114 protein-coding genes, 2 tRNA genes and 1 pseudogene (2 of these 117 only partly in view) are annotated in these 113580 nt (G+C 55.1%); 41 read left to right on the top strand and 76 right to left on the bottom strand.

All coding sequences use genetic code 11. From position 1 onward, the window contains the following. Positions 1-877, bottom strand: partial view of an MFS transporter gene (locus tag LH86_RS12970; protein WP_039301955.1) — the 5' portion only. Its footprint begins 335 nt before the window's first position; 877 of the gene's 1212 nt are visible here — the first part of the coding sequence; the start codon lies at positions 875-877; its stop codon lies off the left edge, out of view. 132 nt (positions 878-1009) lie between these two features. Between LH86_RS12970 and iucA the strand changes: the two genes are divergently transcribed. The 6 genes from iucA (at position 1010) to LH86_RS12940 (ending at position 10249) form a co-directional block, all read left to right on the top strand. Further along, on the top strand, positions 1010-2734 hold the full coding sequence (iucA, locus tag LH86_RS12965) for an aerobactin synthase IucA (RefSeq protein WP_039306161.1): 1725 nt from the start codon (positions 1010-1012) through the stop codon (positions 2732-2734). Then, positions 2735-3682, top strand: a complete 948-nt coding sequence (gene iucB, locus LH86_RS12960; RefSeq protein ID WP_039301951.1) for a N(6)-hydroxylysine O-acetyltransferase — start codon at positions 2735-2737, stop codon at positions 3680-3682. Further along, positions 3682-5415, top strand: coding sequence for an aerobactin synthase IucC (iucC, locus tag LH86_RS12955; protein WP_039301948.1), 1734 nt, complete (start codon positions 3682-3684; stop codon positions 5413-5415). Before iucB ends, iucC begins: the two co-directional genes overlap by 1 nt. Before the next feature lie 3 nt (positions 5416-5418). Then, entirely contained in the window at positions 5419-6774 is a 1356-nt protein-coding gene (gene iucD / locus LH86_RS12950; protein WP_039301944.1) for an NADPH-dependent L-lysine N(6)-monooxygenase, read from the top strand. Positions 6775-6896: 122 nt separating this feature from the next. Beyond that, on the top strand, positions 6897-9098 hold the full coding sequence (gene iutA / locus LH86_RS12945) for a ferric aerobactin receptor IutA (RefSeq protein WP_039301941.1): 2202 nt from the start codon (positions 6897-6899) through the stop codon (positions 9096-9098). Between the two features lie 131 nt (positions 9099-9229). Continuing rightward, the gene (locus LH86_RS12940; protein WP_039306160.1) at positions 9230-10249 is read left to right on the top strand and encodes a Gfo/Idh/MocA family oxidoreductase; all 1020 of its coding nucleotides are present in this window, start codon (positions 9230-9232) and stop codon (positions 10247-10249) included. 45 nt (positions 10250-10294) lie between these two features. On the opposite strand, the gene LH86_RS12935 is transcribed toward LH86_RS12940, so the two are convergent. The 22 genes from LH86_RS12935 to yceD all read right to left on the bottom strand — a co-directional run bounded on the left by LH86_RS12935 (position 10295) and on the right by yceD (position 28776). Next, entirely contained in the window at positions 10295-10831 is a 537-nt protein-coding gene (locus LH86_RS12935; RefSeq protein WP_008453441.1) for a glycine zipper 2TM domain-containing protein, read from the bottom strand. Between the two features lie 212 nt (positions 10832-11043). Further along, complete coding sequence (locus LH86_RS12930) at positions 11044-12348, bottom strand: NAD(P)/FAD-dependent oxidoreductase (RefSeq protein WP_039301937.1); 1305 nt, start codon at positions 12346-12348, stop codon at positions 11044-11046. A gap of 214 nt (positions 12349-12562) precedes the next feature. Then, positions 12563-13105, bottom strand: coding sequence for an alpha/beta hydrolase YcfP (gene ycfP / locus LH86_RS12925; protein WP_039301934.1), 543 nt, complete (start codon positions 13103-13105; stop codon positions 12563-12565). Between the two features lie 21 nt (positions 13106-13126). Then, entirely contained in the window at positions 13127-14149 is a 1023-nt protein-coding gene (gene nagZ, locus LH86_RS12920; protein WP_039301926.1) for a beta-N-acetylhexosaminidase, read from the bottom strand. Continuing rightward, positions 14137-14997, bottom strand: a complete 861-nt coding sequence (gene thiK, locus LH86_RS12915; protein WP_039301913.1) for a thiamine kinase — start codon at positions 14995-14997, stop codon at positions 14137-14139. The genes nagZ and thiK overlap by 13 nt, the downstream gene beginning before the upstream one ends. Continuing rightward, the gene (gene lpoB, locus LH86_RS12910; protein WP_039301903.1) at positions 14975-15616 is read right to left on the bottom strand and encodes a penicillin-binding protein activator LpoB; all 642 of its coding nucleotides are present in this window, start codon (positions 15614-15616) and stop codon (positions 14975-14977) included. The genes thiK and lpoB overlap by 23 nt, the downstream gene beginning before the upstream one ends. Beyond that, a complete protein-coding gene (locus LH86_RS12905; protein ID WP_039301901.1) occupies positions 15613-15996 on the bottom strand; it encodes a YcfL family protein in 384 nt (127 codons plus the stop codon). The genes lpoB and LH86_RS12905 overlap by 4 nt, the downstream gene beginning before the upstream one ends. A gap of 4 nt (positions 15997-16000) precedes the next feature. After that, positions 16001-16357, bottom strand: a complete 357-nt coding sequence (hinT, locus tag LH86_RS12900; protein ID WP_008453457.1) for a purine nucleoside phosphoramidase — start codon at positions 16355-16357, stop codon at positions 16001-16003. Between the two features lie 171 nt (positions 16358-16528). Continuing rightward, positions 16529-17962, bottom strand: a complete 1434-nt coding sequence (gene ptsG, locus LH86_RS12895) for a PTS glucose transporter subunit IIBC (RefSeq protein ID WP_039291936.1) — start codon at positions 17960-17962, stop codon at positions 16529-16531. 301 nt (positions 17963-18263) lie between these two features. Beyond that, positions 18264-19058 carry a metal-dependent hydrolase gene (locus tag LH86_RS12890; protein ID WP_039291933.1) on the bottom strand — a complete coding sequence of 265 codons (795 nt, stop codon included), beginning with the start codon at positions 19056-19058 and terminating at the stop codon, positions 18264-18266. Positions 19059-19068: 10 nt separating this feature from the next. Beyond that, positions 19069-20076, bottom strand: a complete 1008-nt coding sequence (gene holB, locus LH86_RS12885; protein ID WP_039301899.1) for a DNA polymerase III subunit delta' — start codon at positions 20074-20076, stop codon at positions 19069-19071. Next, positions 20073-20714 carry a dTMP kinase gene (tmk, locus tag LH86_RS12880; protein ID WP_039301897.1) on the bottom strand — a complete coding sequence of 214 codons (642 nt, stop codon included), beginning with the start codon at positions 20712-20714 and terminating at the stop codon, positions 20073-20075. The genes holB and tmk overlap by 4 nt, the downstream gene beginning before the upstream one ends. Continuing rightward, entirely contained in the window at positions 20704-21726 is a 1023-nt protein-coding gene (gene yceG, locus LH86_RS12875; protein ID WP_039301895.1) for a cell division protein YceG, read from the bottom strand. Before yceG ends, tmk begins: the two co-directional genes overlap by 11 nt. Positions 21727-21736: 10 nt before the next feature. After that, complete coding sequence (gene pabC / locus LH86_RS12870) at positions 21737-22537, bottom strand: aminodeoxychorismate lyase (RefSeq protein ID WP_039301893.1); 801 nt, start codon at positions 22535-22537, stop codon at positions 21737-21739. Positions 22538-22646: 109 nt separating this feature from the next. Then, positions 22647-23888 carry a beta-ketoacyl-ACP synthase II gene (fabF, locus tag LH86_RS12865; RefSeq protein ID WP_071842830.1) on the bottom strand — a complete coding sequence of 414 codons (1242 nt, stop codon included), beginning with the start codon at positions 23886-23888 and terminating at the stop codon, positions 22647-22649. A gap of 86 nt (positions 23889-23974) precedes the next feature. Further along, entirely contained in the window at positions 23975-24211 is a 237-nt protein-coding gene (gene acpP, locus LH86_RS12860) for an acyl carrier protein (RefSeq protein WP_004157115.1), read from the bottom strand. Positions 24212-24365: 154 nt separating this feature from the next. Next, a complete protein-coding gene (gene fabG / locus LH86_RS12855) occupies positions 24366-25100 on the bottom strand; it encodes a 3-oxoacyl-ACP reductase FabG (RefSeq protein ID WP_008453466.1) in 735 nt (244 codons plus the stop codon). A 13-nt stretch (positions 25101-25113) separates the two neighbouring features. Then, positions 25114-26043 (bottom strand): ACP S-malonyltransferase, encoded by a 930-nt coding sequence (gene fabD, locus LH86_RS12850; RefSeq protein WP_039301889.1) that lies wholly within the window; start codon positions 26041-26043, stop codon positions 25114-25116. Positions 26044-26060: 17 nt separating this feature from the next. Beyond that, on the bottom strand, positions 26061-27014 hold the full coding sequence (locus tag LH86_RS12845) for a beta-ketoacyl-ACP synthase III (protein ID WP_039291889.1): 954 nt from the start codon (positions 27012-27014) through the stop codon (positions 26061-26063). 6 nt (positions 27015-27020) lie between these two features. Then, positions 27021-28055: a phosphate acyltransferase PlsX gene (gene plsX, locus LH86_RS12840; protein WP_039301887.1), complete on the bottom strand. Its 1035-nt coding sequence runs from the start codon at positions 28053-28055 to the stop codon at positions 27021-27023. Positions 28056-28067: 12 nt separating this feature from the next. After that, positions 28068-28238 carry a 50S ribosomal protein L32 gene (rpmF, locus tag LH86_RS12835; RefSeq protein ID WP_016535856.1) on the bottom strand — a complete coding sequence of 57 codons (171 nt, stop codon included), beginning with the start codon at positions 28236-28238 and terminating at the stop codon, positions 28068-28070. A gap of 16 nt (positions 28239-28254) precedes the next feature. Further along, positions 28255-28776, bottom strand: coding sequence for a 23S rRNA accumulation protein YceD (yceD, locus tag LH86_RS12830; RefSeq protein WP_039301886.1), 522 nt, complete (start codon positions 28774-28776; stop codon positions 28255-28257). Between the two features lie 232 nt (positions 28777-29008). Between yceD and LH86_RS12825 the strand changes: the two genes are divergently transcribed. Then, on the top strand, positions 29009-29593 hold the full coding sequence (locus tag LH86_RS12825) for a Maf family protein (protein ID WP_039301883.1): 585 nt from the start codon (positions 29009-29011) through the stop codon (positions 29591-29593). Between the two features lie 36 nt (positions 29594-29629). On the opposite strand, the gene rluC is transcribed toward LH86_RS12825, so the two are convergent. Beyond that, the gene (gene rluC / locus LH86_RS12820; RefSeq protein WP_197061680.1) at positions 29630-30580 is read right to left on the bottom strand and encodes a 23S rRNA pseudouridine(955/2504/2580) synthase RluC; all 951 of its coding nucleotides are present in this window, start codon (positions 30578-30580) and stop codon (positions 29630-29632) included. Positions 30581-31149: 569 nt separating this feature from the next. Here rluC and rne point away from each other — a divergent pair. The 4 genes from rne to LH86_RS12800 all read left to right on the top strand — a co-directional run bounded on the left by rne (position 31150) and on the right by LH86_RS12800 (position 35438). Then, complete coding sequence (rne, locus tag LH86_RS12815) at positions 31150-34377, top strand: ribonuclease E (RefSeq protein WP_039301877.1); 3228 nt, start codon at positions 31150-31152, stop codon at positions 34375-34377. A gap of 176 nt (positions 34378-34553) precedes the next feature. After that, positions 34554-34880, top strand: a complete 327-nt coding sequence (locus LH86_RS12810; protein ID WP_039301871.1) for a DUF1971 domain-containing protein — start codon at positions 34554-34556, stop codon at positions 34878-34880. Between the two features lie 19 nt (positions 34881-34899). Continuing rightward, positions 34900-35256 carry a DUF1971 domain-containing protein gene (locus LH86_RS12805; protein WP_039301866.1) on the top strand — a complete coding sequence of 119 codons (357 nt, stop codon included), beginning with the start codon at positions 34900-34902 and terminating at the stop codon, positions 35254-35256. Next, positions 35256-35438 carry a DUF1869 domain-containing protein gene (locus LH86_RS12800; protein WP_039301864.1) on the top strand — a complete coding sequence of 61 codons (183 nt, stop codon included), beginning with the start codon at positions 35256-35258 and terminating at the stop codon, positions 35436-35438. Before LH86_RS12805 ends, LH86_RS12800 begins: the two co-directional genes overlap by 1 nt. Positions 35439-35526: 88 nt before the next feature. Here the strand turns inward: LH86_RS12800 and flgL are convergent, their stop codons facing one another. The 11 genes from flgL to flgB all read right to left on the bottom strand — a co-directional run bounded on the left by flgL (position 35527) and on the right by flgB (position 45436). Continuing rightward, a complete protein-coding gene (gene flgL / locus LH86_RS12795; RefSeq protein ID WP_039301862.1) occupies positions 35527-36495 on the bottom strand; it encodes a flagellar hook-associated protein FlgL in 969 nt (322 codons plus the stop codon). A gap of 14 nt (positions 36496-36509) precedes the next feature. Continuing rightward, positions 36510-38165, bottom strand: a complete 1656-nt coding sequence (gene flgK / locus LH86_RS12790; protein WP_039301859.1) for a flagellar hook-associated protein FlgK — start codon at positions 38163-38165, stop codon at positions 36510-36512. Positions 38166-38240: 75 nt separating this feature from the next. Next, positions 38241-39185, bottom strand: a complete 945-nt coding sequence (flgJ, locus tag LH86_RS12785) for a flagellar assembly peptidoglycan hydrolase FlgJ (RefSeq protein ID WP_008453487.1) — start codon at positions 39183-39185, stop codon at positions 38241-38243. Next, entirely contained in the window at positions 39185-40282 is a 1098-nt protein-coding gene (locus LH86_RS12780; RefSeq protein WP_039301854.1) for a flagellar basal body P-ring protein FlgI, read from the bottom strand. Before LH86_RS12780 ends, flgJ begins: the two co-directional genes overlap by 1 nt. Positions 40283-40293: 11 nt before the next feature. Next, on the bottom strand, positions 40294-40989 hold the full coding sequence (locus LH86_RS12775; RefSeq protein ID WP_085938871.1) for a flagellar basal body L-ring protein FlgH: 696 nt from the start codon (positions 40987-40989) through the stop codon (positions 40294-40296). Between the two features lie 55 nt (positions 40990-41044). Continuing rightward, on the bottom strand, positions 41045-41827 hold the full coding sequence (gene flgG, locus LH86_RS12770) for a flagellar basal-body rod protein FlgG (RefSeq protein WP_039291854.1): 783 nt from the start codon (positions 41825-41827) through the stop codon (positions 41045-41047). A gap of 30 nt (positions 41828-41857) precedes the next feature. Further along, positions 41858-42613, bottom strand: coding sequence for a flagellar basal body rod protein FlgF (locus LH86_RS12765; protein ID WP_008453495.1), 756 nt, complete (start codon positions 42611-42613; stop codon positions 41858-41860). A 20-nt stretch (positions 42614-42633) separates the two neighbouring features. Continuing rightward, complete coding sequence (gene flgE / locus LH86_RS12760) at positions 42634-43881, bottom strand: flagellar hook protein FlgE (RefSeq protein WP_039301850.1); 1248 nt, start codon at positions 43879-43881, stop codon at positions 42634-42636. A 26-nt stretch (positions 43882-43907) separates the two neighbouring features. Further along, on the bottom strand, positions 43908-44606 hold the full coding sequence (flgD, locus tag LH86_RS12755; RefSeq protein ID WP_039301847.1) for a flagellar hook assembly protein FlgD: 699 nt from the start codon (positions 44604-44606) through the stop codon (positions 43908-43910). An 11-nt stretch (positions 44607-44617) separates the two neighbouring features. Next, positions 44618-45022: a flagellar basal body rod protein FlgC gene (flgC, locus tag LH86_RS12750; RefSeq protein WP_008453499.1), complete on the bottom strand. Its 405-nt coding sequence runs from the start codon at positions 45020-45022 to the stop codon at positions 44618-44620. 3 nt (positions 45023-45025) lie between these two features. Beyond that, a complete protein-coding gene (gene flgB, locus LH86_RS12745) occupies positions 45026-45436 on the bottom strand; it encodes a flagellar basal body rod protein FlgB (protein WP_008453500.1) in 411 nt (136 codons plus the stop codon). A gap of 159 nt (positions 45437-45595) precedes the next feature. Here flgB and flgA point away from each other — a divergent pair, with 159 nt between their 5' ends. From flgA to flgN, 3 genes are all read left to right on the top strand, one after another. Further along, positions 45596-46255 (top strand): flagellar basal body P-ring formation chaperone FlgA, encoded by a 660-nt coding sequence (gene flgA / locus LH86_RS12740; protein ID WP_039301844.1) that lies wholly within the window; start codon positions 45596-45598, stop codon positions 46253-46255. 95 nt (positions 46256-46350) lie between these two features. Further along, positions 46351-46644, top strand: a complete 294-nt coding sequence (gene flgM / locus LH86_RS12735) for a flagellar biosynthesis anti-sigma factor FlgM (protein ID WP_039291844.1) — start codon at positions 46351-46353, stop codon at positions 46642-46644. A 2-nt stretch (positions 46645-46646) separates the two neighbouring features. Then, complete coding sequence (flgN, locus tag LH86_RS12730; protein ID WP_039301840.1) at positions 46647-47072, top strand: flagella biosynthesis chaperone FlgN; 426 nt, start codon at positions 46647-46649, stop codon at positions 47070-47072. Positions 47073-47126: 54 nt separating this feature from the next. Here flgN and LH86_RS12725 read toward each other — a convergent pair whose 3' ends face one another. The 5 genes and pseudogenes from LH86_RS12725 to rimJ all read right to left on the bottom strand — a co-directional run bounded on the left by LH86_RS12725 (position 47127) and on the right by rimJ (position 51504). Further along, complete coding sequence (locus LH86_RS12725; protein ID WP_039291841.1) at positions 47127-47609, bottom strand: cold-shock protein; 483 nt, start codon at positions 47607-47609, stop codon at positions 47127-47129. A gap of 77 nt (positions 47610-47686) precedes the next feature. Further along, positions 47687-49222, bottom strand: coding sequence for a murein biosynthesis integral membrane protein MurJ (gene murJ / locus LH86_RS12720; RefSeq protein WP_039301836.1), 1536 nt, complete (start codon positions 49220-49222; stop codon positions 47687-47689). Between the two features lie 113 nt (positions 49223-49335). Next, positions 49336-50259 carry a Gfo/Idh/MocA family protein gene (locus LH86_RS12715; RefSeq protein ID WP_039306158.1) on the bottom strand — a complete coding sequence of 308 codons (924 nt, stop codon included), beginning with the start codon at positions 50257-50259 and terminating at the stop codon, positions 49336-49338. Positions 50260-50261: 2 nt separating this feature from the next. Beyond that, positions 50262-50909: a YceH family protein gene (locus tag LH86_RS12710; protein WP_039301827.1), complete on the bottom strand. Its 648-nt coding sequence runs from the start codon at positions 50907-50909 to the stop codon at positions 50262-50264. A gap of 3 nt (positions 50910-50912) precedes the next feature. After that, positions 50913-51504, bottom strand: a pseudogene (gene rimJ / locus LH86_RS12705) (ribosomal protein S5-alanine N-acetyltransferase). A gap of 229 nt (positions 51505-51733) precedes the next feature. On the opposite strand from rimJ, the gene mdtH reads away from it, so the two are divergent. The 9 genes from mdtH (at position 51734) to LH86_RS12665 (ending at position 58495) form a co-directional block, all read left to right on the top strand. Continuing rightward, complete coding sequence (gene mdtH, locus LH86_RS12700) at positions 51734-52948, top strand: multidrug efflux MFS transporter MdtH (RefSeq protein ID WP_039301826.1); 1215 nt, start codon at positions 51734-51736, stop codon at positions 52946-52948. 98 nt (positions 52949-53046) lie between these two features. Continuing rightward, a complete protein-coding gene (locus LH86_RS12695; RefSeq protein WP_039301825.1) occupies positions 53047-53607 on the top strand; it encodes a lipoprotein in 561 nt (186 codons plus the stop codon). A gap of 153 nt (positions 53608-53760) precedes the next feature. Continuing rightward, positions 53761-54807, top strand: coding sequence for a dihydroorotase (gene pyrC, locus LH86_RS12690; protein WP_039301824.1), 1047 nt, complete (start codon positions 53761-53763; stop codon positions 54805-54807). Between the two features lie 75 nt (positions 54808-54882). Continuing rightward, complete coding sequence (dinI, locus tag LH86_RS22720; protein WP_008453524.1) at positions 54883-55128, top strand: DNA damage-inducible protein I; 246 nt, start codon at positions 54883-54885, stop codon at positions 55126-55128. Positions 55129-55420: 292 nt separating this feature from the next. Next, entirely contained in the window at positions 55421-55675 is a 255-nt protein-coding gene (bssS, locus tag LH86_RS12680) for a biofilm formation regulator BssS (RefSeq protein ID WP_008453527.1), read from the top strand. 129 nt (positions 55676-55804) lie between these two features. Next, on the top strand, positions 55805-56926 hold the full coding sequence (solA, locus tag LH86_RS12675) for an N-methyl-L-tryptophan oxidase (protein ID WP_039301823.1): 1122 nt from the start codon (positions 55805-55807) through the stop codon (positions 56924-56926). A gap of 46 nt (positions 56927-56972) precedes the next feature. Next, a complete protein-coding gene (locus LH86_RS22100) occupies positions 56973-57086 on the top strand; it encodes a DUF2770 family protein (RefSeq protein WP_071842723.1) in 114 nt (37 codons plus the stop codon). A gap of 264 nt (positions 57087-57350) precedes the next feature. Further along, complete coding sequence (locus LH86_RS12670; RefSeq protein ID WP_039301822.1) at positions 57351-57905, top strand: cytochrome b; 555 nt, start codon at positions 57351-57353, stop codon at positions 57903-57905. Between the two features lie 17 nt (positions 57906-57922). Next, positions 57923-58495 carry a YceI family protein gene (locus LH86_RS12665; protein ID WP_039301820.1) on the top strand — a complete coding sequence of 191 codons (573 nt, stop codon included), beginning with the start codon at positions 57923-57925 and terminating at the stop codon, positions 58493-58495. 32 nt (positions 58496-58527) lie between these two features. Here the strand turns inward: LH86_RS12665 and LH86_RS12660 are convergent, their stop codons facing one another. Further along, the gene (locus LH86_RS12660) at positions 58528-59580 is read right to left on the bottom strand and encodes a rhodanese-related sulfurtransferase (protein WP_039301814.1); all 1053 of its coding nucleotides are present in this window, start codon (positions 59578-59580) and stop codon (positions 58528-58530) included. A 224-nt stretch (positions 59581-59804) separates the two neighbouring features. On the opposite strand from LH86_RS12660, the gene LH86_RS12655 reads away from it, so the two are divergent. The 3 genes from LH86_RS12655 to LH86_RS12645 all read left to right on the top strand — a co-directional run bounded on the left by LH86_RS12655 (position 59805) and on the right by LH86_RS12645 (position 62571). After that, on the top strand, positions 59805-60728 hold the full coding sequence (locus LH86_RS12655) for a Kdo(2)-lipid IV(A) acyltransferase (protein WP_039301810.1): 924 nt from the start codon (positions 59805-59807) through the stop codon (positions 60726-60728). A gap of 148 nt (positions 60729-60876) precedes the next feature. Further along, positions 60877-62103 (top strand): multidrug efflux MFS transporter MdtG, encoded by a 1227-nt coding sequence (mdtG, locus tag LH86_RS12650; protein WP_039301807.1) that lies wholly within the window; start codon positions 60877-60879, stop codon positions 62101-62103. 93 nt (positions 62104-62196) lie between these two features. Then, positions 62197-62571 carry a MysB family protein gene (locus tag LH86_RS12645; RefSeq protein ID WP_008453535.1) on the top strand — a complete coding sequence of 125 codons (375 nt, stop codon included), beginning with the start codon at positions 62197-62199 and terminating at the stop codon, positions 62569-62571. A gap of 3 nt (positions 62572-62574) precedes the next feature. Here the strand turns inward: LH86_RS12645 and LH86_RS12640 are convergent, their stop codons facing one another. The 3 genes from LH86_RS12640 to mdoG all read right to left on the bottom strand — a co-directional run bounded on the left by LH86_RS12640 (position 62575) and on the right by mdoG (position 66962). Next, positions 62575-62796, bottom strand: coding sequence for a YceK/YidQ family lipoprotein (locus tag LH86_RS12640; protein ID WP_409450381.1), 222 nt, complete (start codon positions 62794-62796; stop codon positions 62575-62577). A gap of 106 nt (positions 62797-62902) precedes the next feature. Next, on the bottom strand, positions 62903-65434 hold the full coding sequence (gene mdoH / locus LH86_RS12635) for a glucans biosynthesis glucosyltransferase MdoH (protein ID WP_039301805.1): 2532 nt from the start codon (positions 65432-65434) through the stop codon (positions 62903-62905). Next, positions 65427-66962, bottom strand: coding sequence for a glucans biosynthesis protein MdoG (gene mdoG / locus LH86_RS12630; RefSeq protein ID WP_156107068.1), 1536 nt, complete (start codon positions 66960-66962; stop codon positions 65427-65429). Before mdoG ends, mdoH begins: the two co-directional genes overlap by 8 nt. 295 nt (positions 66963-67257) lie before the next feature. On the opposite strand from mdoG, the gene mdoC reads away from it, so the two are divergent. Continuing rightward, positions 67258-68418, top strand: coding sequence for a glucans biosynthesis protein MdoC (mdoC, locus tag LH86_RS12625; RefSeq protein WP_039301802.1), 1161 nt, complete (start codon positions 67258-67260; stop codon positions 68416-68418). A 94-nt stretch (positions 68419-68512) separates the two neighbouring features. Here mdoC and ymdB read toward each other — a convergent pair whose 3' ends face one another. The 9 genes from ymdB to csgB form a co-directional block, all read right to left on the bottom strand. Next, positions 68513-69043, bottom strand: coding sequence for an O-acetyl-ADP-ribose deacetylase (gene ymdB / locus LH86_RS12620; protein WP_008453543.1), 531 nt, complete (start codon positions 69041-69043; stop codon positions 68513-68515). A gap of 150 nt (positions 69044-69193) precedes the next feature. Beyond that, complete coding sequence (locus LH86_RS12615; RefSeq protein ID WP_039301799.1) at positions 69194-71410, bottom strand: TonB-dependent receptor; 2217 nt, start codon at positions 71408-71410, stop codon at positions 69194-69196. A 190-nt stretch (positions 71411-71600) separates the two neighbouring features. Next, positions 71601-73598, bottom strand: coding sequence for a Fe(3+)-hydroxamate ABC transporter permease FhuB (fhuB, locus tag LH86_RS12610; RefSeq protein ID WP_231562688.1), 1998 nt, complete (start codon positions 73596-73598; stop codon positions 71601-71603). Next, complete coding sequence (gene fhuD / locus LH86_RS12605; protein ID WP_039301793.1) at positions 73529-74410, bottom strand: Fe(3+)-hydroxamate ABC transporter substrate-binding protein FhuD; 882 nt, start codon at positions 74408-74410, stop codon at positions 73529-73531. Before fhuD ends, fhuB begins: the two co-directional genes overlap by 70 nt. A gap of 97 nt (positions 74411-74507) precedes the next feature. After that, positions 74508-75113, bottom strand: coding sequence for an outer membrane lipoprotein carrier protein LolA (locus LH86_RS12600; RefSeq protein WP_039301790.1), 606 nt, complete (start codon positions 75111-75113; stop codon positions 74508-74510). A gap of 103 nt (positions 75114-75216) precedes the next feature. Then, positions 75217-75531, bottom strand: a complete 315-nt coding sequence (locus tag LH86_RS12595) for a hypothetical protein (RefSeq protein ID WP_039301787.1) — start codon at positions 75529-75531, stop codon at positions 75217-75219. A gap of 114 nt (positions 75532-75645) precedes the next feature. Continuing rightward, positions 75646-75975, bottom strand: coding sequence for a curli assembly chaperone CsgC (gene csgC / locus LH86_RS12590; RefSeq protein ID WP_039306152.1), 330 nt, complete (start codon positions 75973-75975; stop codon positions 75646-75648). Positions 75976-76032: 57 nt separating this feature from the next. Next, positions 76033-76446: a curli major subunit CsgA gene (gene csgA / locus LH86_RS12585; RefSeq protein ID WP_039301784.1), complete on the bottom strand. Its 414-nt coding sequence runs from the start codon at positions 76444-76446 to the stop codon at positions 76033-76035. A 45-nt stretch (positions 76447-76491) separates the two neighbouring features. Next, positions 76492-76941, bottom strand: a complete 450-nt coding sequence (csgB, locus tag LH86_RS12580) for a curli minor subunit CsgB (protein ID WP_039301781.1) — start codon at positions 76939-76941, stop codon at positions 76492-76494. 777 nt (positions 76942-77718) lie between these two features. Here csgB and csgD point away from each other — a divergent pair. The 4 genes from csgD to csgG are packed head-to-tail and all read left to right on the top strand — an operon-like array spanning position 77719 to position 80059. After that, positions 77719-78369: a biofilm master transcriptional regulator CsgD gene (gene csgD / locus LH86_RS12575; RefSeq protein ID WP_039301778.1), complete on the top strand. Its 651-nt coding sequence runs from the start codon at positions 77719-77721 to the stop codon at positions 78367-78369. Between the two features lie 4 nt (positions 78370-78373). Beyond that, positions 78374-78760, top strand: a complete 387-nt coding sequence (csgE, locus tag LH86_RS12570; RefSeq protein ID WP_039301775.1) for a curli production assembly/transport protein CsgE — start codon at positions 78374-78376, stop codon at positions 78758-78760. Between the two features lie 9 nt (positions 78761-78769). Beyond that, entirely contained in the window at positions 78770-79186 is a 417-nt protein-coding gene (gene csgF / locus LH86_RS12565) for a curli production assembly/transport protein CsgF (RefSeq protein WP_008453564.1), read from the top strand. Positions 79187-79225: 39 nt separating this feature from the next. Beyond that, the gene (gene csgG / locus LH86_RS12560) at positions 79226-80059 is read left to right on the top strand and encodes a curli production assembly/transport protein CsgG (RefSeq protein ID WP_039301772.1); all 834 of its coding nucleotides are present in this window, start codon (positions 79226-79228) and stop codon (positions 80057-80059) included. 43 nt (positions 80060-80102) lie between these two features. On the opposite strand, the gene LH86_RS12555 is transcribed toward csgG, so the two are convergent. The 4 genes from LH86_RS12555 to ghrA all read right to left on the bottom strand — a co-directional run bounded on the left by LH86_RS12555 (position 80103) and on the right by ghrA (position 83060). After that, positions 80103-80591 carry a DUF1097 domain-containing protein gene (locus tag LH86_RS12555; protein ID WP_039301769.1) on the bottom strand — a complete coding sequence of 163 codons (489 nt, stop codon included), beginning with the start codon at positions 80589-80591 and terminating at the stop codon, positions 80103-80105. A 103-nt stretch (positions 80592-80694) separates the two neighbouring features. Next, complete coding sequence (locus LH86_RS12550) at positions 80695-81249, bottom strand: TorD/DmsD family molecular chaperone (protein WP_039301767.1); 555 nt, start codon at positions 81247-81249, stop codon at positions 80695-80697. 28 nt (positions 81250-81277) lie between these two features. Beyond that, a complete protein-coding gene (locus LH86_RS12545; protein WP_039301764.1) occupies positions 81278-82015 on the bottom strand; it encodes a phosphatase in 738 nt (245 codons plus the stop codon). Positions 82016-82118: 103 nt separating this feature from the next. Further along, positions 82119-83060, bottom strand: a complete 942-nt coding sequence (gene ghrA / locus LH86_RS12540) for a glyoxylate/hydroxypyruvate reductase GhrA (RefSeq protein ID WP_039301761.1) — start codon at positions 83058-83060, stop codon at positions 82119-82121. A gap of 203 nt (positions 83061-83263) precedes the next feature. On the opposite strand from ghrA, the gene LH86_RS12535 reads away from it, so the two are divergent. The 6 genes from LH86_RS12535 to LH86_RS12510 all read left to right on the top strand — a co-directional run bounded on the left by LH86_RS12535 (position 83264) and on the right by LH86_RS12510 (position 90623). Next, positions 83264-83351, top strand: a tRNA-Ser gene (locus LH86_RS12535). Between the two features lie 685 nt (positions 83352-84036). After that, entirely contained in the window at positions 84037-84606 is a 570-nt protein-coding gene (locus tag LH86_RS12530) for a TetR/AcrR family transcriptional regulator (RefSeq protein WP_039301758.1), read from the top strand. A 136-nt stretch (positions 84607-84742) separates the two neighbouring features. Next, positions 84743-85864: an efflux RND transporter periplasmic adaptor subunit gene (locus LH86_RS12525; protein WP_039301756.1), complete on the top strand. Its 1122-nt coding sequence runs from the start codon at positions 84743-84745 to the stop codon at positions 85862-85864. Then, entirely contained in the window at positions 85864-88971 is a 3108-nt protein-coding gene (locus LH86_RS12520; RefSeq protein WP_039301752.1) for an efflux RND transporter permease subunit, read from the top strand. Before LH86_RS12525 ends, LH86_RS12520 begins: the two co-directional genes overlap by 1 nt. 3 nt (positions 88972-88974) lie before the next feature. After that, positions 88975-90339, top strand: a complete 1365-nt coding sequence (locus LH86_RS12515; protein ID WP_039301749.1) for an efflux transporter outer membrane subunit — start codon at positions 88975-88977, stop codon at positions 90337-90339. Between the two features lie 196 nt (positions 90340-90535). Further along, a tRNA-Ser gene (locus LH86_RS12510) sits at positions 90536-90623 on the top strand. Between the two features lie 448 nt (positions 90624-91071). Here LH86_RS12510 and LH86_RS12505 read toward each other — a convergent pair. The 13 genes from LH86_RS12505 to putP form a co-directional block, all read right to left on the bottom strand. Beyond that, complete coding sequence (locus LH86_RS12505) at positions 91072-91530, bottom strand: NUDIX hydrolase (protein WP_039301747.1); 459 nt, start codon at positions 91528-91530, stop codon at positions 91072-91074. Between the two features lie 82 nt (positions 91531-91612). Continuing rightward, positions 91613-91957, bottom strand: a complete 345-nt coding sequence (locus LH86_RS12500) for a nitrous oxide-stimulated promoter family protein (protein WP_039301744.1) — start codon at positions 91955-91957, stop codon at positions 91613-91615. 100 nt (positions 91958-92057) lie between these two features. Next, on the bottom strand, positions 92058-92819 hold the full coding sequence (chbG, locus tag LH86_RS12495; protein ID WP_039301741.1) for a chitin disaccharide deacetylase: 762 nt from the start codon (positions 92817-92819) through the stop codon (positions 92058-92060). Positions 92820-92864: 45 nt separating this feature from the next. Further along, positions 92865-94208: a 6-phospho-beta-glucosidase gene (locus LH86_RS12490; protein WP_039291727.1), complete on the bottom strand. Its 1344-nt coding sequence runs from the start codon at positions 94206-94208 to the stop codon at positions 92865-92867. A gap of 90 nt (positions 94209-94298) precedes the next feature. Next, positions 94299-95135, bottom strand: a complete 837-nt coding sequence (gene chbR, locus LH86_RS12485) for a transcriptional regulator ChbR (RefSeq protein ID WP_034808027.1) — start codon at positions 95133-95135, stop codon at positions 94299-94301. Between the two features lie 11 nt (positions 95136-95146). After that, a complete protein-coding gene (gene chbA / locus LH86_RS12480) occupies positions 95147-95497 on the bottom strand; it encodes a PTS N,N'-diacetylchitobiose transporter subunit IIA (RefSeq protein WP_008455638.1) in 351 nt (116 codons plus the stop codon). Positions 95498-95552: 55 nt separating this feature from the next. Continuing rightward, a complete protein-coding gene (chbC, locus tag LH86_RS12475; RefSeq protein ID WP_008455639.1) occupies positions 95553-96911 on the bottom strand; it encodes a PTS N,N'-diacetylchitobiose transporter subunit IIC in 1359 nt (452 codons plus the stop codon). A 90-nt stretch (positions 96912-97001) separates the two neighbouring features. Continuing rightward, positions 97002-97325 (bottom strand): PTS sugar transporter subunit IIB, encoded by a 324-nt coding sequence (locus LH86_RS12470; RefSeq protein WP_008455640.1) that lies wholly within the window; start codon positions 97323-97325, stop codon positions 97002-97004. Between the two features lie 265 nt (positions 97326-97590). Then, positions 97591-98379, bottom strand: a complete 789-nt coding sequence (gene phoH, locus LH86_RS12465; protein ID WP_008455641.1) for a phosphate starvation-inducible protein PhoH — start codon at positions 98377-98379, stop codon at positions 97591-97593. A 697-nt stretch (positions 98380-99076) separates the two neighbouring features. Next, positions 99077-100363: an iron uptake transporter deferrochelatase/peroxidase subunit gene (gene efeB / locus LH86_RS12460; protein WP_039301738.1), complete on the bottom strand. Its 1287-nt coding sequence runs from the start codon at positions 100361-100363 to the stop codon at positions 99077-99079. Between the two features lie 5 nt (positions 100364-100368). Further along, positions 100369-101493, bottom strand: coding sequence for an iron uptake system protein EfeO (efeO, locus tag LH86_RS12455; RefSeq protein ID WP_039291717.1), 1125 nt, complete (start codon positions 101491-101493; stop codon positions 100369-100371). A 64-nt stretch (positions 101494-101557) separates the two neighbouring features. Next, complete coding sequence (gene efeU / locus LH86_RS12450; protein ID WP_008455644.1) at positions 101558-102391, bottom strand: iron uptake transporter permease EfeU; 834 nt, start codon at positions 102389-102391, stop codon at positions 101558-101560. 216 nt (positions 102392-102607) lie between these two features. After that, complete coding sequence (gene putP, locus LH86_RS12445; protein WP_039301735.1) at positions 102608-104116, bottom strand: sodium/proline symporter PutP; 1509 nt, start codon at positions 104114-104116, stop codon at positions 102608-102610. A gap of 426 nt (positions 104117-104542) precedes the next feature. On the opposite strand from putP, the gene putA reads away from it, so the two are divergent. Together putA and LH86_RS12435 are read left to right on the top strand one after the other, a co-directional pair. Next, a complete protein-coding gene (gene putA, locus LH86_RS12440; protein ID WP_039301732.1) occupies positions 104543-108505 on the top strand; it encodes a trifunctional transcriptional regulator/proline dehydrogenase/L-glutamate gamma-semialdehyde dehydrogenase in 3963 nt (1320 codons plus the stop codon). A 59-nt stretch (positions 108506-108564) separates the two neighbouring features. Continuing rightward, positions 108565-108957, top strand: a complete 393-nt coding sequence (locus LH86_RS12435) for a lysozyme inhibitor LprI family protein (RefSeq protein WP_039301728.1) — start codon at positions 108565-108567, stop codon at positions 108955-108957. Positions 108958-108963: 6 nt separating this feature from the next. Here the strand turns inward: LH86_RS12435 and rutR are convergent, their stop codons facing one another. From rutR to LH86_RS22910, 4 genes are all read right to left on the bottom strand, one after another. Then, entirely contained in the window at positions 108964-109605 is a 642-nt protein-coding gene (rutR, locus tag LH86_RS12430; protein ID WP_039301724.1) for an HTH-type transcriptional regulator RutR, read from the bottom strand. Positions 109606-109642: 37 nt separating this feature from the next. After that, positions 109643-110578: a DMT family transporter gene (locus tag LH86_RS12425; RefSeq protein ID WP_039301720.1), complete on the bottom strand. Its 936-nt coding sequence runs from the start codon at positions 110576-110578 to the stop codon at positions 109643-109645. A 155-nt stretch (positions 110579-110733) separates the two neighbouring features. Further along, complete coding sequence (locus LH86_RS12420; protein ID WP_008455651.1) at positions 110734-110907, bottom strand: general stress protein; 174 nt, start codon at positions 110905-110907, stop codon at positions 110734-110736. Positions 110908-110922: 15 nt separating this feature from the next. Further along, on the bottom strand, positions 110923-111048 hold the full coding sequence (locus LH86_RS22910; protein WP_269320696.1) for a hypothetical protein: 126 nt from the start codon (positions 111046-111048) through the stop codon (positions 110923-110925). Positions 111049-111283: 235 nt separating this feature from the next. Here LH86_RS22910 and wrbA point away from each other — a divergent pair, with 235 nt between their 5' ends. Continuing rightward, entirely contained in the window at positions 111284-111880 is a 597-nt protein-coding gene (gene wrbA, locus LH86_RS12415) for an NAD(P)H:quinone oxidoreductase (protein WP_039301717.1), read from the top strand. 10 nt (positions 111881-111890) lie between these two features. After that, the gene (locus LH86_RS12410; RefSeq protein WP_039301715.1) at positions 111891-112118 is read left to right on the top strand and encodes a YccJ family protein; all 228 of its coding nucleotides are present in this window, start codon (positions 111891-111893) and stop codon (positions 112116-112118) included. Between the two features lie 35 nt (positions 112119-112153). On the opposite strand, the gene agp is transcribed toward LH86_RS12410, so the two are convergent. Together agp and LH86_RS12400 are read right to left on the bottom strand one after the other, a co-directional pair. Next, positions 112154-113398, bottom strand: coding sequence for a bifunctional glucose-1-phosphatase/inositol phosphatase (gene agp, locus LH86_RS12405; protein ID WP_039301712.1), 1245 nt, complete (start codon positions 113396-113398; stop codon positions 112154-112156). A 94-nt stretch (positions 113399-113492) separates the two neighbouring features. Then, positions 113493-113580 carry the final stretch of an HARLDQ motif MBL-fold protein gene (locus LH86_RS12400; protein WP_039301710.1) on the bottom strand. It continues 794 nt past the right edge of the window, so only the last 88 of its 882 coding nucleotides appear in the window; its start codon lies off the right edge, out of view; it ends in the stop codon at positions 113493-113495.

Raw genomic sequence — 113580 nt, 5'->3', positions numbered from 1 at the left:
CGGCACTTAACAGCAGCGCCATCGGCGTAAGGCGCTGTGGCCGGAGAATGCCAAACTGCGCGGAGAGCGAGGCCACCGCGGCCAGGCTCAGCAGCCAGGCAACCTGATGGCTAATCGCGGCGGTATCCGTGGCAAACTGGCGGGCAAGCGCCGGAGAAAGCCCCAGCTGCATCAGGCTGACCGAGGCAGAAAGCAACAAGGCACAAAGCAGATAAGGCAGACAGTCAGGGCGAAGACGAGCGCTTTTACGTTCGGCGGCGGGCTGCGGCGGCGTACCCGGTAACCGTAACAGCATCACCAGCGCCAGCAAGGGCGCCACCATCAGAAGCCCCAACGGGGCCAGCGGATGAATCGCTAACATTCCGGCGGCACAAAGCGGGCCAAACAAGCGCCCGCTGCTCAGCCCGGAGCTGATCGTGGCCAGCGCCGCCATGCGCTTTCCTTCCCCGGCGCGCTGCAGCGCCCAGACCTGGCAGGCCGGGACCATCGCCGAGACGGTCAACCCGTAGATAATCCGCGCCACAATCAATATGCCCAGGCCGAGATAACCCGCGACCGCATCCGTGGCCAGCAGCAGGCAGCCAAGCCCCAGCAGCATAAAGCTAGCGCCATAGCCTCCCAGCGCCCAGAGCACCACGGGCTTACTGCCCAGGCGAGCAATCTGTTTCCCCCACCACGGCGAGGACGGTAAAAACAGCATCGAGCCAAGCGTTAGCAATGCCGCCCAGACGGACAGGCTCAAATGTGTCTGCATCACCAGTACAGGGATCGCGACCAGCAGGCCATTTTGCCCGACGCCAAGCAGCCCGGCGCTCAGCGCAAGTGGCCAACAGGAAAGGGATTTTTGCGGCGAATCCGCCAGTTCAAGCGATGTCAAAATGTTGCTAACCCGTGGAGTTATTGTGCGTATTTGTAAAATTAATTTTATCTATTCTAACAATTGTTATTGATAATGAGAAACGTTATCGGCAGAATTCGCATTATCATAACGCGTGGAAACTGTTTGATGATGACTTTGCCAAATAAAACGCTGGCCTGGGATGTGGCCGCACAGTGCTTTCTTAATTCCCTTGTCCGTGAAACCAACGACTGGCGACTGACCGACAGCCACCCAGCCGAACTTATTATCCCCCTGGGGGAACAGCAGGCGCTCTACTTCAAAGTGGCCTATTTCTCCCCCACCCAGCATCACCGCTTCGAATTCCCGGCCCGTCTGGTCAATGCCACCGGCAGCCAGCCAATTGATTTCGCCACCCTTTCCCAGCTGATTGTCGACAAGCTTCAGCATCAGCAAATGCTGCCAGCCACCGGCTGTGAGGCGTTTTATCAGCGCGTAATGGAAAGCCATGCCCATACGCAGCAGGCGATTGAAGCCCGTCATGACTGGAACGGGCTGCGCGAAAAAGCGCTGAATTTTGGTGAGGCCGAGCAGGCATTGCTGGTGGGACACGCCTTTCACCCGGCGCCGAAATCCCACGAACCGTTTAACCAGCAGGAAGCCGAACGCTACCTGCCCGATTTCGCCCCTCATTTCCCACTGCGCTGGTTTGCCGTGGATAAAAGCTACCTGGCGGGTGAAAGTCTGCATCTCAATCTGCAGCAGCGCCTGACGCGCTTTGCCGCTGAAAATGCGCCGCAGCTGCTGAGCGAGCTCAGCGACAATCAATGGCTGTTCCCGCTGCATCCGTGGCAGGCGGGCTATTTGCTGGAGCAAGACTGGTGCCAGCAGTTGGTCGCTAAAGGATTAGTGAAAGATTTAGGCGAGGCGGGCGCGCCGTGGTTACCGACCACCTCTTCACGCTCGCTGTACTGTGCCACCAGCCGTGACATGATCAAATTCTCCCTGAGCGTGCGCCTGACCAACTCCGTGCGCACGCTGTCGGTAAAAGAAGTTAAACGCGGTATGCGCCTGGCGCGACTGGCGCAAACTGATCGCTGGCAAACGCTGCAGGCCCGATTCCCGACCTTCCGCGTGATGCAGGAGGACGGCTGGGCCGGGCTGCGCGATCTCCACGGCAACATCATGGAAGAAAGCTTGTTTGCTCTGCGCGAAAACCTGCTGGTTAAGCAGCCGCAGAGCCAGACTAACGTGCTTGTTTCCCTTACCCAGTCGGCCCCGGACGGCGGAGATTCCCTGCTGGTTGCCGCCGTGAACCGCCTGAGCACTCGCCTGGGGATCACGCCGAAACAGGCCGCACACGCCTGGGTCGACGCCTATTGTCAGCAGGTGCTGAAGCCGCTGTTTACCGCCGAAGCGGATTACGGCCTGGTTCTGCTCGCTCACCAGCAAAACATTCTGGTCGAGATGCAGCAGGATCTGCCGGTCGGGCTTATCTACCGCGACTGCCAGGGCAGCGCCTTTATGCCGCATGCCGCAGGCTGGCTCGACATGATTGGCGAAGCACAGGCGGAAAACGTCTTCACCCGCGAACAGCTTCTGCGCTACTTCCCTTACTACCTGCTGGTCAATTCGACCTTCGCCGTGACCGCCGCGCTGGGTGCTGCGGGGCTGGATAGCGAGGTGAACCTGATGAGCCGTGTAGGCAGCGCGCTTAGCGCCGTACGCGACGAGGTGACGCATAAAACCTGCCTCGACTACGTGCTGGAAAGCCCGCACTGGAACGTGAAGGGGAACTTCTTCTGCTACCTGCACGACCATAACGAAAACACCATCGTCGATCCTTCGGTGATTTACTTCGACTTTGTGAACCCGCTGCTGGCTCAGGAGGGCTGAATGTTTCAGGCATCTATTGTTCACGGCGGCCACGGGCTGCGCTGTGAAAAGCTCAATAAGCCTCTGAATCTGAGCTGGGGCCAGGACGGCGGCGCGGTTCTGCACTGGCCGGGCGAACTGCCCGCAGGCTGGCTGCGCGATGCGCTGGATCAGATGTTCGTCGCGGCGCCGCAGCTTACGTCTATCGTACTGCCTTACGCCGAGTGGCGTGAAGAGCCGCAGGCGCTGGTGTTGTTTGATCTGCTAAAAAGCGACATCGTTCACCGCGCGACTTTCTGGCAGCTGCCGCTGTGGCTCAACGCCCCGGCGAAACACGCTTCCGGCGAAATGGTGTTTGACCCCGAGCGCGAGATCTATTTCCCGCAGCGCCCTGCCCGCCCGTCCGGGGAAGTTTACCGCCGCTACGATCCGCGCGTTCGCAAAACGCTGAGCTTCCGTGTGGCCGATCCAGCCCAGGACGCCGAGCGCTTTACCCGCTGGATGAACGATCCGCGCGTGGACTATTTCTGGGAGCAGAGCGGCTCGCTGGAGGTTCAAACCGCGTATCTGGAGCGCCAGCTCACCGGGAAACATGCGTTTCCGCTGATCGGCTGCTTTGACGACCAGCCGTTCAGCTACTTCGAAATTTACTGGGCAGCGGAAGATCGCATCGGCCGCCATTACCCGTGGCAGCCGTTTGATCGCGGCCTGCATCTGCTGGTGGGCGAGCAGCAATGGCGCGGCGCGCACTATGTACAAAGCTGGCTGCGCGGGCTGACTCACTATCTATTGCTGGACGAGCCGCGTACCCAGCGCACCGTGCTGGAGCCGCGCGCCGACAACCAGCGCCTGTTCAAACATCTGGAGCCAGCGGGCTATGTAACGCGCAAGGAATTTGACTTCCCGCACAAGCGTTCACGCCTGGTCATGGCGGACCGCCACAACTTCTTTAGCGGGGTAGGCCTGTAATGAATCGCAAGGACTGGGATTTTGTTAACCGCCAGCTGGTAGCAAAAATGCTGGCTGAGCTGGAGTACGAGCAGGTTTTTCAGGCCGAATCGCTGGGCGAAAATCGCTACTGCATCAGCTTAGCCGGGGCCGAGTGGCATTTTAACGCAGAGCGCGGTATCTGGGGCTGGCTGTGGGTAGACGCGCAAACGCTGCGCTGCGCCGACGAGCCGGTCTTAGCCCAGACGCTGCTCATGCAGCTCAAGCCGGTGCTGTCGATGAGCGACGCCACCGTGGCCGAGCATATGCAGGATCTGTACGCCACGCTGCTGGGCGACCTGCAGCTGCTGAATGCCCGCCGTGGCATGAGCGCTGACAACCTGATCGATCTCGACGCCGACCGCCTGCAGTGCCTGCTGAGCGGCCACCCGAAGTTCGCCTTTAACAAAGGGCGTCGCGGCTGGGGTAAAGAGGCGCTGGAACGCTATGCGCCGGAGTATGCCAACACCTTCCGCCTGCACTGGCTGGCGGTTAAACGCGAGCATATGGTCTGGCGCTGCGACAGCGAGCTGGATATTCAGCAGCTTATCGCCGCCGCGATGGACGAGCAGGAACTGGCCCGCTTTACTCAGGCCTGGCAGCACAATGGCCTGGATGACAACTGGCTGCCGCTGCCGGTGCATCCGTGGCAGTGGCAGCAGAAGATTGCGCTGGATTTTGTGGCCGATCTCGCCGAAGGCAAGATGGTTTCTCTGGGCGAATTTGGCGACCAGTGGCTGGCCCAGCAGTCGCTGCGAACCCTGACCAACGCCAGCCGCCAGGGCGGGTTAGACATCAAGCTGCCGCTGACGATTTACAACACGTCCTGCTATCGCGGTATTCCGGGCAAGTACATTGCAGCCGGGCCCCTGGCTTCCCGCTGGCTGCAAAACGTCTTCGCTACCGACAGCACGCTGGTGAAAACCGGGGCGGTGATCCTCGGCGAACCGGCTGCCGGCTATGTTTCTCATGCAGGTTACGCCGCGCTGGCCCAGGCACCCTATCGCTACCAGGAGATGCTGGGCGTTATCTGGCGTGAGAACCCGACCCGCTGGCTGAAGCCTGACGAGACGCCGATTCTGATGGCCACCCTGATGGAATGCGACGAGAACAATCAGCCGCTGATAGGGGCCTATATCGCCCGCTCTGGTCTGGATGCAGAAGCCTGGCTGACGCAGATGTTCCGCGCGGTGGTGGTACCGCTGTATCACCTGCTCTGCCGCTACGGCGTGGCGCTGATCGCCCACGGACAAAATATTACGCTCGCCATGAAAGACGGCGTGCCGCAGCGCGTGCTGCTGAAAGATTTTCAGGGCGATATGCGTCTGGTGAAGGATGAGTTCCCGGAGATGGACTCCCTGCCTCAGAAAGTGCGGGACGTGACCGCCCGCCTGAGCGCCGACTATTTAATTCATGATTTGCAGACCGGCCATTTTGTGACGGTGCTGCGTTTTGTTTCGCCGCTCATGGCCCGCCTTGGCGTGCCGGAGAGACGCTTTTATCAGCTGCTGGCCGCAGTGTTGAGTGATTACATGCAGGAACACCCGCAAATGTCGGCGCGTTTTGCGCTTTTCTCACTCTTTAAGCCACAAATCATCCGCGTTGTGCTGAACCCGGTAAAACTGACCTGGCCTGACCAGGACGGCGGCAGCCGCATGCTGCCGAATTACCTTGAGGATCTGCAAAACCCGCTGTGGCTGGTAACCAGGGATTGAATTATGACAAACACTGTTGATTTTATTGGCGTAGGTATCGGCCCGTTTAACCTGAGCATTGCGGCGCTGTCTCACGAAGCAGAGGGATTTAGCAGCCAGTTCTTTGACAGCCGCCCTGATTTTGCGTGGCACCCCGGTATGTTAGTGCCGGATTGCCATATGCAGACCATGTTCCTGAAAGACCTGGTCAGCGCCGTGGCCCCCACCAGCCCGTTCAGCTTTGTGAACTACCTGGTGAAACGTAAAAAATTCTACCGTTTTCTGACCACTGAGCTGCGCACCGTCTCCCGCGATGAGTTTTCGGACTACCTGCGCTGGGCCGCAGAGGGCATGAACAACCTGCAGTTTAACCAAACGGTTGAGCGCGTTGATTTCGACGAGCGGCGCAAGCTGTTTGTGGTGCAAACCGGCCAGGGGGAAACGCTGGCGCGCAATATTTGCCTCGGGATTGGCAAACAGCCTCACCTGCCACCGTGCGTAAAAACCGCCACGCCGACCTGCTTCCACGCCAGCGAAATGAGCCTGCGCCTGCCGAATCTGGCCGGAAAACGCGTCACGGTTGTCGGCGGCGGGCAAAGCGGTGCCGATCTGTTCCTGAATGCGTTCCGTGGCGCCTGGGGCGAAGTCGCCGAAGTGAACTGGGTTTCGCGCCGCAATAACTTCAACGCGCTGGATGAAGCCGCGTTTGCCAACGAGTACTTCACGCCGGAGTACGTCACTGGCTTTGTAGGCCTGAATGAAGACGCGCGGCAGAAAATGCTCGATGAGCAGAAGATGACCTCCGACGGCATTACCGCCGATTCGCTGCTGACTATCTACCGCGAGCTGTATCACCGCTTCGAGGTGCTGGGGCTGCCGCGCAATGCGCGCCTGCTGCCGAGCCGCTCGGTCACCGGTCTTGAAAGCCGCGGCCAGGGCTGGCAACTGCTGCTGGAACACCATCTGGACAAGGGCTATGACACGCTGGACAGCGACGTGGTGATTTTCGCCACCGGCTACCGCCCGACGCTGCCGCAGATGCTTTCGCCGTTAATGCCGCGCATGACGATGCTTGATGAGTGCAACTTCAAAGTGCGCGACGACTTTACGCTGGAGTGGAACGGCCCGGCCGGAAATAACATTTTTGCGGTCAACGCCAGTATGCAAACCCACGGCATTGCCGAGCCGCAGCTGAGCCTGATGGCATGGCGCTCCGCCAAAATTCTGAATCGCGCGCTGGGGCGTGATTTGTTCGATCTCAGTACGCCGCCCGCGCTGATTCAATGGCGCAGCGGTAGCCGGGAAAAACCGCAGCACACCGCTGCGTCCTTAACTCACTACTCCTCAAAATCATTCGAAATGCAGCCCGGCGCTAACTGAGTTTTTCCCCCGGAACGCAGGCCGCTGCGGGACGGGGGTAACCGTTAACCCCGCGTCAAATTGAAGAATGACGAGGACACAGCATATTTGGGCCGATGTTTGTCAGCCCGTATGAAGGAACAATGATGATAACCAAAAAGCAAACGCTTTGGGCGCTCAATCCGTTACTGCTCGCCATGATGGCGCCGGCAGTGGCACAGCAAACCAGTGACGAGACAATGGTGGTTTCCGCCAACCGCAGCAACCGCACCGTCGCCGAGATGGCTCAAACCACCTGGGTGATCGAGAAAACCGAACTGGAGCAGCAGATCCAGGGCGGCAAAGAGTTTAAAGACGCGCTGGCCCAACTGATCCCCGGCCTCGACGTCAGCAGCCAGAGCCGCACCAACTACGGCATGAACGTCCGTGGTCGCCCGCTGGTCGTGCTGGTTGACGGCGTGCGTCTCAACTCTTCCCGTACCGACAGCCGCCAGCTGGACTCTATCGATCCGTTCAACATCGATCATATTGAAGTCATTTCCGGCGCGACCGCCCTGTACGGCGGCGGCAGTACCGGTGGGCTTATCAACATCGTGACCAAAAAAGGCCAGAAAGATACGCAGGTAGAGTTTGAAACCGGTATCAAGAGCGGCTTTAACAGCAGCAAAGATCACGATGAGCGCGTCGCCAGCGCCATTTCCGGCGGTAACGACCATATTTCTGGCCGTGCGTCAGTGGCCTATCAGAAATTCGGCGGCTGGTTTGACGGCAACGGTGATGCCACCCTGCTCGACAACACCCAGACCGGTTTGCAGTATTCCGATCGCCTGGACGTGATGGGCACCGGGACGCTGAACATCGATGAAAACCAGCAGCTGCAGTTAGTTACCCAGTACTACAAAAGTAAGGGCGATGACGATTACGGCCTGAATCTCGGGAAAAACTTCTCTGCCATCAGCGGGACGAGCAGCCCGTACGTCAGTAAAGGGCTGAACTCCGACCGAGTCCCTGGCACAGAACGTCATCTGATCAGCATGCAGTATTCCAACAGCGATTTCCTCGGCCAGGAGCTGGTGGGCCAGGTTTACTACCGCGATGAGTCGCTGCTGTTCTATCCGTTCCCGACGGTGAATGCGAACAAGAAAGCAACCGCGTTTTCTTCTTCCCAGCAGGATACCAATCAGTACGGCGCGAAGCTGACTATGAACAGCAAGCCGCTCGACGGCTGGCAGTTGACCTACGGCCTGGACGCCGACCACGAACGCTTTACCTCTAACCAGATGTTCTTCGATCTGGCGCAGGCCAGCGCCTCCGGCGGCCTGAATAACCAGAAAATCTATACCACCGGACGTTACCCGGCGTATGACATCAGTAACATGGCTGCTTTCCTGCAGTCCAGCTATGACATCAATGAGATCTTTACCCTGAGCGGCGGCGTGCGTTACCAGTACACCGAGAACAAGATTGATGATTTCGTCGGCTACGCGCAGCAGCAGCAAATTGCAGCCGGTACGGCAAAATCCGCCGATGCTATCCCTGGCGGCTCCACCGACTACGACAATTTCCTCTTCAACGCCGGTTTGCTGATGCACATCACCGAACGTCAACAGGCCTGGCTAAACTTCTCCCAGGGCGTAGAGTTACCGGACCCAGGTAAATATTACGGCCGCGGTACCTATGGCGCGGCGGTTAACGGCCACCTGCCGCTGACCAACAGCGTCAACGTAGGCGCGAGCAAACTGCAGGGCGTGAAGGTTGATTCCTACGAACTGGGCTGGCGTTACACCGGCGACAGCCTGCGCACGCAGATTGCCGCCTACTACTCGCTGTCCGATAAGAGTGTGCTGGCGAATAAAGACCTGACCATCAGCGTCGTCGACGATAAGCGCCGTATTTACGGCGTGGAAGGGGCAGTGGACTACTTCATTCCGGACACGAACTGGAGCACCGGCGCTAACTTTAACGTCCTGAAAACGGAATCCAAAGTTAACGGTAGCTGGCAGAAATATGACGTGAAAGTCGCCAGCCCGTCGAAAGCGACCGCCTATATTGGCTGGGCACCGGACCCGTGGAGCCTTCGCGTACAGAGCACAACGTCGTTTAACGTAAGCGACGCGGCAGGCTACAGCATCGACGGTTACACCACTGTTGATTTACTTGGCAGCTACGAGCTTCCGGTGGGTAAACTCAGCTTTAGCGTCGAAAACGTCTTTGACCGCGATTACACCACCGTTTGGGGCCAGCGTGCGCCGTTGTACTACAGCCCGGGCTACGGTCCAGCTTCGCTGTATGACTATAAAGGCCGTGGCCGCACCTTCGGTATGAACTACTCCGTGCTATTCTAAACCTCTCCCCTTGCCCGGCAAATGCCGGGCAAGTTCACACGCTTACCCTTCCTAACAGTTTATCCCTCGACCCGCGCAAAATAGTCTTTTAAAAATAAGGGATATTTACCTCTCTTATGATCGGAGACGATATGCAAATTGGCTTTATTGGCGTGGGCAGCGTGATAGAAACGGCTTACCTGCCGGCGATTCAGCGGCTTTCCCGACGCGATGTGGTTTGCTACGGGTTTGATCCCGCCCCACGCTACAGCTCTGATGCCATCACGCTTCTCCCCTCCTTAAACCAGCTTCTGGCGCTGCCGCTTGATCTGGTGTTTATCACCACTTCATCGCTCCAGCATTGGCCCATGCTGAAGCAGGTGCTACAGCAAAGTTCGCTGCCCGTCGTGGTGGAAAAACCCGTCGCAGGAACGCTACAGCAACTGGACGAACTGACATCATTATTGAGCGATCCGGCCATTGCCGCGCGGGTGCTCGCCCTGGATCACTGGATGGTGAGAACCGATGCGGCACGTTTTATCGACCGCCTTGAAGATATCGACCGTATCGAAGGATTCCTGCTGGAACCCAGCGGGTTTAACGCTGCCGGAGAGCCCATTGCGCTGAATTTTGCCACCGGCGAGCCCGATACTCGTAAGCTGCGACACCCGGACGGCGTTATCGTGGACATCGGCACGCATGTGCTGGCGATGATGCGGGAAACGCTGATGCAGGCAGGCGCTGGCGAAGCGCTGAAGCTGGAGTTACTGCTTGCCAAAGACCGGCTCGGCAACGGTATCTTGCCCGGCGATGTTACAACGGCAGAGGGCCAGGCCCTGCTGCGCGGGGAGATGGGCGGCATCCCCTGCGTACTGCAGCTGAACAAATATGCCGGGCCGACCGGAGGGCAAAAAGGCATCAACATCGTGCTAAAAGATGGCAGAGTGATTGCCGTCGACCGTCGGGGGGCGGATGAAACCCTGAGCGTTAACGACGAGGTAAAACTGGATATAAGCGGGCCGCTGTACGACCGTTGCCTCGGAGAGGTTATTTTTGCCGATAAAACGCTGTTTGAGCAGGCTCCTGATGCGATTCCCGCCTTAACCCGCCGTAGAATTCAGGAAGTCAGGGCTTTATTGAGGCTACAGCAAACGCTGCGCGGCGAGCACTAGAAACACAAAACCCGCCGGAGGGCGGGTTTGTTTTAAGACTCGATATCAGGCTTTGTTGAGCACCAGCTGGCCTTTGCTGTCCAGCGGGATCTGAGTGCCTGGGTCTTTATCCATGCGGATTTTGCCCTGTTGATCGCCGATTTTGTAGGTCACATCATAGCCGAGCATTTTTTCTGATTTGTCATACACGGTCTTACAGCGCTGCTGGGTGGTGGTGTAGGTATCCCCCTCCTGCATCGCGCCCTGCACCTGGTTCCCGGCGTAACCGCCGCCCAGCGCGCCTACGACCGTGGCAACATCCTTCCCGCGTCCACCGCCAAACTGATGACCAAGCACGCCCCCGGCCACCGCGCCCAGAGCAGAACCTAAAATACGGTTCTCATCCTGAACAGGTTTGCGGTGCGTCACTGCGACATTGCGGCACTCCTGACGCGGTGTTTTAACCGTTTCCTTGATTGGCGTCGCTGACACCACCTGTGCATACTGGGGGCCACGGTCAAACACGTTCAAACTGGCTACCGCAGCCACGCCCAGCGCAGCGGCCACGCCAATACCTATACCCGCTAACATTGATTTATTCACAGGACATCCTCCTGACCTTGTTGTTAACCTAATTTTGCACTGCAGTGACAATATTGAGAAATCAGACAACGGATCAAAAGTGCGGGATCGTGCGGTGAAAACGCATGTTTAAGACAACTCCGAGCAACCTGCCAGGAATATGCCGAATGTTATGCTGCGTACCGGCAATAAAAAACCCGGCGCGGTGGCCGGGTTTCGGAAGGAAATAAAACCTAGTGCAGCTTCAGGCGCGGACGGATCACGCGGTTGATGCTGCCCACCAGCATCATCAGGCCGGTTTTGAAATAACCATGCAGCGCAATCTGGTGCATACGGTACAGGGAGATGTACACAAAGCGGGCGATGCGGCCTTCCACCATCATCGAACCGCGCATCAGGTTACCCATCAGGCTGCCCACGGTGGAGAATTTGGACAATGAAACCAGCGAGCCGTGATCTTTATAGCTGTAAGCTTTGAGCGGCTGGCCTTTCATCTGCGCAAGGATGTTCGTCAGCGCGCGGGAAGCCATCTGGTGCGCGGCCTGAGCGCGAGGCGGCACGAAACCACCTTCAGGACGAGCGCAGGACGCACAGTCGCCGATAGCGTAGATGTCCGGGTCACGCGTGGTCTGTAGCGTTGGCTCAACCACCAGCTGGTTAATGCGGTTAGTTTCAAGGCCACCGATCTCTTTCATGAAATCTGGCGCTTTAATGCCCGCCGCCCAGACCATCAGATCCGCTTCGATGAACTCGCCGTCTTTGGTGTTCAGGCCATGCGCTTCGGCGCTGGTCACCATGGTTTGCGTCAGCACGCGAACGCCAAGCTTGGTCAGTTCACTGTGTGCGGCGGCAGAAATGCGCGGCGGCAGCGCGGGCAGAATGCGCTCCCCGGCTTCCACCAGCGTGACATTCAGCGCTTCGTTGGTCAGCCCTTTGTAACCGTAGCTGTGCAGTTGCTTAACGGCGTTATGCAGCTCCGCAGACAGCTCAACGCCCGTCGCGCCACCGCCAACGATAGCGATGTTAACCTTGCCATTTGCGCCGAGGTTGGCGGAGTATTTCAGGAACAGGTTCAGCATCTCGGAATGGAATCGACGCGCCTGGTGCGGGTTGTCGAGGAAGATGCAGTTCTCTTTCACGCCCGGAGTGTTGAAGTCGTTGGAGGTACTCCCCAGCGCCATCACCAGCGTGTCGTAAGGCAGCTTTCGCTCAGGCACCAGCAGTTCACCCTTCTCATCGCGCAGTTCGGCGATGGTCAGCGTTTTGCTTTCGCGGTTGATATCCACCACGGAACCCAACTGGAACTGGAAATGATGATTGCGTGCGTGGGCCAGGTAGCTCAGCGCATCCACACCTTCATCCAGCGAGCCGGTGGCCACTTCATGCAGCAAAGGTTTCCACAGGTGGCTGTGGTTACGATCGACCAGAGTAATTTTGGCTTTTTTGCCACGTCCCAGTTTTTTACCCAACTGAGTCGCCAGTTCCAGACCACCAGCGCCGCCGCCAACAATCACTATTTTTTTCAATGGTGTAGTCAACTTGACCCCCTAAAATATTAACCAATTGTTAATTAAAAGTTATCTAAATAACCTTTAATTAACAAAGGGTTACTGCACGTTTAACGCCAAACTTTATCGAGAATAACATGAAGGGTGCATTGGTCATACCAAAATTGATGTACATCAATTTTTATGCCGAAAAGATAAACAAAAAGGCCAGCGTGAGGCTGGCCTGTGTTATTGCGGGGAAAAATTAACCTAAGGTTTTAAAAGCTTTAATGCGCTGTAAATGCGGGGAGATGTTTTTGAATTTGTGGGTTTGCTGCTCGTCCCAGACGATTTCATAGTAGTGATGCAGGGCTTCTGCCGTGCGCCGGTTGTCCAGCGCTTCGTCGTTGCGCGAGAGAATAGTCAGGCAGCGATCGCGGTTCTTCTCTCGGAAATTTTGCACGCACTTGGTGGTGATGTCCGCGTACTCTTCCGGCCGGTCGATCTTCCCTTCCATGTTTTCATGGGGGTAGAGGTTTGGGTTAAAAATAACCTGTCGCATATCGCAGAGAAAACCAATGCGCTCCGCCCAGAACCCACCGAGGCCGACGCCGCAAATTAAGGGACGTTCGTCGTCGGTAAGCTGCTGCATCTTGTCGACTTCCTTCAGCAGATGCTGCATGTCGTGCTTCGGATGCAGCGTGCTGTAGCTAATCAGCCGCACGTCGGGATCGATAAACTGAAGCTGCAGCACTTTTTCATGGTTACCGGGACTGTTTGAATCAAAACCGTGCAAATAGATAATCATCGCATCCTCACCACCTGAATATTAGCCCGCCTTATGCGCCTGCCACTGCTCGTGCAGCGCTTCCAGCTGCTGGTTCACCTGTTTCCAGCGATCGGATGAACGCAGCTCATCGCGGGTAAATGACCCTTTATGATACAAACCTGTAACACGCTCTGCTTTGACCGGCGACAGGTTATCCAGCACGCTCACCGCCCCTTTACGATTATTGCAGACGAGGATCATATCGCAACCGGCGTCCAGCGATGCCTGACCGCGTTCGGCATAGCTGCCCATGATAGCCGCGCCTTCCATCGACAAATCATCGGAGAAAATCACGCCATTAAAGCCCAGTTCGCCGCGCAGGACCGTTTTCAGCCAGTACTCAGAGCCGCTCGCCGGACGCGGATCAACTTCATCATAGATAACGTGCGCAGGCATGATGGCATCCAGCTTATTCTCGCGAATCAACGAGGCAAAAATGCGCATGTCATGCTCGCGGATTTCCGCCTTCGGACGCGGGTCGTGCGGGGTTTCTTTGTGCGAGTCGGCGGTGACCGCCCCGTGGCCCGGGAAGTGTTTGCCGGTGGTTTTCATGCCCGCAGCATGCATCCCGTCGATAAAATGCGTGGCCATTGCCAGCGCTTTGGCCGGATCTTCATGGTAAGAACGTTCCCCAATGGCCGCGCTGATGTGCCCGATATCCAGCACTGGCGCAAAGCTGATGTCGATATCCATGGCGATCATCTCGCTCGCCATCAGCCAGCCAGCCTCTGCCGCCAGCTTGCCGCCCTCTTCCAGGCCGCGAAGTGCTGCAAAAGATTGTGCCGCAGGCAGACGGGTAAACCCTTCGCGGAAGCGCTGCACGCGGCCGCCTTCCTGATCGACGGCAACAACCAGACGATGACGCGAAGCTTCACGGATCTGGCGCACCAGTTCACGAAGCTGCTCCGGGTCGTGGTAGTTGCGGGTGAAAAGAATCAAACCGCCCACCAGCGGGTGCTGCAAAATTTCACGCTCTTCCGCATCCAGCTCGAAGCCAGCCACATCCAACATTACTGGGCCCACAATACTCTCTCCTGATGTTTGCTCGCCCGCAGCGCACGCCATGCGTCGTCTGCCAGCGTAATAAAATGTTGCTCCCCGGTTTGCCGCCAGCGGCATTCATACCAGGACGCCATAAGTAACGTGATCCACGGCCGCCAGCGCGCAACCTGGCGGCTGAGGGCTTCGAGACTGAGTGAAGCCTGGGCAGCATACAACTCCAGCAGCGCTTCACCGTCGACAGCGTTTGCCGCCAGCACAGCGGCCAGCTCCAGCGCAATATCGCCATCCCCGGCGTATTCCCAATCAATAAGCCCCAGGCGATTGCCCGGTTGCCGCACCAGATTGCCCGCGTGAACATCCATATGCAGAGGGGCCAGCCGCAGGGAGCGGGGTTCCTTCCGGCGCTTCAGGCGCTTTAATTCACGCAGCCAGGTCAGGGTTCGCCTGTTTGGGTCGCTTTCCTGCCAGTAGAACTCAAGCAGCGGAGCCAGACTTATGCGCCAGCCGAACGGTTTCTGCCGGTGAAGATAATACAATAAGCCCGTTAATTCAGTGAGCGGGGCCAGGTTCGGCAAAACCTCACCGTCAATCCAGCGGGTGAACAGCCAGCCTTCCGCCAGGCACCAGGGCTCGGGCGCAATGCCAGCAGGCAGCTGCCTGAGCGCGCGATGATGCCGCCGAAGGGAAATCCCAGGCAAACGCTGCTCGGGCAGCTTTCTTGCCGTAAAGCTGCCTGCTTCTGTCTCTATGCGGTAACTTGTTCCGCTTAGTCCCTCGAGCGCAGAAACACAACCGGCGGCCTGAGCCGCCGGAAGGTATCGAGTCACTGCCGCATCGAGCGATACTTTAGTTGGTTTGCTGAACAGCACCGCTACCCGACCAGATGATTTCGCCGGTTTGCACCAGCATCAGTTGCATTTTCAGCGTGGGCGTGTTCACGTTGCCGCTGGCGTTGGTGTAAAGCACGTACTGGGCGCCGGTGTTACGCGCAATGCCAATCGCTTTGCTTCGCGTGCCTAAGCTGTCCTGCGGGGAAAGCCCAAGCTGTTGCTTAGCCATCGAGAGCTGCTGCGCAGAGACCAACGTGAACTTGTTGTTGTTGGCCAGCGCGCCGCGCAAGGCTTCCGTCGCGCTGCTGGTTTGCAGGCTGCCGTTGGTGCGGTTGTTGACGCTGTCCACCAGCAACACACTCCCCGGCGTCACGCCATCAGCCTGCAGCATTTTGCTGACCATCGGCTGCATGGCACTGTTCCAGTCGTAGGTGCGAACCTTAGGCTGGGCCGGGATAGTCGGCTCTGGTTGTTCCACAGGGCCAGGCTGAGTCGGCACGGTCGGTACCGTTGGCACGGTAGGTTCCGGCTGAGCAGGCTGCTCTACGCCAGGTTTAGCTTCTTCTACCGGAGCAGGCTGTTCGCCGCGATTAATACACCCGGTCAGGATCAGCGCCACCGCAGTGACGGCCAGATAACGATGAAGTCCCCTAATCAAAATTCGCTCCTTACAGAGAGAGAAAGACGTACTTTTTTGGCTCCCGGCAAGGCTGCAGTCGACTCAATGCGCTGCGAAGACTGCCCCGGAAGGGTAACGGTACGCACTTGCTCAAGCGGGTGGATTTCCAGCCCTTTTTTGTCGTACCAGTAAAAACGGTAGTACAGCGTGACCGGCTTATGCTGCTCATTATACAGCGATGATTCGGCCACCGTGGCACCGTTCTGCTGAGAGATATCCGGTTTTTCCGCGCTAATCCCGGCCGCCAGCACCGCAGATTCCATGACCAGGGTTTGGTCGTTGTTCACCGGAATGGCGGGACGAGAGCTACAGCCCGCCACCAGCAGCATCGCTAACAGACTCAGGGAAAAGCGCGACATAGGATCAGTCCTTATGCGCCAGCATTGGGCCAAGCGGACGGCCACCCAGCAGGTGCATGTGAATATGGTACACCTCTTGCCCACCGTGACGGTTGCAGTTCATGATCAGGCGGTAGCCGTCAGCGGCAATCCCTTCCTGTTCTGCAATTTTAGCTGCAACGGTCATCATCCGCCCCAGCGCAAGCTCATGTTCAGCTTTAACATCATTGGCCGTTGGGATAAGCACGTTTGGAATGATGAGGATGTGGGTTGGTGCCTGAGGGGAAATATCACGAAACGCGGTGACCAGTTCGTCCTGGTAAACCACATCCGCCGGAATTTCACGACGAATAATTTTACTGAAAATAGTTTCTTCGGCCATGAGCGGTGCCTTGAAGGAGAAAACGGTGTTGGGAGTATGAGCGAGGCGCTCATTTGACTCAACCTTCTGCGCGCTTTTCTTTCGTTAAGTGCTGGCCTTTAAAACAAATTCGTCTTTTTTCAGCAACAAAAAAGGGAGGCTTTCGCCTCCCTTATCGCTCCCCGAACAAACTTAGTTGTTACGGATCCACTCATCCATTTCGGTTTTCAGGTTATCGGACTTGGTGCCGAAAATAGCCTGAACGCCGGAACCTGCGACAACCACACCTGCTGCACCCAGTTTTTTCAGGCCAGCCTGGTCAACTTTAGCCACGTCGGCCACGCTAACGCGCAGACGGGTGATACAAGCGTCGAGGTTAGTGATGTTTTCTTTACCGCCGAATGCGCTAACCAGAGCAGGTGCCATTTCGCTGGTTGCGCCAGCGGTGGTTTCTGCGGTGGCGTCTTCACGACCCGGGGTTTTCAGATCCAGTGCCTTAATCAGTACGCGGAAGATGGTGTAGTACACGATCGCGTAGCAGATACCGACAATTGGGAACAGCCACAGCTTGCTGCTGTTACCGCTCAGTACGATGAAGTCAATCAGACCGTGGGAGAAGGACGTCCCGTCACGCATACCCAGCAGGATACAGATAGGGAATGCCAGACCCGCCAGAATCGCGTGAATCACGTACAGAATCGGGGCCACGAACATGAAGGAGAATTCGATTGGCTCGGTGATACCGGTCAGGAACGAAGTCAGCGCCGCGGAGATCATGATCCCGCCCACTTTTGCACGGTTCTCTGGTTTAGCAGAATGCCAGATTGCAATCGCCGCAGCCGGCAGGCCGTACATTTTGAACAGGAAGCCGCCGGACAGTTTGCCTGCAGTTGGGTCACCTGCCATGTAGCGAGGGATGTCACCGTGGAACACCTGGCCCGCAGCGTTGGTGTATTCACCGATCTGCATCTGGAATGGAACGTTCCAGATATGGTGCAGACCAAACGGTACCAGGCAGCGCTCGATGAAGCCATAGATACCGAAGGCAACAACCGGGTTCTGGTATGCAGCCCACTGAGAGAAGGTCTGGATAGCCGTACCGATTGGTGGCCAGATGAAGGACAGCACTACGCCGGTGAAGATAGCCGCCAGACCGGAGATAATCGGTACAAAGCGTTTACCGGCGAAGAAGCCCAGATACTCAGGCAGCTTGATGCGGTAGAAACGGTTGAACATGTATGCCGCAATTGCACCGGAGATAATACCGCCAAGCACACCGGTATCCGCCAGGTGTTTAGCTGCAATTTCTTCCGCAGGCAGGTGCAGAACCAGAGGCGCGACCACGGCCATGGTTTTCACCATGATGCCATAGGCAACAACCGACGCCAGGGCAGATACGCCATCGTTGTTAGTGAAGCCCAGTGCCACACCGATAGCGAAGATAAGCGGCATGTTGGCGAAGACTGAACCGCCCGCTTCCGCCATAACGTGAGAGACAACGACCGGCAGCCAGCTGAAGTTTGCAGACCCGACGCCCAGCAGGATACCTGCGATAGGCAGTACGGATACTGGCAGCATCAGCGATTTACCCACCTTTTGCAGGTTAGCAAATGCATTCTTAAACATAATAGAGAGTGCTCCTGAGTATTTGTGCTTTTTTTGTACGCATTTACGCATCGAACCGGGGGGAGAACCGGTTCATAAACAGGACATCTAAGTGTCCTTTTATTTATTACGCAGAGTAAAATAAATAACGAAAACTTTGTTTGACGGCTATCACGTTTCTCAGCCGATCGCGCGAAAAACTTTCATTAATTTACATAACACGCGTACAAATGGTTCAAAACGAGCGTGCACCGCTCATTTTATGGCGGTGCACTTTACTCGCTTAGGCTATTAATTACGAGCTTTAAAATAACTATGGATTTCAGAGAGATTGCAGGCGGGACAAGGGGACGTGGAACAAATCAGCAAAGTTCTGCGTGGTGGCAATAGCCAGTTCTTCCAGCGAAACGCCCTTCAAAACGGCCATATATTCGGCAACATCACGCGTCATGGCAGGCTGGTTTTCTTTCCCGCGATGCGGCACCGGTGCAAGATACGGAGAGTCCGTTTCTACCAGCATTCTGTCCAGCGGGACATAGCGCGCAGCGTCACGCAGCTGCTCGGCATTCCGGAAAGTCACTATCCCGGAAAAAGAGATGTAAAAACCCATATCCAGCAGTTTACCCGCCGTTTCTCTGTCTTCCGTGAAACAGTGTAGTACCCCACCACACTCTGTCACTTTTTCTTCCTGCAGAATGCTCAGCGTATCGGCGCGGGCATCACGGGTGTGGACGATAACCGGTTTGTTCAGCTCTCGGCCAATGCGGATATGATTACGGAAAGATTCCTGCTGACGTGGTTTTGTTTCCGGCGTATAGAAATAATCCAGCCCGGTTTCCCCCATCGCGATAACACCGGGTTCAGCGGCCAGGCGGCGCAGCTCTTCAACGTCGTACTCTTCGTCCTGGTTCAGCGGATGTACGCCACATGAGAAGGCTACGTTGTTACGCTCCCCCACCAGCTCACGCATCCCACGATAACCTTCCAGGGTGGTGGCTACAGCCAGGCAAAACTTCACATCCCTGGCGGCCGCTTTTTCCAGAACGTCATCAACGTTTTTGTGCAGGGATTGATAATCCAGACCATCGAGATGGCAGTGTGAGTCGACCAGAAACATAGTAATACTCTTAGAGATGATGTGAGTGAAGCAGTGCGCCCGGCTGAGCCAGACGCTCCCACGTAAGAAGACTTTCCGTGAGCAGGAGCTCACGGTTAACGCCCACCACGTTAAGCAAGGCATCGCGGCAGGTAAACCAATGGTGAAGCAGGCTTTGCAGCACAGCCGGGGAATAACGCCCGCCGAGGCTTGCCACCAGCGGCTGCATATCCGCGTTGGTGAGCCACGCCCCTGCCCCTTGCTGCCACTTGAGGGCATCAACCAACAACGCGCAAAGCCAGTGGACGCGGCGGGCAGCATCTTCATGATTTAATGCCGGTAAAAGCGTCAGCAGGTTGTTCGCTTCCCCTGCCTGAGTGAGCTTCTCGCAAAGCTGCTGTCGGGCCTTCCACTGTTCGGGCTGCAAAAGCGCCAGCGCGGCGGCAGGTGCCCCGGAGCTAAGCCGCAGCGCCGCCTGAAGTTCCTCCGCAGAGGCCGTTATCTCGCGGCCCAGCCATGCCAGAGCAAAACGCTCGTCCGGCGGCGCAAGGTGCCAGTACAGGCAGCGGCTGCGCAACGTCGCGGGCAGATGCGCGGGTTCGCGGCTGCTCAGAAAGAACCAGGTATTTTTGGGCGGCTCTTCCAGCGTTTTCAGCAACGCGTTCGCCGCGGCTTCGGTTAGCAGATCGGCATCTTTCAGCCAGACGACTTTCGCCCCGCCCTGCTGGGCGTGGCCATAAAGCTTTTCGGTGATGTCACGCACGGCATCAATCCCGAGACTGGATTTGCCTTTTTCTACTTCAAGGGAGTAGCTGTCAGGGTGCGTCCCCGCCTGCATCAGCTGGCAGCTATGGCAATGGCCACAGCTTTTATTGCCTTCCGGGCTTTGGCACATCAGCCAGCGGCACAGGCCGTAGATCAACGCATCATCTCCCAGGCCCGGCAGCGCATGAACCAGCAGCGCATGATGCCCTCGACCGGCCTGATACTGGCCGATAAGCTGCTCAAAAGCGCCGCGAAGCCACGGATACCATTTCACGATTGCTGCTCCCTGAACCAGCTCAGCACGGCCTCACGCACGGCCAGCGAGACGTCATCCAGCGGTTGTGTAGCGTCGATGGTTTTAATGCGGCTGTCGCGGCCAGCCAGTTCCAGATAACGCGCGCGCGTGCGGTTAAAGAAGTCGATAGATTCCTGTTCAATGCGATCAAGCTCGCCCCGGGCGCGGGCGCGGGTCAGCCCGACTTCCGGCGTCACGTCGAGATAAATCGTCAGGTCAGGATAAAAATCGCCCAGCACGGTGTTACGCAGCGCCATCAGTAACTGCTGGTCAATCTGACGTCCGCCGCCCTGATAGGCCTGGGTGGAGAGATCGTGGCGATCGCCAATGACCCAGCTCCCACGCGCCAGAGCCGGTTTGATCACCGTTTCTACCAGTTGGATACGCGCCGCATAGAACATCAGCACTTCGGCTTTATCGGTCACCTTCTCATCACCGATCCCGGCATTGTTGAGCGTTAATTCGCGCAGACGCTCGGCAAGGGGCGTACCACCAGGTTCACGCGTGAAGGTCAGCTCGTTGATTCCCAGCTCTTTTAAGGTTGCCACGACCACGTTATGGGCGTTGGTTTTCCCGGCGCCTTCCAGGCCTTCGATGACGATAAATTTACTGTCCATTTTTATCCTTAAGAGCTTTGATATAGACCTGCACCGCCTTGTTATGGCTGGCGAGGTTAGTGCTAAAGGTATGACCGCCCTTACCATCAGCAACAAAGTAGAGATACGGCGTTTTTGCCGGGTGCGCCGCCGCCTGCAGAGAGGCTTCGCTCGGCACCGCAATCGGGCCTGGCGGCAGGCCGCTAATCACATAGGTGTTATACGGCGTGGATGTCTCGAGATCTTTGCGCGTTAGCTTACCATTATAGCTGTCGCCCATCCCGTAGATAACGGTGGGGTCGGTTTGCAGGCGCATGCCAATGCGCAGGCGGTTAATAAACACCGAGGCCACCTGGTCACGCTCGGCCGCGACCGCAGTTTCTTTTTCGATGATCGAGGCCATGGTCACCAGATCGTTTTCGGTTTTATAGGGCAAGCCATCAACTTTGCTTTCCCAGGCCTGCGCCACGGCTTTAACCATCTTTTGATGCACGCGCTTAAGCAAAGCAACATCCGTGGTGTGGGCGGTGTACATCCAGGTGTCCGGGTAGAACCAGCCCTCGACCCATTCAGGGTGCTCAAATTTCAGCGTCTCCGCCACGGTCGCATAGCTGTCGTCTTTTAGCGTGTGCTGAATGTATGGGGCCTCTCGCAGTTGCTCGAGTAAATCACTCAGGCGCATACCTTCCACAAAACGCAGCGGGAACTGCGCCTCTTTCCCACTGGCCAGCAGGCGGAGCATATCGGTGACCGTCATTCCTGGCGTGAGGCGGTATGTGCCAGCCTTAAATTTGGCCAGTTCCGGCTCGACGCGCAGCAGCCACTGGAAAACACGCGGACGTGTAATCAGTTTTTCTTCATAAAGCTGGGTACCCAGAGCTAAACGTCCGGTGCCCTGCTTCAGGGTGAAAATGGTTTCCTGTTTAATCGGCAACGGCGCTTTTGCCAGCTGGCGCACCTTCCACATGCCTGCACCGGCGGCGATGCCAAGCACAATCAGCAAAACCAGAAAGAAACGAAACATCTTTTTCATCGGTAATCGGTTACTCACAAAGTGGGGCTAAAAAACAGTAAAGTTCACGCGATGTGTAATGCCAGTTCTGGGCCTGGTTCACCGGTATAACCGGCATTAGCGCATTGCAAATGATTATCTCATCCACATCGGCCAGGGTTTCCAGACCTTCACTCACCTCATGCAGCCGCCAGGGAGAATTGCCCAGACAGGCGATAATGCGCTGACGCATCGTGCCATTCACGCCCGCGCCGTCAATACGCGGCGTATAAACGTCATCGCCTTTGCGCCAGAATAAATTAGCCGCACAGCATTCCACCAGGCTCCCCTGACTGTCAAGAACCAGCGCCTCCTGGGCCGTCGTCTGTTCAAGATGCGTACGAATAAGAACCTGTTCAAGCCGGTTAAGATGTTTAATGCCTGCCAGCGCAGGATTGATGCCTAATTTTACCGGGCTGAGCGCGAGCTTAATCCCCTGCTCGCGCCAGGCGGGATAAAAGTCAGGGTAAGGCGAGAGAGAGAGCATTCGCGTAGGCTGTGTGCAGTTTGCAGCACTGTAACCGCGCCCGCCCGCCCCGCGAGAAATAATCACCTTGAGCACGGCTTTGGTTTCAGAGGCCGCCAGCATATCCATCTCATCACAGAGCATGGCCCAGTCAACCGGCCCTATCATCAGCGCTTCGCAGGCCTGCTGCAGGCGGCGAATATGATCTGCCTGAAAGCGCACCCCGCCATCAATAACGCGGGCGGTGGTAAAGCAGCCGTCGCCAAACTGAATCGCCCGGTCGTTTGCCGGTAGCGTTTCCTGCCACTGACCATTAATAAGATACATAGGGATTCCTCAGGAGACGAAAACACAAGGTTGCCAGAGGGATTTACGGGCGACAAGAGGGGAATTCTGAACAGCAAAAGGGCCCGCAAGCGGGCCCTTTATGAAACGGTTAGATCTTCTTGAAGATCAAAGAACCGTTAGTACCACCGAAACCGAAGGAGTTACACAGGGTGTATTCCAGACCGCTTACCTGACGTGCTTCGTGCGGCACGAAGTCCAGATCGCAGCCAACATCCGGGTTATCGAGGTTGATGGTTGGCGGCACAGCCTGATCGCGCAGCGCAAGGATCGAGTAGATAGACTCTACCGCACCCGCCGCACCTAACAGGTGGCCCGTCATAGATTTGGTTGAGCTCACCATCACACGGCTTGCATCGGCACCAAAGATAGACTTAACCGCCTGCGTTTCAGCTTTATCACCTGCCGGTGTAGAGGTGCCGTGGGCGTTGACGTAGCCAACCTGACCCGCGGAGATCCCTGCATCGCGCAGTGCATTTTCCATCGCCAGCGCAGCACCTGCACCGTTTTCTGGTGGAGAAGTCATGTGGTACGCATCGCTGCTCATACCAAAGCCAACAACTTCTGCATAAATTTTCGCGCCGCGTTTTTTCGCGTGTTCGTACTCTTCCAGTACGATGACGCCTGCGCCGTCGCCCAGTACGAAGCCATCACGATCTTTATCCCACGGGCGGCTTGCCGCTTGCGGGTTGTCGTTACGGGTAGACAGTGCACGCGCCGCGCCGAAGCCACCTACGCCCAGTGGGCTACTGGCTTTTTCTGCACCACCTGCCAGCATTGCGTCTGCATCACCATAGGCAATGATACGTGCCGCATGGCCGATGTTGTGTACGCCAGAGGTACAAGCCGTGGCAATGGAAATGCTCGGACCACGCAGACCCAGCATGATGGTCAGGTGACCTGCCACCATATTGACGATGGTTGAAGGCACGAAGAACGGGCTGATTTTACGAGGGCCACCGTTAACTAAAGAAGAGTGGTTCTCTTCAATAAGCGTCAGGCCACCGATACCAGAGCCAATTGCAGCGCCGATGCGGGTCGCGTTTTCTTCCGTTACTTCGAGGCCAGAATCCTGCATGGCCTGAATGCCAGCAACAATTCCATATTGAATGAATTCATCCATCTTGCGCTGATCTTTGCGCGAGATGATGTCTTCACAGTTAAAATCCTTTACTAAGCCAGCAAATTTCGTTGCATAGGCGCTAGTATCGAAATGGTCGATCAGGCTGATGCCACTCTGACCGGCAAGGAGAGCTTTCCAGGTAGACTCTACGGTATTGCCGACAGGAGACAACATGCCCAGTCCGGTCACAACTACACGACGCTTAGACACGTTTGTCCTCCAGGGAGGGAAAAAAATACTAGTGGGACAATTCAGATAAAACTCAGGCGGTCGAATGACCGCCTGGAGATGTTCACTTACGCCTGGTGACCGTTGATGTAATCAATGGCAGCCTGAACGGTGGTGATTTTCTCAGCTTCTTCGTCCGGAATCTCAGTATCAAACTCTTCTTCCAGAGCCATTACCAGCTCAACGGTGTCAAGAGAATCAGCGCCCAGGTCCTCAACGAAGGAAGCGGTGTTCACTACTTCTTCTTGCTTAACGCCCAGTTGTTCGCCAATGATTTTCTTAACGCGTTCTTCGATAGTGCTCATACTCTTAAATTTCCTATCAAAACTCGCTTTCGCGATGGTTTTCGTAGTGTATAAAATGTTGAAAAAGATGCAACCAAATCCCGGCTGGTCAAACCACGATTTTACGCTATTTTGCGGGCATTCGCCCAAATAACGCAAATATTTTTCACCGTGATTAAACCATATACATTCCGCCGTTGACGTGCAGGGTCTCACCAGAGATGTACCCAGCTTCGTCAGAGGCTAAAAATGCTACTGCACTGGCGATTTCATTTGCGTCGCCTAAGCGACCCGCAGGAACCTGCGCCAGAATACCCGCACGCTGTTCATCAGAGAGCGCACGCGTCATGTCCGTTTCAATAAAGCCCGGAGCAACAACGTTCACAGTAATACCGCGAGACGCGACTTCGCGCGCCAGCGATTTACTGAAGCCAATCAAACCAGCCTTCGCCGCAGCGTAGTTAGCCTGACCAGCATTTCCCATGGTACCAACCACAGAACCGATAGTGATAATACGCCCATGACGCTTTTTCATCATAGCTCGCATTACCGCTTTTGACAGACGGAAAACAGATGACAGGTTGGTTTCGACAATGTCGTTCCACTCGTCTTCTTTCATGCGCATCAGCAGGTTATCGCGAGTGATACCGGCGTTGTTCACCAGAATATCTACTTCACCAAACTCTTTACGGATGCTGTCCAGCACGGCTTCAATGGAAGCCGGGTCGGTCACGTTCAGCATGAAGCCTTTGCCGTTTTCGCCCAGATAATCGCTGATGGCCTGCGCGCCGCTTTCACTGGTCGCAGTCCCGATAACTTTTGCCCCGCGAGCCACTAAGGTCTCGGCGATAGCGCGGCCGATACCACGGCTAGCGCCGGTAACCAGCGCAATTTTTCCTTCAAAACTCATGGTTTTCCTCGTTTTATTGTTCAAGCGCCGCTGACAGCGTTGCTGGCTCATTAATGGCCGTTGCCGTCATGGTGTCAACAATACGTTTGGTCAGCCCGGTCAATACTTTACCCGGACCCACTTCCAGCAGTTGGGAAACACCCTGTGCCGCCATAAATTCCACGGATTTGGTCCACTGAACCGGGCTATAAAGCTGACGTACCAGCGCGCTGCGGATAGCTTCCGCCGCAGTTTCACACTTCACGTCAACGTTGTTTACAACCGGAATTGCCGGTGCGTTAAAGGTGATATTTTCCAGCGCTACCGCTAGCTTATCCGCCGCAGGTTTCATCAGTGCGCAGTGGGACGGCACGCTAACCGGCAATGGCAGAGCACGTTTTGCGCCCGCGGCTTTACACGCAGCACCGGCACGCTCAACGGCTTCTTTGTTACCGGCGATCACGACCTGGCCCGGAGAGTTAAAGTTCACCGGAGATACAACCTGCCCCTGCGCTGACTCTTCACAGGCTTTGGCAATCGAAGCATCGTCCAGGCCGATAATGGCAGACATCGCGCCAGTTCCTTCCGGAACGGCATCCTGCATCAGCTTGCCGCGCAGCTCAACCAGGCGGACAGCATCGGCGAAATCAATTACGCCAGCACAAACCAGCGCAGAATATTCGCCCAGGCTGTGGCCTGCTAACAGCGCAGGTGTTTTACCGCCCTGCTGCTGCCAAACACGCCACAAAGCGACAGAAGCCGTCAACAGGGCCGGCTGAGTCTGCCAGGTTTTGTTCAGCTCTTCCGCTGGCCCCTGCTGAGTCAATGCCCACAGGTCATAGCCCAACGCGTCAGAGGCTTCGCGGAACGTGGCTTCAATCACCGGATAGCTTGCTGCGAGATCGGCCAGCATGCCAACGGACTGGGAACCCTGTCCCGGAAACACCATAGCAAATTGCGTCATGTCGAAAATTCCTTTAATCAAAAACGAACCAGTGCAGAGCCCCAGGTGAAGCCGCCACCGAACGCTTCCAGCAGCACCAGCTGACCGCGTTTAATACGGCCATCGCGTACCGCTTCATCCAGCGCAGCCGGGACGGATGCAGCAGAGGTGTTGCCATGACGATCCAGAGTCACAACGACGTTGTCCATCGGCATACCGAGTTTTTTCGCGGTTGCGCTGATGATACGCAGGTTAGCCTGATGCGGCACCAGCCAGTCGAGCGCGGTGCGGTCGAGGTTGTTCGCGGCCAGCGTTTCGTCGACGATATGAGCCAGCTCAGTCACCGCGACTTTAAACACTTCGTTCCCCGCCATCGTCAGGTGAACTGAATTTTCAGGATTCACGCGATCGACGTTCGGCAGCGTCAGCAGATCGCCATAGCTACCGTCTGCGTGCAGATGGGTAGAAATGATACCTGGCTCTTCAGAAGCGCCCAACACAACGGCACCTGCGCCGTCGCCAAAAATAATGATGGTACTGCGATCTTCAGGATCGCAGGTACGAGCCAGTACATCAGCGCCGATAACCAGCGCATTTTTCACTGCGCCAGACTTCACGTACTGATCGGCAATGCTTAACGCATAGGTAAAGCCTGCGCATGCCGCAGCCACATCAAACGCCGGGCAACCCTTAATTCCCAGCATCGCCTGAATTTGGCAAGCCGCGCTTGGGAAAGCGTGCGTGGAAGAGGTTGTCGCCACAACAATCAGGCCGATGTCATTTTTATCAATGCCCGCCATGTCCAGTGCATGAAGCGCAGCTTCATAACCCATGGTTGAAACGGTTTCATTCGGGCCAGCAATACGGCGCTCACGGATACCTGTGCGGGTGACAATCCACTCGTCAGTCGTATCAACCATTTTTTCCAGGTCAGCGTTAGTACGCACTTGTTCAGGCAGGAAGCTGCCGGTACCAATAATCTTCGTATGCATTTACGCTCAGTCACTCTTGGGTAATACAGATTCCAGGCGGGCAGCAATTCTGGTGGGAACTTGCCGCCGCACCGCCTGCACTGCCTGTTCAATCGCGACAGCAAACGCTCGCTGATTGGCCGCACCGTGACTCTTAATCACCGTGCCGCGCAATCCTAACAGACAGGCGCCATTATACTGGTCGGGGTTGAGGTGACCGAATCGCCTTATCAGGCGTTTTTGTAGCCACTTCTTCAATATTATCAGCCACCACGACCTTTTTTTTCCTTCCCCCTGCGATTTGAGCAGTGAAAGGAACATCCTGACAACACCTTCCATCGTCTTGAGTGTGACGTTGCCGACAAAACCGTCACAGACCAGAACGTCCGTCTTGCCGGTGAGCAATTCGTTGGCCTCAAGGTACCCAATATAGTTCATTGAAGGCATTGTTTTTAATAATGCAGAGGCATCGCGGATACTGTCCAGCCCCTTAGTCTCTTCTTCGCCGATATTCAGCAGCGCAACGCGCGGGCGAGGAATACCCAGCACTTCTTCCGCCATCACGGAACCCATAATGGCAAACTGCACCAGCATCGTGCTATCGCAGTCAACGTTGGCGCCGAGATCAAGCACCACCGTTTTCCCTTTTTGCTGATGAGGTAATACCGTCATCAGCGCCGGGCGCTCTATCCCGTCTATCGGCTTGAGCAGTAACTTCGCAAGCCCCATCAGCGCACCGGTATTCCCGGCACTGACGCAAGCCTCTGCCCGCCCTTCTTTCACCAACTCCAGCGCAACGCGCATTGACGATCCCCGGCTGGCACGGATCGCCTGAGAGGGTCTGGCATCACTGGCAATAACCGATTCCGCAGGAATAATCTGCAGACGTGAGCGTTGCTCGAAATCAGCTTTGGCAAGTAATGGCGTGATTGCGTCGGGATTGCCGACTAAAAGAAGATTAAGCGAAGAGTTAGAGTCCAGTGCCTGCAAAGCTGCAGGCACTGTCACGGAAGGACCGAAGTCCCCACCCATGGCATCTAACGCAAGGGTTAGACGTCTCAAGGTTGCGCCAGATTACTTAGCGATAACCTTGCGGCCGCGGTAGAAACCGTCGGCAGTGATGTGGTGACGCAGATGAGTTTCGCCAGAAACTTTGTCCACGGACAGGGTGGTGGTGGTCAGCGCGTCATGGGAACGACGCATGCCACGTTTGGAACGGGTTGGTTTATTCTGTTGTACGGCCATGGACCTTACTCCTCAATTACTTACGCTTTAAACTGGCTAATACGGCAAATGGGTTTGGTTTTTCCGCCTCTGGAGGCAGTTCGCCAAAGACCATGTCCGCCTCGGACACTTCACAGTGTTCAGAATCATGCACCGGAACCACAGGCAGGGAGAGGATAACTTCATCTTCTACCAGCGCCCGCAGATCGATTTCACCGAATTCGTTAACCTCAATCGGCTCATACGCTTCCGGGAGTGCTTCAGCCTGTTCGTCAGAGCGGACCGGACTGAAACAATACGTTGTGTGAACATGATGCACAAACGGTTTCCCGCAACGCTGGCATTCGAGCGTTACCGTGACCTTTGCATCGCCGGTCAAGATCGCGAGGCGCTGGTTATCGATAGCGAATCTCATGGAGCATTCTACATCAGTATCCACACTGACTACAGACTCGGCGATACGCTCAACCTGATCGGAAGCATACACTCCTTCGTAATCAAGGCGTTTTTGAGCCGTACGAACCGGATCAAGAGTCAGGGGTAATTTTACCTTTTGCATAGGGCGCGCATATTAACTTTGTAACGTCATAGAGTCAAAGAAAAAGGCCTGGAAACAGCGCCTTTTGCCATTTCTACCCTAAATAGTTTAAGTTGCAGACAGCCGCCCGGCTCAGCTAAGTGAGCGCAGGTAACGTCTCTGCGGCTTAAAATATGACGGGTATATTCGCACACATTGCGGTGGCACAGTTTAAAATGCCTTCATCCAATTCGCTATCTTTAATGAAAAAAATATGAAACCGATTGTTCTGGCTTCCACCTCCCCTTTTCGCCGCAGCCTGCTTGAAAAACTCGGTCTGCCTTTCGTCACCGGAGCCCCGGAGGTTGATGAGACGCCGCTCGTGGGGGAAGATGCACGACATTTAGTGACTCGCCTTGCTCAGGCCAAAGCACAAGCCTTAAGAGAACGCTTTCCCGCTCACCTTATTATCGGCTCCGATCAGGTTTGCGTGCTTAACAACCAAATAGCGGGAAAACCCCACACGGAAGAGAATGCCGTACGGCAGCTGTTGCTGGCCCGGGGCACTATCGTGACCTTTTATACCGGGCTGGCGCTGTATAATTCTGCCAACGGGCAGCTACAAACGCTGTGTGAGCCTTTTGATGTTCATTTTCGTCATTTGACGGAGGATGAAATTCGCCGCTACGTGCAAAAAGAGCAGCCACTCAACTGTGCCGGGAGTTTTAAAAGCGAAGGATTGGGCATCACGCTGTTTGAAAGGCTGGAGGGAAAAGATCCGAATACGTTAATCGGACTGCCGCTCATCAGCCTGTGTGAAATGCTGCGCAACGAAGGCTGCAACCCGCTGCTGGCGTAAAAAAAATGCTCCGTCAATGCGGAGCATCTTTCTTTATTAAGCGTTGCGTAAAACCTGCAGGCAGCGCTTTAACTGATCGTCCAACGGCGCTTCGATGCGGATCACTTCCCCGGTATTCGGGTGGGTAAACTTCAGCGCGGCAGCGTGCAGGAACAGACGGTTCAGCCCGGTGCCCGCAAGTTGCTTATCAAACTCGCGGTCGCCGTAACGATCGTCAAAGGCGATCGGATGACCCGCGTGGAGAGTATGGACACGAATTTGGTGCGTGCGCCCGGTAACCGGACTGCAGCGAACCAGCGTCGCGAACTCATAGCGCTCTTCCACCTTGAAGCGAGTCTCAGAAGGCTTGCCTTCGCTATTTACTCTTACGATGCGCTCACCGCTTTGCAGAATATTTTTCAGCAGCGGCGCCTGCACGACTTTTACGTGCGACTGCCATTGCCCACGCACCAGCGCAAGGTAATCCTTCTGCATGCCTTTATCGCGCAGTTGTTCATGAAGAGAACGCAGCGCAGAGCGTTTTTTAGCGACCAGCAAAACGCCGGACGTATCGCGGTCAAGGCGATGCACAAGCTCAAGGAAGCGAGCTTCCGGCCGCAGGGCGCGCAGACCCTCAATCACCCCGAAGCTCAGGCCGCTGCCACCGTGTACCGCAGTACCGGAAGGCTTGTTTAGCACCAGAATGTGGTCGTCTTCATAAAGAATGACATCGGTCAGCGCAGCGACTTTCTGCAAATGCGGAGAAACGGCTTCTTCCTCACGCTCGGCCACGCGCACCGGCGGAATGCGCACTTCATCGCCTGCTTCAAGTTTGTACTCTGGCTTGATGCGTTTTTTATTTACCCGCACCTCACCTTTACGCACGATGCGATAAATCATGCTTTTTGGCACGCCTTTCAGGCGAGCGAGCAAAAAGTTGTCGATACGCTGCCCGGCCTCATCGGCGGAAATTGCAACGATTTTTACTGATGGAGTCTCTGTTTTCATGGTCGGCGATTCTAAATAGCCCTGGCGCATAGCGCCACTCATTTTTATGTGCTTAACTGACAATCTGTTCTGTTTTAAACCGTCGAGGCCGCCTTTTCTGATGCCCTTTGTGGCGAGGTTAAAATCGCGGTTAAAAAACTGTAAGAAACAGGACGCTAATAGCAAAAGTCATCTTGCTATAACAAGGTTAGCAGTGGAATAATGTTGCGGTTTTCCGTGTTGAATCTTGTTAAAACAAGAAAGTTTGCGGAATACCCATTTTGCCTGAACGTCCATCCACGCAGCAATGGCGTAAGACGTATTGTACTTTCAGGCAGTTAGCGGGCTGCGGGTTGCAGCCTGACCGGTAATATGGAATCAACTCTTAAGAAATATTCTAAGGTTATTCCCACGATAATTGCGCTGTATTTCCGTATGAAATACAGGCAACCGACACTTTGCGCCTCTCAGCAAACGACAACCGTGAGGTTGGCGACACGCGTTTAGTCACGAGGCCATCGGTTCACTCCCGGTTAGCGTCACCATGCCCGCAGCTCTGTCGCCAATGTAAGAATAATGAGTAAGTTACGATGAAAAGAATGTTAATTAACGCAACTCAGCAAGAAGAGTTGCGTGTCGCCCTTGTAGATGGGCAACGTCTGTACGATCTGGATATTGAAAGCCCAGGGCACGAACAGAAAAAAGCAAACATCTATAAAGGCAAAATCACCCGTATTGAACCCAGTCTGGAAGCGGCGTTTGTTGATTATGGCGCAGAAAGACACGGTTTCCTCCCTCTGAAAGAGATCGCTCGCGAATACTTCCCTTCGAACTACTCTTCCCACGGTCGCCCGAACATTAAAGACGTTCTTCGTGAAGGCCAGGAAGTGATCGTCCAGATTGATAAAGAAGAGCGCGGCAACAAAGGTGCAGCCTTAACCACCTTTATCAGCCTTGCAGGCAGCTATCTGGTTCTGATGCCTAACAACCCTCGCGCCGGCGGCATTTCTCGTCGTATCGAAGGTGATGACCGTACCGAATTAAAAGAAGCGCTTTCTTCCCTGGAACTGCCGGACGGTATGGGTCTTATCGTACGTACCGCGGGCGTAGGTAAGTCAGCCGAAGCGCTGCAGTGGGATCTGAGCTTCCGCCTCAAGCACTGGGAAGCCATTCAGAAAGCCGCTGAAAACCGCCCTGCTCCTTTCCTGATTCACCAGGAGAGCAACGTTATCGTTCGCGCCTTCCGCGACTACCTGCGCCAGGACATTGGCGAAATCCTGATCGACAACCCGAAAGTGCTTGAGCTGGCCCGCCAGCACATCGCTGCCCTGGGTCGCCCGGATTTCAGCAGCAAAATTAAGCTCTACACCGGTGAAATTCCGCTGTTCAGCCACTACCAGATTGAGTCGCAGATTGAGTCCGCCTTCCAGCGTGAAGTCCGTCTGCCGTCCGGCGGTTCTATCGTTATTGATACCACCGAAGCCCTGACCGCCATCGACATCAACTCCGCGCGTGCAACCCGCGGCGGTGATATCGAAGAAACCGCTTTCAACACTAACCTTGAAGCGGCCGATGAAATTGCCCGTCAGCTGCGCCTGCGTGACCTTGGCGGCCTGATCGTTATCGACTTCATCGACATGACGCCGGTTCGCCACCAGCGCGCGGTTGAAAACCGCCTGCGTGAAGCCGTTCGCCAGGACAGAGCCCGCATCCAGATCAGCCATATCTCACGTTTCGGCCTGCTGGAAATGTCGCGTCAGCGTCTGAGCCCTTCTCTTGGCGAGTCAAGCCACCACGTCTGCCCTCGCTGTAGCGGTACCGGCACCATTCGTGATAACGAATCCCTGTCGCTCTCCATTCTGCGTCTGATTGAAGAAGAAGCGCTGAAAGAGAACACTAAAGAAGTTCACGCCATTGTTCCTGTACCGATTGCCTCTTACCTGCTGAACGAAAAACGTGATGCGGTAAGCGCCATTGAGAAACGTCAGGGCGGCGTACGCGCGATCATCGTGCCAAACGATCAGATGGAAACCCCGCACTACTCCGTACTGCGCGTGCGTAAAGGCGAAGAAACGCAGACTCTTAGCTACATGCTGCCTAAGCTGCATGAAGAAGAGATGGCGATGCCGTCCGACGAAGAGTACACCGAGCGTAAGCGTCCTGAGCAGCCTGCTCTGGCCACCTTCGTAATGCCAGAAGTGCCACCTGCGCCACAGGAAACCACGGCGGAGAAACCTGCTATTGCCGCAGCTAAACCAGCCGTTAAGCCAACCGCTGATGCCGCTGCACAGCCGGGTCTGGTGAGCCGCTTCTTCTCTGCACTGAAAAAACTCTTCGCCGGCGACAGCGCTGCCGCTGAAGTGAAAGAAGTGAAGGAAGAGAAAGCGACCGGCTCTGATAATCAGCGTCAGGATCGTCGTAACAATAACCGCCGTCAGAACAACCGCCGCGATCGTGGCGATCGCAATGACCGTGGGGATCGTAACAACCGCGATCGCGATAACCGTGACAATCGCAATAACCGCGATGACCGTAACAACGAAGCTCGCGAACCGCGTGAAGGTCGCGACGACAATCGTCGTAGCCGTCGTAACGGCCAGCAGCAAAATGCGGAAGTCCGTGAATCACGCCAGAACGTTGTTGCAGCCGTTGACGATGCTGACAAACAGCAGAAGTCCCGTGACGAGCAACAGCCACGTCGCGAGCGTAACCGCCGTCGCTCTGATGAAAAACGTCAGGCGCAGCAGGAAGTCAAAGCGCTGCAGCAGGACAACGTTGTTGAGCAGGATGCCGAGCAGGAAGAACGCACTCAGGTTATGCAACGCCGTAAACCGCGCCAGTTGAACCAGAAAGTTCGCATCGAATCTGCGGATGCTCCTGCAGTAGAGGAAACTCAGGCTGAGCAGGCCAGCGTCGAACAGGCACCGATTGCGCTGCCGGCGGTTGTAGAAGCCCCGGTGAATGCTGAACAGCAGGATGATAACGGTGAAAACCGTGAAAATGCCGGTATGCCGCGTCGTTCACGTCGCTCCCCTCGTCACCTGCGCGTCAGCGGCCAGCGTCGCCGTCGCTATCGTGATGAGCGTTACCCGGCGGTATCCCCAATGCCACTGGCAGCGGCATGTGCCTCTCCAGAGCTGGCATCCGGGAAAGTGTTCATCACCTACCCTGTTGCTCGTCCACAGGATCAAGTTGCTCAGGAAGAGGCCTTCCAGACTCACGAAGACGTTCAGCACGTCAACGTGGCTGAGGCGGCAGCAGTAGAAGCCGTTGCCCCTGTTGAAGAAACTCAGGTTATTGAGCCGGTGAAAGCGGTGGAAACCGTAATTGAACCTGCCGTGGTGGAAACAGCCCATCCAGAAGTGATTGAAGCACCGGTGGCTGAAGAGCCGCAGCCAGTTGCCGTAGTGGAAGAAGCGCCTGCCGCAGAGATCGTGGAACAGAGTACGCCTGCAGAGGAAGAAACTGTTCAAGTGGTTGCAGAAGCCAGCGAACCAGCGCCGGTGGCTGCGGAAGCTCCCGCGATCGAAGAAGCGCAGGTTGCAGTGGTTGAAGAGATAAAACCTGTTGTGGAAGCAGCGCCTGTGGTAGAAGCCACATCTGTGACGCCAGAGGTTAACACCGAATCTTCTGTAGCCGCTAAGCACGCTACAGCGCCAATGACTCGTGCCCCGGCCCCGGAATATACGCCTGAAGCACCACGCCAAAGCGACTGGGTTCGCCCGGACTTTGGCTTCAGCGGGAAAGGCTCTGCCGGCGGTCACAGCGCCAGCCATCAGGCCACCGCGCCAGCCACTCGCCCACAAAGCGTAGAGTAATCTCCAGCGCTAAGTAAAAAGCCGGTCACCTGACCGGCTTTTTTATTTCCCCAATCTGACTGATAAGCGAGAAAATCGCCAGCATCATAAGATGCATTTAAAATGCACTTTATGATAAACGCCGTGACTAATTGTATGATGTAATGCCTGCAGAACTTGTTGAGGAGAAACGAACCATGCTCCCTGTACCGCAGAACTGCATTCACACCCGCTCTTCTCCCTTCTGGGATAAAGATTCTGCTCCCGCAGGCCTGTTTCAACGGCATCTTGATAAAGGCACGCGCCCTGGCGTCTACCCCCGCCTGAGCGTCATGCAAGGCAAGGTTCGCTACCTGGGCTATGCCGATGCCACCACGCCCGAGCCAGAAACAGAACTGATCGTTGCCGCAGGCCACTTTGGCGTGTTTCCGCCAGAAAAATGGCATCACCTCGAGCTAATCACCGAGGATGCAGTCTTCAACATCGATTTTTTTATCGCCCCGGAAGTGCTCCGCTCCATGTAATGACAGAAGGAATCTTATTATGCTGACTATTCCAAAAAACTATCTACATACCCGCGCCACGCCGTTCTGGACTAAAGAGACTGCGCCTGCCGCTTTATTTACTCACCACAACACCAAAGCAGGCGTTTTTGGTCGCCTCTCCGTGATGCAGGGCGCGGTGAAATATTTTGGTTTTCCCGACGCCGATTCCACAACACCGGATGTGGAAATCGTTATTGAGGCCGGAGCCTTTGCTATTTCTCCGCCGCAGAAGTGGCACCGCATTGAACTTCTGACCGACGATACGTATTTCAATATCGACTTCTTCGCCTCGCCTGAAGCGAAGCTGGAAGGCAACGGCCTGGGTAAAGTGGTCAACAGCCAGAGGCATTCATGATGAGCAAAGCAACCTATACCGTCAGCGTGACAAATAACAGCAACGGCGTGTCGGTTGACTATGAAACCGAAACACCAATGACGCTCCTGATCCCGGACGTCGCCGCCGAAGTGGTCAAAGAGCTGGTCAATACTGTCCGCGCCTATGACACGGAAGACGAGCACGAAGTTTGCGGCTGGTGAAATTTATACAAAAAAAAGCCCGCTCCGGGGTGCGGAAGCGGGCATATAAAGCGCGTTCAGTTTCATAACGCGCCCAAAACGTTGAAGGCTATCGGCTATTAAGCTGGAACAGTGACATGCCTTGCAAATCAGTGAAGACTTTATAAGAAGCCTGGAGCGCTGCCTGCTGCTGAACATAGTTAGAGACGGTTGCCGTCCAGTCGGCGCCAACCAGCTGACTCATCTGGTCAGTTTGCGCCAGCGCTCTTTCATTACCGAGATCATCCAGTTTGCTCAGTTCATTAAGCTGGGTACCTAACTCAGCGCGCACGGTGGACACATTGCTCAGGGCATTGCTCAGGCCACGGTTTGTTTTCGCGACAGCCGCATCAAGGGCTTTCTTACCTGCGTCGTCCAACCCGGCCGTTGGGGTTTTCAGGGCTGCGATAGCCGAGTCCAGCATATTAAAGATGTTGGTCTCGCTCGGCGAACCATCGGGCTCCGGCGTGGCGTTACTGGAGATGCGATTGAAAACATCATTGCCGGTATGGCCAATCGTCATGGTCCGGGCGGTGTCAACCTGCTGGGTAATCGGAAGCGTTCCGCCTTGATAGGTGATGCTACCTGCCCCTCCGGTAAAAGGCGGGGCTTCCGTTTTGTAACCAGCAAAAATATAACGACCGTTCCCGTCGGTACTGTTAGCCAGGTTCAATATTTGGTTGCGAATACCTTCAAGATCGGTTGCCAGCGAGGCACGGTCGTCATCACTCAACGTTCCGCTGCTGGCAGCATACACAACTTTCTCCTGGGCACTTTGGATTGAAGAGACCGTTTGCTGCAAAACGCTCTCTTCCAGCGAAACTTTCTGCGTCGCAAAGGTGCGCGCCAGTTTGTACTGATCGTTCATGGACTGCGCCTGGGAAAGCACCACCGCCTGAGACGCTGCAACAGGATCGTCTGATGGTCGGTTAACGCGGTTACCGGTGCTCATCTGCTCGCCATAACTCATCCATAAACTCTGCGCATCGCTGATGCCGCGCATGTTCTGGTCATATAACATTTGGGTACTGATACGCATGACGCTGGCTCCCGTTAGCGAATATTCAGCAACGCATCAAACAGCGCTGATGCAGTCTGAAGGACCTGGGCGTTAGCCATGTAGTACTGCTGGTAACGCTGCAGGTTGCCATACTCTTCATCGAGGCTAACCCCAGAGATAGATTGCTGCTGCTTGGTTAGCTGCGTTACCACGTTCCCTTGGGTTGTGCTGGTCACTTTCAGGCTTGCCGTTTTGTTCCCCACGTCGCTGACCAGGGTGGCATACGCATCGTTGAACGACTTGTTGCCTTCGACCTGCTTGGAATTCTGCAGATCCAACATAGCCTGGGCGTTGCGGTTATCACTCTTGCCGGCGGTAGGATCGCTTGCCAATGCCAGTTTCGACTCATCTTTCACGGCCAGGCTCATGTTCACCACCGCATCGGATACCGGTTTAACGGTGAAGCTTTCGTTGTTGCCGGGCGTGCCGCTCACGTCAACTTTTAGTCCGTCAAAGTTCAGGCTAACGTTGCCGCCTGCATCCGTGGTCGTGCCGGGGTTAATGTTGGCGTTGTCCGACAGACGGGTCACTTTCCAGTTCCCGCCCACAAACTCAACCTTGTAATCGCTGGCCTGAACCTGCTTGCTGTCGGTGGTGGTGGCGGTGAGCTGGGTACCGCTGGTATTGCGGCTGTTGCTCACAACACTTGGGCCACCGACAGTAAACAGATCGGTTCCTTTATCGCCGTTGGCATCATAGCCCTGCGCGTGCTGGCTGTTCATTGCCGTCGCAAAAGCTTGCGCCATCTGGCCCAGGCGGTTACGGGCGCTGTCCAAATCCTGAGAACGGAAAGTGAATAAGCCGCCCAGAGAACCGCTGTTCAGCTGGCTTTCTGGAATTTCAACTTTACCGGCGACCGGGTCGACAAAGGCCACCGTCGTACGGGAAGGGTCTGCGCTGGAGTTAACGGCCGCCAGTTGGTTAGCCGTGTCGCCTTGCACCAGGGTAATACCGTTACCAATAGAGACGTTATAGGTGCCACCATCCTGCACGCTGACGTCTACGCCCACGATCTGGTTCAGTTGGCTAACCAGCTGATCGCGCTGATCCAACAAGTCATTCGGTGCTGAACCAGCACCCACACCTTTCAGGCGAGAAATCTGGTCGTTCAGGTTCGCAATTTGCTTAGCGTAGGTGTTGATTTGATCCACGCTGCTGCTGATCGAAAGGTTTACCTGCTTGTCCTGATCGCGCAGGTACTGGTCAGTGACCTTAAACTGGTTTACCAGGCCATCAGCTTTGCCCAACAGCGCCTGACGAGCGGCAGGATCCTGAGCATTACTGGTCAGGGTCTGCAGGCCAGAGAAGAAATCCTGCATGGTTTTTGACAGCGAGTTGGTCGTCCCGGACAGAATGTTGTCAATTTTTGACATCTGCTGGTATTGAGTTGTCAGCCCACTGCTTTGTGTCTGGGCCGCACGCAGCTGGTTGGTAATAAAGGAGTCGTACTCACGCTGCACGCCGTTAACATACACGCCGTTGCCAATATAGCCGCCCCCGGTCAGGGTGCTTTTTGACTGGGACAGAATCGTCGTCTGGCGGGTATAACCGCTTACGTTATAGTTAGAAATGTTATTGCCGACGGTGCTTAATGCCGCCTGGGCAGCACTCAGGCCACTCATGGCGCTGTTAATCAGGCTATTGGACATGAAGGTTCCTTGATAGCGTGTGGTCAAAGGTTCTGCTACCTATTATCGGCAGCAGGCCACGGGACTTGAGTCTGTTCAGAACAAATTCGACAAATCAGTGCTGTAAGCTTTGGAGACCTTGTCGCTCATGGCTTTCAGCTGCTGGATCATACCGGTCAACTTACGTGCGTAGTTCGGATCGGTGGCGTAACCGGCGTTTTGCAGCGCCTGAGCGCCCTGCTCTGCTGAAGACGCATTCGTCACGGCGGCATAGCGCGGGTTTTTCGTCAGTAAGCCAACGTAGTCAGAAAGCGCTTCCAGGTACGAGCTGTAAACGCGGAACTTCGCTTTCACCTTCTTCGCCTCACCGTTTTCAAATTCGGTGGTGGTGATTTCCGTGGTCGCCCCCTTCCAGCCCGGCGTCGCCTTAACGCCGAACAGGTTGAAGCTTGGCTCGCCTTTTTCGGTGCGGATCTGACGCTGTCCCCAGCCGGACTCCAGCGCGGCCTGCGCCAGAATCAGGTGGTGCGGAATGCCGCTGGCCTCACTGGCCAGACGCGCCGGCAGCGAGAGCTGCGCCAGGAAGTCTTTGCTGTCTCCGCTCATCGGCTCTTCGTTAGAAGGCGCACGAGGCACGGCCTGACGCACCATTTGCGTTAGCGTCTGGTTCTGGTAGCTGGTGACCGTTTGCGGGTCGAGTTTCATCGGCACCTGACCAGCAGTTTCCGAAGGCTCGACCTGCTCGTTACTCATTTGCTTAACCATTGCATCCGCCAGCCCCAGTCCTTTCGCACTCAGCTGTTGGGCTATCTGCTGGTCATACATGCTGGTGTACATGCGCGTGGACTCGCTGCTGAAGAGACCGTCCTTCGGCAGCGCCTCACGCATGCTTTTCAGCATCATCTGGACGAACATCCCTTCCACCTGATGAGCCACCTCCTTCAGGTTGCCCTTAGGATCTTGTCCGGCCTTCGCCTTTAAATCATTGAGCGAGTTGGCGTCAAACGCGGCATTAGCAAGTGAACGGGCGTCAGTCAGCATTAGATGATTTCCAATTTCGCACGCAGGCAGCCCGCGCTTTGCATGGATTGCAGGATAGACATCAGATCGATAGGCGTGGCCCCCAGCGCATTTAGCGCACGGACGACATTATTCAGGTTAGCGCTGGAATTAACGCGCTGTACCGAGCCACCGCTCTGGCGCAGGTCGATCTGCGTTTGCGGCGTTACCACGGTCTGACCGCCACCAAATGGCGTATTCGGCTGGCTGACCTGATTCTGACGGTTAACAGTCACCGACAGGTTACCCTGCGCAACGGCGCAGTTATCCAGCGTCACTTCGCGGTTCATCACCACGGAACCCGTGCGAGAGTTGATCACCACGCGCGCATCCTGCACCGGCATACTCACTTCAAGGTTCTGAATATCCGCCAGCAGACGAACCTGAGAGCTACCGCCGCTTGGCACGCGGATCTGAATCGTACGGCCATCCAGCGCTGTTGCGCTGCCGAAGCCACGGGAACGGTTAATGGTGTCGGTGATCCGCTGGGCCAGGCTGAAGTCATCATCGTTAAGCTGCAGATTAAGGGTGTTGCTGTTGCCGAAAGTCCCGGCCAGCTCGCGTTCAATAACCGCACCGCCGGTGATACGTCCGCCGTTAAGCTGGTTCACCTGCACGCTGCTGCCACCTGCCGCTGCGCCCGCACCACCCACCAGCACGTTACCCTGTGCCAGGGCATAAACCTGGTTATCCACGCCTTTGAGCGGCGTCATTAAGAGCGTACCGCCGCGCAGGCTTTTTGCATTACCCATGGACGAAACAACAACATCAATGTTTTGCCCAGCGCGCGCGAACGCCGGGTATTTTGCCGTCACCATCACCGCCGCCACGTTTTTCAGCTGCATATTGGTGCCGGTCGGCACGGTAATGCCCAGCTGGGAAAGCATGTTGTTCAGGCTTTGTGTAGTAAACGGCGTTTGCGTCGTCTGGTCACCGGTGCCGTCCAGCCCAACCACCAGGCCGTAGCCAATCAGGGAGTTTTCACGCACGCCCTGTACGGTCGTCAGGTCACGAATACGGTCAGCTGATGCATAAGCCGCTGTCAGCAGCACAACCAACCCGAATAAATATTTAACCATGGTACCCTCGCTTACATCGGCGATACGTTAAGGAAGAAGCGCTGCAGCCAGCCCATATTCTGCGCTTCATTAATGTAGCCGTTACCGACATACTCAATTCGGGCATCCGCAACCTGGGTCGACGCAACGGTGTTGCTGCCGCTGATGGTGCGCGGGTTCACTACGCCAGAGAAGCGGATAAACTCCGTCCCCTGGTTGATGGCAATCTGTTTCTCACCTACGACGTGCAGGTTTCCGTTGGCCAGCACCTGATCGACGGTTACCGTTAAGGTGCCGCTGAAGGTGTTGCTGGCGTTGGCACCGCCTTTACCGTTAAAGCCATTGCTGCCGGAAGCACTCAGGTCAGCTTTCCCTCCTCCCAATAGCCCCGAAGCAAAAGTCGGTACCGTGTCGAAGCCAAGGGCCGATTTTCCATCGCGGCTGGCGTTCGCCGAGGAACTCTTACTGGCGCTAACGTTTTCCTGAAGCTGAATGGTCAGGGTGTCGCCGATATTACGCGGACGGCGGTCTTCAAACAGCGGCTGATAACCATAGTTCATCGGCTGCGCGGTCTGGAATATTGATCCGTTAATCGTTGGCGAAGGACCGGGCACCGGCTGCGCGGTCGTGGCCCCTTCAACCAGCGGTTTACTAGGCACTAAGGCGCAGCCGCTTACGGCAAACACCAGACTCAGGAGAACAGGACGGAGCACCATTGGGTTTTGCATTGCTTTCATCTTCAGGTCACGGCAGCCGACGCGCTTTCACGCGTCGGCAAACGCCTTACATTTGCGTCAGTTTTTGCAGCATCTGGTCGGTGGTGCTGACCGCTTTGCTGTTGATTTCGTAGGCGCGCTGAACCTGGATCATGTTTACCAGCTCTTCAGCAACGTTTACGTTTGAGGTCTCAACATAGCCCTGATAGAGCAGGCCTGCGCCGTTCAATCCCGGCGTGGAATCGTTTGGCGCACCGGATGCCTGCGTTTCGGTGTAAAGGTTTTCACCAATACTTTCCAGGCCGGTATCGTTCATAAAGGTCGTCAGGTTCAGTTGCCCTACCTGCACCGGTGCGGTCTGCCCTTGCAGAGTCGCGCTCACCACACCGTCACGGCCAATAGTCAGGCTCAGCGCGTTTGCCGGCACGGTAATCGCAGGCTGCACCTGGAAACCGCCCGCCGTCACCAGCTGTCCATTTTGGTCAACCTGGAAAGAACCGTCGCGCGTATAGGCGGCGGTACCGTCCGGCAGCAGAACCTGGAAGAAACCTTCGCCTTTGATGGCCACATCTTTGCTGTTGTCCGTTTTAGACAGATTACCCTGGCTGTGCAGACGCTCGGTGGCCACCGGACGAACACCGGTCCCGATCTGTAAACCCGACGGCAGCGTCGTCTGCTCAGAAGACTGAGCCCCCGGCTGGCGAATGGTTTGATAAAGCAAATCTTCAAACACGGCGCGTTGACGCTTGAAACCGTTGGTGGAGACGTTTGCCAGGTTGTTGGCAATCACATCCATATTGGTTTGCTGTGCATCAAGGCCCGTTTTGGCGATCCATAAAGAATTGATCATGTTTGAATCCTGTAATAAGTAAGCCGGGCGTTAGGTCATTTGCAGCAGCGTGTTAGCGCGCTGTTCATTTTCATCAACGTTGGCGATAACTTTCATCTGCATCTCAAAACGACGGGCGTTGGCGATCATATCCGCCATCGCCTCTGCCGGTTTGACGTTGCTGCCTTCCAGTACGCCGGACATCACCTTAATCGTTGGGTCGGCCTGCGCGATGGCACCGCGTGTCGCCTGGGCGGCGGGGTTCAAACGAAACAGTCCGTCATCCCCGCGCACCACCTCCTGCTGTGTGGCTTTCACCAGCTTCAGTCGGCCAATTGGCGCCACGGTATTTGGCGGGTCGCCCGGGTTCAGCGCGGAGATAGTCCCGTCCGCGGCGATGGTAAGCTGCGAACCTTCCGGCACCGCAATAGGGCCACCTTCGCCGATAACGGGCCTGCCACCGATAGTCAACTGACCGGCAGGGCTGACCTGAATGTTACCGTTGCGGGTATAGCCTTCTCCGCCGTCCTGCGTCTGCACCGCCAGCCAGCCATCCTGCTGCAAAGCCACGTCCATCGGGCGCGAGGTGTAGTCCAACTGACCAGGCGTCATATCAGCCCCAGGCGTTGAAGCAATCACCAGGGTACGGGTTGGCAGAGAAAGCCCTTCCACCGGGACAGCACGCAAAGCATTAAGCTGCGCGCGGAAGCCCGGTGTGGAAGCGTTCGCCATGTTGCTCGCCGTGACGGACTGTTGATTCAGCGTCTGGCTGGCAGCGCCCATGGCGGTGTAGATTGCATGATCCATTAAGCCGTCCCTTCAGGCGCTTAGCGCAGGTTAACCAGGGTGTTGAGGATCTGGTCCTGGGTTTTGATGGTCTGCGCGTTCGACTGATAGTTACGCTGCGCGACGATCATGTTGACCAGTTCCTTACTCAGATCCACGTTCGAAGACTCCAGCGCACCGCTGGTCAGGGTACCGAAGTTCCCCGTGCCCGCGAGGCCCAGCAGCGCAACGCCGGAAGAGTTGCTCGCGGTCCAGACGTTATCGCCCTGGGACTGCAAACCTTCAGGGTTAGCAAAGTTGGACAGCACGATTTGCCCCAGAAGCTGGCTCTGTTCGTTGGAGTAGTTCCCGACCACGGTGCCGTCATCGTTAATCTGGTAAGACGTCAGGTCACCCGGCTTGTAGCCGTTCTGGGTGGTCGCCACGATGTTGTTAGCACCGGTGTTCTGCTGCATGGAGTTCTGGAAGCTCAGCGCGAAGGTAGCAGCCGTCGCTCCGTTGGTGACGCCGGTGGTCACATTGATGCTGGTTGGCAGCGTGTTTGGGTTAGGGATAGCATCGGTCGCCCCGGCGGTAATCCCCAGCAGGTTGCCGTTATTGTCGAAACGCATAAACCCTTGTGGGGTCGCCGTAGAACCAGCGACGGAGGAGTCTTTGGTGTAGACCTGCCAGGTATTGTCTGCGGCCTTCACGTAGTACACGTCCATGCCGTGGGCGTTACCCTGGCTGTCGTAAACGGTTACCGTACCCTTCTTGTTGTAGCTGTTCGCATTGGTGGGATCGAACGCCACAGTTGGCGTCTTATCGGTGGAGTTCAGGTTGATCTGCTGGGTCGCGTTGGTGGTAATTTTGGCCGGCATCAGGGTATTCGGCACAGACAGACCTACCGGGTTGGCGCCCTGCTGAATAGTTGGCGGCGTACCGGTTGCCGGGTAGCCAGTCAGCTGCAGGCCCTGCATGTTCACCAGGTTGCGGTTTTCATCCAGCTTGAATTGTCCGTTACGGCTGTAGAATACGGAACCGGAGCTATCCACCAGGCGGAAGAAACCGTTCTGGCTGATAGCCACGTCCAGGCCACGGCCGGTGCTGGTGGTGGTACCGTCGCCAAAGTTCTGGGTCACGCCCGCGACTTTAACGCCCAGGCCTACTTTAGAGCCTGCGAACATATCGGCAAAAGAGACCGAGCCGGATTTAAACCCGTAGGTGGCGGAGTTGGCAATGTTGTTACCAATCACGTCCAGGTTGGTGGCCGCAGCATTTAAGCCGCTGACCGCTTGAGAAAACGCCATGTCTTACTCCTGCTTAGGTTATAGGCTTAAATAATTTGCCTGATTGCATCGAGGGTCGTAGAACCGTAGGTTCCGAGATCCAGTTTGAGGCCATCTTTACCGTTGATAACCCCGCTCACCATGGCGAAGTTCAGCGGCTGTGCCACCAGCTGTGTCCCGCCATTCGTGGCATTGATCGCCACGGTGTAGGAGCCGTCCGGCACGTTGGTGCCGTCGTTGGCGCTGCCGTCCCAGGTAAAGGTATGCACGCCGGCACTCAGCCCACCAATATCGATAGTACGAACCACTTTGCCGTCTTTATCGGAGATGGTGGCCGTGACTTTGTCCGCCGCCTGCTGCAGCTCGACGCCAAACGGTGTGGTGCTGATGGTGTTGGTTTTTGAATCGGTACCCGCGAGGATTTTATTACCGGGGATCATGACGCCATGGCCAATCAGGGCGCTGGCCTGCAGAGACTGGTTCTGGTTGATCTGGCCGGAAACTGAGCCCAGCGTGGTATTGAGCTTTTCGATGCCGCTAACGGTACTGATCTGCGCCAGCTGCGTGGTCAGTTCGTTGTTCTGCATCGGGTTGGTCGGATCCTGGTTTTTTAACTGCGCCACCAGCAGGGTCAGAAAGCTCCCCTGCAGATCTGCGGCGCTGTTGCCCGTCAGGCTGTTTTTCGATGCACCAGCCGTAGGATCAACATTGTTAGTCGGATCGTTCATTTTGACTGCAATGGACATATCAGCTCCTGTTACTGACCGAGAGTGAGCGTTTTCATCATCATGCCCTTCACGGTGTTGAGCACTTCAACGTTGGCCTGATAGCTACGAGAGGCGGACATGCTGTTGACCATCTCCCCGACCACATCAACGTTTGGCATACGCACGTAGCCGCGTGCGTCCGCGAGCGGGTTACCCGGCTGGAAAACCAGTTTGTCCGGCGCATCGCTCTCAATCACCTTGGTCACTTTAACGCCACCGGTCGCCGCGCCAGGAGCTGCATCCACCTGGAAAACGACCTGTTTTGCGCGGTAAGGCTGACCGTCTGGTCCGGTAACGCTGTCGGCGTTGGCGAGGTTACTCGCCGCCACGTTCATACGTTTGGACTGGGCCGTCATAGCCGATCCGGCGATGTCGAAAATATTGAGTAAGGCCATCGATTATCCCTGTAGCACCGACATCATGCTTTTGATTTGCCCGCCAAGCACCGTGAGGTTTGTTTGGTAATTCAGGCTGTTATCGGCAAACTGCGTACGTTCACGGTCCATATCGACGGTGTTACCGTCCATGGCGGGCTGGTCAGGTACGCGGTAAAGGAGATCGAGCGACGGAGTGGAGTGGGTTTCTGCCGGGATATGGCGTGCCGAAGTGAGCGCCAGAGACATGCCGCCTCCTTCAACGCGTCCGCGCTCCATCACTTTTTTCATTTCACTGGCAAAGTCGATATCGCGCGCCTGAAAGCCCGGCGTGTCGGCATTGGCGATATTCGCGGCCAGAATCTCTTGGCGCTGAGCACGCAAATTAAGCGCTTCTTGCTGAAATCGCAGTGCGGCGTCCAGTTTATCGAGCATGCTTCCTCCATGGTCCATAGAATTAGGAATCGTCCGAAAGCTTAAAGCCCCTTACGCGTACGCGATGGGTGGAATAAACGCAAAATACGTCGCTATTTATCGCCTTGATCAAAACGGCTCGCGGTTAAAATCACCGCAATCTGAATACGGAGAAGCGCGATGAGAAGTCTGAAAATCTTGAGCGGCCTGGCCAGCTTGCTGTTCGCACAGTTGGCGATGGCGAGCGCACTCGAAAGGCCGCTGACTGAGTATTTTCAACAGCGACTGGCGGGGATCAGCGATGACGTCAGCGTCAAGGTGAAAACGCCGGAGGCTCAGCTTCCTGCCTGCCCTCAGCCAGAATTCTCAACACCCGGAAATGCCAAACTGTGGGGCAACGTTAGCGTCATGGCCCGCTGCGGCAGCGACAAACGGTTTATCCAGGTTCAGGTGATTGCCACGGGCCAATATGTGGTTGCCAGCCGCCCCATCGCCCGTGGTGCAAGGATCGATGCCAGCAGCGTACAGTTAACCCAAGGGCGCCTTGACCAACTGCCGCCACGAACTATGCTGGATCTCGGCCAGGCGACGGATGCCGTTTCACTTCGGGATATTGCGCCCGGCCAGCCGGTGATCCAGACGATGGTACGTCAGGCCTGGAGAGTAAAAGCCGGTCAGCAGGTTCAGGTGATTGCCTCCGGCGAAGGCTTTAGCGTCAACGGTGAAGGCAAAGCGCTGAATAACGCTGCCGTCGCGCAAAATGCCCGCGTTCGTATGTCTTCAGGGCAGGTGGTGAGCGGGACGGTGGATGCTGATGGGAATATTCTGATTAATCTATAATCTTTTTAAAGATTCCGCGGCGACTGCCGATAGTACTATCAACAAATGATACTGACTGGCTCTTACGCCGCGAGCCCCTCGATGAGGAGAGAACAATGAGCATTGATCGCACGTCGCCACTGAAACCGGTAAGCACCGTACAACCGCGTGAAACCAGCGATCCACAGACGCTAAAAAGCCGTCTTGAAAAATCCACCACCGCCAACAGCACCAGCGTAAAGTTGAGCGATGCGCAGGCCAAACTGATGCAGCCGGGCACCGGCGATATCAACATGGAGCGCGTTGAAGCGCTGAAGACGGCTATTCGTAACGGCGATCTGAAGATGGATACCGGCAAGATCGCCGACGCGCTTATCCAGGAAGCCCAAAGCTATTTGTCGAGTAAATAACGGTGAGTCGTCTGTTAGAAGTGCTGGACCAAATGACCGCAGTGCTGAATTCACTGAAAGAGGTGATGGACGCTGAACAGCTGCAGCTTTCCGCAGGCCAGATAAACAGCAATGCGCTGCAACGTATAACTGAAGATAAAAGCTCGCTGCTGGCTACGCTGGATTACCTGGAGCAACAGCGTCGCGCGGAACAAAACGCCGGGGCGGTCACCAGCCTGGACGTTAGCCAGCGCTGGCAGACGATTACGCAAAAAACCCTGCACCTGCGGGACATTAACCAGCACAACGGTTGGTTACTGGAAGACCAAATGACGCGCAATGAGCAGGCTATTGCCGTATTAAAACCGCATCAGGCACCGGACTTCTATGGTGCCGACGGGCAGGCAACGTCGCAGGGCAATCGCGGCGGAAAAAAAATCACCATCTGATTTTCCTCGCCAATGAAAACGGCTGGCCAACACTCTCCTTGACCAGCCGTTTGCTTATTTCAGTGATTTCAGGACTTTTACCGTCGCCTCAATATCAATCTCATCTTCTGAGAAGAGGTGCGTTTCGCCCTGGAACGTAGTCACGGCCAGTTTTTTCACCGTCCGCATTTCCCCTTCTTTTTTCTCTGCCTTCGGGCGAATGCTGTTCATCAGCAAGCCAACCGACAGCACCGCGTTTTCTTTATCAATTTTCCCGTCCGCGGGCTCTTCTTCGCTGTACACCACGAAAGATTTGATCGAGGTGATTTTCAGCCGCTCGCCCGCAATAAACAGATGCTTGCTCTCGGGTTCCACTTTCACGGCAAACGCCGACAGCCCTTTATTATTGGTCCCCGGCTCGAAGGTCACCGACGCGTCCTTTTTGATAAGCTCCGGGTTGGCGACTTTAATCACATGGAAATAACGGTTTTCACCGTTTTCATCTTTGATAAATCCGAAGCCCTTATCTTCGAACCAGGTTGTGATTATTCCTCTCATCGCTCTGTCACCTAATTAACCTTTCAACATATAAAGAATAGGGTGGCGTGACGAAACCGTCATCCACCCAGAAAAAATCAAATCGTGCGGCGGGCGAAATCTTTCAGCCTGAAGCCCAACAACAGCAGCGTCGCAAAATAAGCGACGACGCCGGCCACCACCACCGCCATCAGCCGCAACAGGCGATAAGGCATATTGCCCAGATCCCAAGCAGGCATAACGTACATCATCCCAATCAGTACCGCGGACATCACCAGCACGGCAGCAACCAGGCGCAGCAGAAAAGCCGTCCACCCCGCCTGTGGCTGGAAAATATCCTGCTTGCGCAGCTGCCAGTAAAGCAGCGAGGCGTTAATACAGGCCCCTAAACCAATCGACAGAGAAAGCCCCGCATGTTTCAGCGGGCCAATAAACGCGAGGTTCATTAGCTGGGTCAAAATCAGCGTCACAATGGCTATTTTAACCGGGGTTTTAATATCCTGTCGGGAGTAGAAGCCTGGTGCCAGCACCTTGACCACGATAAGCCCCATCAGACCGACCGAATACGCCACCAGCGCCCGCTGGGTCATCAGGGCATCGAAAGCGGAAAACTTGCCGTACTGGAACAAAGAGACGGTCAGCGGTTTTGCAAGAATCCCCAGCGCCACCGCGCTTGGGAGTGCCAGCAGGAAGCAAAGACGCAGCCCCCAGTCCATCAGGCGGGAATATTCATCGTGGTTGCCGGTGGCAAAACTCTTCGCCAGCGACGGCAGCAGGATAGTGCCCAGCGCCACGCCTAAAACCCCGGATGGAAACTCCATCAGGCGGTCAGCATAATACATCCAGGAAACCGAGCCGGACACCAGGAACGAAGCAAAGATGGTGTTGATAATCAGTGAAATCTGGCTGACGGAAACGCCGAGGATAGCCGGCCCCATCTGCTTGATAACCCGCATTGCGCCCGCATCTTTAAAGCTGATACGCGGCAGCACCAGCATGCCAATTTTCTTCAGGTGCGGCAGCTGATAGGCCAACTGTAATACGCCCCCTACCGTTACCGCCCAGGCCAGCGCCAGAATAGGTGGATTAAAATGCGGGGCGGCAAACAGCGCGAAGCCAATCATGCTGAGATTAAGGAACGTTGGGGCGAACGCTGGCACAGAGAAACGGTTCCAGGTATTGAGAATTGCCCCCACCAGCGACGCCAGCGAAATCAGCAAAATGTACGGGAAGGTGATGCGCAGCAGGCTCGACGTTAGCGCAAATTTGTCCGCCGTGTCGGCAAAGCCCGGTGCGGTAACCAGAATCACCCACGGAGCCGCAAGCATTCCAAGGACTGTGACCAGCGCCAGCGCAAGCGTCAGCAGCCCGGATACGTATGAGACAAAGATGCGCGTGGCATCTTCGCCCTGCTTACTTTTGTATTCGGCCAGAATGGGCACAAACGCCTGGGAGAACGCGCCTTCGGCAAAAATTCGGCGCAGCAGGTTCGGCAGCTTAAAGGCAACAAAGAAGGCGTCCGTCGCCATCCCTGCCCCAAATACCCTTGCCACAATGGCGTCGCGCGCGAAACCAAGCACGCGTGAAAACATGGTCATCGAGCTGACGGCCGCCAGCGATTTTAATAGATTCATTTATTCTGTTATTCCACAAACATTAACGCCAGCGTTGCTGGCGTTAATGGATGATGACAAGTCGGCATAGTCTACCGATACGGCGCTGAATTGCTACCGCGATATGTTACAGCTTATTCGCTAATTGCCTCGCGCCAGAGCTTCTCGACGACACGTTGCGCCAGTAGTGCCTGCTCGCCGGAGGTTTCCGGCACCGTTTGATTCGCCACGCAGTCGATAAAGTGACGCGCACAGCCCGCAAAGCCTCGTTGTTCCAGCGTAGTCTGCCACCCCGGAATAGGCTGATCCACCACGCCAGCGCCGCATTCTTCCCGCCACTGACGCATGTCGGTCACTTCATACAGCCCGCCGTCAGTCACCGCCTGCACCCACTCTCGCTGGCTTCCGGCACGACGATGCATACTGGTGGTCACGCTCAGGTTGCCCTGGCTGAAATGGTGTTCAGCGTACAGCATTTGCCCTGATTCGTTGGTTTGCAACGTCCCGCTTTGCAGCTGAGCTGTACCGCCTCCAAGCCAGAGCGCGGTATCCACGACGTGAAGATAGTCATCAAGCAGCGTGAAGCGCAGATCGCCCGGGCCGACGCTGTCGCTGCGGTGTTTATCCATCCGCAAGGATGCCCCGGCAGACAGCTTTGCCTTTAGCTGCTGATAGCGCGGGGCAAAACGGCGGTTAAAGCCCACCATCAGGGTACGTTTTTTGCGCTCGGCAAGTTCCACCAGCTTTTCGGCGTCGGCCAGGTTTTCCGCCAGCGGCTTATCCACGCAGACGCTGACGCCCGCATTGAGCAATTCATTCACCACCGCGTAGTGGGAGCTGGTGGCGCTATGCACGAAAACAGCATCGCACTGCGCAGCCAGGTTGCTGAGCGAATCAACATAAGGAATGCGCCAGGTTTCACACACCGGCAGCGCTTTCGCTTTGGTCGGTGAAAATGCGCCCACCAGCGACCAGTCACCGGATGCCCCTAGCACCGGAAGCCAGGCTTTCTGCGCGATCCCGCCCAGCCCCACGACGCCAATACGTAATTTCGTCATCATTAATCTCCCAGATGTGCCAACAAGGAATCCAGACGCTGTTTAAGGTCGGCGACTTCAGTTTCCAGCGCGTCCACGCGCGCGCTGAGTTCGTCTGCAACCGGGCTGGCGTTTTGCTCCGGGGACGCAGACGCCTCAACCTCACCGCTGAAAAGATGCATATAGCGGCTTTCACGCTTACCCGGCTCACGCGGCAGACGCACGACAAACGGCCCTTCCTCACGGCCAGCCAGCCCTTCCAGCGTCGCCTCTACCTGCGCCATATCGGTGAACTCAAACATTCTCCCGGCGCGACTGCGCAACTCACCCGGCGTTTGCGCCCCGCGCAGCAGCAAAGTCGTGACCACAGCCACTTCCGCTGGCGTTAGCTTTAAATTACCAAACTCGGAGTTGCAAAAGCGCTGCTCGTATTTCGTCACGCGGTTGCCAAACCCGCTGACGGTTCGCAAATAATGGCCTTTGACCAGCCCGTCCAGCGTGTCCTGAACTTCATGCTCTTTCAGATCCATCACCGGTTCACGGTTTGTTTTCTGATTACAGGCGGTCACCACGCCGTTGACCGACATCGGATATTGCTCTGGCGTAGTGAGCTGTTTTTCCAGCAGGCTGCCGATAACGCGGGCTTCAATCGCCGTTAACTGATATTTCATCTTTTACACTCCACGACCTGGGGTCCAGTCTTGATTAACCAGCGCGGTGAGAACGTGATCCCGCCATACGCCGTCAATCAGCAAATAATCCTTTGCGTAGCCTTCTTTTTCGAAGCCCAGGCGCGTCAGAAGGTCGCCGCTGCGCTGATTATGCGGCATATAGTTGGCCATAATGCGATGAACATTCTGGCTGCGTTGCATATAGCGAATGGCGCTGGTCAACGCCTCGTACATTAGCCCCTGCCCCTGCCACTTTTCAGCGATGGAGTACCCGAGATAACAGGCATGGAAAGAACCTCGGACCACATTGGAGAAGTTGGCGACGCCGATAACTTCTTTTTCTTCCGGATCGAGCAGCGCGAAGTAGTAAGCACTGCCCTGCTTGTGCATTTCGCTTATCATACCCAGCCTTGCCTGCCAGCCCGACGGATAACAGTAGCTCTCATCCCGAACGGGTTCCCAGGGCTTCAGAAACAGGCGATTTTCCGTGTAGTAATCCGCCAGGCGCCAGGCATCTCGCTCATGAACCAGACGCACCACCAGACGGTCAGTCACCAGGCGAATTTTTGGTGGCGTTACTGCGGTAGCCAAACATGTTTATTCCACTCCTTCATCCCGGTTGACGGGGCTCATCCTGTTACTATACCTGTGCCTGACCGCCGTGTGAAAACAACAACATGAAGCGACATCACTTTTTTCGATGAAAGCCATGAATCAAACTCGTTGCACGATAAAAAAATATTGTCCTGCATCAGGTATTAAAAGCCCGAATGGCAAGCGAGAATAAGTACTTGTCGCGTTGAATTAAGTTCCCTGGAGGGGAGATGTCGCGGGTGGCGCAGGCAAGGAGCCTGGGTAAATATTTCCTGCTGCTTGATAACATGTTAGTGGTATTAGGCTTTTTCGTTGTCTTCCCTTTGATTTCCATTCGCTTCGTTGACCAGTTGGGCTGGGCCGCTTTGATGGTCGGGATTGCCCTGGGTCTACGTCAGTTTATCCAGCAGGGGCTCGGCGTCTTCGGCGGCGCCATTGCCGACAGACTGGGTGCTAAACCGATGATTGTCACCGGCATGCTGCTGCGGGCTGCAGGGTTTGCCACCATGGGCATCGCCACGGAACCCTGGATGCTATGGCTTTCCTGCCTGCTCTCCGCCATTGGCGGAACGCTGTTTGATCCCCCCCGCTCGGCGCTGGTCGTCAAACTGGTTCGCCCTCAGCACCGCGGCCGCTTCTTCTCAATCCTGATGATGCAGGACAGCGCGGGCGCGGTGATCGGCGCTCTGCTGGGTAGCTGGCTATTGCAGTACGACTTCCGACTGGTGTGCGCCGTCGGTGCCGTAATGTTTGTCCTGTGCGCGGCGCTTAACGCCTGGCTGCTGCCCGCCTATAAGCTTTCAACGATTCGCACCCCGATGCGCGAAGGCATGGGCCGCGTGTTCCGCGATAAACGCTTTATTACCTACGTCCTGACGCTCACCGGCTATTACATGCTGGCGGTGCAGGTCATGCTGATGCTGCCGCTGATGGTCAACGACATTGCCGGTACAGCGTCGGCGGTAAAATGGATGTACGCCATTGAAGCCGCGCTTTCCCTGACGCTGCTCTACCCTATCGCCCGCTGGAGTGAAAGGCGCTTCCGCCTGGAGCAGCGCTTAATGGCAGGCCTGGTGCTGATGACGGTGAGCCTGATGCCTATTGGCCTGGCGTCCAACTTACAGCAGCTTTTCGCCTTGATTTGTACCTTCTACATTGGCTCAATCATCGCAGAGCCTGCGCGAGAAACGCTTAGCGCCTCGCTGGCGGATGCCCGCGCGCGCGGCAGCTACATGGGGTTCAGCCGTTTGGGCCTGTCGCTGGGCGGCGCGCTGGGTTACACCGGCGGCGGCTGGCTGTTTGACGCAGGGAAAGCCCTGCAGCAGCCGGAATTACCGTGGGCCATGCTCGGCATTATCGGCTGTATTACCCTTGCTGCGCTGTGGTGGCAATTCAGCCTCAAACCGGTTGAACCGACAATGTTCGAGCCGGGTGGTCAGGGGTAAATCCCCCTTTCATCTTTTTCCGGTAGCCGCTAACGCCGTGCCGCATTATGCTGATTAACGCAAGGCACGGCATTGGAGCCGCTATTTTGAGGAAGCCTATGAAGAAGATTGTTTTTGCCGCAGCATTGATGCTTAGCGGCCTGCTCTCAGGATGCAACCAGTTAACGCAGTACAGCGTGAGCGAACAGGAAATCAACCAGTCGCTGGAAAAACACAATAACTTCTCGAAGGATATTGGCCTGCCCGGCGTGGCTGAAGCCCATGTGGTGTTAACCCATTTAGTCAGCCAGATTGGACGGGAAGAGCCGAATAAAATTACCCTGACCGGTGACGCCAATCTCGACATGACGTCGCTGTTTGGTAACCAGAAAGCCGTCCTGAAGCTCAAACTGAAAGCGCTGCCGGTATTCAATAAAGAGCAAGGCGCCATCTACCTGCAGGAAATGGAGGTGGTTGACGCTCAGGTCGAGCCGCAAAAAATGCAGACTGTGCTGCAGACCATGATCCCATACCTTAACCAATCCCTGCGCAGCTACTTCAATCAACAGCCTGCTTATATCCTGAGTGAAGATCGCAGCACGGGCGAGTCGCTGGCGAAGAAATATGCCAAAGGCATTGAAGTAAAACCCGGTGAGATAATCATTCCGTTAACGGAATAGCCCCTGCCCCTCAGAGCCGTTCATGCGCTCTGAGGGTTTTGTGCAACATGAGCAACATAAGGGGTGCAAACGATAACGTTTCCCCTTATCCTTAGTGCCCGGCATAAAACCAGCCCTTGATGACTGTTTTCCCTCTCACGCCGGAGCACATTGATGACCGCATTACCTCAGGTATTAAAAATCCGCCGCCCAGATGACTGGCATATTCACCTTCGTGACGGTGAGATGCTGAAAACCGTGGTGCCTTACACCAGCCAGACCTATGGCCGTGCGATTGTCATGCCCAATCTTGTGCCCCCAGTGACCAGCGTGGAAGCCGCTATCGCTTATCGCCAGCGCATTCTTGATGCGGTTCCGGCCGGGCAAAAGTTCGAGCCACTGATGACCTGCTACCTGACCGACACGCTGGATCCCAACGAAATCGAACGCGGGTTCAATCAAGGCGTGTTTACCGCCGCCAAGCTTTACCCGGCGAACGCCACAACCAACTCCGCTCACGGCGTAACCAGCACCGCAGCCATTCTGCCGGTGCTTGAACGTATGCAGAAAATTGGCATGCCGCTGCTGGTGCACGGCGAAGTCACCCATGCTGATATCGATATTTTCGATCGCGAAGCGCGCTTTATTGAAACCGTCATGGAGCCACTGCGTCGCCAGTTACCTGAGCTGAAAGTGGTGTTTGAACACATCACCACCAAAGATGCCGCCCAGTATGTGAAAGAAGGCAACTCACTGATTGGCGCGACTATCACGCCCCAGCACCTGATGTTTAACCGCAACCACATGCTGGTGGGCGGGATTCGTCCGCATCTGTACTGCCTGCCGATCCTGAAACGTAGCGTCCACCAGGAAGCCCTGCGCGAGCTGGTCGCCAGCGGCTGCGATCGCGTGTTCCTCGGCACCGACTCTGCCCCACATGCCCGTCACCGCAAAGAAGCCAGCTGTGGCTGCGCCGGCTGCTTTAACGCGCCTTCCGCGCTGGGTGCCTATGCGACGGTATTTGAAGAAATGAACGCGCTGCAGCATTTTGAAGCCTTCGCTTCGCTAAACGGCCCGCGCTTCTACGGCCTGCCGGTCAATGAAGATCACATCGAGCTGGTGCGCGTCGCTGAGAAAATGCCGGAGCTGATTGAAGCCGGCGACGACAGCATCGTGCCGTTCCTGGCGGGTGAAGACGTGCTCTGGTCCGTTAAAGGCTAAATTTTTAAACGCCCCCTGTTGCTTACTGGAAATTAAGCCTGTATAAATATCCAGTATATTGTACAGGGGGTCGTTATGCGTATTGAAGTCACTATAGCCAAAACCACACCATTGCCAGCCGGGGCTATCGACGCCCTTGCCAGTGAGCTTTCCCGCCGTATCAATCAACATTTTCCCGACACCAGCAGCGAAGTGCAGGTACGTTATGCCTCCGGTAATAACCTCTCCGTGCTGGGTGGTGCCAAAGAAGACAAAACGCGAATCAGCGAGATCCTCCAGGAAACCTGGGAAAGCGCTGACGATTGGTTCTCTGCCGACTAATACCCTCAAGTATGTTGGTACTTTTTGCCGGGTGTCGCCATCCGGTTTTTTTATTTCCCGCCCTTGCTTATTTTTTAAACTTCACAACACATATCTTTCCTTTCTCCTCCAATACCTCAAAATAGATTGTCGATTTATTGTTCGTTTTTGCTGAATAATGTGGAAAAAGTGTTACCAGGTAATTATTTCATCCCCATAACCGCGAGAGTATTGATATACTTAAGTCGCTTCACGATAAATCACGCATGAACCTCACTAGCCGTTGTCTTAAACACGTATAAAAGGGGTTATGATGGAAAAAAATAGTGATGTTATTCAGACTCATCCCCTCGTCGGATGGGATATCAGCACCGTCGACAGCTACGACGCCATGATGCTGCGCCTGCATTACCTGACATCCAATAATCAGAAGCACGATGAAACCGAAATCGGTCAGACCCTCTGGCTGACCACCGATGTCGCCCGGCAATTTATTTCCATCCTTGAGGCCGGGATAGCCAAAATTGAATCCAGTGATTACCAGGAAAGCGATTATCGCAAGCATTGACGACACGTGCTTAACAATGGCCACAGGCACCCAACCGGGTGCCTTTCTTATTTTAAGCGTCACCGTCAATTGCATCGTTCCGGTGAATTAATTACCCTGCTACAGATAATTTTCCACAGAGAAAAGCTTATGAACTACGACCTGATCATTGTCGGCAGCGGCTCCGTCGGTGCCGCCGCAGGCTGCTATGCCACACACTCGGGCCTGAAGGTCCTGATGATCGACAGCGGCCACCCACCTCACGATCAGGGCAGCCATCACGGCGATACGCGCCTGATGCGCCATGCCTATGGCGAAGGTGAAAAATATGTTCCGTTGGTCCTGCGAGCACAAAAACTGTGGGATGCCCTGGCGGAAGCCAGCGGAGAGAAGCTCTTTCACCGCACCGGAGTCATTAACCTGGGGCCGGCTGAGTCGCCATTTATTCGCAATGTCGCCTCCAGCGCAGAGAAGTTTTCCCTGCCGGTTGAAACGCTGGACGCCGCCGCAATTGCCGCCCGCTGGCCGGAGATTGCTGTGCCAGAAAACTACGTCGGCCTGTTTGAGACGGACTCAGGCGTGCTGAAAAGCGAGCTAGCCATCGAAACCTACATCAACCTTGCTAAACAAGGCGGCAGCGCTCAGCTATTTAACTGCAAGGTGACGGCGATCCGCCACGGTGACGAAGGAGTCACAGTCGTGACTGAAGAAGGTGAATATCACGGGAGCAAGCTGCTGGTCAGCGCGGGAACCTGGGTCACCAAACTGCTGCCGGACCTGCCTGTCGCGTCGGTTCGCAAAATCTTTGCCTGGCACCAGGCAGATGGGCGCTACAGCGAGAACAACAAATTCCCGGCGTTTACCGCAGAAACACCCAACGGCGATCAGTATTACGGCTTCCCGGCAGAAGACAACGAGCTGAAGCTGGGCAAGCACAACGGCGGGCAGCTGATTGACTCCCCCGAGCAGCGTAAGCCCTTTGGCGCAGTCGCCAGCGATGGGTCTGAAGTTTTTCCCTTCCTGCGCGAATTTTTACCCGGCATCGGCTGCTGCCTGCACGGTAAAGCCTGCACCTATGACAATTCGCCGGATGAAGATTTCATCATTGATACCCTCCCCGGCCATGACAACACCCTGATCATTACCGGGCTGAGCGGACACGGGTTCAAATTCGCCTCCGTTTTAGGCGAAATTGCCTGCCAGTTTGCTTTGGGTCAAAAACCTGCCTTTGATTTATCCCCGTTTGTACTTTCTCGCTTCAAAACGGCGTAGAATCCCCGAGTGGCGGGCATTTCCGCCACTTTTACCCGGGGCCATCATGATTCGCTTTATTCAGTTTTTAACCAACAATATTCGCGAACACTTTATTCTGTATCTTTTTCTCTGGGCAATGCTTGCGCTTCTCGATCTGGCTTATATCTATTTCTTTTGATTATTCAGATGCATGTTATATTGACAATTATTGACGTAAAATTAATTAAATATAGTTTCATGGCAAATAATTAACCGCCAATAAATACTTTTCTCAATCAAAAAAAATTATATTCATTCGACTCTACTGAACGCCTGCCGCGAGTGTTATTCAAAAAAACAGACATACAATAAATATATATCGAAATAAGAATATTTATGTTGATCTACTGTTAACGGAACGCCTATGTTTTAGCTTCTTTAGAAAATACATGGACGCATAAATATGCAATGGCGAAACTCATCCGAACGCTATGGACATTTTTCGGTTCTGCTTCACTGGCTGGTTGCCGCCACGGTTTACGGCATGTTTGCACTCGGACTGTGGATGGTGACGCTGGGCTATTACGACGTCTGGTACCATAAAGCCCCGGAAATTCATAAGAGCATCGGCATCTTGCTAATGTCTGCTCTGGTGATTCGTATTCTCTGGCGCTTTATATCGCCGCCACCGCCACCGTTAAAAAGCTATTCACGCCTGACGCGCATCAGCGCGCTTATTGCACATATTTTGCTGTATGCACTATTGTTCGCCATTTTGCTGAGCGGGTATCTGATTTCAACGGCTGATGGCAAACCTATTAGCGTTTTTGGCTGGTTTGACGTGCCCGCCACGCTGACTGACTTCGGGGCCCAGGCCGACCTTGCCGGGACAGTTCATCTCTGGCTGGCGTGGACCGTGGTGATTGTTTCCGTACTACACGCCCTCGCGGCCTTAAAGCACCATTTTCTAGATAAAGATGCCACCCTCAAGCGCATGCTGGGGAAAGCATCTCGTTAACTATGGAGAGTAAGACAATGAAGAAAATCCTGCTGGGAGCCACCTTAGGCGCTCTGTTATTCACCACCGGCTCTGCCGTCGCCGCTGACTATAAAATTGATAAACAGGGTCAGCATGCGTTTGTAAACTTCCGCATTCAACACCTCGGTTATAGCTGGCTGTACGGCACCTTCCGTGATTTTGACGGCAGCTTTACCTTCGATGAGAAAAACCCTGCGGCAGATAAAGTCAACGTCACCATCAACACCACCAGCGTGGATACCAACCATGCTGAACGTGACAAACACCTGCGTAGCGCAGAGTTCCTCAACGTGACTAAGTTCCCGCAGGCAACCTTCGCCTCAACGGAAGTGAAAAAAGACGGTGAAGCTTTAGATATTACAGGTAATTTGACGCTGAACGGTGTGACAAAGCCGGTCACGCTGAAGGCTAAGCTGATTGGTCAGGGTAACGATCCGTGGGGCGGCGTGCGCGCGGGTTTTGAGGCCGAAGGTAAAATTAAGCTGAAGGACTTCAATATTACTCAGGATCTGGGACCAGCTTCTCAGGACGTTGACCTGATCATTTCTGTCGAAGGCGTGCGGCAGTAAAAATACTCCCCCGGCGAACCGGGGGAATTTTATTACTTCTCGGGGTCAGGAATACCCAGCGTGGTATTCAGCATCCCACGAGATTTATTAAAGATCTTATTCCCGTTTTCGCGGCCCGCCCGGCGGCGACGCTGTTCCTCTGGAGATAGCGCCAGCTCATCACGGCAAACGTCACTGCAGCAGCCAGAGAATTTCTCAGCACAGGCCGGACACTGAATAAACAGCAGATGGCAGCCGTCATTTTTGCAGTTGGTGTGGCTGTCGCACGGCGTACCGCACTGATGGCAATGGGCGATCACATCGTCAGAAATACGCTCCCCCATGCGCTCATCGAAAACAAAGTTTTTACCGACAAAGCGCACCGGTAACCCTTGTTCACGCGCGCGGCGCGCATATTCAATGATCCCGCCCTCAATGTGATACACATTTTTGAAGCCGTTATGTCTCATCCAGGCGCTGGCTTTTTCACAGCGAATGCCGCCGGTGCAATACATGACAATTTTCTTCTCTTTGTCATCCTGCATCATATCCACGGCTTTCGGCAGCTGCTCACGGAAGGTGTCGGCCGGAATTTCCACGGCGTCCTCAAAATGCCCCACTTCATATTCGTAGTGGTTACGCATATCGATAAATACCGCGCTTGGATCGTCGAGCATCGCATTCACTTCCGCAGCCTTCAGATATTCCCCCACGTCGCTTGCGTCAAACGTAGGGTCATCAATACCGTCGGCGACGATACGGTCGCGTACCTTCATGCGCAGCACCCAGAAGGATTTACCGTCATCCTCCAGCGCAATATTCAGGCGCAGATTATTTAAGGCCGGGTGGAAGGCGTAAATTGCTTCACGGAGGGCATCAACGCGGCTTTCCGGGACGCTAATCTGAGCGTTGATCCCTTCATGTGCCAGATAAACGCGGCCAAACACGTTGAGGCTCAGGAACAGCTGATACAGCGCATCACGGGTCGCCTGCGGCGTTTCGATAGTGAAATATTTGTAGAATGAAATGGTCGTGCGCGGCTCGGTTTCGGCAAGCATGCGCTCGCGCAGCTCCTCATTCGATACGCGGTTGTGTAACACTGGCATGGTGTTCGCTCGCAATCGTTGGAAAAAAGTGGGCTGCATCATAAAGCAAATAACGCTTATTTACATCCCCACGTTTTACGCTACATTTTGCTCACTCAACGGTATTTGCGGCAACAATCGATGAAATATCAGGCACTCTGACGCCGCGGATTTTGGCTCTGCGCCAAAAAATGCCACAATGGAATGATTAGAAGATCCGGCAATTGCCGTCACAAAGGTTTTACATGACGAACTTACCGCAATTCTCTCGTGCATTACTGCACCCGCGCTATTGGCTCACCTGGCTTGGCATTGGTTTTTTATACCTGCTGGTACAACTTCCCTACCCGGTGCTCTATCGCATCGGCTGTGGGCTGGGCCGGCTGGCAAAACGCCTGATGAAACGTCGCGCGAAAATCGCCTACCGCAACCTTGAGCTCTGCTTCCCGGACATGAGCGAGGAAAAACGCGAGCAGATGGTTATCGCCAACTTCGAGTCCGTCGGCATGGGGCTGATTGAGACCGGCATGGCCTGGTTCTGGTCTACGAAGCGCATCAACAAATGGTGCCACTACGAAGGCGTCGAGATCGTTAAGGGCATCGAGAAAACCGGCCAGGGCATTTTGCTGATTGGTATTCACTTCCTGACGCTGGAGCTGGGCGCCCGTATTTTCGGCATTAAAACGCCAGGCATCGGCGTTTACCGCCCAAACGATAATCCGCTGCTGGACTGGCTGCAGACCTGGGGGCGCATGCGCTCCAATAAGAGCATGATTGACCGTAAAGATCTGAAAGGCATGATCCGCGCGCTGAAAAATGGCGACATCATCTGGTATGCCCCGGACCACGATTACGGCCCGAGAGGCAGCGAGTTTGTACCGTTCTTCGCCGTTGAGCAAGCGGCGACCACCACGGGAACCTACACGCTCGCCAAACTCTCCGGCGCCTGCGCCGTGCCGTTTGTACCGCGTCGCCTGCCGGGCGGTAAAGGCTACGAGCTGACGATTATTCAGCCAGAGCTGAATCCACCGCTTGAAAGCCCCGAGGAAACGGCACGCTGGATGAACAAAATCGTCGAGAAGTGCATCCTGATGGCACCGGAGCAGTATATGTGGCTGCATCGCCGCTTTAAGACGCGCCCGGAAGGGATGCCAGACCGCTACAACTAACGCTCGACAGCCGCCTTTTCAGGCGGTTTTTTTTGCCAAAAGTTTGATCGAAAAAGCCCTTTGATTTGCCAGCCCAATGCTAACAGGCGCATAATTAGCAGAGTAATAATTCCCTCTCTTCTCTTTGGCCCTGCAACTTCGGAGCGGTATGACTCCCCCTGACAGCACTATCAACTGGAAGCGTAATCTGGCCGTCGTCTGGGTTGGCTGCTTCCTGACCGGCGCGGCCTTCAGCCTGGTCATGCCCTTCCTCCCGCTTTACGTTGAGCAACTCGGCGTCACTGGCCACAGCCAGTTGAACATGTGGTCCGGGCTGGTCTTTAGCATTACCTTCCTGTTTTCTGCCATAGCATCCCCTTTCTGGGGCGGGCTTGCCGACCGCAAAGGCCGAAAACTTATGCTGCTGCGTTCCGCGCTGGGCATGTCTGTCGTCATGCTGTTGATGGGCCTCGCGCAAAACATTTGGCAATTTCTGGCGCTTAGAGCCCTGCTTGGCCTACTCGGTGGGTTTGTGCCGAATGCCAACGCGCTGATCGCTACCCAAATACCGCGCCATAAAAGCGGCTGGGCGCTCGGCACGCTGTCTACGGGAGCGGTCAGCGGCGCACTGTTAGGCCCGCTGATGGGCGGCCTGATGGCGGACAGCTACGGGCTGCGCTCGGTGTTCTTTATTACCTCGCTGGTGCTGTTTATCTGCTTCGTGATGACGCTGTTTTTTATTCGAGAGTCTTTCACGCCCGTTTCCAAAAAAGACATGCTCCACGCCCGCCAGGTGCTGACCTCATTAAAAAATCCCCGCCTGGTGCTGAGCCTGTTTGTCACCACGATGATTATCCAGGTCGCCACCGGTTCTATCGCGCCGATCCTGACGCTCTACGTACGCGATCTCGCCGGTAACGTCAGCAATCTGGCGTTTATCAGCGGGATGATAGCTTCCGTGCCTGGCGTAGCGGCGCTAATCAGCGCCCCGAGGCTCGGCAAGTTGGGGGATCGCATTGGCCCGGAAAAAATCCTGATTGGCGCGCTGGTAATTTCCGTTCTACTGCTCATCCCGATGTCGCTGGTACAAAACCCGTGGCAGCTCGGGATCTTACGCTTCTTATTAGGCGCGGCTGACGGCGCGCTGCTTCCCGCCGTACAAACGCTGCTGGTCTATAACTCTTCCAGCCAAATCTCTGGCCGTATTTTCAGCTACAACCAGTCCTTCCGCGATATTGGCAACGTCACCGGCCCGCTGCTCGGCGCCGCCGTTTCCGCCAGCTACGGCTTCCGCACCGTATTCCTGGTCACCGCCAGCGTGGTGTTGTTTAACGCGCTTTACTCATGGATGACGCTGCGCCAGCCTGCCGAACGAGTTCGTATTCCGGGGGAATAAATCTCGACTTGCAGATTTGCCAACAGCGTCAACAATTAACTGGAAATCGTAACGGAGCCCCCGCTCCCCGACCTTTGCCACAAGGAGATGACCATGAGCATGTATGCAACCCTGGAAGAAGCCATTGATGCCGCGCGGGAGCAGTATCTTGCCGATAACCCGAGCGTGGATGAAGAGAGCGCCAGCGTCGAGCAATTCAATTTCCAGAAGTACGTTTTGCAGGATGGCGACATCATGTGGCAGGCCGAGTTCTTTACCGACGACAGCGAGGAAGGCGAATGCCTGCCGATGTTAAGTGGGGAAGCGGCGCAAAGCGTGTTTGACGGTGATTTCGATGAGATTGAACTGCGCCAGGAGTGGCTGGAAGAGAATACGCTGCACGAATGGGACGAAGGTGAATTTCAGCTCGAGCCGCCGCTGGACACCGAAGAAGGTCGCACGGCGGCAGACGAGTGGGATGAGCGCTAGTCGTTATTCATAAGGGCCGTGGCTGGCATCAATCGGCAACAGCAAAGTGTCAAAGATTAGCGAAAACGGCAGGTCGAGCACGGTAATATAGCGCCATGCGCCCTCGCGTACATCCCAGCGCACGCCAGGGTAATACTGGTTTCCGTGCCCCTGCCCCGGCACCGTCCGGCTGATAATGCTGCCGCAGCCGCTTAGCAGAAATGCCATCATCAATACCGCAATTATTCTACCCACACACGCTCTCCTGTTCGGACGCGCTGAGTATAACCATCGCCGAATAAAAGGCAAAAAAATGCCGCCATGTGGGCGGCATTTTCACTTCGCTAAGGCCTTACTTTGCCGTCAGCGCCAGCGGGTTAAGCTGCAGCTTTTTGTAGCTCTCCACCCAGGAGGAGTAACGCTCCGGGTTCGCCCACACGCGGTAATGCAAGCGTGACATGGTCATCGGGTCGCTGAGCAGGACCAGGCGGCGGTCGCGGTTGAGTTTGTCCGGCGTTTCGTTCAGCGCCTGCTCAACGTGACGGTCGCGGGCAATCTCCAGCACCAGACTCTTACGGTGACGAGCCGTGGCCATCGCCGTGCTCAGGGCATTAAACGACGGGTTAAACACCGCGTGCATAAAGCCATCGTCCAGCGTACGGCTGCGATTCAGCTCCAGATAGTTCTCGGTGTCCACCAGTACCTGCGGTGGGGAATACTCTTCCGGGATCAGGAACAGCTTCCAGCGCTTGGTACGCAGGCCGAGGCTCGCCCGGCTTGAAAGCACGGAAACGAACGGCGACAGGATCAGCGAGAAGACTATCGGTGCCAGCCAGAACAGGAAGCGCAGATCCAGCCAGGCCATACCTACTGCCCAGACCAGACCCAGCAGCAGCTGAGAGCCGTGGCGCATAAAGGCTTCACCCCACGGCGTGGAGTCATCATCACGCTGCGGCGAGTTCCAGACCACTTCCCAACCCAGGAATGCACTGACCACAAACACGGTGTGGAACAGCATACGCACCGGTGCCAGCAGCACGGAGAACAGCACTTCAAGCAGCAGTGAACAGGTCACTCGCAGGAAGCCGCCATACTCTTTAGAGCCTTTACACCAGATAAGAATGATGCTCAGCAACTTAGGCAGGAACAGCAGAACCATGGTTGAAGCAAACAGCGCGATCGCCAGCTCAGGACGCCACTGCGGCCAGACCGGGAACAGCTGTCTGGGCTGGAGGAAGTACTGCGGCTCGGTCAGCGCGTGGACAACCTGCAGCGCGGTAGACAGCGCCAGGAACATAAACCATAGCGGGGCAGACAGGTAGGACATGACGCCGGTCAGGAACACCGCACGGTGAACCGGGTGCATCCCTTTCACCAGGAACAGGCGGAAGTTCATCAGGTTACCCTGGCACCAGCGGCGGTCGCGTTTCAGCTCGTCCAGCAGGTTCGGCGGCAGTTCTTCGTATGAGCCAGGCAGATCGTAAGCAATCCACACGCCCCAGCCGGCACGGCGCATCAGCGCGGCTTCGACGAAGTCATGGGAAAGAATCGACCCGGCAAAGTTACCTTCACCCGGCAGCGGCGCCAGTGCACAGTGTTCAATGAACGGCTTCACGCGAATAATGGCGTTGTGGCCCCAGTAGTGGGATTCCCCCAACTGCCAGAAGTGCAAGCCTGCCGTAAAGAGCGGCCCGTAAACGCGAGTAGCGAACTGCTGGCAGCGCGCATACAGCGTGTCCATGCCGGAAGCTTTTGGCGAAGACTGAATAATACCGGCCTTCGGGTTCGCTTCCATCAGCCGCACGAGATTAGTCAGGCAATCCCCGCTCATTACTGAGTCGGCGTCCAGCACTACCATGTAGCTGTACTGGTTACCCCAGCGACGGCAGAAGTCATCGATGTTGCCGCTTTTACGCTTCACCCGGCGGCGACGGCGGCGGTAGAAGATCTGCCCTTCGCCCTGCACTTCCGCAATCAGCTCCATCCACGCTTTTTGCTCCGCAACGCAGATATCCGGGTTGTAGCTGTCGCTCAGGATATACACGTCGAAGTGTGCCTGCTGCCCGGTGGCTTTGACGGATTCCCAGGTCGCACGCAGGCCGGCAAACACGCGATCGACGTCTTCATTACAGATCGGCATGATAAGCGCGGTGCGGTGCTCAGGGTTGATGGGCTCATCCCCCACCGTTGACGCAGAAATGCTGTATTTGTCTTTGCCCATCAGCAACTGCAGGAAGCCCATCAGCGCGGTCCAGAAACCGGCAGAGACCCAGCAGAACAGCACGGCAAACAGGATCAGGATGCCGCTTTGCAGAATGTACGGCAGCAACTGCATGAAGGAGACCCACAGATCCTGGCCCCCCATGTCCGCCGGGTTAATCAGCGCCCAGCCCTGGTAGGGAAGGATCGTCTTCATGTACCAGGTCGCAACCACAGTTTGGGCCAGCGTGAGGAGCAGCAGAATGTAGCGGCGGATAGTGCCGACGGTACGCCATTTTTGCTCAGAGGCCTCTTCTTCTTTAGACGCGAACTTAGACTTCGTTTCACGCCCAAGCAGGCGATCCCAGAAGCGGCCAATCGGGTTGGTTCGCCACGGGTCCGGGAACATAGAAGCACGCGTCGCTTTCGGCATAGCCTGAAGCTGTGTGCGCCCTTCGTCATCGGTAATCAGCTGTTCGCCGCCGAGAGAACCCGGCCAGCTCGCTTCAAGGCGAGCTTTTACCGAAGCCAGGGGTGAATCATCCGCACGTTCAAAATGATGCTGCTGCGCATCGAGCGCCTCATGCACCGCCTGAAGGTCAGATGCAGGCAGACTCGCCTTCTGCTCGGCAGAAAGCGGGAGTGCGTCGATGTAGTCAGGCGAGAATTCAGTAGACTTATTCATTGGCAGGCAGCTGGTAGCTCCAGGTTTCACTCAATGTTTGCTCGCCGTTAACCAGCGCAGCACGCATATCCGTCGTCTTCTTCTCGTCTTTCAGCTTCACGCGCAGCGTTAAACGCCAGCCTTTGTTGACCGGGTTATAGCGCACCTGGCTGTCAACGATTTCACCGTTATCGCCAATGCTGGTCTGTGCGGTGACCGGCGTATCGGCTGGCAGTTTTTTCATCTCTGCCCCGGTAAAGTCCACCACAAACGCAATGGTGCCGTCCGGCTGGCGGATCAGGTTAGACTGCTTCACATCCCCGGTAGAACGGCGAGTTTGCAATACATACGCGTTATCCGGCGCATGCATTTTGTCTTCGTCGCGGCTAAAGGTGATGGTGTACTTAAAGTTCATCTCTTTGCCCGGATCCGGCAGTTGATCCGGCGTCCAGTAAGCAACGATATTGTCATTCGTTTCGTCGTTGGTTGGGATTTCAACCAGCTCTACGCGGCCTTTACCCCAATCCCCTACCGGCGCAACCCACGCGCTAGGGCGCTGATCGTAACGATCGTCTAAATCTTCAAAGCGAGAGAATTGACGGCCACGCTGCAGCAGGCCAAAACCGACTGGGTTTTCCGTAGCGTAAGAGCTAACGGCCAGGTGTTTCGGGTTGTTCAGCGGACGCCAGATCCATTCCCCGTTGCCGGCGTGAATAGACAGACCGTTGGAGTCATGCAGTTCCGGGCGGAAATTGGTGGTTGGTGACGGCTGATTTGGCCCGAACAGGAACATACTGGTCAGCGGCGCAACGCCCAGCTTGCCCACTTTGTCACGCAGGTAAACTTTCGACTGCACGTTCACCACGGTATCGCGCCCAGGGGTGATAACGAAACGGTAAGCCCCGGTCGCTCGTGGGGAATCAAGCAGTGCATACAGGGTTAACGTTTTATCCGTTGGTTTCGGACGTTCAATCCAGTATTCGCGGAAGCGAGGGAACTCTTCACCAGACGGTAAAGCTGTATCAATCGCCAGTCCGCGGGCAGACAGGCCATACACCTGGCCGGCGCCAATTACGCGGAAGTAACTCGCTCCGAGCATGCTGACAATTTCGTCGTTCTTATCTTTGCTGTTGATCGGATAGAGCACTTTGAACCCGGCAAAACCGAGATCTTTTACGGTGTCTTTATCGTGCTTTACATCACCGAAGTTAAAATAGTCCGGATTGTATTTGATCTGGTGCACCGCGGTGGCGGTCACTTCGTTGATGGTTACCGGCGTGTCGAAGTACATACCTTGATGGTAGAACTCGAGTTTGAATGGGGTCTTGATGTTGTTCCAGTAGGCTTTGTCGTGATTAAACTGGATCTGCTGGTAGTCCGCGTATTTCATTTCGCGGAATTGCGAAGGCAGGTTGCTTTTCGGTGCTTCGTAGCTCTTGCCCGCTAAGGTTTTCGCCTGTTTTGCGACATCGTCGATAGTGAACGCCCAAACCGAGGTGGTATAAAGGGACAACATTACCGCAGCGCCAAGCCAGGACACTTTCATCATATTTGCTTTATGTTTCATATTAACCAGCACATCCCCCTTTGTGTGCTTAAATCAATCTATCCATTTTAATGGAAAGTTTTGCTTTCCGACAACCAAATCACCGCTTTGTTCAGCGTACTGGCTCAGGGTTTAAGCAAAATAAAGACAACTGCTTACGCTTTAAGAGTTCATCCTGGCGACAGGATGACATGCTTAGTGTAGGGTTGCCACGAATATGTAGACTGAACTGGACTTTTAGCCTGATGGGATAGGGTCTTAAGGATAAGACGAATAGTCTGAAAATGTCTGGAGTTTTATGAGTAACGCACCACAACAACGTGAGTTTTTCCTGGATTCAATCCGGGCATGGTTGATGCTATTGGGCATCCCGTTCCACATTTCGCTTATCTATTCGAGCCATCATTGGCACGTGAATAGCGCTATGCCCTCTGCGAGCCTGACGCTGTTTAATGATTTTATTCACGCGTTTCGTATGCAGGTGTTCTTCGTTATTTCTGGCTATTTTTCCTACATGTTATTTCTGCGCTACCCGCTGAAACGCTGGTGGACAGTGCGCGTAGAGCGCGTCGGCATCCCGATGCTCACCGCGATCCCGCTGCTGACGCTGCCTCAGTTCGTGATGCTGCAGTACATCAACGATAAGGCCGGCCTGTGGCACACACTCACCGGATATCAAAAATACAATACGCTGGTGTGGGAACTTGTCTCTCACCTGTGGTTTTTACTGGTGCTGGTGATATTAACGACCCTGGGCATGGTTTTGTTTCAAAAAATTAATAATTTTATAATTAGAAACGAACAGAATAATAATTCACCAATTACCCTGGGAAAACTCTCACTTTTATTTCTCGGCTTCGGCATTTTATACGCCGCTATTCGCCGGGCTATTTTTATTATCCACGCGCCGTTATTAAGCGACGGGTTGTTTAATTTTGTGGTGATGCAAACGCTGTTTTATCTGCCGTTCTTTATGCTTGGCGCGCTGACATTCAAACGCGAATCGCTGAAAATCCTGTTCACCACGCCTTCACGCTGGAGCCAGGTGGGCGCGGTCTTTGCGTTTGCCGCCTATTTATTAAACCAGCGCTACGGCAGCGGCGACGCCTGGATGTACGAAACTGAAAGCGTGATCACCATGCTGATGGGGCTATGGATGGTCAACGTGGTGTTTTCGCTGGGCTATAAAATGCTGAATTTTAAATCCGCGCGAGTGACCTATTTCGTTAATGCATCGCTGTTTATCTATCTGGTACACCACCCGCTCACGCTGTTCTTCGGCGCGTTTATCACGCCGCACATCACATCCAATATTTTAGGCTTCTTCAGCGGGCTGGTCTTTGTGGTCGGTATCGCGCTGCTGCTTTACGAGCTGCACCTGCGCATTCCGCTGCTTCGTTTCCTGTTTTCAGGCAAGCCGAAGGAGAAGGCGGCGACGCCACAATCATTTGCGGGATAACACGCTAAAGGCCGGGTATGAACACCGGCCTTTTTTATCTCTGCGCCAGAAATCTTAGCCGCCACAAATTGAAGTTTTATGAAAGTGTCGTGATTTATTTATGACATTCAGCCGCAATCTGCTGATAAATCTGCGTGTTCTCATCATCAAAGCAAACAAATACCACGCGCTCCGGCAGCGGGCGCAGGCCAATGTATTTGTAAGCAACATCCCACGCTATGCGCGCGGCCTGGGCTTTTGGGAAACCATACACGCCGGTGCTGATTGCCGGAAAAGCAATCGAGCGGTAACCGTTAGCGGCCGCTAAATCCAGGCTGTTACGATAGGCCAGCTCCAAAAGCTCGGCTTCGTTCTGCTCGCCGCCGTGCCAGACCGGCCCAACGGCGTGGATCACCGCTTTTACCGGAATATTCCCGGCCTCGGTAATCACCGCCTGACCAGGGGGACATTCACCCTGCAGCTGGCGTACCGCTTTACAGGCTTCCAGCAGCGCGGGTCCGGCGGCGCGATGAATCGCCCCATCCACTCCCCCACCGCCCATTAGCGAAGGGTTTGCCGCGTTGACTATCACATCGACCTCAATCTGCGTGATGTCGCCCTGGACAACCTGTATGCGTTCACTCATTAACCATTCTCCAACCGTACTTTGCCGTAGTCTATTCTCGTCAGACGGGGCGCGTACATGACTATTATCGTTTCCGGACATTTCAACCTTTGAAAATCTCCGGATATCAGCCACAAAAAACCCCGCCTTCACGGGGCATTTGTTATTGGATTAGAAATCAACAGTCATGGAAAGTTTCAGGGTACGTGGGTCGCTTTGCGTAATATAGGCCCCGCCGTCGTCGACGGAAGCCCAGTATTTCTCGTTGGTGACGTTTTCGACGTTGGCACGCCAGGTCAGCGTTTGTTCGTTAACCTTCGTGCTGTAGCGGACGCCGAGATCGAGGCGAGTCCAGCCGTTCAGCTTAACGCTGTTGTCGGCGTTGGCGTATTGTGACCCGGTGCGGATCAGCGTCCCCGTCGCAGTCAGGTTCTGTACCCACGGCAGATCCCACTCACCGCCCACGGACCAGGCGTAACGAGGAACCCCGATCGCATCCTTACCGTCATTTGTCCCGCCGTTAGTCTTCACCATTTCTGGCTGAAGCCACAGGGCACTTCCCAACAGGCGCACGCCATACACAGGCTCACCAAAGACGTTCAGCTCCATACCGCGGCTGCGCTGTTCACCATACAGGCCGTAGAGATTGTTGCTGTCGAGCATTCCCACCGGCTTTTTGATCTCAAACAGCGCCAGGCTGCCGCCCATGCGGCCGAAGTCCATCTTCATGCCCACTTCGTTCTGCTTCGACTGCACAACGCCAACCACGTTTCCGGCATTGGTGGCCTTGGACGTTGCCGTAGGCCCAGGCTGCAGCGCTTCAATGTGGTTCGCATAGAAAGAAACCGGCTCCCACGGCTTCACCACCAGACCATAAACCGGCGTAACCTTGAAAGCATCAAAGCGTGTTTTAGGATCTTCCACACCGGTATAGCTATAGTTACGAACCCGCACGTCCTGGCGGCGAGCGCCGACGGTCAACAAGACTTTATCGTCCAGCGCGGAGAGCGTATCAGACAGCGAAACACCGCTTGTTATCGTGCGGCTCCGCTGGGTTGGATCGTCCATGTTGCTGCCGGAAGCGACCGTCGGGAAACGGCTGAGGTCGAGATAAGATGGATCGTAGATATTATTTCCGACGGCAGTTTTACTGGATGACATGGTGTAGGCCGCGCGGGTTTTACGGTAAACGCCAGAATAGCCGAGGTTGACGCTGTGGCCGATAAAGCCGGTATCAAATTTCCCCCGCACGCCGCCCATGCCGGAGAAAACATCGGCGATGTATCGCGTAGACAGACGAGTCTGGCTGGTGTTGCCATTGTTATCAACAAACTTAGGTACGCTGTAATTACCGCGTTCGTCGGTTTCGCTGGTGCCCAGCGCGCCATAAAGCGTCCAACTGCTCGCCACATCATACTCACTGTGCAGCGCGGCAAAGCGAGAGCTCATATCTGAATAAACCCACGGCTGCCCGTAGTTTGTGCGGTTATCTGGTACATCAGGCATCTGCGTAATGGCCCCAACACCCACCCCGATGCGGCCATTATGTACCGTCATTTTCTGATAGCCGCCGTCGAAGGAGGTCCGCAGCCTGTCGCCTTTGTAATCCAGCCCAACGCTTGCCAGCGACGTTCTGTTCTTCTGTCCGCGAACATCACTCTCGCCTTCACGGTGCAGCAGGTTAACGCGGGCGCCAAACTGGTCGTTATCGCCAAACCTGCGGCCAGTATCCAGCGAGCCTCCAACCTGCGAACGCCCGGTGTAATCGACGCCAATTTGGGTATGTGGTTCACTTCCGGCACGCTTGGGCTCAATATTAATGGCCCCGCCCACGCCAGATCCGCCCGGTGGTACCCCGTTGAGAAACGCCGTTGAGCCTTTAATTACCTCCACACGCTCTGCAATAGCCGTGCTGGTGATCTGCCGAGGCAATACGCCATACAGGCCGCCGTAAGAAATATCATCCCCGTCTAACAGAAAACCCCTCACACGGTACGATTCACCGAAGTTGCCGTAGCTACGCACGGGCTGAACCGTCGCGTCATTGCGGATAATGTCGCTGAGGGTATTGGCCTGCTTATCCTCAATCATTTTGGAGGTATAGCCGATGATGTTGAACGGCACGTTGCGTGCATCCTGCTCACCGAGCATGCCCAGGCGACCGCCATTGGCCACCTGCCCATCCAGGTAAGCAGGAACCAGCTCGTTGCCGCCCTCGCGAAATTGCGTATCCGGGGTCGCCGTGACGGTAATGGTCTCTTCTTTGGCTACAACTTTTTGCTGAGGATTTTCCTGTGAGGCAGCGGCAACAGGTGTGCAGGCGGCAGCGATCAACGCTGCAATCAAGCGCGGTTTAAACCCGGCCTGACGAGAGGGTTGGTGAGGCATTGAAATTTCCTGGTAAAATAAAAACGATTAATGAGAACGATTATGATTTTGATTGTGATTATCGTTTTGTAATTAGAAATTGCAAGAAAAATGCCCGAGGGGACGTTGGCCAGCAGAAACGACTGGCCACGTAAATAGATGAGAATTCAAACAGCAGGCGCGCCCGGAACGAGCCTGCTTTTACGGCACATCACGCTTTGCGTAACAGCCAGATAAAGTACGGCGCGCCGCAAAGCGTGGCTAACAACCCCGCCGGGATCTGGAACGGGAAGATAAGGCTTCGGCCCAGCCAGTCGGCCAGCAGCATCAGCCCGGCCCCGATAGCTATCGCCACGATAAGCTGGGGCATTGCGCGGCGGAAACCGAGCATTCTTGCCATGTGCGGTGCCATCAACCCAACAAAACTCAGTGGCCCCACGCAGAGCGTTGCGGCAGCGACTAGTCCGGCTGCCAGCACCAGGATACTGATACGCGATTGGCTCAGGGCCACGCCCAGGGCCTGAGCCGTCTCACCGCCCAGCGGCAATATGGCGAGCCAGCGTCGCACCAGGGGCGTGAGCCCAATCAGCGCCAGCGCCATGCCTCCGCTCACCAGCGCCTGCTGCCCGGTCACTTTCCAGGTGGAGCCGGACAGCCACGTCAGCACCGACCCGCTGCGCGGATCTCCGCTGGCCAGATAAAGCGTGAGCAGCGTGGCGAAGACGGTACTCAGCGCCACACCGGTCAGTAAAAGCCTTCCCGGAGCCAGTCCGGTGCGGGCTAAAACGAGCATCGCCATGAGCGTGAATGCCGCACCTGCAAAGCCTGCTGGCAGTTGCCACGCGCTGACGTCACCGGGAACAAGAAATATCAGTAACACGATGGCGCAGGCCGCGCCGGAACTCACGCCCAGCACTTCGGGGCTGGCCATCGGATTGCCGGTCATTTTTTGCACTAGTGTACCCGCCGCCGCCAGCATTGCGCCCGCGGCAAGCGCCGACAGCACCCTCGGCCAGCGCCACTGCCACATTTCTTGTATGCCAATAAACCAGCCTGCGCTTTCCCGCCCAACGCCCAGCACCAGCAAGGCCACCAGCGCCAAAACCGCAATAATCAGCAATACCGCACCGGGGGAAAGTCGGCGTTCCGCAATCGCGCTGGCATCATCAGAAGCCGCCAGACGCTGATGGCGCAGGCGAGGCAATAACCACAGCATTAACGGTGCCCCCACCAACGCCGTCACGGCGCCGGTCGGCAGTTCTTGCCAGTAGCTTCCAACCCAGAGAACCAGTTGATCGCTAAGTAAAAGCAGGAGCGCCCCCGTCGCCATCGAAGCCAGAAGTTTAGGCAGCAGGCGTCTGACGCCAAACATCCCGGCCAGAACCGGAGCAAACAGGCCGATAAATCCGATCACGCCCACCACACTGACCAGCATCGAACTCAGCAGCAGCGCCAAAAATAGCCCACCCACGCGCACCAGAGCCAGTTTCATCCCCAGCCCACGTAATACGGTGTCATCCAGGGCCAGCATACCCAGCGGGCGAATCATCAATACGATGAGTAGCAGCACGGCCAGCAGCCTCGGCCAAAGAAACTCCACGCCAGCCCAGTCGTACTGGTTAAGCATCCCGCTGCTCCAGATAAACAGGTTTTGCAGGCGTTCATGGTTGAACAGCACAAGGAAACTTTTCACTGCCCCGCAATACAGTCCCAGCACAAGTCCGGCAAGTATCAACGTGACCGGCGACATACGTTTCCCCCAGGCAGCCCCGAGCACAATGCTGCCCACGGCCATTGCACCAGCCAGCGCCGCCAGCTGTTTGCCGGTTTCCCCTGCCCCAGCCAAAAACAGCGTCGCCAGGGTCAGCCCCAACTGTGCCCCAGCCGCAACGCCAAGGGTGGCCGGTTCGGCCAGAGGGTTGCGCAGAATATGCTGAAACAGGCAGCCAGCCAGCGCCAGTCCGGCGCCGGTAAGCAGCGCAAGCACGGTTCGCGGCAGCAGGCTGTAGTGAAACAGCATCTGCGAAACATCGGTCACCTGAGGCAACGTTATCGCTTGCCACCAGAGCCCGGCAGGCAGCATTTGCTGGAAGTTGTAGCCGGTCAAAAACAGCGTGAAGGCACAGAGTAAAAGCAGGATTATGCGCACAGTGCCTCCGGCAGGAGCTGGCAAAAACGTAGCGCCGAGAAGCTGCCGCCGTAAAACCATACCGCTGGCAGCAGGTGTAACTGCCCCTCGCGCACAAAAGGCATAACCTGCCATAGCGCAGATTTCGCCACCGTTTTAACCGGATCATCATCGCCGTGCATAAAGCAAACCGCTGTGACATTTTTCAGCCTGACCAGGGTTTCAATACCCACGATGGCGCTTCCCCAGGCATTGGTTTTCCCGTCCCAGGCGTTACGCATCCCCAGCCGTTCCAGCAGGTCGTTAAACAAGCTGTTGCGGCCAAAGATCATCACCCGGCGGCTATCAAGAAATGAAAACATCACCAGCGGGTTGGGATTACCTGGCAGCTTTGCACGAGTGGCGGCCATCTGCTGGTGAAAATGGGCCAGATGGTCGGTAGCCTGCTGCTCCCGCCCTAAAAACTGTCCGAGCCTCAGAAGATCTTTTTCCAGCAGCGCCAGCGGGCGGCCAGAGGCATCATTAAAGGCCGTCGACCAACAGGGAGCGATAGGTGTTAAATCTGACTCAGCCGGACCGAAGCCTTTGGAAATCAGAAAGAGAGAAGGAGTGAGACGCTGCATCAGCTCGCGATTGGGCTCGTTTCTCAGGCCAACATCAACGACGGATTCAGGCAACTTTGGCTCCCCTACCCAGCGGTGATAATTACGCTTATCGGCAATCGCCATCGGCATAATTCCTAGCGCCAGCAGCATTTCAACCGGTCGCCATTCCAGGGCAATAATACGTGTGACATCAAAGCGGCGGGATTCAGCCTGGCAGGGGAGAACGGCCGCCAGAGGCAGCAGCGAGGCTAAAGCCAGCAGGCGTCGGCGGCTGAGAGAAACGTCCATATAAATAGCAATAGTTATCGTTCTAATTAAGTTTTACACATTATGCCGCCAGCCACCGCCAACGCAATCAAAAACTCAGCTAGCGGCCAGACATTATTTAGAAGGCAAGGCGTTTGCGCTCTTCCTGACTAAGTCTGCGGGGCTCAAACTGATGGTGCGTAAACGTTATCTCCGTGGCGTCATCCTCCACGTCATTCAGCTCAATCCGGTCCAGCGACTTCTCACCATAAAGCGTAATCGAGCGGAACAGCCCGCTGAGCGTTTTCTCAAAGGGAATCAATACCAGTCGCCATTTCCCCTCCCCCAGGTCGGAAAACTCGCTGATAAAATCTTTCTCAAGCGCTTTTCGGTCGAGGTAAAACAGCGTACGCAGCAGCTGATTGAACTGAAACATTTGCGGATTGTTCTCCGCGGTGATCGCCTGCGGCGGCTGGTTTCCCATCACCTGAATCATCCGATTCTCCCCGACAACCAGTCCCATCGGGAAAGGCTGGCGCTGCTGCCACCACAGCCCCTTATGTTTTGTCACCACAATCCGCCCGCTGGAATGCAGCGGTTGCGCCATCCCTTTTATCTGACGCTCCTGCTCAAACTGCGCCCGCATTACCGGCACGACGGCAAATCGCTTTTGGATGTCATCCAGCGTTACCGCCCCGGTCACCTGCGCCACAAGCAAAAGAGAAAGAAGCAAACTTTTTTTCACAGCAGTAACCCTATGCGTTCAACTGAAATCGATCCGCGTTAGTTTACTCTGCTATGTGGTCTGAAACCAAAAATACACAGCCCGTGTTAAACGGGCCGTGGCGTTATTGATAGGTAACGTACAGCACTGCTGTTTTGTGCTGTGGGTCGAGGTATTGCACACGGGTTTGCATCGTACTGTCATTGTGAAGGGTAATACCATCCAGGGAGCTAAGGGCAACAGTCTGAGTGACGGGTTTGCCTTTTTCGGTGCAGGTCATAGCGACATTAGAACTGGCCGGTGCCCATTGACAGCCGCCTTCTACTATTTCACCTCGAAAATGGATAATGCCAGAGGATGCAGCCTGAGAAAGCGGTGAAACCGCGATGCCCAGCGCCAGACAAAGCAAATACTGCTTAAAACTTGCTTTCACGTTCATTACTCCTCGATTGCTGTCGTCCCTGAAGGTTATCGGCAGAAAATCAAAGATAATTAAACAGTGATCCATGTTTTTTGTTCTTGCAATACTTCCGTCACATATATTTGTTTGCGGTCAAGACTTCCCCGGATTTTGCCACTGCTGCTCAAGGTGAAAGGCTTTTCCGTCGCTCAGGGTAACAGTGACCGTGACGCTGTCGCCGGGGTCAATATTCAAACTTAGCTGCGACAGATCAACGGCCTCATGCGCTTTTATAAACAGTTCTCTGCTTTGGTGGCTGGAACTGTTCCCCGACGGGCCGGTTTTGGTTGCCGCCAGCGTCATGGTGCACTGGCAATCCGCCGCCAGCGTGACGACAGGCGTTATGGTGTAGATGTTTTCCTGCTGCCGGGTATTAAACGTCAGCTGGCTTGAGAGTGCGGCAAGCAATACCAGGGTATGCATACAACCTCCAAAGAAAAACAGGGCCATCGGCCCTGTTTACGCGATAGCCAGGTCGCTTTAGTACTGAGAAGCCGTGGCGTGGTTACCGTTGCCGAACTGGGTGACCGACACCAGGGAGCTGGATGCCGTCTGATTAACCACTGCTCCGTTGTTGGTCCCGAACTGCTGAACATCAATCTGCGCGTTTTTCCCGTTCCACTGGCTGAGGGTGGCATTGTTACCGTAGCCGTCCTGCAGCAATTTAATATCGCTGCTGTCAGAGCCCTGGCCAACTTTGGCACCATTCACCGTGCCCAGCTGTTTAATTTCAGTCTTCGAATAGAACGCATTCGACTGCAGCGCAGTAGCATTATTTCCGTTACCCTGCTGATATATTTTCAAGGTCGAGTGCTGAGCCTGTTGCGGATAGGTCGCCATTGCACCTGCGGAAACAATCAGTGCTGCTAATGCTGCCACTTTGAAAAGATTCATACTAAAACCCCCATCGGATTGATAGTTTCAGCCCAAATATTTTGCTTATCGCTGAATAATGCGAATCGCCATTTGCGACTGGTTTTGCACAACAACTGCTGACTTCTGGGTACCGTACTGGGTAATGTTTGCTTTATTACCAGAACCTCGTTGGATAATAAGCGCCGCATTACCAAATGAATCCTGCTTTATACTCGCATCGTTGGCGTTACCCTCTTGCGAGATATAAGCAAGGTTATAACTGCCTGATTGTTCGATGTTTGCCCGGTTACCTGCTCCGCTTTGTGTAACCTCAGAAAATTGCTTCTGCCCCCGCTGAACCACTGCAGCATTATTATTGCTCCCAGACTGGCCAATAATGACCGTTTGATTAAATTGAGGGTTACTCAATTCATTGACAGCAAAATTGTACTCAGCAGTGGCGAGATCGTAACTCGCGGCAAAACAGTGACTCGCCAGGCCAACGAACATTATAGAAATAAAATATTTTTTCATTCTGTCACCCTGAACCAGATAATGCCGGAACAATATGACGTGTAATATGCTGGTCAAGCATAACGAACCAACAATAATGTATTATTGCATCGCTACGTAAATGAGTATGTTACGGCAACAATTAAAAATAACTCATACCGGAGTGGTATTTTGCGTTATAAAATTCACACCAAAGTATTAATACGAAAAAAAATAAACAATCATCACCATTACAACTACCTGATCCAGGGATCGGATAATCATTAGCACACTTATTTAAAGTTGCCTTCACTCTCACTGACTTAGCACAACTTGAGCGATGCTTAGTCGCTTTATGAAAAAACTTCGTCACCATGACCAGTTTTCTTAAGCGAAGCGACAGAATACTGGGAACGCAGTTTTTAAAATTATGAACAGAGTGAGCAAAACAAAAAAATAAAAATAAAACACATTAAATACAATTATTTAAAATCAATAATCGAAAATAATTTGCTATACAAAAAGACAAAAACGTACAACTTTATGATTAAAATTAAATAGACAACACATCACACTGAAACATTTTAATATCCACAGAAACATTTAGTTACATAGTTAACACTTGCGTTAAAATATCCAATCGCTAAATTGGAAACAGTTACCACTTCTTTAGTTAATTTTCTTTTGCTGACCGAAATAAAATCATTTCGGCAATTAAAACTATTTAACATACAGCACCGTCGCGACATTCTTCACGTTATAGAGAATTAATGCTTATTAATTCAAAAGGTAGCGACATAAACCAGGTGGAGTTTCATCATGTATAATGAAGTCCATGCCCCTCAGGGCCCTACGTTATTGTTAATGACAAAACCTTCTCTCCAGGCTTCAGCCTTATTACAGCACCTGCGTGCCTCGTTAGAAATAAATGGCCGTATTCATAATATTCAACGTCCACTGGATGAGTTTCCCGGTAATGTTCTGATTTTATTTGATATGGCGGAAACAGATAAAAAGACCATTCTGTTCTGGCAGGAAAAATTAAGTCGAAAAAACAGCCAGATAAAATTGTTGTTACTCAACACGCCGGAGGAATATCCCTTCCGGGAGATTGAAAACTGGCCGCACATCAATGGCGTCTTTTATCTTGCCGTAGAAGAGCCCAAAGTCATCGAAGGACTGCGCGGGGTACTGGCTGGGGAATGTTACTTCTCGCAGAAACTGGCCAGCTACCTGATCAACCACTCCGGCAACTACCGGTTTAACAGCTCCGAGTCATCCCGCCTGACGCAGCGCGAAAAGGAAATACTGAATAAGCTGCGCGTTGGCTCTTCCAATGTTGAAATCGCGCGTTCGCTGTTTATCAGTGAGAACACCGTCAAAACGCACCTGTATAACCTGTTCAGAAAGATAGCCGTCAAGAATCGAACTCAGGCGGTTTCCTGGGCAAACGATAATCTTCGGCGATAGCCCCATGAAACGTTCAACTGCACTTACGCTGGCAGCCTGCTGCTGTCTGATAAGCAGTGCCCTGGCCGAAGAAGTCGAGATCCCTGGGCTGCTGACCGACCATACCGTCACCTCCGTTGGCCACAGCTTTTACCGCGCCTTCAGCGATAAATGGGAAAGCAATTATACCGGCAATTTAACCATCAACGAGCGGCCCAGCGCCCGATGGGGAAGCTGGATAACCATTACCGCCGGGCAGAACGTTGTTTATCAGGCATTTCTTTTCCCCACAAAACGCGACTTCGACAAAAACGTTGACGTTGCACTGGTCCATACCGATGAGGCGCTTAAACGCAGGCTGATCGATAAGCAATTATTGAGTACCAGCGATTTAACCCACGATGAATTCTAGGAGACGATGATGCGTATTTATCATGCCGTACTGCCCGTGCTGTTATTTACGCCGCTGGCCTGGGGCGGGAATATGGTTTTCCAGTTTGTTAACCCCAATTTTGGCGGCAACCCCAATAACGGCGCCTATCTGTTAAATTCGGCCCAGGCGCAAAACTCTTATAAAGATCCCAGCTACAGCAGCGATCTCGGCATTCAAATGCCCAGCGCGCTGGATAACTTCACCCAGGCGCTGCAGTCGCAGGTGCTGGGCGGGCTGCTGACCAATATTAATACCGGCAAACCAGGGCGCATGGTCACCAATGATTTTATCGTCGATATTGCCAATACTGACGGCCAGCTTCAGCTCAACGTCACCGACCGAAAAACCGGCAAAACGTCAACCATTCAGGTATCCGGCCTGCAGGCGAATTCTACGAATTTTTAGTGGCTTAAAATCATAAATACCTCTGAAAGGATCACTATCATGCAGCGCATACTTCTGATTATGGCGGTGTTTTTATTAAGTGGTTGTTTAACGGCCCCGCCAAAAGAGGCCGCCAGACCAACGTTATTACCGCGAGCACAAAGCTACCTCGACCTCACACATTTGCCCGAAGCAAAAGGGAAGCTTTATGTCTCGGTCTATAACATTCAGGACGAAACGGGCCAGTTCAAGCCCTATCCCGCCAGCAACTTTTCTACCGCCGTGCCGCAAAGTGCAACGTCTATGCTGGTCACCGCGCTGAAAGATTCTCGCTGGTTCATTCCACTTGAACGGCAGGGGCTGCAAAACCTGCTGAACGAACGCAAAATTATTCGCGCTGCACAGGAAAACGGCACCGTGGCCGATAATAACCGCGCCCCGCTGCACTCTCTGGTTGCGGCCAATGTGATGATCGAAGGGTCGATCATTGGCTACGAGAGCAACGTGAAGTCGGGTGGCGCGGGCGCTCGCTACTTTGGCATAGGCGCAGACACGCAGTACCAGCTTGATCAGATTGCCGTGAACCTACGAGTGGTAGACGTCAGCACCGGTGAAGTCATGTCGTCCGTCAACACCAGCAAAACGATCCTGTCATACGAGGTGCAGGCTGGCGTCTTCAGGTTTATTGATTATCAGCGCCTGCTGGAGGGTGAAGTGGGCTATACCAGCAACGAGCCGGTGATGCTGTGCCTGATGTCCGCCATTGAAACGGGGGTCATCTATCTGGTCAACGACGGGATCGACAGAGGGCTCTGGGATCTGCAGAACCCGGCCGATATTAACAATCCGGTGCTGGTGAAATACAAACAGCTCTCAACGCCGCCCGCCTCCTGAGACCCTCTGCCACGATAAAAAAAACCAGCTTTCGCTGGTTTTTTTATTCACTTAACAATGAGCTGGCCTTCGGTTTTGGCTTTTCCCGCCGGGCCGCGAGCCACAACCCACTGTTTTTCATCGCGAAGCCAAACACCAGACCTAAAAGCAGCGAAGGCACCACGTTGTGCCACTCGCCCTGATTGGCAAAAGTTGCACAGGCGCCGATAAACGTCCCGGGGACAAACGAGAGCAAAATATGGCGAGCCTGAATGCACATCAGGAAGGCGACTACGCCGGTCATGATATAGCCCAGGATTTCCGCCTGCGGTGCCAGCGCGCTGCCGTGAATAATCACCAGCGCCCATAGTACGCCGCTGCACAGAGTACACAGAGAAATAAAAAGCCCCTTCATACCGCCCTGCGGACAGGCAAAATAGGCGGTACAGCCGAGGAAACCGGCCCAGCCCAGCAGGCCGAGACTCACCGCCACCCAGCCCCAAAGGCCTGAGAGAATACCGGTGGTGATTGCTAATGGAATAAGTGTCTTCATGGCGCCGTATCATATCAGAGGCCGGGCCTCTCACTACGATCTGGCGCACATTTTTTGTAAATTAGAAATCAGCGTTGCATTTTAATTGTGATTCAAATCACAATTACTCTTCCTCTGATTCCTGCAGCTCATCGCGCATGGCCTGCAGCGCCTCACGGCTGATCGCCGCCAGCGTGCGGTAGAATGGCGTTGTGGCATGGGCTTCAACCTTGCCCAGGAAAGTCCCGCACCACGGCATCAGATAGTCATCAAACAGCGTCACCTGCGCTTCAAACTCATCTTCCTGAGACTGATCTTCCAGCCATGAGGCCGCCAGCAATAGCGTCCCGAAATGATCGGCCGGCGACTCGCCCAGCGGCATGCCACGTTGCTTCAGGAACTGGCGCACTTCGCCTTCATTGCTCCCCTCTTCCCAGGCGGAACGGAATGGCGGTACGCTACATTTTTCGCCGACAAACAGCGCGTTAAAGTCGGCCGCCAGCAGCTGCGGATCGCAGCTGTTTTGCAGTCGGCCCAACAGCTCATCCTGCTCCAGTGGCCAGCTTGCCGCCAGCTTCCCTTCACGGATCAGCGTAAACAGAGGCACCAGCAGGGGATCCTGCGGCTGGCGATAAAAAAGCGATCCGAGTACGCGGCAAATAATTGAAAACTCATTCATGACTGGCTCTATCCATTACGGGTGTTAATTACAGTGTGGCAAATTCAGCAATTGGCGCCATCCCACGAGCTTCAAGGAAGCCCAGCAGGCGCTGCGGTGAAACATTAAGGATCCGCTCTTCCGGGAAATTGATTTCATCGAGGATTTTACGGCATTCGGTGAAATCTCCCAGCGTAAAGGCGGTGTGGGAGTCAGACCCTAAGGCCAGCCAGCCACCGGCATCGCGCACGGCTTCGGCAATGGCGCGGCAGTTTGGGCCGCTGCCAATGCGCGAATGGGTAAACGAAGAGTTATTCAGCTCTAGTGCGACGTTATATTTCGCCGCCGCCGCCGCAACAGCAGGGATATCAATTTCAAACTTAGGATTCCCTGGATGGCTGATGATATGCACATCGCCGTTTGCCATCGTCGCGATCATCGCTTCGGTGTGGGTGGCTTTATCTTTGGGCGGAAACACCGGCTCATGGAAGCCAGCGATAATTAAATCCAGTGCGTCCAGCATCGGGCCGGTGCAGTCGATTTCCCCGGCAGTGTTTTTAATGTTCGACTCAATACCGCGCAGAATGCCGACGCCATCGACCAGCCGTGGCCAGATACGCATATTCACAAAGTGCCAGTAATGCGGCGCATCCGCCATATCCGGGCCGTGGTCGGTAATGGCGAACAACTTGATACCTTTGGCTTTCGCAACGGCAATATAATCGTGGAGGGTACTGTAGGCGTGGGTGCTGGCAACGGTATGCATATGCAGGTCAACGGGATACATGGCTTTCTCCTTTTCTATTTTGACTTAAGGATACCAGCAATCCATGACAATTTTTAGCCTGCTTCTGGAAGCTTATTAGCCCGGCCAGAGCCGGGCTTGATGCTTAATAGCCGTGCTGTAGTGAGACTTCGCCGGAGACGGCCTCGCCGTTTTCCAGTTGAGTAATCGTTTTTGCAATATAGGCGATCGCCTCGTCAGGACGAGTCACCGCTGCAACATGCGGCGTAATTGCCACGCGAGGATGCGCCCAGAGTGGGTTATTTTCCGGCAGCGGCTCTTTAGAGAAGACGTCCAGCATTGCGCCCTTGAGCTGCCCGGCATCCAGTGCAGCCAGCAGATCGGCCTCGACCAGGTGAACACCGCGCGCAAGATTTATCACGTAAGCGTCTTTAGCCAGCTGGCCCAGCAGCTCACGATTGATAATGCCGACCGTTTGCGGCGTATTAGGCAGCAAGTTGATCAACACGCGGGTGCCGCTTAAGAAGGCTGGCAGCGCTTCACTCCCGGCAAAACTCTCCACACCAGGGAAATCTTTCTTACTGCGGCTCCAGCAGCGAACCGGGAAGCCCCAGGCCACAAGACTTTCAGCCACTTTCCCACCCAGCACGCCCGCGCCGAGGATCCCGATGGTGAAATCCTCACGACGATAATCGTCCAGCGTCTGCCATTGCGCCTGCTGTTTTTGTCTTTGGTAATCGTCAAAACGGCGGAACCAATGCAGCACCTGGCTGACCGCGTACTCCTGCATCTGCAGCCCCATGCCTGTATCTTCCAGACGAAACAGCGGCACGCCGTCAGGCAGCATGTCAGGATGAGCCTGAAGTTTACTGAGAATAGCGTCCACGCCCGCCCCCAGCGCAAAAACGCCTTTCAGCCCTTTACGGCCGCTAAGCATTTCCACCGGAGGATGCCAGACAAGGGCGTAGTCCGCAGGTTGCTGGTCACCCTGCTTCCACTGGCGAACGCGAGCGCCAGGCAAAGCCAGCTGAAGGCGATTCAGCCAGTACTCGGTGTCAAAAGTGGGGTGATGAAAAATAATGTCCATACTGCCTCCTTTTTTTCTTAGGCTTGCGCGAATCGACTCGCCATGCAAGCCCCAAAGTAATAAAAAGCAGCATCTTGTGGTGGTTTAAGAATCAAGTTGGATGAAGTTTGGCTAAACGCACCAAAAACATGAAATTAGCATTGACGGCGAAGTCCATTTTCCCTAAATTAGCGCCCGTTCCAGCAGCGCTGGAGCAACAATATGGTGAGGTGTCCGAGTGGCTGAAGGAGCACGCCTGGAAAGTGTGTATACGGCAACGTATCGAGGGTTCGAATCCCTCCCTCACCGCCATATTCAATAAGAGAGCCTGAACTCACGTTCAGGCTTTTTTAATGCCCGTAACCCCATGAGGGACGGATGATAACCCTCGACAGGGTTCGCCAAAACGGCAGGACAGCCGTTTTGCATTGCCTCCGGCAACCCGCAGGGCGAGCGCCACGGATGGCGCGAGTGATATCCCTCCCTCACCGCCATATTTGAAGAAGAGCTCGCATGCAAATGCGGGCTTTTTTTTCGCATGTTGCACACTCAGGGAGTGGATGAGAACCCTCGACGGGGTTCGACAACCTCCTTCTGCAGGTTGGACAGCGGCATCACTTGTGATAACGCTGCCCCGAAGGGGTGAGCTTGCGAATCACAAAACGGCAGGACAGCCGTTTTGCATTGCCTCCGGCAACCCGCAGGGCGAGCGCCACGGACGGCGCGAGTAATATCCCTCCCTCACCGCCATTTTACCCTTCACAATTCACACAATATTAATAAGCCTATTTTCATTTAACCTCGTTAATAAACCTTATTAAGTTAAAGGTTAAAAGTCTTTAATTCCGTCCTTCTCACCACGGCACAAAAATTACCTCAATTAAAAACAGTCAGTTATAAACAAATCAAAAAAAATCTTTCCAACATCCTATTGCGACGTATAATTAGCAACAAATGAGAATGATCATTCTCAAAAACTAAAAATACGGAGTGAGCGATGAGTAGCAAACTAGAAGCCCGGCACAAAGCCCGCCAAAACGACATTATTGCCGCGGCCAGACGCTGCTTTACCAGCAATGGTTTTCATGCCGCAAGCATGTCGCAAATTGCCACCGAGGCACAGCTAAGCGTCGGGCAAATTTATCGCTACTTCAGTAATAAAGATGCCATCATTGAAGCCATTATTCATCGCATCATAGATAAACGTATTGCCGACATGTCGGATAAAAGCCCGACGGATATTATTCCTAATCTTCTCGCCAGCCGAATTAGCCTCAACGAAGAAGATGACACGTTAATGCTGGAAATCTCAGCCGAAGCCACGCGTAACCCGCAGGTGGCCGCCTGGCTTGCCGAGGCTGATGAACGTATTTTCAAAACCGCTTGTTTACACCTTAAAAAAGATCACCCTCATTTAACCGAAGAGCGCGTGCGTTGCTCCGTCGAAGTCACGGCTGTGATGATGGAGGGCACAATTTATCGCCGCCTGACGTCACAGAAAGTAGAACCCCAGGCCATGGAAAAAGTGTATCGCGAAATCATTAATATGCTGATTGGCATTAACTAGTTTTATTTAAACCAACACCAGGGGAATAACACCTCCCCTACTTTTATTCTTTCCGAATATTCGGAGAGAGACGAGTGCCTGAAACTTTATTCCTTGCGCAATAGCGAGGCGGACATCCTTCACCCTGAGAAAAGAGATGAAATATATTCAAACATCTGTAGTCACATTATTTCTACTGAGCGGATGTAATAATGAAGATATATCGGCACCGGCACTTCCCTTCCCGGAAGTGGGGATCACGACATTAGCCAGCCAGCCTGTTTCTGTTATTAGCGAGCTTACCGGACGAACCGCGGCCGCAATGAGTGCAGAAGTTCGCCCTCAGGTCACCGGTATTATCCAGAAGCGGCTGTTTAATGAAGGGGATAACGTTAAAGCTGGCCAGCCGCTTTACCAGATTGATCCTGCCAGCTTCCAGGCCACTTACAACGAAGCCGCCGCGTCACTAAAACAGGCGCAGGCGCTGGTCGTTGCCGATTGCCAGAAAGCCCTCCGCTATGGGCAATTAGTGAAAGAAAACGGTGTCTCCCGGCAGGATGCCGACGATGCGCAGTCCACCTGCAATCAGGACAAAGCCAGCGTGGACTCGAAAAAAGCCACGCTGGAAAGTGCGCGCATCAACCTCAACTGGACAACCGTCACTTCACCTATCGCCGGGCGAATAGGGATATCTTCCGTTACGCCGGGGGCACTGGTTTCGGCTGAGCAGGAAAGTGCCCTGGCCACCGTTCGCGGGTTAGGCACGATTTATGTGGATCTCACCCGCTCCAGCGTAGATTTACTGCGCCTGCGCAAGCAAACACTAGCGACAAACGCCGATACGCTAAGCGTCTCTTTGCTCCTGGAGGATGGCAGCACCTATGCGCAAAAAGGACGCCTCGCGCTAACGGAGGTGGCCGTCGACGAATCAACCGGTTCTGTTACCCTGCGGGCCGTTTTCGCCAACCCTCAGCAACAGCTACTGCCCGGCATGTTTGTTCGCGCCCGGGTTGATGAAGGCATCATGAATGATGCCATTCTTGCCCCGCAGCAGGGCATTACCCGCGATGCGAAAGGCAATGCCACCGCGCTGATTGTTAATGCTGAAAACAAAGTTGAGCAGCGGATGCTAGAAACCGGCGCTACCTATGGCGATAAATGGCTGGTGCTCAGCGGCCTGAATACCGGCGACCGCCTGATCGTTGAAGGCACCGGGAAAATCAGCGCCGGGCAGCAGGTTACCCCCGTGGAAATAACCCAGGACGGAGGTAAAGCCTGATGTTCTCCACCTTCTTCGTTCGTCGCCCGGTTTTTGCCTGGGTCATTGCGATTCTTATTATGCTGGCCGGGGTGCTCGCGATTCGCACCCTGCCCGTCGCCCAGTATCCCGATGTGGCGCCTCCCGCCATAAAAATCTCAGCCACCTACACCGGCGCTTCGGCCGAAACGCTGGAAAATAGCGTGACTCAGGTCATTGAGCAGCAGTTGACCGGGCTGGATAACCTGCTCTATTTCAGCTCCACCAGCAGCTCAGACGGCTCCGTCAGCATTACCGTCACCTTTGAGCAAGGTACAGATCCCGATACTGCACAGGTTCAGGTACAAAACAAAGTTCAGCAGGCCGAGTCCCGCCTGCCGAGCGAAGTGCAGCAGTCCGGCGTGACTGTGGTGAAGTCCCAAAGCAGCTTTCTGATGATCATGGGCGTCTACGACGAGCAGGATAAAGCCAACAGTTCGGATATCGCCGACTGGCTGGTCAGCAACGTTCAGGATCCGATGGCCCGCCTGACCGGCGTCGGCAGCTTGCAGGTGTTCGGCGCAGAATATGCGATGCGTATCTGGATGGATCCGGCCAAACTGGCTTCTTACGCGCTGATGCCTTCGGATATTCAAACGGCGATAGAAGCGCAGAACATTCAGGTTTCCGCCGGTAAAATTGGCGCCCTTCCCGCCTCAGATGCTCAGCAGCTGACCGCGACGGTTCGCGCCCAGTCGCGACTACAAACCGTGGAGCAGTTCCAGAATATCATCGTGAAGAGCCAGGCTAACGGGGCAACTATTCGTATTGCCGATGTAGCCAGGGTTGAAATGGGCAGCGAGGATTACACCTCCATCGCCAAACTGAATGGTCATCCGGCAGCAGGGATTGCCGTGATGCTTGCACCGGGTGCTAACGCGCTGGACACCACCACGCGAGTGAAAGAGAAAATCGCCGAGTTCGAGCGCAGCATGCCGGAGGGCTACAGAATCGCCTTCCCCAAAGACAGCACCGAATTCATCAAAATCTCTATAGAGGATGTCGTCCAGACGCTGATTGAAGCCATTCTGCTGGTGGTCTTCGTGATGTATCTCTTCTTGCAGAACGTCCGCGCCACGCTGATTCCCGCGCTGGCGGTACCAGTCGTGCTGCTAGGGACTTTTGGCGTGCTGGCCCTGTTCGGCTATTCCATTAACACGCTGACGCTGTTTGCCATGGTACTGGCCATCGGTCTGCTGGTCGACGACGCCATTGTCGTGGTGGAAAACGTGGAACGTATCATGCGCGACGAAGGGCTTCCGGCGCGCGAGGCTACAGAAAAATCCATGGGGGAAATCGCCGGTGCCCTGATAGCCATCGCCTTAGTGTTGTCCGCGGTCTTTCTGCCGATGGCGTTTTTTGGCGGCTCAACGGGGGTCATTTACCGCCAGTTCTCAGTCACCATTATTTCCGCCATGGTCCTGTCGGTGGTGGTTGCCCTGACGCTAACGCCGGCGCTTTGTGGCAGCGTTCTGCAGCATACCACATCCCATAAACGCGGATTTTTCGCCGGGTTTAACCGCCTGTACCGCACCACCGAGCGTGGCTATAAGCGCCGCGTAATAGACACTCTGCGTCATTACGCCACCGTCATGCTGGCTTACGTTGCCATCTGCGGCGCGATGGGTCTGGTGATGTGGAAACTGCCGGGGAGCTTCCTGCCCGTCGAGGATCAGGGTCAGATCATGGTGCAGTGGACCTTGCCGCCGGGCGCGACGGCCGTACGCACGGCGGAAATCAACCGCACCGTCACCGACTGGTTCCTGACCAAAGAAAAGGCCAACACCAACGTGATTTTTACCGTCGATGGCTTTAGCTTCAGCGGCAACGGGCAAAACACCGGCATGGCTTTTGTGTCGCTAAAAAACTGGTCCGAGCGTGAAGGCGAAGAGAATACGGCCCAGGCTATCGCCCTGCGAGCCATGAAAGGACTCAACACGCTTAGGGATGCCTCGGTATTTGCGATGATCCCGCCGTCCGTCGACGGGCTCGGCAGAAGCAACGGTTTTACCTTTGAGCTGCTTGCCAATGGTGGAACCGACCGTGACACGCTATTTTCCCTGCGTAACCAGCTGATTGCCAAAGCGAATCAGGACCCGGGCCTGCAGGCCGTGCGCGCCAACGATCTGCCGCAGATGCCGCAGCTCCAGGTGGATATCGACAGTAATAAAGCCGTTTCGTTAGGGCTTTCGCTGAGCGAGGTTTCCGCCACGCTTTCCAGCGCCTGGGGCGGGACTTATGTGAATGACTTTATCGACCGGGGGCGCGTCAAAAAGGTCTACATCCAGGGAGAAAGCGACTCCCGGGCAGCCCCCGCCGACCTCGGAAAATGGTTTGTACGCAGCGAAAACCAAAGCATGACGCCTTTCTCCGCATTCGCCACCACCCGCTGGCAATATGGTCCGGAAAACCTGGTGCGCTACAACGGCTCGGTTGCCTTCGAAATTCAGGGAGAAAATGCCGCCGGATACAGTTCCGGTGCGGCAATGGAAAAAATGGAAACGCTGGCAAATAGCCTGCCAGCAGGCACCAGCTGGGCATGGAGCGGGCTTTCCCTGCAGGAAAAACTGGCCAGTGGCCAGGCGCTCAGCCTGTATGCGGTTTCTATTCTCGTCGTGTTCTTGTGCCCGGCCGCTCTCTATGAAAGCTGGTCCGTGCCGCTGTCGGTGATTCTGGTTATTCCTTTGGGGCTGCTTGGCGCCGCGCTTGCCGCGTGGATGCGCGACTTAAGTAACGATATTTACTTCCAGGTCGCGCTGCTGACCACCATTGGCTTGTCGTCTAAAAACGCCATTTTGATTGTGGAATACGCCGAGGCGGCCGTAAATAAAGGTTATTCGCTAAGTCATGCCGCCCTGCATGCGGCGCAAACGCGCCTGCGCCCCATCATCATGACGTCTCTGGCGTTTGTCGCCGGGGTCACGCCGCTGGCCGTTGCCACCGGGGCGGGCGCAAACAGTCGTATCGCCATCGGGACAGGGATTGTGGGCGGCACGCTGACCGCTACCCTGCTCGCAATTTTCTTTGTTCCTCTCTTCTTTGTCCTGGTGAAACGCCTGTTCGCCGGTCAACGTCGTGCGAAGGGGTAAACCATGATTCGTCTCTCCGTTATCCTGCTGACGCTGTTCAGCGCCGGCTGCGTTTCGCTGGATCCTGATTATGAACGCCCTGCGGCACCTATTCCCGCTACACTGCCGGGTACGCAGGGTGAGTCTCGCGCGGTCGTAGGCCACTGGCAGCAAGTGGTTAAAGATGCCCGCCTGCAACAGGTGGTTAGCATTGGGCTGAGCAGCAATCGTGATGTACAAAAAGCAATTGCCGATATTGAAGCCGCCAGAGCCCAGTACGGCGTGCAGCGTGCTTCACTGTTTCCAACACTCAACGCGGAGTTAAGCTCCACTCGCAGCCGCACCACAGAAAGCGGGCTGACCTCCAGCGCCCAGGCCGACGGCGCGGTGACCAGCTTTGAGCTTGATTTGTTTGGCCGTAACCAAAGCCTTTCCCGCGCGGCCAGAGAAACCTGGCTTGCCAGCGAATTTACCGCCCAAAATACTCGCCTGACGCTGGTGGCCGAGCTAACGACAGCGTGGATCACATTAGCAGCCGATAACAGCTGTCTTGAGCTGGCACAGCAAACAATGTCCAGTGCGGAAGCCTCGCTGAAGATAGTGCAAAAACAGCAGCAGATTGGTACCGCGGCTGCAACGGACGTGTCATCGGCCCTCAGCGTTTATCAACAGGCGCGAGCCAGCGTGGCCAATTATCAAACGCTGGTCATGCAGGACAAAAACGCCATCAATCTGCTGGCGGGCAGCAGCGTGCCACAGTCATTACTGCCCGGGACGCTGGAAAGCCTGAATGACAACACCATCACGTTAGTGCCCGCGGGAGTTTCGTCCTCCGTGCTGCTTACACGGCCTGATATTCAGGAAGCCGAGCACAATCTGAAGGTCGCCTACGCCAACATCGGTGCCGCCAGGGCCAGCTTCTTCCCCTCAATCTCACTCACCGCCAGTGCAGGAGTGGGTAGCGACTCACTCTCCTCGCTGTTTAACCACGGGATGCAGGTCTGGTCATTTTCACCGTCGATCTCACTGCCGCTGTTTACCGGCGGCAGCAATCTGTCGCAGCTGCGCTATGCCGAAGCAGAGAAGAAGAGATTGATTGCGAGTTACGAAAAAACCATTCAGAGCGCGTTTAAAGACGTTTCGGATGCTTTAGCCCGTCGCTCAACGCTAAACGAAGAGCTGGATGCCCAGCGTCAGTATGTGGCAGCCGAGCAGCAAACCTTTGATCTGGCGATGAAACGCTACCAGGCAGGCATCGGCGATTATCTGACGGCCTTAACGGCGCAGCGCACGCTGTGGAGCGCACGCCAGTCGCTTATTTCGCTGCAGCAAACGGAGCTCGAGAACCGCATTACGCTCTGGCAATCGCTGGGAGGCAATGCCAGCTAGCGCGATGATTAACCCTCTCCCGCCCACAGGGATTTACCGGGCGGGAGATTTTTTCGACTAATTTGCCTTAAAACCACCCCAACCGCTCATACCTTAACCGAACGCGGCATAATCCATAAATTAGGCTTGACCGAAGAGGGCTGACTCCCTATAGTAGCGCCCCGTTGCCCACCTAAGGTGTGCAGCAAAACAATATGGTGAGGTGTCCGAGTGGCTGAAGGAGCACGCCTGGAAAGTGTGTATACGGCAACGTATCGAGGGTTCGAATCCCTCCCTCACCGCCATATTTGAAGAAGAGCTCGCATGCAAATGCGGGCTTTTTTTTCGCATGTTGCACGGCGAGGGAGTGGATGAGAACCCTCGATAGGGTTCGCCAAAACGGCAGGACAGCCGTTTTGCATTGCCTCCGGCAACCCGCAGGGCGAGCGCCACGGACGGCGCGAGTAATATCCCTCCCTCACCGCCATATTTGAAGAAGAGCTCGCATGAAAATGCGGGCTTTTTTTTCGCATGTTGCACGGCGAGGGAGTGGATGAGAACCCTCGACAGGGTTCGCCAAAACGGCAGGACAGCCGTTTTGCATTGCCTCCGGCAACCCGCAGGGCGAACGCCACGGATGGCACGAGTGATATCCCTCCCTCACCGCCATATTTGAAGAAGAGCTCGCATGCAAATGCGGGCTTTTTTTTCGCATGTTGCACCATGAGGGACGGGTTCGAATACAGCCTGCGATTACTTTTTAGCAACTCTTTGCGCCAGGTAATGGTTTATATAGCCCCTGTATTCATCCTTTGTTTCTGCCGGGATCTCGCTCTCAGCAAAGAAGGTGAGCGCCAGACCTTCTGTAGGATCATTAATCATACTGCCTGACCAGCTTGTCACTTTGAAAAGTGAAGTAATGACGTTAATCCTGTCTTTATTCTCGAGCGTAAACGTATAGTCCGAGCCCGAAAAAGTGCCGAGTAAAGTCAGGTCGTGAACATCAAGATTCGTCTCTTCTTTCACTTCACGAATCGCCGTTTCTTCAAAACTTTCACCGGGCTCAAGCAAACCGCCGGGCAATCCCCAGCCGCCATCGCGCCTCAGTTGCAGCAGAATGCGCTGCTGATCATCAGTGATAATGACATTCGCCCCGGCCAGTAATAAAAGCCGGTGGCCTACCAGCGCCCTCATTTCTTCCACGTATCCCATCGCCTACCCTCCTGGCATAACGCCGCGTTATTGTCAGCGTTTATACACGTTTAAGATGAAACCGGCATGACTGACTCCGTCACTATTTCTTACGCTGATATTTCTCCGGCAGCGGCGGAACCGGACGGCGATCGTCCATCAAATGAAGCACAGTCAGAATCGGATGATGAAAGAGCATTCGGGGACCACTCCAGCGCATCACCTGCTTCATTTCTTCACGTTTTGCGGGCTGATAGCAGTGGATGGGGCATTGCTTGCAGGCAGGTTTTTCTTCGCCAAAAGCACAGCGATCCAGCCTTTTGGCAGCGTAGTCATATAGCCGTGAGTAGTGGTCTGGATCGGGATTGGCAGCAGGGTTTTTGCGCTCGTACAAAGCGAGCATTTTAGCGATGGTTTGCTTTTCGCGCTGGATACGTTTTCCGGACATGACAGTACCTGGTCGACCGGTCAAACATCCGGCCAATGATTGTCGATAAGATGCAATTATAATACACCTTACCGACAATGGACCGAAGCACGAATAAGGGTTAGAGGTCGCGGAAAGTGCCTAACCGGTAGCCTCTTTCGGCGATAGCATACTTCAGCGCGGCGGAAGTCAGCACTTCCAGCTCCGCCAGGCGCGGGTAGCAGTAGTTGCTTTTCAGTATTGTGTTATCCACAAACGAAGGGTGGCACATCACTTCCAACGAGGCTTCCTCTCGCTGCGCCGAGGTATCCAGGCACTCCAGCAGCAGGCTTTCAGAAATCGAATCGCCGTAAAACTCGCTGCTAAATCCTTGCGTACTTCTCACGCCGGCCAGTGAGATGTTGTCCCGGGCTACGGCATCACGATCGACACGCAGCGGGATCCCTTTCTCGCTGGCAAACGCCGCAACGACGGGGAAAATTTCCGGGATCATATGTACGTGATGGTGGCTATCGAGATGGGTCGGCTCAATACCAAAAATCTCGATAAAGCGCTGATACTGGCTTTCAAGCTCGCGCTTGATCTCGTCCAGGTCCAGTTGCCCCTGCTCCGCCATTTCCCAAATCCACTTGCCCAGCACGCCCGTTTCGCGAGTCAGCACCGGCATGTTGGTCAGCGGCTGCCCCAGCGTCAGCACGAAGTGCATGCCGACTCCCAGCCCAGGATAGCGCGCGCACAGCCCGGCGGCGTGTTTAATAGCTTCAGCGTTAACCATCGCGGTGGTTGAAGTCACCACGCCGTGGTGAAACGCTTCGATGATGCCGTAGTTTTGCGCCTTACTCAGGCCAAAGTCATCGGCGTTGATAATCAGTAAGCGGTCCATAGCATCCCTCTTGAGTGGCCCTCCCCGTCCAGGGAGGGCAAGGCATTAAGCCAGTTTTTCGATAGCTTTCGCAAAGTTTGGCAGATGGGCTTTATGGGCAAGCAGCATCTCTTTGGCAATCACTTCCGCATCCTTGTCAGAGTGGATAAGCGGGCTCAGGTTCAGCGCCAGCAGCACATCGTTGAATTCACCGCTCAGCGCGGCCTGGCTCGCCGCCACTTCGAAACCTTTGATGGTATGAATCAGGCCCATCACTTTCTCGTCGAAGTGAGTCACGCGTGGGTGTGGCCTTGCGCCATCACGGCCAATGATACTGGTTGTTTCGATAGCCCAGTCAGCCGGGATGTTGTCCACGTGGCCATGGTGCGGAATGTTCACGTAGTGCTCGGTCTGCTTATCATTGTAGATAGCGCTGATCACTTCGCATGCGGCGTCAGAGTAGTAAGCCCCGCCGCGCAGCTCCAGCTCTTTCGGCTTCACGTCCAGGTTAGGATCTTTATACAGTTCGAACAGCTGTTTTTCGACCTTCTGCACCACAGAAGCTCGCGCGCCGCCTTTGTAGAACTCGCCCATTTCGATGGCCAGCATCTCTTTCTGCTTGAAGTAGTACAGCAGGTAAGAGCACGGCAGCAGGTTCAGGGAACGAATCAGCCCTTCGCTAAATGGCATATCGAAGATGTTTTTCACCGAGTTAGCGCTCAGTTTACCGCTGGCTACGCCATCCAGCAGTTCGGCAAAGCGGGATTCGCCGTTCACCAGCACATCTTTGATGAACACCATGTGGTTCAGGCCGAAGAGATCGATGCCCAGATCATCTTCCGGGGTCAGCTTCAGCACGTCGGTAATAAACATTTTCATGCCAACAGGAATGTTGCACACGCCGATGAATTTTTTGAAGTTGGTGTGGCGGAATACCGCCTCAGTCACCATCCCGGCCGGGTTAGTGAAGTTGATAACCCACGCATCCGGGCAGATTTCCTGCACGTCTTTGATGATGTCGAAAATCACTGGAATGGTGCGCAGCCCTTTAAACAAGCCACCGGCACCGTTGGTTTCCTGGCCAAGATAGCCGTGGCTAAGCGGAATACGTTCATCCAGCTCGCGCGCTTTCAGCTGGCCCACGCGCAGCTGGGTGGTCACGAAGTCCGCGTCTTTCAGCGCTTCACGGCGGTCGAGGCTCTTGTGTACCGTCATCGGCACACCGGCATGCTCAATCATGCGCTGGCAAAGATTGAAAATAATATCCTGCTTTTCTTTACCGGCTTCGACATCCACCAGCCAAAGTTCGGTAATCGGTAATTCATGGTAGCGTTTAATAAAACCTTCAAGTAATTCTGGGGTATAGCTGCTGCCGCCACCGATAGTAACAACTTTTAATTTCTTAGTCATATAGGCTCCCGTACAGCGCCACGCGCCGTATTTAGAAAATTGAATAAGTTAATAAAAACGCAATATTGACCGTGGTCGTTAACCAGCAAATTAATTAATGCTGTACAATTTCTTCCGATAACTATTTGGCGTAAAAGAGGTGACCTTCTTAAAGTTCTTAATAAACATGCTGGGGCTACTATAGCCGGACTCAAAGGCAATATCGGTCACCGATGAGTTAGTAATCTCCAGCTGTTTCTTGGCAAAATTAATGCGGATTTCATTAATAATCTGCATCGGCGTTTTGCCATAATAACGCTGAGTGGCGCGCGTTAAATATTCCTGCGACTTACCCGAAAGCGCGACCATGTTTAATAAGGCTTTATCACCAAAACGCATTTTGTCGTGCATCCCTTCAACGGTGGATTTTAACCACAATGGAATATCATCCTGATTTTCCGACTCCCGATAATGGCGCAGTCGATTGACGACATAAAAGCTCACCATTTCGAGGAACTCGTTAAACTCCCCTTCGCGGAAATTAAACGAGGCAATCACCGACTCCATAAACGCCAGGAACTCATCCTTGATCTGGTAAACCTGTGAAGCCACCAGATGGGACGGCAGCAGCGGCATATAATGCTGTTCAAAGAACTGCTGGCTGATACCCACGTTAAACAACCGAGTCGCGCCAAACTCGTAGAAACTCTGATGATGAGAACCGACCGGTATAAAAACAAAATCGCCTCGTTCCATCAGTACGCGCTTACCGTTAATTTCCTGGTAGTAGCGCCCGGTCAACACGATAGTGAATTCGTAGTAGTCATGCTGGTGCAGCCCGCTCACGCTCTCTTCTTTGGTGTAGATAAACGCATGGAAACACTTGCCGTTAAACAGCTGGCTTTCACGAACAATGTTGATTTCCATATTGTCTATCTCTGGCTGCATATGCTGACCTGCTACTTGTCCATTTTCTCGTGCAATTCAATCAACTCGGTGACCAGCTCACGAGCCAGCATCGAGGTCATCAGGTGGTCCTGCGCGTGTACCAGCACCAGGCTCACCTTGGTTTTACCTTCGCCCTGGTCGCCTTCAATCAGCTTAGTCTGCACCAGGTGCGCTTCGTTCAGGGCCGTGCGGGACTGGTCCATCATCTCTTTGGCCCCGGCGAAGTCGCCCTGCTTGGCCTTTTTGAGCGCGCCGTAGGCAAGGCTGCGCGCCTGGCCTGAATTGATGATTAAGCCCATCACCACTTCTTCGAGATCGTCCACTTCTACTTCAGTTTCAACAACATTATCTAAATCAAACATAAGCGTGCTCCCCGGATTCTGAAAACGGGGGAGGCATTCCCTCCCCCGGCTGAACTTAGAATTTCAGTGCGTTAGCGATATCTTCTTCGCTTTCTTCTTCTTCAATAACCGCCTGTGCCTTGTTGGACAGGATAACGAACGGCATGTATACCAGCGTTGCAACACCCAGGTTGAACAGCGCCACCAGCAGTGCAGCGACGCTGCCGTTACTGTTGAAGAAGGCGCCCAGGCCGGTAGGCATGGTCCACGGTGCCAGGTTGGTGACCGGCGGGATAATGCCCATGGAGTACGCAATCAGCGTGATTGCAGCCAGAATCGGCTGTACCGCCACGAACGGGATGAACATGACCGGGTTCATGATGATCGGCAGACCAAACAGAATCGGTTCGTTAATCTGGAAGATGCCTGACGGCAGCGCCAGCTTAGCCACCTGACGGTGATCCGCACGGCGAGAGGCGATGAAGATAGCGATAATCAGACCCAGCGTCGCACCAGAACCACCCAACAGGATGTAGGAGTCGAGCATTGGTTTCGCCCAGAAGTGGAACTGTTTGCCCGCTTCGATAGCGGCTTCAACAGAACCGTACTGCTGGTACAGCGCCACGTTTTCCAGCGCCCATGGGGTCATAATGCCGTTATCCAGAGCGGTAAGCGCCAGAGAACCGTGAACACCGAAGAACCACAGCAGGGAGTTGAAAATCACGTATGCCCAGCCAACCACGCTACCCATTGACGCCAGCGGAGTCGAAATGGAGTCCATGATGATCTGGTGGAAGTTGCTGCCGTAGTGAGACAGCGCCCAGGAGATGATCCCGAAGATAGACAGAATCAGGAAGCCGGGAATTAACGCCGAGAACGAGCGGGATACTGAGGCTGGTACACTGTCTGGCAGGGTAATGACCCAGTTCCGACGCACCACAAAGGTAAACAGCTCCGCGACAACCAGACCGATAATCATACCGGAAATAATGTTCTGGCCGCCTAACCAGTTAGCACCCACGGCATAGGCTTCGCCCACGCTGTATGGCGTAACGGTCATAAAGGCTGCTACGGATAATAAGCCCGCTGCCAAAGGATCGACCTTTCTTTCTTCAGCTAATGCCATGCCAATGAAAAAAGGCGCCATCAGCGACATTATGCCCAACGTACCGTTGTACACATTGCCGCCGATAGCTTTAAACCCATTCAGGGTTTCAATGGTCTCGGGGTCTAAACGGATGCCTAACGAGTAGAAGAATGACCCTGCGCCGAAGCTCAGGAATACGTTATTAATCAGAACAAACATTGCCCCTGTGAGGGTTAATGGCATTAATTTAATAAAACCATTTTTGATGGCATTAACGTGAGGCTGCTTTCCTATTTTTACAGCAAAAGGCAGGAGAACCTTCTCAAGTGAATCAATGACTTTACTCATATTATAAATATCCTTGAAAGCCGTAATTACTTACGGCTGTAGGTGTAAGTCGCTCTTTGACGGAAAATTAAACAAAACAAGAATAAAAAATTAACTCTCGGCCGCTGCTTTCTTAATTGCTGCCACAGCCGCTTTCAACACACCCAGCCCATCGACTTTACCGTACAGAGCAGAATCGATAACTTCTACAGGCTTGGTGGGCAACAATTTCTTGATATCTGCCTGCATGTAGGCAATTTGTGGCCCGAGTAATACCAGATCCGCGTGCTTCCCTTTCTCGCTGGCCAAAGACTCAGAGAAAGCTTCAATTTCTACCGGAACTTCATACTTTTCGGCCTGCGCTCGCATTTTGGTCACTAACAGCGAGGTTGACATCCCAGCGGAGCAGAACAGGTAAATTTTTTTCTTTTGCATAAGTTCTTCCTCAAGTCTCAATACGCTGTAACGGACTTCCGTTGCGTATTGTTGCTGTTCCAAAGCGGGTTTGTGGAGAGAGACTATTGTCTCTGCTTGAGGAAAGTATACGGCATGCATTCCGAAGAGAGATAATTCCCAGGTCTCATAAATTGTCTCTCCTTGACCTGGCGTTATGACCCCCTTCACAGTTTGGTCAAATAATTCGCGCAAATAAAAAAGCCCAAACCGAAGTTTGGGCTTTTGTCTAAATCGTTGAAGACCGTCAGTCGTAGGCGTTCAGCGTGCGCTGGCAGAGGGCCGAACGCACACAATCCTGCTTACCAAAGCGAACAACGCCGACCATGTCATCCTCTTCAAAACGGTTCAGCGCATCGCTTAAACCGGACGGTACGCCCGCAGGTAAATCGCACTGCGTAATATCGCCATTGACGATAACCGTCACGTTTTCCCCGAGGCGGGTGAGGAACATCTTCATTTGCGCTGCGGTGACATTCTGCGCCTCATCCAGAATAACCACGGCATTTTCAAAAGTGCGTCCGCGCATATAGGCGAACGGCGCAATCTCAACCTTACCAATTTCAGGCCGTAGGCAATACTGCATAAAAGACGACCCTAAACGTCGCACCAGGATGTCATACACCGGGCGGAAATACGGGGCGAACTTCTCTGAGATATCACCGGGAAGGAAGCCGAGATCTTCATCGGCCTGCAGCACCGGACGGGTAACAATAATCCTGTCGACATCCTTATGTATCAGGGCCTCAGCGGCTTTTGCCGCGCTGATGAACGTCTTGCCACAGCCGGCTTCGCCGGTAGCAAATATCAGCTGCTTTTTCTCGATGGCATTAAGATAGTGCGCCTGAGCTTCATTTCGCGCTTCGATAGGTGAATGGTCGCGGCTGTCGCGCGCCATGCCTATAGATTCTACGCCGCTCATCTGCACAAGCGTGGTGACCGATTCCTCTTCACGCTGCCGGTGGCTACGCGAATCCCGTCTCAGCACACGTTTTGCTTCGCGACGAGCTTTGATCACAGCTTTCTGTCTTCCCATGGATGGCACCTTACAGTTGGTTTCATTTCCCGCGCCGTCTGGACAGGCGCGATTATGGCCACTAACGGATGAGGTTTGGCTTCCTTGTAAGCCATTAACTGCCGGTTGAGAGGGTGCGTAAAGCGAACGTGAAACGTTGCCTGACGCACCGTTAGGACGCTGATTTGACTCTGAATGGGGAAATTTAGCGGTGAAGATAGCGAAGCCGGAGGAGAGGCCTCCGCGCTGGGTAGTGCGGGTAAAGTGTTTAAGTAACCGTCCAGTACAGGACCCAACCATTCGCGATCTCCGTAGTGATTAAACGTCACAGCAGGGAACTACCGCTCATGCTTTAAGTACAACAAACATCACCTAAAATGCAACATAAATTTCACTTTTAAGTAACGTTTAATCGCAATCCGCTGCTGTGTACCGTTTTCGCACATCAATATTACAGAAATATATCAGCGGGATAGTCATAGGGAATTGTAATGAATATAAGGGCAGTGAATTGTTAGCAAATGAAAATTGAGGGGCGGCAGGGCCCGGTAGTTTTCGTCTACTATTCGATGAGATATCTGTCATACCGCAAATCGTCCCCTCACCCCGGCCCTCTCCCCAAAGGGGATAGGGGGAAAACAGCTTAAGGCTGCTTCATTTATCCCCTCTCCCTTCCAGGGAGAGGGTTAGGGTGAGGGTAAAAGGCACGATTCCAGCATTACGCCTCAATCATCCCCTGCCCCAGATAATGCTGCTTATCCGGCACGCCAGGGAGCGCGAAGAAATACCCACCGCCGATCGGCTTGATATACTCTTCCAGAGCCTCGCCGTTCAGCCTGCCCTGCACCGTCAGGAAGCCCTTTTCAAGGTCATGCTGGTAGCAGACAAACAGCAGCCCCATGTCGAGCTGGCCGGATTTGGTGGCGCCCAGCGAATAGCTATAGCCCCGCCGCATCATCAGCCCCGACTGCGTATCTTTGGTTCTCGGGTTGGCCAGACGGATATGAGCATCCAGTGCGATCACATCGCCGTCAGGATCGGCGGCATAGTCCGGCACATCGTGCTCATTCTTCATGCCCAGCGGCGCGCCACTGTGTTTCTCGCGCCCGAAGATAGTCTGCTGCTCTTTCAGCGGCGTGCGATCCCAGGACTCGACGTGGAACTGGATAATGCGCACGGCCTGATAGCTGCCGCCGGTAGCCCAGGCAGGCTCCGGCTGTTGCTTCGTCACCCACACCACGTCATCCATCAGCGGCTTATCATGGCTGTCCGGGTTGGCCGTACCGTCTTTGAAGCCCAGCAGGTTGATCGGCGTCTCTTTCCCCCGACTGCGCGCCGCATGGTTGGAGATAAACCCCTCCCGCTTCCAGCGCACGCTGAGGAGATCCGGCGTGTGCTTGATAATATCGCGCAGCGCGTGGATCACCGTGTCGTTGGTGTTGGCGCAAATCTGCAGCAGCAAATCGCCGTGACACAGGCTGGCATCCAGCGAATCATTCGGGAAGCTGGTCATTGCCTGCAGCTTTTTCGGCATCTGCTTTTGCAGACCAAAACGCTCATCAAACAGCGAGCTGCCAACGGAAACCGTGATTGTCAGGTTATCCGGGTATATTTCCGCCCCAAGAATGCCGGAGTCCATCGGCGGTAGCCGTGGATTTGGCGTTTCCGGTGCCGGACCGCCGCTGGTCAGAAAGTCAAAGCGGGCGGTCAGCAGGCGGAACAGACGTTCGAGGTCAGCTTTGTCGCTGGCCAGCACGTCAAACGCCACCAGCATCATGGCGGCCTGCTGAGGAGTCAGAATCCCGGCCTGGTGTTCGCCATACAGCGGCTGGCTTTCGAGGCGACCATCCGGCGGCAGCGTACCCGGTGAAGAGGCCGGATTCGCCGCATGGGCCGCCATCGGGCACCCGCCGCCCACGGCAAAAGCGCCCCCAAGGGCGCCCAGTGTTTTCAGCAGTTGGCGGCGCGCCGGTTGGTGCGCGCCGGTGTTGTCCTTATCACTCATGATGCTTAGTCCAGGCCCATCACGCCACGCAGCTGAGACAGGTCTTCCGCAAGCGTAGTGATTGGCCCTTTCAGCGCCTTGCGATCGTTATCCGTCAGCTTGTCGTAGGTTTCAAACCCGTCTTTGGTGCGGTACTTCGCCAGAATGGCGTCAACTTTCTTAAAGTTGGCATCCACTTTCGCCAGCAGCGCCGGGTTCTCTTTGGTCAGCTGAGGACGCAGCAGGTCAACAATTTTCTGCGCGCCGTCGACGTTCGCCTGGAAGTCCCACAGGTCAGTGTGGCTGTAACGATCTTCTTCCCCGCTGATTTTGGTCGCCGCCACTTCTTCAATCAGGCCAGCTGCGCCGCCAACCACTTTGCTCGGTGGGAAGGCCAGCTCGGAAACGCGAGTCTGCAGATCCAGCACATCGGCGTTCAGCTTGTCGGCAAACTGCGCGGCGTCTTTGGTGGTGTTGTCGCCAAAGAGAATTTTCTCCAGACGGTGGAAGCCGGTGAATTTCGGGTCATCCGCTTTTTTCTCGAAATCGTCTTCACGGGCATCAATGCTGCTGTCGAGGTCAGAGAACAGCTCGGCGATCGGCTCAATACGCTCGTAATGCTGGCGAGTTGGTGCATACAGGGCTTTGGCTTTCTCTAAATCGCCGGCTTTCACCGCGTCGGTAAAGGCTTTGGTGCCTTTCACCAGCTCAGCAACTTCGGCGGTCACATAGGCTTTGTATTCGGTGATTGGGCCGGTCAGCGCCAGCAGATCTGATTTAGGTGCTTCCTGTTTGCCGGTCGCTTTCACCACCAGCTTGCCTTTCGGGTTGGTCAGCAGGCCGCAGGTCATGTCGTATTCACCCGGCTGCAGGTTGGCGGTCAGCTTCTGTGAGAAGCCCGGCGCGATGTTCTCACGCTCTTCCACCACCATCACCCCTTTCAGGATCTCCCACTCCAGCGCTTTCTGGCTGTTATTCTGGATAATGAACTGGGTCTTCCCGGCGTTCACGGTCACATTCATCGGCTCACATTGTTTATCCGTGACGGTGACTTTTACCTGGGGAATATCCGCCGCCTGCGCGGCAAACGTGGAAGAGACAAGCGCGAGCAGCGCAACGTGCAGTGCCTTCAGACGAAAATGTTTGGTCATGACCTATCCCTATTAAGCAATGAGTAGTTATCACTGAACGGCGGGTCGCCCCGCCGGATATCAATTAACGAGCCGTATTGGTCGCCTGGTTGTTCACGCGCGGCGGCATAAAGAACAGCACCAGCGCCGGAATCAGATAGATGAAGTACATCGCCACTTCGCTCACGGTTGGGGTTTCCTGATAACCAAAAATCCCCTCCAGCAAGGTGCCGGTAAGCGAATGGGTGGAGAGCGTGTTGCTCATATCAAACGCGATATCCTGGAAGTGGTTCCACAGCCCGGCTTCGTGGAATGCGCGCACGGCACCGGCGGCAAGACCTGCAGCGACCAGCAGAATAAACAGACTGGTCCATTTAAAGAATGCGCCCAGGTTGAGGCGAATCCCGCCCCAGTAAATAAGGAAGCCTAAAACGATGGCGGTGGCCAGGCCAAGCATAGCCCCTAGCGGCGGCCAAATGCCCACGTCCTGCTGGAAAGCCGCCAGCAGGAAGAACACAGACTCCAGGCCTTCGCGCGCGACGGCGAAAAAGACCATCATGATCAGCGCCCAGCCGTGGTTGCCTTTACTATGCAGCGCGTTATCCACCGCCTGCTCCAGCTGCACCTTGACGTTGCGGGACACTTTACGCATCCAGAACACCATCCAGGTCAGAATAAACACGGCGATAACCGCCACGATCCCCTCAAACAGCTCCTGCTCTTTCTGCGGGAACTCGCCGGTGGTTTCATTGATGAAGATCCCCAGGCCCAGGCAAAGCGCGGCGGCGGCAAAAACGCCAATCCACATCACGGCTATCCACTGGCCGCGCTGGGTACGCTTCAGGTAGCTGGCGATCAGGCTGACGATAAGCGCTGCCTCCAGCCCTTCACGTAACATGATGAGAAATGGAACAAACATGCCTGACACCTCAGATGTGAATACAAGTCAATTGACGTAAAGAAAAGTAAACCATAACGATTGTGATTATCATTAGCGCTGAAAAGAAAAACAAGAGACGGGGATTACATATTTATGACCAGATGTAAAAAGGGCCGGATTAACCGGCCCCTGTAAAATGTTACTTGTTACTTGTTACTTGTTACTTGTTACTTGCTACTTGCTACTTGCTACTTGCTACTCAGGCTGCAGCTTGCTCGGCGGCGCGGTGTGATAAACCGCATCGGCGTCGGCGAAACGCTTCTGCATGGACGTTGAAGGTGCTTTGCCCAGCAGGCTCACCGCCACAATCGCCAGGCTGGCGAAAGCGAAGCCAGGAATAATTTCGTACAGCCCCAGCCAGCCAAACTGCTTCCAGACCAGGACGGTTGCCGCCCCGACAATCATCCCTACCAGCGCCCCGTTGCGGGTCATGCGCGACCACATCACCGAGAACAGCACCACCGGGCCAAACGCCGCGCCAAAACCAGCCCAGGCGTAGCTGACCAGGCCCAGTACGCGGTTTTCCGGGTTGGCGGCAAGGGCAATCGCCACCAGCGCCACCACCAGCACCATCATACGCCCTACCCACACCAGCTCTTTCTGGCTCGCGCCTTTACGCAGGAACGCTTTGTACAGATCTTCGGTAATCGCGCTGGAGCACACCAGCAGCTGGCAGCTCAGCGTAGACATCACCGCCGCCAGAATCGCGGAGAGCAGTATCCCGGCAATCCACGGGTTGAACAGGATTTGCGCCAGCTCGATAAACACCCGCTCACCGTTTTGCGTCACCGCCCCGGCCTGCCCTGGGTTGTTGTTAAAGTAAGCAATCCCGAAGAAGCCCACCGCACAGGCACCCGCCAGGCAGAGGATCATCCAGGTCATACTGATGCGGCGTGCGTTCACTATGGTGTGGTGTGAATCCGCCGCCATAAAGCGCGCCAGAATATGCGGCTGGCCAAAGTAGCCCAGGCCCCAGCCCATCAGTGAAACGATAGCCACAAAATTCAGCCCTTTCAGCATATCGACGTTTTCGATGCTCTTCTGCTTAATCACCATCAGGGAATCATCGAGGCCGCCGACGGCAATGATCACCATCACCGGCGTCAGAATCAGGGCAAAGATCATCAGGCTGGCCTGCACGGTATCCGTCCAGCTCACCGCCAGGAATCCACCGACGAAGGTGTAGAGGATGGTTGCGGCCGCTCCGGCCCACAGCGCCGTTTCGTAGCTCATACCAAAGGTGCTTTCAAACAGGCGCGCCCCGGCCACAATGCCGGAAGCACAATAGATGGTGAAGAACAGCAGGATCACCAGCGCCGAGATAATACGCAGCAGGCGGCTGGAGTCTTCAAAACGCCCGGTAAAGTAATCCGGCAGCGTCAGCGCATTGTTGTTTACTTCGGTGTGAACGCGCAGGCGCCCCGCCACTAATTTCCAGTTGATCCACGCCCCCAGGGTCAGGCCGATGGCGATCCAGCTTTCTGAAATACCGGAGATAAAGATCGCGCCCGGCAGCCCCATTAACAGCCAGCCGCTCATATCCGAGGCGCCCGCCGACAGCGCGGTCACCACGCTCCCGAGGCTGCGGCCACCAAGAATATAGTCGTCAAAGCTGCGGGTTGAACGCCAGGCGATAAAGCCGATGAGAATCATGCCAAAGATATAAACGAGGAAGGTCACCAGCATCGGTGTGCTAATTGTCATTCAGACTTCTCCATAGCTATTACGCCCAATCTCTCTGATCGGGCTGCTTCGCGCCGGAACGAGGCGCTGTGTTGTTATCGTGATGTAATGGGGAATGCATCCTGCCGGAACCCTTTATTTTTCACAAATGATTTAACACGGCATTTACATCGTTTGCATCCGGGTTAGGTAAGCATTTTTCACCAGGTTGCACTCACTCACACTTTTGGCGGTTGCACCTTCTAAAAATGTTAACTTCATCAATAAATCTAGCGTTCCGCTGACTACCCCGTCAGACGAATTTCTTATCTTACTGGTAACAAATCACCTTTTTTGCGAGCCCGTCATCGGCTTTTATTTAACAAGGTTGCACAAAGTTGCAACTTCATAGATATTGCTGGCTAACAAAGCACAACCCCAAATAATCCTTAACCTGGAGACTGTCGTATGGGCACCACCACGATGGGCGTAAAACTGGATGAAGCGACGCGCGACCGCATTAAAGAAGCCGCCTCGCGCATTGACCGCACCCCACACTGGCTGATTAAGCAGGCGATTTTTAATTATCTCGAGCGCCTGGAAAGCAGCGATGAGTTGCCTGAGCTGCCAGCCCTGCTGGCCGGGGCGGCCAATGAGAGCGAAGAATCTCCGGTGCAGCCTGAAGAAGTGGCGCAGCCGTTCCTCGACTTTGCCGAGCAAATCCTGCCGCAGTCCGTCAGCCGGGCCGCGATTACCGCCGCGTGGCGTCGCCCTGAAACCGACGCAGTCCCGATGATCCTTGAGCAGGCGCGCCTGGCCCCGGCAATCGCCGAGCAGACGCAGAAGCTGGCTTATCAGTTGGCCGACAAGTTGCGTAACCAGAAAACGGCTTCAGGCCGCGCGGGCATGGTTCAGAGCCTGCTGCAGGAGTTCTCGTTGTCTTCCCTGGAGGGCGTGGCGCTGATGTGCCTCGCCGAAGCGCTGCTGCGTATCCCGGATAAAGCCACCCGCGACGCGCTGATCCGCGACAAAATCAGCAACGGCAACTGGCACTCGCACATTGGCCGCAGCCCGTCGCTGTTCGTGAACGCTGCAACCTGGGGCCTGCTGTTTACCGGCCGCCTGGTGTCCACCCATAACGAAGCGAGTCTTTCCCGCTCCCTGAACCGCATCATCAGCAAAAGCGGTGAGCCGCTGGTGCGTAAAGGCGTGGACATGGCGATGCGCCTGATGGGCGAGCAGTTCGTGACCGGGGAAACCATCGCCGAAGCGCTGGCTAACGCCCGCAAGCTGGAAGAAAAAGGTTTCCGTTATTCCTACGACATGCTGGGTGAAGCTGCGCTGACCGCCGCCGACGCACAGGCCTATATGGTTTCCTACCAGCAGGCGATTCACGCCATCGGTAAAGCGTCCAACGGCCGCGGTATTTATGAAGGCCCGGGTATTTCCATCAAGCTTTCCGCCCTGCACCCACGTTACAGCCGTGCGCAGTACGACCGCGTGATGGAAGAGCTGTACCCACGCCTGAAGTCCCTCACGTTACTGGCTCGCCAGTATGACGTTGGCATTAACATTGACGCCGAAGAGGCCGACCGCCTGGAGATCTCCCTCGATCTGCTGGAAAAACTCTGTTTTGAACCTGAGCTGGCGGGCTGGAACGGCATCGGCTTTGTTATTCAGGCCTATCAAAAACGCTGCCCGTTTGTAATTGATTACCTGGTTGATCTGGCCACCCGCAGCCGTCGCCGCCTGATGATTCGCCTGGTCAAAGGCGCCTACTGGGACAGCGAAATCAAACGCGCCCAGGTCGACGGCCTGGAAGGTTACCCGGTCTACACCCGCAAGGTGTACACCGACATCTCCTACCTCGCCTGCGCCAAAAAACTGCTGGCCGTGCCGAACCTGATCTACCCACAGTTTGCGACCCACAACGCCCACACGCTGGCCGCGATTTATAACCTGGCCGGGCAGAACTATTACCCGGGCCAGTACGAGTTCCAGTGTCTGCACGGCATGGGCGAACCGCTGTATGAGCAGGTGGTAGGGAAAATTGCCGACGGCAAACTGAACCGTCCTTGCCGTATCTATGCGCCGGTGGGTACGCACGAAACGCTGCTGGCTTACCTGGTGCGTCGCCTGCTGGAAAACGGCGCCAACACCTCTTTCGTCAACCGGATTGCCGACGCCACCCTGCCGCTGGACGACCTGGTTGCCGACCCGGTGAGCGCGGTGGAAGCCATGGCCGCCAAAGAAGGCCAGCCAGGATTACCGCATCCTAAAATCGCCCTGCCAAAAGCGCTTTACGGAGCGGAACGCACCAACTCCAGTGGCCTTGATTTAGCCAACGAACATCGCCTGGCGTCTCTTTCTTCCGCCCTGCTGAACAGCGCCGCGCAGAAATGGCAGGCCACGCCTGTGCTGGAGCAGCCGGTTGTTGAAGGCGAATTAACGCCGGTGAAAAACCCGGCTGAGCCAACCGACGTTGTGGGTTACACCCGCGAAGCCACGAGCGAAGAGGTTTCCCTCGCGCTTGAGAATGCCGTCAACCACGCGCCAATCTGGTTTGCCACCCCGCCGCAGGAGCGTGCCGCTATTCTCGAACGCGCCGCCGTGATGATGGATAGCCGAATGCAGCAGCTGATCGGCATCCTCGTGCGCGAAGCGGGTAAAACCTTCAGCAACGCGATTGCCGAAGTGCGTGAAGCGGTGGACTTCCTGCACTATTACGCCGGCCAGGTGCGTGACGACTTCGATAATGAAACGCATCGTCCTCTTGGCCCGGTGGTCTGTATCAGCCCGTGGAACTTCCCGCTGGCTATCTTTACCGGCCAGATTGCTGCCGCACTTGCCGCCGGGAACAGCGTCCTGGCCAAACCTGCGGAACAAACCCCGCTAATTGCCGCTCAGGGCGTGGCTATCCTGCTTGAAGCTGGCGTGCCTGCTGGCGTACTCCAGCTATTGCCTGGCCGCGGTGAAACCGTCGGGGCCCAGCTCACGGGCGACCCGAGCGTGCGCGGCGTGATGTTCACCGGCTCAACCGAAGTCGCGTCTCTGCTGCAGCGTAATATCGCAGACCGCCTCGATCCTCAGGGCCGCCCAACGCCGCTGATTGCGGAAACCGGCGGCCTCAACGCGATGATCGTGGACTCCTCCGCGCTAACCGAGCAGGTTGTGGTGGACGTGGTTTCTTCCGCCTTCGACAGCGCCGGGCAGCGCTGCTCTGCCCTGCGCGTACTCTGCCTGCAGGAAGACGTGGCTGACCACACGCTGCAAATGCTGCGTGGTGCCATGGCGGAATGCCGCATGGGTAACCCTGGCCGTCTCACCACCGACATCGGGCCGGTGATTGACGCTGAAGCGCAGCAGAATATTGAAAAGCACATCCAGGCGATGCGCGCCAAAGGCCGCACCGTGTTCCAGGCCGTGCGTGAAAACAGCGTGGACGCGCGCGAATGGCAGTCCGGCACGTTTGTCGCGCCAACCCTTATCGAGCTGGAAAGCTTCGACGAGATGAAGAAAGAAGTGTTCGGCCCGGTGCTGCATGTAGTGCGTTACAGCCGCAACAATCTTGAATCGCTAATTAAGCAGATCAATGCCGCAGGCTATGGCCTGACGCTCGGCGTGCATACCCGTATCGACGAGACGATTGCCCAGGTCACCGGCTCCGCTCACGTCGGCAACATGTATGTTAACCGCAACATGGTCGGTGCCGTGGTTGGCGTTCAGCCATTCGGCGGCGAAGGCCTGTCCGGAACCGGTCCTAAAGCAGGTGGTCCGCTGTACCTGTACCGCCTGCTGGCGAGCCGCCCGGAAAATGCGCTGCAAACCACCTTCAACCGCCACGATGCGGAAACCCCGGTGGATGCTTCCCTGAAGAGCGATCTGCAGATTGCCCATCAGGCACTCAGCGAGTGGGCGGCCAACCGCGAAGAGCTGAAAGCCGTTTGCCAGCAGTTTGGCGAGCTGGCGCAAAGCGGGACGCTGCGTGTGCTGCCTGGCCCAACCGGGGAGCGCAACACCTACGCCCTGCTGCCGCGTGAACGCATCCTTTGCGTCGCCGACGATGAGCGCGATGCGCTAGTGCAGCTGGCGGCGGTCACCAGCGTGGGCAGCCGTGCGCTGTGGGCGGATGACAGCCTGCATCGCGACCTGGCGAAGCAGTTGCCTAAAGCCGTGCAGCAGCAGGTTGATTTTGCCAAGCCGGAAGATCTGCTGAAGCAGCCGTTTGAGGCGGTGATTTACCACGGCGACTCCGACCAGCTACGCAAACTTTGCGAAGCCGTCGCGGCTCGCTCCGGGGCAATTGTTTCGGTTCAGGGCTTCGCGCGCGGGGAAAGTAACATCCTGCTCGAGCGTCTCTACGTGGAGCGTTCGCTGAGCGTGAACACCGCTGCCGCGGGCGGCAACGCCAGTCTGATGACAATCGGTTAACACTCCGCTACCCTACGAGGGCTCTCATTTGAGAGCCCTTTTTATTTGAGGACACCAGAATGAAACGCGTGTGTTTACTTGCTGTTGGGCTGCTGCTGAGCGGAGCCGCTATGGCCGATGGCTGTGATTCCGCCGCCACCCAGGCCGATATGAACCAGTGCTATGCCGCAGAGTATAAAAAGCAGGACGAGCGGCTGAATAAAACCTATAAAGAAGTGATGTCCCGGGCAACCGACAAGCAAAAAGATCTGCTCAGGAAAGCGCAGAACGCATGGATAGCCTTCCGCGATGCAGACTGTGATTTTATGAGTTCAGGCGCGGAACAAGGTTCAGTCTACCCGATGGTGCGCGCCAACTGCCTGGCGGATAAAACGCTGGAACGTACCGAACTGCTGAAAGGCACGCTGGAGTGCGAAGAGGGCGACGTGAGTTGCGTCCTGCCCCCTAAGTAAGTGCGATTAACGCACCCGAATCCCCTCAATAATCATCCGCTGCACGTTTTCCACCGTGCGGCGGAAAAAGTCTTCATCCTGCAGCGTATTGCCAGTGACGGCCTCAACCTGGCTGGCAAAATCCGCATAGTGCTGAGTGGTCGCCCAGAGCATAAAAATCAGGTGGTGCGGATCGATCGCCGCCAGTTTGCCGCTGGCGACCCAGCCGGCAATGATCGCCGACTTCTCGTTCACCAGCGCTTTCAGGTCGCCCGTCAGCTCGCCTTTCAGCAAAGGCGCGCCCTGCAGCATCTCCAGGCAAAACAGCTTAGAGGCCTGCGGGTAATCCCTTGAAACTTCAAGCTTGAGGCGAATGTATTCCCCAATCGCCACCAGCGGCTGCAAATCTTCCCTAAAGGCGCGCAGCGGTGCCAGCCAGATATCCAGGATCTGCTTCAGCACCGCGATGTAGAGCGCTTCTTTGGAAGGGTAGTAATAAAGCAGGTTGGTTTTTGACACTTCGGCCCGCTCGGCCACCTGCTCAAGGCTGGTGCCGTGAATGCCGTATTGCGAAAAAAACGCCAGTGCAGCGTCAAGAATGGCCTGTTTTTTGGCGGCGACGGCTTTCGAGCGGCGTCCAGGGGTTTTGATATCAGTGGCGGCGGCCATGCGAGCTCTCCTTTTTTTCGCTGGCCTGAAGTATAGCTCAGACGCCCTCACCTTCGGTATCTTCCTGCCAGTCGCGCTCCGCGTTTGCCGCTTTCTTGCGCTTGAGCTTCAGCTCACTCACCAGCACCCCGAGCACGATCAACGCCCCGCCCACCAGCGCAAGCATCGGGAGGCGCTCACCCGCCATGCGGCCAAAGATCCCCGCCCAAACCGGCTCACCGGTATAAATTACCGTGGCGCGGGTCGGCGACACGCTGCGCTGCGCCCAGTTCATCGTCACCTGAATGATGGCGCTGAAAATCCCCAGCCCCAGGGCAATCACCACCAGCCCTGGGCTGAAATGCGGCACGCTTTCCCCGGCGGGGACCATCGCTGCAAACGACACCAGCGAAGCCGTTGCCAGCTGCACCACGGTCACACGTTTGATATCCACTTTCCCCGCCCAGGCGCTTATAAGGATTATCTCGGCGGCAATCGCCACGGCACCGATTAGCGTAATGATTTCCCCTGCCCCAAGCGAAAGGCTGGTGCCCTCCGGCCCGGCAAGAAAAATCAGGCCAACAAACGCCAGCGCGACGCCAATCCATGACATCAGGCCCGGCATACGACCAAGGCAGATCCACTGCAGGAGCGGCACAACGGGCACGTACATCGCGGTAATAAAGGCGGATTTGCTGCTGGGAATCGTCTGGAGTCCCCAGGTCTGCATGCTGTAGCCGATGGCAATCGCCACGCCGATCATCACCCCCGCTTTGATTTCAAGCCAGGTTAACCCGCGCAGCGATTTCAGCGACAGCAGCCCCACGGCAATGGCGGCGGTGGCAAAGCGCAGACCAACAAAGAAAAACGGGTCGCTCATCGTCATGGCGTACTGCACGGCCAGGAACGTACCGCCCCAGAACATGGTAATGAGGATAAGCAGCGCTTCCTGCGGCTTAACGGAGAATTTATAACGGCTTAATGACGCAGACATGAGGCGGACCGGAAAAATCAGGGTGAAAGTCGAGGGTCTATAGTGCTTCCAGTCACATTTTGTTGCAATGGGAAAATAAAAAACCGCCGGCTAACCGGCGGTTGGGGTAATTTCGGCGCAAGCGTCAATCCGCCGTGCGCTTCACAAAGTCACGGCTATTTATTTTTGCTGCCGTGGCTGTTTTTACCCCCTTTTTGACCAGCTTCTGAGGCGCGCTGCGGATCGTTTTTGAAGTTACCGCCGCTGTGCTGGCCACCTTTACGACCTGCTTCTGATGCTCTTTCACGGTCTTCAGCGAAATTACCTGAACCACCACGATGGTTTGCCATTTCTAACCTCCGGATTTAGGACATCATATTGCATTCAATAAAAGAGAACGCTTTTGCACGCGGCCAGGCGGGCTTGCCGCCAACGTTACCGCGTGGGTCTAAGCTTAGTGCACCGGCGCGGTCGAGCTTCTGTTCAGACATATCCAGAAACATGCCGGTGAGCTTATCTTTTTATCCTGCCAATGCGGCGCTATAAGCTCCTCTTCCACATGGTCAAAAAACAGCCAATAAAATGTTAGCTAATGCTACAGGGTCAAAATTTCATCTGTGCTTGTGATGTATCAAGGAAAGGTCACTCAGGTTTGCACTCTGCGCCACAGGTCATATCTTTAAAGGAGCGCAGTCAAACTGCAGTTCAACTGAGGAGTGAAGCAAGATGGCTAAAGTACTGGTGCTTTATTATTCAATGTATGGACACATCGAAACCATGGCTAAAGCCGTGGCGGAAGGTGCACAGAAAGTCGATGGGGCGGAAGTGACGATAAAGCGCGTGCCCGAAACCATGGCCCCGGAAGCCTTTGCTAAAGCCGGGGGCAAAACCCACACCGCGCCGGTGGCCACGCCGCAGGAACTGGCCGACTACGACGCTATCATCTTCGGTACCCCTACCCGCTTCGGCAATATGGCCGGGCAGATGCGAACCTTCCTCGATCAAACGGGCGGCCTTTGGGCTTCCGGCGCGCTTTACGGCAAACTGGGCAGCGTATTCAGCTCCACTGGCACCGGCGGCGGCCAGGAGCAGACCATCACCTCCACCTGGACCACGCTCGCCCACCACGGGATGGTGATTGTGCCTATCGGCTATGCGGCGCAGGAGCTGTTTGATGTTTCTCAGGTTCGCGGCGGCACGCCTTACGGTGCCACAACTATTGCCGGCGGCGACGGCACACGCCAGCCAAGCCAGGAAGAGCTGGCGATTGCCCGCTACCAGGGCGAGCACGTCGCAGGCCTGGCGGTCAAACTGAAAGGTTAACGGAGGAGTGATGACCACATCACAAGCAAAAGCCCACCACGTTGGCGAGTGGGCAAGTCTACGCCAGACCTCACCAGAAATTGCAGAAGCCATTTTTGAGCTAGCGAAGTATGACGAAAAGCTGGCCGAAAAAATTTGGGAAGAAGGGAGCGATGAAGTGCTGGCGCTCGCCTTTGCTAAAACCGATAAGGATTCGCTCTTCTGGGGTGAACAAACCATCGAGCGTAAAAACGTTTAATCTCTCCGCTGCCCCCTTTCGGGGGCAGCCTCTTCTTACTTCACGGCGTCATTCAGCACTTCGCTAAATTTATCCCATGAGCAGTAGCCGTTGGCGTCCGTCGGGCATCCTTCCAGCTGCAGCGTGACACGCTTTGGCGGGTGCTTCAGGGTTAAGACATCGCCATTACGCAGCTGCTCGGCGCTCTGGTAAACGTATTCCACTTTCAACAGGTCGCGATTTTGGGTCTTATCGTGCCAGCGCTGGAACAGAATATTGCCACCAATCGGGGTGCGCTCGTACTGGCCCGGCAGCTGATAAGGCTTGAACTGCAGCGCGGTCAGCAGCGACGCGATGTTCGAATCATGCCCCACCATCAGCGTCACTTTCGGCCCGGAAGCGGCTTCTTTTGACGTTAACGCATTCTGAATGTATTTCACCAGCGGAGCCGCGACGTTGCGGGCCACTTCCGGGGAAGTAAACAGCGTGTCCTGGTAGCTGTTTTTAAGCTGGGAAAGCACGCGCCACTGTTCCGCCGTTTTGATTTTTCCCCACGCGACCTGGTCCATCGGGAAACCTTCGTAATATTGCAGCGTGAACGCATCGACCAGGGCATTGCCCACCTTCAGAGAACCATTAACGCCAGGCTCCTGAGTCGCATTGGCGCTAAAGACGTCTTTGGGCCCGTTCAGTTCACACTGCTGCTTCTCTTTGCAGGTTGGCGAGTTTTTATAGCCGACAATTTGCTCCAGCAGTTTATAGCTGTCTGCCAGCTTGTATTCGGTGCGCTGTTTTTCCATCGCCTGAACGGCTTTGGCTTTAAACTCCGGCGAGTCGTTGGTGATCACCGGGTTGAACACAGGGTCCATGGTGCCCATTTTTTCCTGGTGATGTACCGGCACATCACAGCCAGGGAAAGCTCCGGTAATGAAGAATTGCGCGGTAGCGACGGTGCGCTGGAGGCTGTTGGCGTAGGCATAAACGCTGTCCGGCGCCGGGCATTCGCCGCTGGTCACCAGATTCTGGCTCGCCAGCCATTCACGCATGTAATGCCCCATATACACTTCCAGCACCCCGCCTTTGGTGGTGAGCTGCCCGCCGGGCACATCCCACTCCGGCCATGCCTGAGCGGTAGACTGCTCAAGCACGCTGCCGTTGTTGGCCAGCGGCGCGCGCAGGTTATGACGGCTCATCAGCAAGACCTGCTGCAGCTGGTAGCCATCCGGCACGGTGTCCGCTTTCGCCAGGCCTGGGGCAAGACAGGCGGCGGCCAGCAATGAGGCAACAATTTTCTTCTTCATTACTTATTCCTCAGGGAGTGATTAATAAAATGTGAAGAATATATTGTGACAGAAAAATGACAGCCGACCTGCCTGGCGGATCGCAAAAGCCCTATTATTCCGTTTGTTGTTTCAGCTGCGCTTCAAAGCGCTGCCGCGAGAGTTCCACATAGCGTTGTAACCCGTCTCTGTCGATAAAGGCG

The sequence above is a fragment of the Cedecea neteri genome, from assembly GCF_000758325.1.
In the GTDB taxonomy this organism is placed as follows: domain Bacteria; phylum Pseudomonadota; class Gammaproteobacteria; order Enterobacterales; family Enterobacteriaceae; genus Cedecea; species Cedecea neteri_B.
This window is presented reverse-complemented; position numbering and strand designations above follow the sequence as displayed.

Excerpts from the sequence above, each read along its gene's own strand:
- iucA (WP_039306161.1), top strand. The coding sequence starts at position 1,010 with ATGACTTTGCCAAATAAAACGCTGGCCTGGGATGTGGCCGCACAGTGC.
- iucB (WP_039301951.1), top strand. The coding sequence starts at position 2,735 with ATGTTTCAGGCATCTATTGTTCACGGCGGCCACGGGCTGCGCTGTGAA.
- iucC (WP_039301948.1), top strand. The coding sequence starts at position 3,682 with ATGAATCGCAAGGACTGGGATTTTGTTAACCGCCAGCTGGTAGCAAAA.
- iucD (WP_039301944.1), top strand. The coding sequence starts at position 5,419 with ATGACAAACACTGTTGATTTTATTGGCGTAGGTATCGGCCCGTTTAAC.
- iutA (WP_039301941.1), top strand. The coding sequence starts at position 6,897 with ATGATGATAACCAAAAAGCAAACGCTTTGGGCGCTCAATCCGTTACTG.
- LH86_RS12940 (WP_039306160.1), top strand. The coding sequence starts at position 9,230 with ATGCAAATTGGCTTTATTGGCGTGGGCAGCGTGATAGAAACGGCTTAC.
- ycfP (WP_039301934.1), bottom strand. The coding sequence starts at position 13,105 with ATGATTATCTATTTGCACGGTTTTGATTCAAACAGTCCCGGTAACCAT.
- LH86_RS12905 (WP_039301901.1), bottom strand. The coding sequence starts at position 15,996 with ATGTCGCGCTTTTCCCTGAGTCTGTTAGCGATGCTGCTGGTGGCGGGC.
- hinT (WP_008453457.1), bottom strand. The coding sequence starts at position 16,357 with ATGGCCGAAGAAACTATTTTCAGTAAAATTATTCGTCGTGAAATTCCG.
- ptsG (WP_039291936.1), bottom strand. The coding sequence starts at position 17,962 with ATGTTTAAGAATGCATTTGCTAACCTGCAAAAGGTGGGTAAATCGCTG.
- LH86_RS12890 (WP_039291933.1), bottom strand. The coding sequence starts at position 19,058 with ATGTTTCTGGTCGACTCACACTGCCATCTCGATGGTCTGGATTATCAA.
- tmk (WP_039301897.1), bottom strand. The coding sequence starts at position 20,714 with ATGGACAGTAAATTTATCGTCATCGAAGGCCTGGAAGGCGCCGGGAAA.
- yceG (WP_039301895.1), bottom strand. The coding sequence starts at position 21,726 with ATGAAAAAGATGTTTCGTTTCTTTCTGGTTTTGCTGATTGTGCTTGGC.
- pabC (WP_039301893.1), bottom strand. The coding sequence starts at position 22,537 with ATGTATCTTATTAATGGTCAGTGGCAGGAAACGCTACCGGCAAACGAC.
- acpP (WP_004157115.1), bottom strand. The coding sequence starts at position 24,211 with ATGAGCACTATCGAAGAACGCGTTAAGAAAATCATTGGCGAACAACTG.
- fabG (WP_008453466.1), bottom strand. The coding sequence starts at position 25,100 with ATGAGTTTTGAAGGAAAAATTGCGCTGGTTACCGGCGCTAGCCGTGGT.
- fabD (WP_039301889.1), bottom strand. The coding sequence starts at position 26,043 with ATGACGCAATTTGCTATGGTGTTTCCGGGACAGGGTTCCCAGTCCGTT.
- LH86_RS12845 (WP_039291889.1), bottom strand. The coding sequence starts at position 27,014 with ATGCATACGAAGATTATTGGTACCGGCAGCTTCCTGCCTGAACAAGTG.
- rpmF (WP_016535856.1), bottom strand. The coding sequence starts at position 28,238 with ATGGCCGTACAACAGAATAAACCAACCCGTTCCAAACGTGGCATGCGT.
- yceD (WP_039301886.1), bottom strand. The coding sequence starts at position 28,776 with ATGCAAAAGGTAAAATTACCCCTGACTCTTGATCCGGTTCGTACGGCT.
- LH86_RS12825 (WP_039301883.1), top strand. The coding sequence starts at position 29,009 with ATGAAACCGATTGTTCTGGCTTCCACCTCCCCTTTTCGCCGCAGCCTG.
- rluC (WP_197061680.1), bottom strand. The coding sequence starts at position 30,580 with ATGAAAACAGAGACTCCATCAGTAAAAATCGTTGCAATTTCCGCCGAT.
- rne (WP_039301877.1), top strand. The coding sequence starts at position 31,150 with ATGAAAAGAATGTTAATTAACGCAACTCAGCAAGAAGAGTTGCGTGTC.
- LH86_RS12810 (WP_039301871.1), top strand. The coding sequence starts at position 34,554 with ATGCTCCCTGTACCGCAGAACTGCATTCACACCCGCTCTTCTCCCTTC.
- LH86_RS12805 (WP_039301866.1), top strand. The coding sequence starts at position 34,900 with ATGCTGACTATTCCAAAAAACTATCTACATACCCGCGCCACGCCGTTC.
- LH86_RS12800 (WP_039301864.1), top strand. The coding sequence starts at position 35,256 with ATGAGCAAAGCAACCTATACCGTCAGCGTGACAAATAACAGCAACGGC.
- flgL (WP_039301862.1), bottom strand. The coding sequence starts at position 36,495 with ATGCGTATCAGTACCCAAATGTTATATGACCAGAACATGCGCGGCATC.
- flgK (WP_039301859.1), bottom strand. The coding sequence starts at position 38,165 with ATGTCCAATAGCCTGATTAACAGCGCCATGAGTGGCCTGAGTGCTGCC.
- flgJ (WP_008453487.1), bottom strand. The coding sequence starts at position 39,185 with ATGCTGACTGACGCCCGTTCACTTGCTAATGCCGCGTTTGACGCCAAC.
- LH86_RS12780 (WP_039301854.1), bottom strand. The coding sequence starts at position 40,282 with ATGGTTAAATATTTATTCGGGTTGGTTGTGCTGCTGACAGCGGCTTAT.
- LH86_RS12775 (WP_085938871.1), bottom strand. The coding sequence starts at position 40,989 with ATGCAAAACCCAATGGTGCTCCGTCCTGTTCTCCTGAGTCTGGTGTTT.
- flgG (WP_039291854.1), bottom strand. The coding sequence starts at position 41,827 with ATGATCAATTCTTTATGGATCGCCAAAACGGGCCTTGATGCACAGCAA.
- LH86_RS12765 (WP_008453495.1), bottom strand. The coding sequence starts at position 42,613 with ATGGATCATGCAATCTACACCGCCATGGGCGCTGCCAGCCAGACGCTG.
- flgE (WP_039301850.1), bottom strand. The coding sequence starts at position 43,881 with ATGGCGTTTTCTCAAGCGGTCAGCGGCTTAAATGCTGCGGCCACCAAC.
- flgD (WP_039301847.1), bottom strand. The coding sequence starts at position 44,606 with ATGTCCATTGCAGTCAAAATGAACGATCCGACTAACAATGTTGATCCT.
- flgC (WP_008453499.1), bottom strand. The coding sequence starts at position 45,022 with ATGGCCTTACTCAATATTTTCGACATCGCCGGATCGGCTATGACGGCC.
- flgB (WP_008453500.1), bottom strand. The coding sequence starts at position 45,436 with ATGCTCGATAAACTGGACGCCGCACTGCGATTTCAGCAAGAAGCGCTT.
- flgA (WP_039301844.1), top strand. The coding sequence starts at position 45,596 with ATGAGAAGTCTGAAAATCTTGAGCGGCCTGGCCAGCTTGCTGTTCGCA.
- flgM (WP_039291844.1), top strand. The coding sequence starts at position 46,351 with ATGAGCATTGATCGCACGTCGCCACTGAAACCGGTAAGCACCGTACAA.
- LH86_RS12725 (WP_039291841.1), bottom strand. The coding sequence starts at position 47,609 with ATGAGAGGAATAATCACAACCTGGTTCGAAGATAAGGGCTTCGGATTT.
- murJ (WP_039301836.1), bottom strand. The coding sequence starts at position 49,222 with ATGAATCTATTAAAATCGCTGGCGGCCGTCAGCTCGATGACCATGTTT.
- LH86_RS12715 (WP_039306158.1), bottom strand. The coding sequence starts at position 50,259 with ATGACGAAATTACGTATTGGCGTCGTGGGGCTGGGCGGGATCGCGCAG.
- LH86_RS12710 (WP_039301827.1), bottom strand. The coding sequence starts at position 50,909 with ATGAAATATCAGTTAACGGCGATTGAAGCCCGCGTTATCGGCAGCCTG.
- mdtH (WP_039301826.1), top strand. The coding sequence starts at position 51,734 with ATGTCGCGGGTGGCGCAGGCAAGGAGCCTGGGTAAATATTTCCTGCTG.
- LH86_RS12695 (WP_039301825.1), top strand. The coding sequence starts at position 53,047 with ATGAAGAAGATTGTTTTTGCCGCAGCATTGATGCTTAGCGGCCTGCTC.
- pyrC (WP_039301824.1), top strand. The coding sequence starts at position 53,761 with ATGACCGCATTACCTCAGGTATTAAAAATCCGCCGCCCAGATGACTGG.
- dinI (WP_008453524.1), top strand. The coding sequence starts at position 54,883 with ATGCGTATTGAAGTCACTATAGCCAAAACCACACCATTGCCAGCCGGG.
- bssS (WP_008453527.1), top strand. The coding sequence starts at position 55,421 with ATGGAAAAAAATAGTGATGTTATTCAGACTCATCCCCTCGTCGGATGG.
- solA (WP_039301823.1), top strand. The coding sequence starts at position 55,805 with ATGAACTACGACCTGATCATTGTCGGCAGCGGCTCCGTCGGTGCCGCC.
- LH86_RS22100 (WP_071842723.1), top strand. The coding sequence starts at position 56,973 with ATGATTCGCTTTATTCAGTTTTTAACCAACAATATTCGCGAACACTTT.
- LH86_RS12670 (WP_039301822.1), top strand. The coding sequence starts at position 57,351 with ATGCAATGGCGAAACTCATCCGAACGCTATGGACATTTTTCGGTTCTG.
- LH86_RS12665 (WP_039301820.1), top strand. The coding sequence starts at position 57,923 with ATGAAGAAAATCCTGCTGGGAGCCACCTTAGGCGCTCTGTTATTCACC.
- LH86_RS12660 (WP_039301814.1), bottom strand. The coding sequence starts at position 59,580 with ATGCCAGTGTTACACAACCGCGTATCGAATGAGGAGCTGCGCGAGCGC.
- LH86_RS12655 (WP_039301810.1), top strand. The coding sequence starts at position 59,805 with ATGACGAACTTACCGCAATTCTCTCGTGCATTACTGCACCCGCGCTAT.
- mdtG (WP_039301807.1), top strand. The coding sequence starts at position 60,877 with ATGACTCCCCCTGACAGCACTATCAACTGGAAGCGTAATCTGGCCGTC.
- LH86_RS12645 (WP_008453535.1), top strand. The coding sequence starts at position 62,197 with ATGAGCATGTATGCAACCCTGGAAGAAGCCATTGATGCCGCGCGGGAG.
- mdoH (WP_039301805.1), bottom strand. The coding sequence starts at position 65,434 with ATGAATAAGTCTACTGAATTCTCGCCTGACTACATCGACGCACTCCCG.
- mdoG (WP_156107068.1), bottom strand. The coding sequence starts at position 66,962 with ATGATGAAAGTGTCCTGGCTTGGCGCTGCGGTAATGTTGTCCCTTTAT.
- mdoC (WP_039301802.1), top strand. The coding sequence starts at position 67,258 with ATGAGTAACGCACCACAACAACGTGAGTTTTTCCTGGATTCAATCCGG.
- ymdB (WP_008453543.1), bottom strand. The coding sequence starts at position 69,043 with ATGAGTGAACGCATACAGGTTGTCCAGGGCGACATCACGCAGATTGAG.
- LH86_RS12615 (WP_039301799.1), bottom strand. The coding sequence starts at position 71,410 with ATGCCTCACCAACCCTCTCGTCAGGCCGGGTTTAAACCGCGCTTGATT.
- fhuB (WP_231562688.1), bottom strand. The coding sequence starts at position 73,598 with ATGGTTTTACGGCGGCAGCTTCTCGGCGCTACGTTTTTGCCAGCTCCT.
- fhuD (WP_039301793.1), bottom strand. The coding sequence starts at position 74,410 with ATGGACGTTTCTCTCAGCCGCCGACGCCTGCTGGCTTTAGCCTCGCTG.
- LH86_RS12595 (WP_039301787.1), bottom strand. The coding sequence starts at position 75,531 with ATGAACGTGAAAGCAAGTTTTAAGCAGTATTTGCTTTGTCTGGCGCTG.
- csgC (WP_039306152.1), bottom strand. The coding sequence starts at position 75,975 with ATGCATACCCTGGTATTGCTTGCCGCACTCTCAAGCCAGCTGACGTTT.
- csgA (WP_039301784.1), bottom strand. The coding sequence starts at position 76,446 with ATGAATCTTTTCAAAGTGGCAGCATTAGCAGCACTGATTGTTTCCGCA.
- csgB (WP_039301781.1), bottom strand. The coding sequence starts at position 76,941 with ATGAAAAAATATTTTATTTCTATAATGTTCGTTGGCCTGGCGAGTCAC.
- csgD (WP_039301778.1), top strand. The coding sequence starts at position 77,719 with ATGTATAATGAAGTCCATGCCCCTCAGGGCCCTACGTTATTGTTAATG.
- csgE (WP_039301775.1), top strand. The coding sequence starts at position 78,374 with ATGAAACGTTCAACTGCACTTACGCTGGCAGCCTGCTGCTGTCTGATA.
- csgF (WP_008453564.1), top strand. The coding sequence starts at position 78,770 with ATGCGTATTTATCATGCCGTACTGCCCGTGCTGTTATTTACGCCGCTG.
- csgG (WP_039301772.1), top strand. The coding sequence starts at position 79,226 with ATGCAGCGCATACTTCTGATTATGGCGGTGTTTTTATTAAGTGGTTGT.
- LH86_RS12555 (WP_039301769.1), bottom strand. The coding sequence starts at position 80,591 with ATGAAGACACTTATTCCATTAGCAATCACCACCGGTATTCTCTCAGGC.
- LH86_RS12550 (WP_039301767.1), bottom strand. The coding sequence starts at position 81,249 with ATGAATGAGTTTTCAATTATTTGCCGCGTACTCGGATCGCTTTTTTAT.
- LH86_RS12545 (WP_039301764.1), bottom strand. The coding sequence starts at position 82,015 with ATGTATCCCGTTGACCTGCATATGCATACCGTTGCCAGCACCCACGCC.
- ghrA (WP_039301761.1), bottom strand. The coding sequence starts at position 83,060 with ATGGACATTATTTTTCATCACCCCACTTTTGACACCGAGTACTGGCTG.
- LH86_RS12530 (WP_039301758.1), top strand. The coding sequence starts at position 84,037 with ATGAGTAGCAAACTAGAAGCCCGGCACAAAGCCCGCCAAAACGACATT.
- LH86_RS12525 (WP_039301756.1), top strand. The coding sequence starts at position 84,743 with ATGAAATATATTCAAACATCTGTAGTCACATTATTTCTACTGAGCGGA.
- LH86_RS12520 (WP_039301752.1), top strand. The coding sequence starts at position 85,864 with ATGTTCTCCACCTTCTTCGTTCGTCGCCCGGTTTTTGCCTGGGTCATT.
- LH86_RS12515 (WP_039301749.1), top strand. The coding sequence starts at position 88,975 with ATGATTCGTCTCTCCGTTATCCTGCTGACGCTGTTCAGCGCCGGCTGC.
- LH86_RS12505 (WP_039301747.1), bottom strand. The coding sequence starts at position 91,530 with ATGGGATACGTGGAAGAAATGAGGGCGCTGGTAGGCCACCGGCTTTTA.
- LH86_RS12500 (WP_039301744.1), bottom strand. The coding sequence starts at position 91,957 with ATGTCCGGAAAACGTATCCAGCGCGAAAAGCAAACCATCGCTAAAATG.
- chbG (WP_039301741.1), bottom strand. The coding sequence starts at position 92,819 with ATGGACCGCTTACTGATTATCAACGCCGATGACTTTGGCCTGAGTAAG.
- LH86_RS12490 (WP_039291727.1), bottom strand. The coding sequence starts at position 94,208 with ATGACTAAGAAATTAAAAGTTGTTACTATCGGTGGCGGCAGCAGCTAT.
- chbR (WP_034808027.1), bottom strand. The coding sequence starts at position 95,135 with ATGCAGCCAGAGATAGACAATATGGAAATCAACATTGTTCGTGAAAGC.
- chbA (WP_008455638.1), bottom strand. The coding sequence starts at position 95,497 with ATGTTTGATTTAGATAATGTTGTTGAAACTGAAGTAGAAGTGGACGAT.
- chbC (WP_008455639.1), bottom strand. The coding sequence starts at position 96,911 with ATGAGTAAAGTCATTGATTCACTTGAGAAGGTTCTCCTGCCTTTTGCT.
- LH86_RS12470 (WP_008455640.1), bottom strand. The coding sequence starts at position 97,325 with ATGCAAAAGAAAAAAATTTACCTGTTCTGCTCCGCTGGGATGTCAACC.
- phoH (WP_008455641.1), bottom strand. The coding sequence starts at position 98,379 with ATGGGAAGACAGAAAGCTGTGATCAAAGCTCGTCGCGAAGCAAAACGT.
- efeB (WP_039301738.1), bottom strand. The coding sequence starts at position 100,363 with ATGAGTGATAAGGACAACACCGGCGCGCACCAACCGGCGCGCCGCCAA.
- efeO (WP_039291717.1), bottom strand. The coding sequence starts at position 101,493 with ATGACCAAACATTTTCGTCTGAAGGCACTGCACGTTGCGCTGCTCGCG.
- efeU (WP_008455644.1), bottom strand. The coding sequence starts at position 102,391 with ATGTTTGTTCCATTTCTCATCATGTTACGTGAAGGGCTGGAGGCAGCG.
- putP (WP_039301735.1), bottom strand. The coding sequence starts at position 104,116 with ATGACAATTAGCACACCGATGCTGGTGACCTTCCTCGTTTATATCTTT.
- putA (WP_039301732.1), top strand. The coding sequence starts at position 104,543 with ATGGGCACCACCACGATGGGCGTAAAACTGGATGAAGCGACGCGCGAC.
- LH86_RS12435 (WP_039301728.1), top strand. The coding sequence starts at position 108,565 with ATGAAACGCGTGTGTTTACTTGCTGTTGGGCTGCTGCTGAGCGGAGCC.
- rutR (WP_039301724.1), bottom strand. The coding sequence starts at position 109,605 with ATGGCCGCCGCCACTGATATCAAAACCCCTGGACGCCGCTCGAAAGCC.
- LH86_RS12425 (WP_039301720.1), bottom strand. The coding sequence starts at position 110,578 with ATGTCTGCGTCATTAAGCCGTTATAAATTCTCCGTTAAGCCGCAGGAA.
- LH86_RS12420 (WP_008455651.1), bottom strand. The coding sequence starts at position 110,907 with ATGGCAAACCATCGTGGTGGTTCAGGTAATTTCGCTGAAGACCGTGAA.
- LH86_RS22910 (WP_269320696.1), bottom strand. The coding sequence starts at position 111,048 with ATGTCTGAACAGAAGCTCGACCGCGCCGGTGCACTAAGCTTAGACCCA.
- wrbA (WP_039301717.1), top strand. The coding sequence starts at position 111,284 with ATGGCTAAAGTACTGGTGCTTTATTATTCAATGTATGGACACATCGAA.
- LH86_RS12410 (WP_039301715.1), top strand. The coding sequence starts at position 111,891 with ATGACCACATCACAAGCAAAAGCCCACCACGTTGGCGAGTGGGCAAGT.
- agp (WP_039301712.1), bottom strand. The coding sequence starts at position 113,398 with ATGAAGAAGAAAATTGTTGCCTCATTGCTGGCCGCCGCCTGTCTTGCC.